This window comes from Klebsiella indica (genome assembly GCF_005860775.1).
GTDB lineage: Bacteria > Pseudomonadota > Gammaproteobacteria > Enterobacterales > Enterobacteriaceae > Klebsiella > Klebsiella indica.
Genome location: NZ_VCHQ01000026.1, coordinates 171,812 through 287,154 on the forward strand (window position 1 = coordinate 171,812; position 115,343 = coordinate 287,154).

At 55.2% G+C, this 115,343-nt stretch carries 100 protein-coding genes, 5 pseudogenes and 2 riboswitches (1 of these 107 cut by a window edge); of the genes and pseudogenes, 62 read left to right on the forward strand and 43 right to left on the reverse strand.

Annotated elements, in window-relative coordinates; all coding sequences use genetic code 11:
* Nucleotides 1-34 precede the first annotated feature (34 nt).
* On the reverse strand, nt 35-259 hold the full coding sequence (locus tag FE839_RS18715; RefSeq protein WP_138362280.1) for an HP1242/YdcH family protein: 225 nt from the start codon (nt 257-259) through the stop codon (nt 35-37).
* Between the two features lie 146 nt (nt 260-405).
* Between FE839_RS18715 and FE839_RS18720 the strand changes: the two genes are divergently transcribed.
* A complete protein-coding gene (locus FE839_RS18720) occupies nt 406-1,299 on the forward strand; it encodes an oxidoreductase (protein ID WP_138362281.1) in 894 nt (297 codons plus the stop codon).
* Nucleotides 1,300-1,427: 128 nt separating this feature from the next.
* Here FE839_RS18720 and FE839_RS18725 read toward each other — a convergent pair whose 3' ends face one another.
* A complete protein-coding gene (locus FE839_RS18725; protein WP_138362282.1) occupies nt 1,428-1,676 on the reverse strand; it encodes a hypothetical protein in 249 nt (82 codons plus the stop codon).
* 527 nt (nt 1,677-2,203) lie between these two features.
* Here FE839_RS18725 and FE839_RS18730 point away from each other — a divergent pair.
* A complete protein-coding gene (locus FE839_RS18730; protein ID WP_138362394.1) occupies nt 2,204-2,530 on the forward strand; it encodes a four-helix bundle copper-binding protein in 327 nt (108 codons plus the stop codon).
* Nucleotides 2,531-2,693: 163 nt separating this feature from the next.
* Here FE839_RS18730 and FE839_RS18735 read toward each other — a convergent pair whose 3' ends face one another.
* Nucleotides 2,694-3,632 (reverse strand): alpha/beta hydrolase, encoded by a 939-nt coding sequence (locus tag FE839_RS18735; RefSeq protein ID WP_138362283.1) that lies wholly within the window; start codon nt 3,630-3,632, stop codon nt 2,694-2,696.
* Nucleotides 3,633-3,962: 330 nt separating this feature from the next.
* On the opposite strand from FE839_RS18735, the gene FE839_RS18740 reads away from it, so the two are divergent.
* Nucleotides 3,963-4,181, forward strand: a complete 219-nt coding sequence (locus FE839_RS18740) for a ParD-like family protein (RefSeq protein WP_138362284.1) — start codon at nt 3,963-3,965, stop codon at nt 4,179-4,181.
* Nucleotides 4,162-4,941, forward strand: coding sequence for a type I methionyl aminopeptidase (gene map / locus FE839_RS18745; RefSeq protein ID WP_138362285.1), 780 nt, complete (start codon nt 4,162-4,164; stop codon nt 4,939-4,941). The genes FE839_RS18740 and map overlap by 20 nt, the downstream gene beginning before the upstream one ends.
* Before the next feature lie 99 nt (nt 4,942-5,040).
* Here the strand turns inward: map and FE839_RS18750 are convergent.
* Nucleotides 5,041-6,564: pseudogene (locus FE839_RS18750) on the reverse strand (molybdopterin dinucleotide binding domain-containing protein); the annotation flags it as partial.
* Here FE839_RS18750 and FE839_RS18755 point away from each other — a divergent pair.
* The 7 genes and pseudogenes from FE839_RS18755 to FE839_RS18785 all read left to right on the forward strand — a co-directional run.
* Nucleotides 6,565-7,137 (forward strand): annotated as a pseudogene (locus FE839_RS18755) (heme ABC transporter permease); the annotation flags it as partial. It lies immediately after the preceding pseudogene.
* Nucleotides 7,134-7,364: a heme exporter protein CcmD gene (gene ccmD, locus FE839_RS18760; protein WP_138362287.1), complete on the forward strand. Its 231-nt coding sequence runs from the start codon at nt 7,134-7,136 to the stop codon at nt 7,362-7,364. The pseudogene FE839_RS18755 and the gene ccmD, both read left to right, overlap by 4 nt.
* Nucleotides 7,348-7,806 carry a cytochrome c maturation protein CcmE gene (gene ccmE, locus FE839_RS18765; RefSeq protein ID WP_138362288.1) on the forward strand — a complete coding sequence of 153 codons (459 nt, stop codon included), beginning with the start codon at nt 7,348-7,350 and terminating at the stop codon, nt 7,804-7,806. Before ccmD ends, ccmE begins: the two co-directional genes overlap by 17 nt.
* Nucleotides 7,803-9,732 (forward strand): annotated as a pseudogene (locus FE839_RS18770) (heme lyase CcmF/NrfE family subunit). The gene ccmE and the pseudogene FE839_RS18770 overlap by 4 nt, the downstream one beginning before the upstream one ends.
* Nucleotides 9,732-9,845, forward strand: a pseudogene (locus FE839_RS18775) (DsbE family thiol:disulfide interchange protein); the annotation flags it as partial. The pseudogenes FE839_RS18770 and FE839_RS18775, both read left to right, overlap by 1 nt.
* 47 nt (nt 9,846-9,892) lie before the next feature.
* Nucleotides 9,893-10,126 carry a TPR domain-containing protein gene (locus FE839_RS18780; RefSeq protein WP_421808863.1) on the forward strand — a complete coding sequence of 78 codons (234 nt, stop codon included), beginning with the start codon at nt 9,893-9,895 and terminating at the stop codon, nt 10,124-10,126.
* Between the two features lie 39 nt (nt 10,127-10,165).
* Complete coding sequence (locus FE839_RS18785) at nt 10,166-10,708, forward strand: GNAT family N-acetyltransferase (RefSeq protein ID WP_138362290.1); 543 nt, start codon at nt 10,166-10,168, stop codon at nt 10,706-10,708.
* Between the two features lie 256 nt (nt 10,709-10,964).
* Here FE839_RS18785 and FE839_RS18790 read toward each other — a convergent pair.
* The 3 genes and pseudogenes from FE839_RS18790 to FE839_RS18800 form a co-directional block, all read right to left on the reverse strand.
* Nucleotides 10,965-11,156 (reverse strand): annotated as a pseudogene (locus FE839_RS18790) (hypothetical protein); the annotation flags it as partial.
* Between the two features lie 15 nt (nt 11,157-11,171).
* Complete coding sequence (locus FE839_RS18795) at nt 11,172-11,594, reverse strand: type III secretion system chaperone (RefSeq protein ID WP_138362291.1); 423 nt, start codon at nt 11,592-11,594, stop codon at nt 11,172-11,174.
* 48 nt (nt 11,595-11,642) lie between these two features.
* Nucleotides 11,643-17,165 carry an AvrE-family type 3 secretion system effector gene (locus tag FE839_RS18800; RefSeq protein ID WP_138362292.1) on the reverse strand — a complete coding sequence of 1,841 codons (5,523 nt, stop codon included), beginning with the start codon at nt 17,163-17,165 and terminating at the stop codon, nt 11,643-11,645.
* 191 nt (nt 17,166-17,356) lie between these two features.
* Here FE839_RS18800 and FE839_RS18805 point away from each other — a divergent pair, with 191 nt between their 5' ends.
* Both FE839_RS18805 and FE839_RS18810 read left to right on the forward strand, forming a co-directional pair.
* The gene (locus FE839_RS18805) at nt 17,357-18,619 is read left to right on the forward strand and encodes a pectate lyase (protein ID WP_138362293.1); all 1,263 of its coding nucleotides are present in this window, start codon (nt 17,357-17,359) and stop codon (nt 18,617-18,619) included.
* Nucleotides 18,616-18,939, forward strand: coding sequence for a DNA-binding protein (locus tag FE839_RS18810; protein ID WP_138362294.1), 324 nt, complete (start codon nt 18,616-18,618; stop codon nt 18,937-18,939). The genes FE839_RS18805 and FE839_RS18810 overlap by 4 nt, the downstream gene beginning before the upstream one ends.
* Nucleotides 18,940-19,000: 61 nt before the next feature.
* On the opposite strand, the gene FE839_RS18815 is transcribed toward FE839_RS18810, so the two are convergent.
* From FE839_RS18815 to FE839_RS18890, 16 genes are all read right to left on the reverse strand, one after another.
* The gene (locus tag FE839_RS18815; RefSeq protein WP_138362295.1) at nt 19,001-20,428 is read right to left on the reverse strand and encodes a membrane-targeted effector domain-containing toxin; all 1,428 of its coding nucleotides are present in this window, start codon (nt 20,426-20,428) and stop codon (nt 19,001-19,003) included.
* A gap of 77 nt (nt 20,429-20,505) precedes the next feature.
* Nucleotides 20,506-21,720 carry a harpin HrpZ family protein gene (locus FE839_RS18820; RefSeq protein ID WP_138362296.1) on the reverse strand — a complete coding sequence of 405 codons (1,215 nt, stop codon included), beginning with the start codon at nt 21,718-21,720 and terminating at the stop codon, nt 20,506-20,508.
* A gap of 153 nt (nt 21,721-21,873) precedes the next feature.
* Nucleotides 21,874-22,227: an HrpV family type III secretion system protein gene (gene hrpV / locus FE839_RS18825; RefSeq protein ID WP_138362297.1), complete on the reverse strand. Its 354-nt coding sequence runs from the start codon at nt 22,225-22,227 to the stop codon at nt 21,874-21,876.
* Nucleotides 22,220-22,417, reverse strand: a complete 198-nt coding sequence (gene hrpT, locus FE839_RS18830; RefSeq protein ID WP_138362298.1) for an HrpT family type III secretion system protein — start codon at nt 22,415-22,417, stop codon at nt 22,220-22,222. Before hrpT ends, hrpV begins: the two co-directional genes overlap by 8 nt.
* Nucleotides 22,418-22,433: 16 nt before the next feature.
* Nucleotides 22,434-24,458 (reverse strand): type III secretion system outer membrane ring subunit SctC, encoded by a 2,025-nt coding sequence (gene sctC / locus FE839_RS18835; protein WP_138362299.1) that lies wholly within the window; start codon nt 24,456-24,458, stop codon nt 22,434-22,436.
* Nucleotides 24,451-24,882 (reverse strand): type III secretion system chaperone, encoded by a 432-nt coding sequence (locus FE839_RS18840; RefSeq protein ID WP_138362300.1) that lies wholly within the window; start codon nt 24,880-24,882, stop codon nt 24,451-24,453. The genes sctC and FE839_RS18840 overlap by 8 nt, the downstream gene beginning before the upstream one ends.
* Nucleotides 24,869-25,093: a serine kinase gene (locus FE839_RS18845; protein WP_138362301.1), complete on the reverse strand. Its 225-nt coding sequence runs from the start codon at nt 25,091-25,093 to the stop codon at nt 24,869-24,871. The genes FE839_RS18840 and FE839_RS18845 overlap by 14 nt, the downstream gene beginning before the upstream one ends.
* Nucleotides 25,094-25,170: 77 nt before the next feature.
* Nucleotides 25,171-25,779, reverse strand: coding sequence for a type III secretion system stator protein SctL (gene sctL / locus FE839_RS18850; protein ID WP_138362302.1), 609 nt, complete (start codon nt 25,777-25,779; stop codon nt 25,171-25,173).
* Nucleotides 25,773-26,369 carry a type III secretion system protein gene (locus FE839_RS18855; RefSeq protein WP_171034915.1) on the reverse strand — a complete coding sequence of 199 codons (597 nt, stop codon included), beginning with the start codon at nt 26,367-26,369 and terminating at the stop codon, nt 25,773-25,775. The genes sctL and FE839_RS18855 overlap by 7 nt, the downstream gene beginning before the upstream one ends.
* A complete protein-coding gene (sctJ, locus tag FE839_RS18860; RefSeq protein WP_138362303.1) occupies nt 26,362-27,141 on the reverse strand; it encodes a type III secretion system inner membrane ring lipoprotein SctJ in 780 nt (259 codons plus the stop codon). Before sctJ ends, FE839_RS18855 begins: the two co-directional genes overlap by 8 nt.
* A 6-nt stretch (nt 27,142-27,147) precedes the next feature.
* Nucleotides 27,148-27,507: an EscI/YscI/HrpB family type III secretion system inner rod protein gene (locus tag FE839_RS18865; protein WP_138362304.1), complete on the reverse strand. Its 360-nt coding sequence runs from the start codon at nt 27,505-27,507 to the stop codon at nt 27,148-27,150.
* Between the two features lie 60 nt (nt 27,508-27,567).
* Nucleotides 27,568-27,786: a type III secretion system major pilin HrpA gene (locus FE839_RS18870; RefSeq protein WP_479680754.1), complete on the reverse strand. Its 219-nt coding sequence runs from the start codon at nt 27,784-27,786 to the stop codon at nt 27,568-27,570.
* Between the two features lie 105 nt (nt 27,787-27,891).
* On the reverse strand, nt 27,892-28,794 hold the full coding sequence (locus FE839_RS18875) for a sigma 54-interacting transcriptional regulator (RefSeq protein ID WP_241675649.1): 903 nt from the start codon (nt 28,792-28,794) through the stop codon (nt 27,892-27,894).
* 417 nt (nt 28,795-29,211) lie between these two features.
* Nucleotides 29,212-29,853: a response regulator gene (locus tag FE839_RS18880; RefSeq protein WP_138362307.1), complete on the reverse strand. Its 642-nt coding sequence runs from the start codon at nt 29,851-29,853 to the stop codon at nt 29,212-29,214.
* 4 nt (nt 29,854-29,857) lie between these two features.
* On the reverse strand, nt 29,858-31,330 hold the full coding sequence (locus FE839_RS18885; RefSeq protein ID WP_138362308.1) for a PAS domain-containing sensor histidine kinase: 1,473 nt from the start codon (nt 31,328-31,330) through the stop codon (nt 29,858-29,860).
* A 261-nt stretch (nt 31,331-31,591) separates the two neighbouring features.
* A complete protein-coding gene (locus tag FE839_RS18890; protein WP_138362309.1) occupies nt 31,592-32,134 on the reverse strand; it encodes an RNA polymerase sigma factor in 543 nt (180 codons plus the stop codon).
* 280 nt (nt 32,135-32,414) lie between these two features.
* Between FE839_RS18890 and sctW the strand changes: the two genes are divergently transcribed.
* The 12 genes from sctW (at nt 32,415) to FE839_RS18950 (ending at nt 43,197) form a co-directional block, all read left to right on the forward strand.
* Complete coding sequence (gene sctW, locus FE839_RS18895; protein WP_138362396.1) at nt 32,415-33,581, forward strand: type III secretion system gatekeeper subunit SctW; 1,167 nt, start codon at nt 32,415-32,417, stop codon at nt 33,579-33,581.
* Nucleotides 33,582-35,714: a type III secretion system export apparatus subunit SctV gene (gene sctV / locus FE839_RS18900; RefSeq protein WP_138362310.1), complete on the forward strand. Its 2,133-nt coding sequence runs from the start codon at nt 33,582-33,584 to the stop codon at nt 35,712-35,714.
* The gene (sctD, locus tag FE839_RS18905; RefSeq protein WP_138362311.1) at nt 35,693-36,619 is read left to right on the forward strand and encodes a type III secretion system inner membrane ring subunit SctD; all 927 of its coding nucleotides are present in this window, start codon (nt 35,693-35,695) and stop codon (nt 36,617-36,619) included. The genes sctV and sctD overlap by 22 nt, the downstream gene beginning before the upstream one ends.
* A complete protein-coding gene (gene sctN / locus FE839_RS18910) occupies nt 36,619-37,980 on the forward strand; it encodes a type III secretion system ATPase SctN (RefSeq protein WP_395033833.1) in 1,362 nt (453 codons plus the stop codon). Before sctD ends, sctN begins: the two co-directional genes overlap by 1 nt.
* On the forward strand, nt 37,967-38,416 hold the full coding sequence (locus tag FE839_RS18915; RefSeq protein ID WP_138362313.1) for a type III secretion system protein: 450 nt from the start codon (nt 37,967-37,969) through the stop codon (nt 38,414-38,416). Before sctN ends, FE839_RS18915 begins: the two co-directional genes overlap by 14 nt.
* Nucleotides 38,413-38,895: a type III secretion system HrpP C-terminal domain-containing protein gene (locus FE839_RS18920; protein WP_138362314.1), complete on the forward strand. Its 483-nt coding sequence runs from the start codon at nt 38,413-38,415 to the stop codon at nt 38,893-38,895. Before FE839_RS18915 ends, FE839_RS18920 begins: the two co-directional genes overlap by 4 nt.
* Nucleotides 38,892-39,908, forward strand: a complete 1,017-nt coding sequence (locus FE839_RS18925) for a FliM/FliN family flagellar motor switch protein (protein ID WP_138362315.1) — start codon at nt 38,892-38,894, stop codon at nt 39,906-39,908. Before FE839_RS18920 ends, FE839_RS18925 begins: the two co-directional genes overlap by 4 nt.
* Entirely contained in the window at nt 39,905-40,558 is a 654-nt protein-coding gene (gene sctR / locus FE839_RS18930) for a type III secretion system export apparatus subunit SctR (RefSeq protein ID WP_138362316.1), read from the forward strand. The genes FE839_RS18925 and sctR overlap by 4 nt, the downstream gene beginning before the upstream one ends.
* Nucleotides 40,559-40,565: 7 nt before the next feature.
* The gene (gene sctS / locus FE839_RS18935; protein WP_138362317.1) at nt 40,566-40,826 is read left to right on the forward strand and encodes a type III secretion system export apparatus subunit SctS; all 261 of its coding nucleotides are present in this window, start codon (nt 40,566-40,568) and stop codon (nt 40,824-40,826) included.
* A gap of 1 nt (nt 40,827) precedes the next feature.
* Nucleotides 40,828-41,625, forward strand: a complete 798-nt coding sequence (sctT, locus tag FE839_RS18940) for a type III secretion system export apparatus subunit SctT (RefSeq protein ID WP_138362318.1) — start codon at nt 40,828-40,830, stop codon at nt 41,623-41,625.
* A gap of 2 nt (nt 41,626-41,627) precedes the next feature.
* The gene (gene sctU, locus FE839_RS18945) at nt 41,628-42,710 is read left to right on the forward strand and encodes a type III secretion system export apparatus subunit SctU (RefSeq protein ID WP_138362319.1); all 1,083 of its coding nucleotides are present in this window, start codon (nt 41,628-41,630) and stop codon (nt 42,708-42,710) included.
* A 64-nt stretch (nt 42,711-42,774) separates the two neighbouring features.
* Nucleotides 42,775-43,197, forward strand: coding sequence for a GNAT family N-acetyltransferase (locus tag FE839_RS18950; protein ID WP_138362320.1), 423 nt, complete (start codon nt 42,775-42,777; stop codon nt 43,195-43,197).
* A gap of 198 nt (nt 43,198-43,395) precedes the next feature.
* On the opposite strand, the gene yjjJ is transcribed toward FE839_RS18950, so the two are convergent.
* The gene (gene yjjJ, locus FE839_RS18955; protein ID WP_138362321.1) at nt 43,396-44,700 is read right to left on the reverse strand and encodes a type II toxin-antitoxin system HipA family toxin YjjJ; all 1,305 of its coding nucleotides are present in this window, start codon (nt 44,698-44,700) and stop codon (nt 43,396-43,398) included.
* Nucleotides 44,701-44,993: 293 nt separating this feature from the next.
* Between yjjJ and FE839_RS18960 the strand changes: the two genes are divergently transcribed.
* Nucleotides 44,994-45,662, forward strand: a complete 669-nt coding sequence (locus tag FE839_RS18960; RefSeq protein ID WP_138362322.1) for an epoxyqueuosine reductase QueH — start codon at nt 44,994-44,996, stop codon at nt 45,660-45,662.
* Nucleotides 45,663-45,738: 76 nt separating this feature from the next.
* Here FE839_RS18960 and FE839_RS18965 read toward each other — a convergent pair whose 3' ends face one another.
* The 3 genes from FE839_RS18965 to FE839_RS18975 all read right to left on the reverse strand — a co-directional run bounded on the left by FE839_RS18965 (nt 45,739) and on the right by FE839_RS18975 (nt 49,138).
* On the reverse strand, nt 45,739-46,704 hold the full coding sequence (locus FE839_RS18965) for an ornithine cyclodeaminase family protein (protein ID WP_138362323.1): 966 nt from the start codon (nt 46,702-46,704) through the stop codon (nt 45,739-45,741).
* Between the two features lie 37 nt (nt 46,705-46,741).
* Nucleotides 46,742-48,259 carry an amino acid ABC transporter permease/ATP-binding protein gene (locus tag FE839_RS18970; RefSeq protein WP_138362324.1) on the reverse strand — a complete coding sequence of 506 codons (1,518 nt, stop codon included), beginning with the start codon at nt 48,257-48,259 and terminating at the stop codon, nt 46,742-46,744.
* A gap of 87 nt (nt 48,260-48,346) precedes the next feature.
* Nucleotides 48,347-49,138, reverse strand: coding sequence for an ABC transporter substrate-binding protein (locus FE839_RS18975; protein ID WP_138362325.1), 792 nt, complete (start codon nt 49,136-49,138; stop codon nt 48,347-48,349).
* Nucleotides 49,139-49,527: 389 nt separating this feature from the next.
* On the opposite strand from FE839_RS18975, the gene FE839_RS18980 reads away from it, so the two are divergent.
* The 13 genes from FE839_RS18980 (at nt 49,528) to FE839_RS19040 (ending at nt 67,887) form a co-directional block, all read left to right on the forward strand.
* On the forward strand, nt 49,528-50,868 hold the full coding sequence (locus FE839_RS18980) for an alanine racemase (protein WP_138362326.1): 1,341 nt from the start codon (nt 49,528-49,530) through the stop codon (nt 50,866-50,868).
* 16 nt (nt 50,869-50,884) lie between these two features.
* Entirely contained in the window at nt 50,885-51,679 is a 795-nt protein-coding gene (locus FE839_RS18985) for a maleate cis-trans isomerase family protein (protein WP_171034916.1), read from the forward strand.
* Nucleotides 51,672-52,805, forward strand: coding sequence for a M20 family metallopeptidase (locus FE839_RS18990; protein ID WP_138362327.1), 1,134 nt, complete (start codon nt 51,672-51,674; stop codon nt 52,803-52,805). The genes FE839_RS18985 and FE839_RS18990 overlap by 8 nt, the downstream gene beginning before the upstream one ends.
* A gap of 106 nt (nt 52,806-52,911) precedes the next feature.
* Nucleotides 52,912-53,793, forward strand: coding sequence for a LysR family transcriptional regulator (locus FE839_RS18995; protein ID WP_138362328.1), 882 nt, complete (start codon nt 52,912-52,914; stop codon nt 53,791-53,793).
* A 391-nt stretch (nt 53,794-54,184) separates the two neighbouring features.
* Nucleotides 54,185-55,402: an efflux RND transporter periplasmic adaptor subunit gene (locus tag FE839_RS19000; protein ID WP_138362329.1), complete on the forward strand. Its 1,218-nt coding sequence runs from the start codon at nt 54,185-54,187 to the stop codon at nt 55,400-55,402.
* Nucleotides 55,399-58,602, forward strand: coding sequence for an efflux RND transporter permease subunit (locus FE839_RS19005; RefSeq protein ID WP_138362330.1), 3,204 nt, complete (start codon nt 55,399-55,401; stop codon nt 58,600-58,602). The genes FE839_RS19000 and FE839_RS19005 overlap by 4 nt, the downstream gene beginning before the upstream one ends.
* Nucleotides 58,599-61,700, forward strand: coding sequence for a multidrug efflux RND transporter permease subunit (locus tag FE839_RS19010; protein ID WP_138362331.1), 3,102 nt, complete (start codon nt 58,599-58,601; stop codon nt 61,698-61,700). The genes FE839_RS19005 and FE839_RS19010 overlap by 4 nt, the downstream gene beginning before the upstream one ends.
* A 3-nt stretch (nt 61,701-61,703) precedes the next feature.
* Nucleotides 61,704-63,104 (forward strand): efflux transporter outer membrane subunit, encoded by a 1,401-nt coding sequence (locus FE839_RS19015; protein ID WP_374043509.1) that lies wholly within the window; start codon nt 61,704-61,706, stop codon nt 63,102-63,104.
* Nucleotides 63,105-63,304: 200 nt separating this feature from the next.
* Nucleotides 63,305-64,630 carry a glycoside hydrolase family 10-like protein gene (locus tag FE839_RS19020; protein ID WP_138362332.1) on the forward strand — a complete coding sequence of 442 codons (1,326 nt, stop codon included), beginning with the start codon at nt 63,305-63,307 and terminating at the stop codon, nt 64,628-64,630.
* Between the two features lie 249 nt (nt 64,631-64,879).
* Nucleotides 64,880-65,446 (forward strand): peroxiredoxin, encoded by a 567-nt coding sequence (locus FE839_RS19025; protein ID WP_138362333.1) that lies wholly within the window; start codon nt 64,880-64,882, stop codon nt 65,444-65,446.
* A gap of 15 nt (nt 65,447-65,461) precedes the next feature.
* Nucleotides 65,462-66,685: a protein-disulfide reductase DsbD family protein gene (locus FE839_RS19030; protein ID WP_138362334.1), complete on the forward strand. Its 1,224-nt coding sequence runs from the start codon at nt 65,462-65,464 to the stop codon at nt 66,683-66,685.
* Nucleotides 66,686-66,698: 13 nt separating this feature from the next.
* Nucleotides 66,699-67,259, forward strand: a complete 561-nt coding sequence (locus FE839_RS19035) for an RNA polymerase sigma factor (protein WP_138362335.1) — start codon at nt 66,699-66,701, stop codon at nt 67,257-67,259.
* Nucleotides 67,246-67,887, forward strand: a complete 642-nt coding sequence (locus tag FE839_RS19040; RefSeq protein ID WP_138362336.1) for an NrsF family protein — start codon at nt 67,246-67,248, stop codon at nt 67,885-67,887. The genes FE839_RS19035 and FE839_RS19040 overlap by 14 nt, the downstream gene beginning before the upstream one ends.
* Before the next feature lie 73 nt (nt 67,888-67,960).
* Here FE839_RS19040 and FE839_RS19045 read toward each other — a convergent pair whose 3' ends face one another.
* Nucleotides 67,961-69,085 carry an N-acetyltransferase gene (locus FE839_RS19045; protein ID WP_138362337.1) on the reverse strand — a complete coding sequence of 375 codons (1,125 nt, stop codon included), beginning with the start codon at nt 69,083-69,085 and terminating at the stop codon, nt 67,961-67,963.
* 824 nt (nt 69,086-69,909) lie between these two features.
* Between FE839_RS19045 and FE839_RS19050 the strand changes: the two genes are divergently transcribed.
* Genes FE839_RS19050 through spt form a run of 4 tightly spaced genes read left to right on the forward strand, consistent with a single transcriptional unit; the run spans nt 69,910 to nt 74,011 of the window.
* Nucleotides 69,910-71,649, forward strand: coding sequence for a fatty acyl-AMP ligase (locus tag FE839_RS19050; RefSeq protein ID WP_138362338.1), 1,740 nt, complete (start codon nt 69,910-69,912; stop codon nt 71,647-71,649).
* Nucleotides 71,646-72,560 carry an NAD-dependent epimerase/dehydratase family protein gene (locus tag FE839_RS19055; protein ID WP_138362339.1) on the forward strand — a complete coding sequence of 305 codons (915 nt, stop codon included), beginning with the start codon at nt 71,646-71,648 and terminating at the stop codon, nt 72,558-72,560. Before FE839_RS19050 ends, FE839_RS19055 begins: the two co-directional genes overlap by 4 nt.
* Nucleotides 72,561-72,591: 31 nt before the next feature.
* A complete protein-coding gene (locus FE839_RS19060; RefSeq protein ID WP_138362340.1) occupies nt 72,592-72,852 on the forward strand; it encodes an acyl carrier protein in 261 nt (86 codons plus the stop codon).
* Nucleotides 72,839-74,011 (forward strand): serine palmitoyltransferase, encoded by a 1,173-nt coding sequence (gene spt / locus FE839_RS19065; protein ID WP_138362341.1) that lies wholly within the window; start codon nt 72,839-72,841, stop codon nt 74,009-74,011. Before FE839_RS19060 ends, spt begins: the two co-directional genes overlap by 14 nt.
* A gap of 60 nt (nt 74,012-74,071) precedes the next feature.
* Here spt and FE839_RS19070 read toward each other — a convergent pair whose 3' ends face one another.
* Nucleotides 74,072-74,803 carry a dTMP kinase gene (locus FE839_RS19070; protein WP_138362342.1) on the reverse strand — a complete coding sequence of 244 codons (732 nt, stop codon included), beginning with the start codon at nt 74,801-74,803 and terminating at the stop codon, nt 74,072-74,074.
* 407 nt (nt 74,804-75,210) lie between these two features.
* Here FE839_RS19070 and FE839_RS19075 point away from each other — a divergent pair, with 407 nt between their 5' ends.
* The 17 genes from FE839_RS19075 (at nt 75,211) to FE839_RS19155 (ending at nt 92,628) form a co-directional block, all read left to right on the forward strand.
* On the forward strand, nt 75,211-75,897 hold the full coding sequence (locus tag FE839_RS19075; protein WP_138362343.1) for a nucleoside/nucleotide kinase family protein: 687 nt from the start codon (nt 75,211-75,213) through the stop codon (nt 75,895-75,897).
* Nucleotides 75,898-75,927: 30 nt separating this feature from the next.
* Nucleotides 75,928-76,683, forward strand: a complete 756-nt coding sequence (locus FE839_RS19080; protein ID WP_138362344.1) for a nucleoside/nucleotide kinase family protein — start codon at nt 75,928-75,930, stop codon at nt 76,681-76,683.
* 131 nt (nt 76,684-76,814) lie between these two features.
* Nucleotides 76,815-78,143 (forward strand): lipopolysaccharide biosynthesis protein, encoded by a 1,329-nt coding sequence (locus FE839_RS19085; RefSeq protein WP_138362345.1) that lies wholly within the window; start codon nt 76,815-76,817, stop codon nt 78,141-78,143.
* Nucleotides 78,144-78,147: 4 nt separating this feature from the next.
* Nucleotides 78,148-79,014, forward strand: coding sequence for a hypothetical protein (locus tag FE839_RS19090; RefSeq protein ID WP_138362346.1), 867 nt, complete (start codon nt 78,148-78,150; stop codon nt 79,012-79,014).
* Nucleotides 79,015-79,038: 24 nt separating this feature from the next.
* Nucleotides 79,039-79,629, forward strand: coding sequence for a YtfJ family protein (locus FE839_RS19095; RefSeq protein ID WP_138362399.1), 591 nt, complete (start codon nt 79,039-79,041; stop codon nt 79,627-79,629).
* A gap of 3 nt (nt 79,630-79,632) precedes the next feature.
* Entirely contained in the window at nt 79,633-80,703 is a 1,071-nt protein-coding gene (gene lptF / locus FE839_RS19100) for an LPS export ABC transporter permease LptF (RefSeq protein ID WP_138362347.1), read from the forward strand.
* Entirely contained in the window at nt 80,700-81,779 is a 1,080-nt protein-coding gene (lptG, locus tag FE839_RS19105; protein ID WP_138362348.1) for an LPS export ABC transporter permease LptG, read from the forward strand. The genes lptF and lptG overlap by 4 nt, the downstream gene beginning before the upstream one ends.
* Before the next feature lie 246 nt (nt 81,780-82,025).
* Nucleotides 82,026-82,424 carry a hypothetical protein gene (locus FE839_RS19110; protein WP_138362349.1) on the forward strand — a complete coding sequence of 133 codons (399 nt, stop codon included), beginning with the start codon at nt 82,026-82,028 and terminating at the stop codon, nt 82,422-82,424.
* Nucleotides 82,425-82,668: 244 nt separating this feature from the next.
* Nucleotides 82,669-83,703, forward strand: coding sequence for a LacI family DNA-binding transcriptional regulator (locus FE839_RS19115; protein ID WP_138362350.1), 1,035 nt, complete (start codon nt 82,669-82,671; stop codon nt 83,701-83,703).
* Between the two features lie 184 nt (nt 83,704-83,887).
* Nucleotides 83,888-84,811 (forward strand): TIM barrel protein, encoded by a 924-nt coding sequence (locus tag FE839_RS19120; RefSeq protein WP_138362351.1) that lies wholly within the window; start codon nt 83,888-83,890, stop codon nt 84,809-84,811.
* 15 nt (nt 84,812-84,826) lie between these two features.
* The gene (locus FE839_RS19125; protein ID WP_138362352.1) at nt 84,827-85,999 is read left to right on the forward strand and encodes a Gfo/Idh/MocA family protein; all 1,173 of its coding nucleotides are present in this window, start codon (nt 84,827-84,829) and stop codon (nt 85,997-85,999) included.
* A gap of 158 nt (nt 86,000-86,157) precedes the next feature.
* Nucleotides 86,158-86,259, forward strand: a riboswitch (TPP riboswitch).
* A 69-nt stretch (nt 86,260-86,328) separates the two neighbouring features.
* The gene (locus FE839_RS19130; protein WP_138362353.1) at nt 86,329-87,024 is read left to right on the forward strand and encodes a TenA family protein; all 696 of its coding nucleotides are present in this window, start codon (nt 86,329-86,331) and stop codon (nt 87,022-87,024) included.
* Nucleotides 87,021-87,749, forward strand: coding sequence for an ABC transporter ATP-binding protein (locus tag FE839_RS19135; protein WP_171034918.1), 729 nt, complete (start codon nt 87,021-87,023; stop codon nt 87,747-87,749). Before FE839_RS19130 ends, FE839_RS19135 begins: the two co-directional genes overlap by 4 nt.
* Entirely contained in the window at nt 87,746-88,486 is a 741-nt protein-coding gene (locus tag FE839_RS19140; RefSeq protein ID WP_138362354.1) for an ABC transporter permease, read from the forward strand. The genes FE839_RS19135 and FE839_RS19140 overlap by 4 nt, the downstream gene beginning before the upstream one ends.
* Nucleotides 88,487-88,511: 25 nt before the next feature.
* Nucleotides 88,512-89,447 carry an ABC transporter substrate-binding protein gene (locus FE839_RS19145; RefSeq protein ID WP_138362355.1) on the forward strand — a complete coding sequence of 312 codons (936 nt, stop codon included), beginning with the start codon at nt 88,512-88,514 and terminating at the stop codon, nt 89,445-89,447.
* A gap of 304 nt (nt 89,448-89,751) precedes the next feature.
* Complete coding sequence (locus tag FE839_RS19150) at nt 89,752-91,137, forward strand: diaminobutyrate--2-oxoglutarate transaminase (RefSeq protein ID WP_138362356.1); 1,386 nt, start codon at nt 89,752-89,754, stop codon at nt 91,135-91,137.
* A 9-nt stretch (nt 91,138-91,146) separates the two neighbouring features.
* Nucleotides 91,147-92,628 carry a pyridoxal phosphate-dependent decarboxylase family protein gene (locus FE839_RS19155; RefSeq protein ID WP_171034919.1) on the forward strand — a complete coding sequence of 494 codons (1,482 nt, stop codon included), beginning with the start codon at nt 91,147-91,149 and terminating at the stop codon, nt 92,626-92,628.
* A gap of 222 nt (nt 92,629-92,850) precedes the next feature.
* On the opposite strand, the gene FE839_RS19160 is transcribed toward FE839_RS19155, so the two are convergent.
* The 9 genes from FE839_RS19160 to FE839_RS19200 all read right to left on the reverse strand — a co-directional run bounded on the left by FE839_RS19160 (nt 92,851) and on the right by FE839_RS19200 (nt 105,381).
* On the reverse strand, nt 92,851-93,594 hold the full coding sequence (locus FE839_RS19160) for a glutamine amidotransferase (protein ID WP_138362358.1): 744 nt from the start codon (nt 93,592-93,594) through the stop codon (nt 92,851-92,853).
* A 104-nt stretch (nt 93,595-93,698) separates the two neighbouring features.
* Complete coding sequence (gene mrdA / locus FE839_RS19165; RefSeq protein WP_171034920.1) at nt 93,699-95,618, reverse strand: penicillin-binding protein 2; 1,920 nt, start codon at nt 95,616-95,618, stop codon at nt 93,699-93,701.
* A gap of 186 nt (nt 95,619-95,804) precedes the next feature.
* On the reverse strand, nt 95,805-97,598 hold the full coding sequence (gene atzF / locus FE839_RS19170) for an allophanate hydrolase (RefSeq protein WP_138362359.1): 1,794 nt from the start codon (nt 97,596-97,598) through the stop codon (nt 95,805-95,807).
* Nucleotides 97,599-101,204 (reverse strand): urea carboxylase, encoded by a 3,606-nt coding sequence (uca, locus tag FE839_RS19175; protein WP_138362360.1) that lies wholly within the window; start codon nt 101,202-101,204, stop codon nt 97,599-97,601. It lies immediately after the preceding gene.
* 126 nt (nt 101,205-101,330) lie between these two features.
* Complete coding sequence (locus tag FE839_RS19180) at nt 101,331-101,966, reverse strand: urea amidolyase associated protein UAAP2 (protein ID WP_138362361.1); 636 nt, start codon at nt 101,964-101,966, stop codon at nt 101,331-101,333.
* 10 nt (nt 101,967-101,976) lie between these two features.
* The gene (locus tag FE839_RS19185) at nt 101,977-102,705 is read right to left on the reverse strand and encodes an urea amidolyase associated protein UAAP1 (protein WP_138362362.1); all 729 of its coding nucleotides are present in this window, start codon (nt 102,703-102,705) and stop codon (nt 101,977-101,979) included.
* A 4-nt stretch (nt 102,706-102,709) separates the two neighbouring features.
* Nucleotides 102,710-103,486 carry an ABC transporter ATP-binding protein gene (locus FE839_RS19190; RefSeq protein WP_138362363.1) on the reverse strand — a complete coding sequence of 259 codons (777 nt, stop codon included), beginning with the start codon at nt 103,484-103,486 and terminating at the stop codon, nt 102,710-102,712.
* Complete coding sequence (locus FE839_RS19195; protein WP_138362364.1) at nt 103,483-104,298, reverse strand: ABC transporter permease; 816 nt, start codon at nt 104,296-104,298, stop codon at nt 103,483-103,485. The genes FE839_RS19190 and FE839_RS19195 overlap by 4 nt, the downstream gene beginning before the upstream one ends.
* 24 nt (nt 104,299-104,322) lie before the next feature.
* Nucleotides 104,323-105,381, reverse strand: a complete 1,059-nt coding sequence (locus tag FE839_RS19200; RefSeq protein WP_138362365.1) for a putative urea ABC transporter substrate-binding protein — start codon at nt 105,379-105,381, stop codon at nt 104,323-104,325.
* Between the two features lie 57 nt (nt 105,382-105,438).
* Nucleotides 105,439-105,537: riboswitch (guanidine-I (ykkC/yxkD leader) on the reverse strand.
* 649 nt (nt 105,538-106,186) lie between these two features.
* Here FE839_RS19200 and katG point away from each other — a divergent pair.
* Nucleotides 106,187-108,364: a catalase/peroxidase HPI gene (gene katG, locus FE839_RS19205; RefSeq protein ID WP_138362366.1), complete on the forward strand. Its 2,178-nt coding sequence runs from the start codon at nt 106,187-106,189 to the stop codon at nt 108,362-108,364.
* Nucleotides 108,365-108,404: 40 nt separating this feature from the next.
* Here katG and mgtU read toward each other — a convergent pair whose 3' ends face one another.
* The 4 genes from mgtU to FE839_RS19220 form a co-directional block, all read right to left on the reverse strand.
* On the reverse strand, nt 108,405-108,491 hold the full coding sequence (gene mgtU, locus FE839_RS25015; protein WP_277753121.1) for a magnesium transporter protection protein MgtU: 87 nt from the start codon (nt 108,489-108,491) through the stop codon (nt 108,405-108,407).
* A gap of 16 nt (nt 108,492-108,507) precedes the next feature.
* Nucleotides 108,508-108,600, reverse strand: coding sequence for a protein MgtR (gene mgtR / locus FE839_RS19210; RefSeq protein ID WP_138362367.1), 93 nt, complete (start codon nt 108,598-108,600; stop codon nt 108,508-108,510).
* An 18-nt stretch (nt 108,601-108,618) separates the two neighbouring features.
* Nucleotides 108,619-111,351, reverse strand: a complete 2,733-nt coding sequence (mgtA, locus tag FE839_RS19215; RefSeq protein WP_138362368.1) for a magnesium-translocating P-type ATPase — start codon at nt 111,349-111,351, stop codon at nt 108,619-108,621.
* Nucleotides 111,352-111,507: 156 nt separating this feature from the next.
* Nucleotides 111,508-112,203: an MgtC family protein gene (locus FE839_RS19220; RefSeq protein ID WP_138362369.1), complete on the reverse strand. Its 696-nt coding sequence runs from the start codon at nt 112,201-112,203 to the stop codon at nt 111,508-111,510.
* 733 nt (nt 112,204-112,936) lie between these two features.
* Between FE839_RS19220 and FE839_RS19225 the strand changes: the two genes are divergently transcribed.
* Nucleotides 112,937-114,346: an MFS transporter gene (locus FE839_RS19225; protein ID WP_138362370.1), complete on the forward strand. Its 1,410-nt coding sequence runs from the start codon at nt 112,937-112,939 to the stop codon at nt 114,344-114,346.
* 122 nt (nt 114,347-114,468) lie between these two features.
* On the opposite strand, the gene FE839_RS19230 is transcribed toward FE839_RS19225, so the two are convergent.
* Nucleotides 114,469-115,343: the 3' portion of a LysR family transcriptional regulator gene (locus FE839_RS19230; protein WP_138362371.1), read on the reverse strand. The gene runs 16 nt beyond the window's last position; 875 of the gene's 891 nt are visible here — the last part of the coding sequence; its start codon lies off the right edge, out of view — the gene reads right to left on this strand; it ends in the stop codon at nt 114,469-114,471.

Here is a 115,343-nt window from a genome sequence, read left to right on the forward strand (position 1 = left end):
TCAAGGCCGGCGTCTGGCGACCTTAAACAACGAGTCAGCCCTGATTCTGGCTCTCTTGCTGAAGGATTTTGAGCATTTCATCTTTCAACAACAGTTTTTCTTTCTTCATATGTACGAGTTCGAGACTATATCCTTTGCCATCGACGCCTTCTATACGGGAAATGTCGTGGTCGAGTGCGTTATGCTTTGCGAAGAGTGACTGAAAGCGTGGGTGCGTGGTTTTCAATCGAGAAATCAACTCTCTGTATTCTGGAAACATGTACCTTCCTTGTGTATGGAGAAAAGTGTGTACGCAGACACACACGGTTAGGTTACCGATATGAATAAAATAGTAATGCGAACACAGTCGCGTTTATGTTATCTATCAATGAAATTTCAGGAACCGTAAGCGATCCGGAGGCGTAGATGACAGTTGAGAAACCCACCATTGCACTGATTGGTCCTGGCGCAATCGGCACCACCATCGCAGCGGCGCTGCACGAGGTTGGCCGTACGCCACTGGTTTGCGGACGCCGAGCGTACCCGCAGCTGTCGCTGCGTTTCGATGGCGGAAAGATTGTCGTGCCTGGTCCGGTTGTGACTGATCCTGCATCCGTCACGGCACCTTACGATCTGGTTTTCGTGGCGGTAAAGGCGACGCAAATTGCGGCCATTGCCGCGTGGTTAAAAGCGCTGTGTAACGAGAAAACTGTCGTTTGCGTTCTACAGAACGGCGTTGAACAAAAAGCGCTATTCGCGCCTTATGCGCCGGAAGCAAACGTGTTGCCTTCGGTCGTCTGGTTCCCGGCACAACGTGAGCCTGAAGCTTCAGTCTGGCTGCGCGCGAAAGCGCGCCTGACGCTACCCGACGGTCAGGGGGCCGAGTTGGTGCAGCGCGTGCTTCAGGGCACCCGCTGCGAAGTGGATATTCGCGCCGATTTTACCTCTGTCGCATGGCGTAAATTGTTGCAAAATGCAGTCGCGGGTCTGATGGTGCTGTCCGGGAGGCGGGCAGGGATGTTTGCGCGCGAAGATATCACCGCGCTTGCTTTAGCATATCTTCAGGAGTGTCTGACGGTTGCGCGTGCCGCCGGGGCCAGCCTGGAGGATAGCGTTCCGCAGGAGATTATCGCCGGTTTCCATCGCGCGCCCCCGGATTTAAGCACCTCCATACTTACGGATCGTGAGGCGGGAATGCCGCTTGAATGGGATATTCGCAACGGGGTCATTCAGCGATATGGCCTGGAGTACGAGATTCCAACACCGTTGAGCGATGTGATTGTGCCACTGCTGGCCGCCGCCAGTGAAGGGCCCGGCTGACACAGCGCCGGGCAGGGCGCAACGTTACCGCTGAATTTATCGGCAGCAATAGCGCGTGTTTGGTATCAGAGTTCCGGGCCGCGATGATAATAATATTTAACCCGTCGATGTTATCTTTTCTGCGGTATTCAGATGAATTCAGCCAGACGGTCGACGACCACGTTACCATTATTATCAAATTGCGTGATGCGGTAATTCACACAATATGAACGGCGGGTGGTAAATTGATTCAATAACGCCACTCGCCCTTTTTTATCGCCGTTTTTATTAACAATAATCCATTCAGTGACATCCGGTGAATTAACCTTATCACTGCCGGCGCATTGTTGTTCAACCAGACGATCTTCTTTTTCTACCACCAAAAAGTCACGCAACATTTTCTTATCTCCGCTCATCAATATTTTTAACAATACTCCTTTTATCGATTAATTCAATTAAACATTTTAATTGATAAAGTCAATTATTAGCATGGTTTTGTTTAGTAAGTATGAGGATTATTGTATTGTTTTATAACAAAAAATATGCATTTTTCGCCGTTCGGAATTGTTTTTCCATCAGTGACGGCATTCATGTCGATTTGGTGTATGTGACAATGTCACATAATTTACAAAAATAACCACAGTAGTGATAATGTTAAAAAGAAGAGGGACAGGTCGACAGGCAAAAATCGCTGAACAGTATTTTCCTTTTCATCCCGCGATTACATGCTGGCGAGGTTGTTGCGATCGCTTTTCACCTTTGAGTTTGCTGGAATTTGAAATCTGCGCCGTGTACTTAATTTTCACTTAGCCTGTCAGTGAACCAGGATGACGTTGTAAAAATCAATCAGTCCCGCTTGGCTATGCTCGATATTTTGTTCCAGGATTGTTATTCACTATTAACTTTCAGGAAAAGGAAGGTATTTATGTCAGAAGCATATCATTCTTGTATTGAATCATGTTATCTCTGCGCCGCAACCTGTGATTACTGTGCAACATCGTGCCTGAAAGAGGCGGATGTTGGAATGATGCGTGAATGTATCCGTCTGGATGCGCAGTGCGCGGCCGTCTGTCGTCTGGCTGCTCAGTTCATGTCCCTTGAGAGTGAATTTTGTGGCGCACTCTGTCAACTCTGTGCCGAAATCTGTCAGAAATGCGGAGATGAATGTTCAAAACATAATCATGAACATTGTAAAAAGTGTGCTGACACCTGTCATCGGTGTGCAGAAGAGTGTCGAAAAATGTCCGCCTGATAAGCGCCTGACCAGAAGCAAACCCCGCTCACCGTTTTTCGCCAGGGAGGGAGAAAAAATTCCTCAGACTCGTCAGACACATAAGAAAACCGGGCAGGGAGGCCTGGCCGAAATAATTAAACGCAACAGATCAACATGGTGAGAACTGCTTTGTTTATGTATTTCAGCTGTTTTCCTGTATGAAGGCACAAATACTGTCGATAAGCCCCTCAGCTAATGGTAAGTCAGGATCGACATATGCCCTGATGTTTTCTTCAGCAGAGTCAGATTCAATATGTTTCAGAACATGATTCATACCGGAGATTATCTGCGGAACCACCAGTGGATTAGCCCTGGTCAGTAATGCGGCATCCTCAATACTTGTCTGTAAATCCCGGGTTCCCTGTACTACCAGTACCGGCTTGTCATAACCGGCAATCAGTCCGACTGGATCGACTTTCATTAAGTCGATCAGGTAATCCTGTACGCTGGCGCGAAACAGCGGTAATAGTGCCGGATGTAATTGGCTGTCATCCACATATCTGCCTGCATCTAACGCCTGAAGAGCCTTCAGCGCCTGTGCCAGCACAGGATTATTGGCCGGATTAGCGAGCAACTGCTCCCGTAATACCTCGCTTATTTTCCTTCCCGGCGTTGAGACCAGCACCAGTCCACAAATATCGTCACATGACAGGGCCGCTGTCAGCGCCACCAGCCCACCTTCGCTGTGTCCTAAAATCCAGACACGGGAATCATCTGACCGGCGCTTAAGCGTCTCCACCCAGGAACGCGCATCAACGGCATAATCGTCAACAGTAACTTTGTCGCCATGTTCGGCCGCACCTGCACTTTCATACATTCCGCGTTTGTCTATGCGAATCGATGAGATGTTTTTAGCCGCCAAACCCTCGGCTACAAGCCGGAGAGGGGATGCGCCTAAATCCGGTTGGGCGTTACCATCCCGATCAATCGGCCCTGAACCGGGGATAATAAGTACGACCGGCGCACTTTCGCTTTCTACTGATAGTAAGGTTCCATGCAGCGTACCCTGTAAGGATGCGGCCTTAATTTTATGTTCGGTGATGAGCGGCTTTACGGTGCCTCGAGATAAGCGATGATCCATTCACGATCCTTCTCTAGTCGTCGTCTTTCAAACGGCAGCGACGTTAACTGCGGAATGACTCACTCGCACTTGCGGACCGTCGCGTCATGGAAAGATTCGCCGTTTTCCTGCCACTTGCATTATATCGGTAATTAACGATACGGCCATCTATACCCGTCACCCTTCGAGATGCAATTGATAAGGTGATTCATCAACATCCGTGACCTGCATGGAGAGAAACCGTGCCGTTCTTTTGTTTCCATTATGAAAGTTTTCTGACCGCCGACGTTGTCTGCCTGACGGCTGAGGCGTAATATACGATTTATATATAAATCATAACGGTATGTATAAATGGGAATTGTAAAAATTTCAGACCTGCTGCACGACGATATCCGTGATGCCAGCAAGGCGATGTCGCGTTCGGTTAACGCGCAGGCGGAGTACTGGATCCGCCTGGGAATGATGAGCGAGCTGTATCCTGAGCTTAATCATCAGCAAATCAAGCTCATGATGCTGAAGTCCGGCTCCGATCGTTTACTGGAGGTGATCAATGCTATCCATTCCCATTAAAACCGCGGACGAGCTTGCCAGACAGCGTCACGCAGGCGAACTGCTGGCCTCTGTTTTCGATATGCTGGATACCTTTATTCAGCCAGGGGTCTCCACCATGGCCATCAACAATCGGGTCGAGGATTATATCGTCAACACGCTGCATTCACGCCCGGCCAGCAAAGGTCAGTACGATTTTCCCTATGTGCTGAATACGTCAATCAATGATGTGGTGTGTCATGGCATGCCAAAAGAAACTGAACATCTGAAATCCGGCATGATCGTCAATGTCGATATTACGCTGGAAAAAGAGGGGCTCATTGCCGATTCCAGCAAGATGTATCTGATCGGGGATGTGTCGCCGCTGGCCCGTCGACTGGTGAAGAAAACCTATGAGGCGATGTGGAAGGGCATTAAGGCTGTCAGACCAGGCGCTACCCTGGGCGATATCGGTCATGCGATTCAATCTTACGTTGAAAGCAATGGTTACAGCGTGGTCAGAGAGTACTGCGGGCATGGTATTGGTAGCGAAATGCATGAAGATCCGCAGGTGCTGCACTACGGGAAACCGGGCACAGGCGCTGTCCTCAAGGAAGGAATGGTGTTTACGATTGAACCAATGGTTAATCAGGGCGATAGCCGGATAAAAACCAAAAAAGACGGCTGGACAGTGGTCACTCGCGATAAAAAATTATCCGCGCAGTGGGAGCATACTATAGCCGTCACCGCGCAAGGATATGAGGTACTGACGCTGCGTCAGAGTGAAGTTATCCCGGTCTGACCCGCGCGCAGGTATCATTCCTGCGTGCGGACTGATACCTGTTTGCGCCGGTCTGCCATTGATATCCTGTTTCCTGGCGCTGGTTTTGCTGTGGTCATACTATAGCCGCTCAATCTTCGCGGGTAACCCCTGACGCACCGCCGCGCCGGAGACCCAGTCCAGCCAGGTATTGCTTATCTGACGCGTCGGATCGGCAAACCCGAGATCGTTAAGGTTGATACCCGATTTAATCTGCGCATTAAACGGCATCGGCTCCCCATCAAGCGTGTGCGGCACGGCCCCCATTTCCCGATGTCCATAGCCGTGTTCAATGGCTATAACGCCTGGCATCACGCCGTTTAGCAGGCTGATTTCGGCTTCGAGCTGACCGCCGGGCGTTGCAATACGCACTCTGTCCCCATGCGCCAGGCCATAACGATTGCCATCCTGCGGATTCAGCGCCACCAGGTTTGCTGGTTTAAGATGACGCAAACGCGGGATCACCGTCGAGGCGCTGGCCATGGTGTTGGACTTAAAAGAGATCAGCTTAAACGGCCACTGCTGAGCCGGGAAAAGTTCTTCGACAGCGCGCCCGTCCGATAATCTGGCCGGGTACCACGCCGGGCAGCCGCTATACCGCTCGCCGGTGACGGCGTGGCGATGGGCGGCAACCTCAGCATTCCAGATCTGCAGCGGTTTTGGCCATAAATTACCGACGTGGTTATCTTCACGCCCGCTTTTGTCCGGGGCGAATCGCCCGCCGCGAGAATAAATAAACGCCACACGACTGACCTCATCCGCTTTCAGCGTCTGGTTGATCGCGGGCAGAATACGTTTTACACCAGTGAGCGTAAGATCCTCCGCAATCGCTTCAGCGACCGGCGCTTTGCCCATAAACGCGATATTGGCGGCAATACGCAAGTAATAGTCTTCCACCCGGTTTAACGGATAATGATTACCCTGTGTATCCGTAATGGCATTTTCACCAAATCCCGGTAAATTCAGGCGTTTCGCCACCGCGATACAGAATGATTCCATTGATACCGGCTGACCATCAGCGGTTTTGGCTGTGGCTGGCGGTACTATTGGCCAGCGGGCAGTGGTGGCCTTACTGGCGACGCCTGCCCAGGGCGCGCTAAATCCCCAGCTCTCGAAATTATGGGTGTCAGGAACGATGTAATCGGCCAGCGCGGTCGTTTCATTCATAAAGGCGTCAATGGCGATAAACAGCGGCAGCCGCTGCGGATCCTTCAGTTTCGTTTCCGCCACGGCGCGTAATCCCGGCACCCCGTACAACGGGTTACTCATGTTGGAAATCCAGGCCTTCAGCGGATAGGGGTAGCCGTCCAGCGCGGAGGCGAGCAGCTCGGTTAACTGCCCGGCGACGAACGGGTACCACGGCGCTTTGGCCGGGTAGGGGGATAACCCTGCCGCGATTTTACTGCGATACTCTGCGGAAGACTCATACGCCGTTTTACTGCGGGCGATACTCAGTCCTTTTGGTTTCACTTTGCCCGGGAAACCGTCCATGTTGTAACGCGGGCCGTCGCTCACACCGTTAAACTTGCCGCCGCCAACAAACACGCCGCCCTCCAGACTCAAATTACCGGTCAGCGCGTTGAGCATCATCACGGCCCAGGCGTTATTATGTATCTACACGTTCCCACGGCAATAGGATCTATGGGGATTTATCTGGCGATGGCTATCGCCGCGTTTACCGGGGCTGTCTGGCAGGTAAAAATGGCGGATTTGTCAGTCGCGGCGCTGGCGCCGGTTGGTGCGGTTTGTACGTTTGTCGCGCTGGTGAGCGGCTCCGCATGGGGTAAACCCATGTGGGGAACCTGGTGGGTCTGGGATGCGCGACTGACGTCAGAACTGGTGCTTTTGTTTCTCTATGCCGGGATTATCGCCCTGTGGCACGCATTCGATGACCGCCGTCTGGCGGGCAGAGCTGCCGGAATACTGGTGCTGGTTGGGGTGGTAAACCTGCCGATTATCCATTATTCGGTGTACTGGTGGAATACTTTGCACCAGGGATCAACCAATATGCAGCAGACGATCGCGCCGGCCATGCGTATGCCGCTGCGGATTTGTATTTTCGCTTTTTTCAGCCTGGCGGCAACGTTGACGTTGATGCGCCTGCGTAACCTGATTTTACAACAAGAGCGCCGCCGTCCGTGGGTTGTCGCGCTGGTGACTAAAGGAGCCGTGAAATGACGCCCGCTTTTTCTTCTGTCACCGCCTTTCTGGCGATGGGGGGATATGCGTTTTACGTGTGGCTGGCGGTGGCGGCAACGCTGGCCGCTTTTGCTTTTCTGACGCTACACACGGTGTTACAGCGTCGGGCTCTATTCCGTGAAGTCCGTCGCCAGTTGGCCCGCGAACGGCGTATGCGTGCCGCGCGGAGTAGTGAAGCGGAGGGCGCAGATGCAAACGCGTCGTAAGACCCGACTCTATATGATACTGGCCCTGCTGGCCGGACTGGGGCTGACTGTTAGCCTGACGCTGTATGCCCTGGGAGCGAACATCGATCTGTTCTATACCCCCGGGGAAATTATTTACGGCAAAACAGAAAATCACGAGAAACCCCATATCGGCCAGCGCCTGCGTGTCGGCGGTTATGTGCAGCCCGGCAGTGTGAAACGCGATGCGCAGACGCTGGCTGTCACATTCAAACTGTATGATGCTCGCGGCGTGGTTGACGTTAGCTACAAGGGAATCCTGCCAGACTTGTTCCGTGAAGGGCAGGGCGTGGTCGCTCAGGGCGTCCTTGATGCCAGCCGACATATCACCGCGCAGCAGGTGTTAGCCAAACATGATGAAAATTACACGCCACCGGAAGTGAAAGACGCAATGAAACCTGTTGATAAAGGAACGCAGCCATGATGCCGGAACTGGGTAATTATCTGCTTTGCCTGGCTACAGGGATTGCGCTTTTGCTGAGTATTTATCCGCTGTGGGGAGCCGCGCGGCAGGACTCGCGCCTGATGGCGCTGGCCCGCCCGCTGGCTTGCGCGTTATTTTTCTGCATTGCCGGCGCTTTTCTGCTGCTGGTTCATGCCTTTGTGGTAAATGATTTTACCGTGCGCTATGTGGCGGAAAACTCTAACAGCATGCTGCCGGTCTTGGGGCGCCCATGAAGGCTCTCTGCTGCTGTGGATACTTCTGCTGAGTCTCTGGACCTTCGCCGTCGCGCTGTTCAGTCGCCAGATGCCGCTGGATGCGGTAGCCAGAGTGCTGGCCGTGATGGGGATGATAGCTTTTGGCTTTCTGCTTTTTATCCTGTTTACGTCAAATCCCTTCACGCGGACGTTACCTCTTTATCCTGTTGACGGACGGGATCTCAATCCGCTGCTGCAGGACACCGGCATGATTTTTCATCCCCCGATTCTCTATATGGGGTATGTCGGTTTTTCGGTTGCGTTTGCCTTCGCTATTGCCTCGTTGCTTGCCGGGAGGCTGGATACGGCCTGGGCGCGCTGGTCGCGTCCCTGGACCCAGGCGGCGTGGGTTTTTCTTACTCTCGGCATCGTACTGGGATCGGCATGGTCCTATTACGTGCTGGGCTGGGGCGGTTGGTGGTTCTGGGACCCGGTGGAAAACGCCTCTTTTATGCCGTGGCTGGTCGGCACCGCATTGCTGCATTCGCTGGCGGTGACAGAAAAACGCGGCAGCTTCCGTGCCTGGACGGTACTGCTGGCGATTACCGCGTTTTCTCTTTGCCTGCTAGGCACCTTTCTGGTGCGTTCCGGGGTGCTGGTTTCGGTCCACTCATTTGCTTCGGATCCCTCACGCGGGATGTTTATCCTCGCGCTACTGGTGATCCTTATCGGGGGGTCATTGCTGCTCTACGCGATAAAAGGTGGCGGCGTGCGGGCGCGCGTCGACTATGCATTATGGTCACGGGAATCATTTTTGCTTGGCAATAACATTTTACTGGTCGCCGCCATGTTGGTGGTGCTGCTTGGTACGTTGTTGCCGCTGGTACATAAAGAACTGGGACTCGGCAGTATTTCTGTCGGCGAGCCGTTTTTCAACACTATGTTTAGCGCGTTGATGGCACCGTTTGCTTTGCTCCTGGGGATTGGGCCTCTGATACGCTGGCGGCGTGATAAGGCAGGGACGCAACTTAAACGGCTCGTCACTTCACTATTGGTGACACTGTCACTTTCTCTGGCATTACCGTGGCTGCTGCAGGATAGCATTGAGGCGATGGCCGTTATCGGCCTGATGATGGCGATCTGGGTTCTTATTTTCGCCCTTATTGAGGTCCATGAACGGGCGACGCATCGGCAGAGTTTCTGGCGCGGGTTGCGGACCTTATCGCGTAGCCAGTGGGGAATGGTGCTGGGTCATGTCGGGGTGGCGGTGACCATCATCGGTATTGCTTTTAGCCAGAATTACAGCATTGAACGCGATGTGCGCATGAAAGCTGGCGACAGTATTGATATCCATCACTATCACTTTGTGTTCCGCGGCGTGCGCGACATCGCTGGTCCCAACTGGCGCGGGGGCGCGGGGGTTATCGAGGTCTCCCGTAACGGGCAGCCGGAAGCCACATTGTATGCGGAAAAACGGTTCTATAACGTCAGCCGGGTCATGATGACCGAAGCGGCGATTAGCGGCGGACTGACTCGCGATTTGTATGCCGCGCTGGGCGAGCAACTGAGCGATGGCAGTTGGGCGGTGCGCCTGTACTACAAACCGTTTGTTCGCTGGATTTGGTACGGTGGCGTACTGATGGCGTTGGGCGGCCTCTGTTGCATGCTCGACCCGCGTTACAGAATGCGTAAGAAGTTGCAGGAGACGTGATGAACCGCAGATTACTTTTTATTCCGCTGGCGCTGTTTCTCGCCCTGGCGGTGGCATTGTTCTGGCAACTCATGCGCAATGCCGACGGCGACGATCCGACGACGCTTGACAGTTGGCGGCAAATGATCCCTCGGTCACCTTTGACTATGCCAACGCGCTGGTGAGGGCAGGCGATAAGGGACAGGCTCAAATGGCGGCGTTTTTATTACGCGATTTACTCCAGCGTCAGCCAAAGAACCTGTCCATTCTGGAACTGCTGGCTCTATGCGCGCTGCGCAATGAAGACTATCCGCAGGTCGTGGAAACATTGCAACGTATGCTGGTATTGTTGCCGCCGGATGATCCGCGGCGTGAAGCGATAAGCCGGCAATTGTCTGAAGCACAGAAGAAGTGAATCTGACGAAAACATTTATCTTCTAAAAGGAAATGGTTGATGCATGAAATTTCTTCTTCAACGCTTGATTATCGTTGCCTTGAACCCACGGACTGGCCATTTTTCCTGGCATTAAACCAGGACCGTGATGTGATGCAGTTTATTAGCGATTCACGGACGGAAGACGAAATCAGAGTTCAGTCTTTCGAGCAACGCCTGCAAGCCTGGCATAAAGGTAGCGAACACTGGCTATGCATGATTATCAGTCAAAAGGGCTCAGAGGTACCCATTGGTGTCACTGGTTTTATTGAGCGTGGTGATGGCATAGCAGAAGTCGGTTTCATCCTCGCCGCTGAATTTCATGGTAAGGGTTTTGGCAGTGAATCGCTGAGAGATATTGCCCGATTCGCCTTTGATACTCATCAGTATCGCAAGTTAACCGCCACGGTGACTTCAGGAAACGAGGCCTCGCGTAGAACCTTGCTAAAAATCGGCTTTCAACAAGAAGGCACGCTGAGACAAAACTATTTCCTGCATGATTGTTGGCAAGATGATTGGGTTTTTGGCTTACTTAGAGAAGAGTTTAAATATTGTTCGAAGTAGCATAACTGCGGTTTGTTTTTATATATTTACCAGCTGCAACGGGATGAGCAGGCCTGATTGGTCAGGTCAGGCCGTTCACTTACTGCTGACAGACATTTGATTCTGATTCGTTTGGAGAAACGGATGATTTTGAATCATTGTCGATAGTAGCCAGTTGACGCCGCCCCAGTGTCAACGATTCCAGCCAGATTCTGCCATCCTTACCATTGGTGCGCATAATGTATATTATGTTAAATTAACCATTTTAGTGTTTATCTCATACATCAGATAAGATCATCAGATTGCCCCTTCCCTTGGCCTTATGTGGAAACCTGAGAAACAGTGTCCGTTCATGGGTCTGCGATGCTTGAAAGCCATGACGAATATAGAAAGCGTTGGCTTCCTCAGCGAGTGCGTGAACCATGAACGCCCGGACACCGATTTCTCTGGCTACCTGATAACAGCGCAATGCCGTTTGCGTAAATCACGCTTCTGCTTTCAGGGTCGCATGTCGATTTAACAAATCACTGATAAACTCTCGTACTTCCACCGTCTGCGTAATAAAACCGTTCAGCATATGACTGAAGACAGATTCGTCCAATTGACGTAACGGCTGCTGATAACAGAGCCGTATCGCATTATGTTCATCCAACGCCAGCCAGCAGCCGCGCATCGCGCCCATCTCAAAATTCAATTGCAGCAGCAACGGATAAATCTGCTCGTCTGCCTCAAACAGATGACAATGCAGCAACAGACTATCGCTGTGTTCCGGCACCTCCAGCACCGCCGCCTCTTGCCCCTGTTCATGACACAAGGCGCAGACGCCCTCTTTCAGATGCAGCGGCTCCGTGCTGCCGGCTGCAAAATGTTGCAGCAGTTTTTCCACCTGCAGTTGTGATTCGGTCATTATCTCGTTCCTTTACCTGTAATGATGTGACAGAAGCGTCAGCCCGCCTTAGCTCTTCATCTCCATACCTTCTTTTTTCAACTCATACAAAGCCGACGCAATGTCAGGGTTGGCTTTGGCGATTTCCCCTTCCAGCGAGAAACGGCGTGGAATAGTCTGATCCTGACCATACTTAAAATTAATGGTGCCAATATTCCGCTCCATGCTAACGCCAGCGCTGTTATTGGCGCCCAACAGCAGGCTCGGCATAGAAAAACCTTCACTTTTGCTGACGCTCTGGCTGACGCTGACGGACTGAATACGCAGGTTGTTGCGGTCCTGAAACAAGATCCCCACTTCTTCGCGTCCCACCTTGCCATCATGCATTGCCCGTTCGGTCTGCTCGCGCAAATCGTCCTTCAGTTCTAGCGACACCCTGGCGCTGCTGAACGGCGTGGCCTGCAGTTGTTTGATTAACCCCTTCAGTACCGGGTCGCTCTCCATAAAACTGCTCAACCGCTGGGCGTTGCTCGGTGGCAAAGCGGCATTAAAATGCTGGCGCAGCAAATGCAAGATGCCGTCGCTATCCAGTTTACTCAGATTGTTATAGGCAGTGGTATGGCTGGCAGAGCTCAGCTCCATGCCGTTGCCTTCCGCTATCTGTTGGCGCAGTACCATTTTGTTCAGGCTGCGCAGCGCTTCATAACGTTCATCGCCGCTTACTGTCTGCCCAGAGAAATGGCGATGCAAAATGCCCAATTGTTCCGGCAGATTGTCATCCCCTTGCTCTTTGAGCGCCGCCAGCAACTGACTGCTGGCAGTATCAGTGAAATGTTTTCCCAGCGTTGACATCAGTTCGCTGATATCGTTACCCGTTACCGGCTCTGCTCTCTTCAGCTCCACGCTGATACTCTGTGAAGTCCGGTTATCCAGTGCCAGCGCGACCGAGACGTTGGTGGAAGCAAATGCCGGGAAAGTACCGATCGATTTCCCATCATTTGTGGACGCATGCGCCACCCCCATGGTGGCAGTCAGGTTAGCCCCGACGCTGGCAGAATTAAGGAAGGTCGGACGGTTGTCGCTGGAGGAGTGCGCGTTGCCAAACTGGCTGGCTGTGGTGCTGCGCTCACGCGTCGCCGACAGCAGGTTCATTGATGCGCTCAGCCCGGTGGAAACGCGCGCTGTCACGGTATTGGGCTTGCTGCCGTCTTCCGTCAGGTTAATACCGGCACGCAGATCCAGCGCTGCGCTGGTATCGACGTTAAATACCAGTTTGCTTCCCTGCTTCGTCTGATGTTCGATCCCTTTTCTGATCAGTTCGACCGGCGTCAGCGTCCCCTGCATCAGTCCACGCAGAAAGTCGGGCAGTTCATCCTCGGTCAGTTTGAATTTCAGACTGTTTTGCAGCGTGCCCTGCACGCTGCCGCTAACGCCGCCGCCAATGCGAAAATCCGGGCTGATTTTGTGTTTTTTGCTCAACCAGTCGCTGGCATTATCGGCGGTGGCTTTTTTACCGGTCATATACGGCATCAGATCGTAGCCGGTGGACACCGAGATGTTTCCGCTCATTCCGCCGTCGCGGCCAAAACTGACGTTCAGCCCCCGCGACGCACGACTAAAGCTGAGGTTATAGGCGCGATCCAGAGTCACCCCGGCTCCCGGCACAATCGGTACCGGCACTTTCTTCAGCGTCGGAACAAAAGCGGTGCTGACCCCGCCGCTATAGGAGCGACTGAAACTGATGCTTTCGCCGTTATCAAGCGATAACAGCGTCTGTTTCAACTTCTGTTCCAGCTCCGCGTTGCCATGCGTTTCCAGTACGGTACGAGCGGCCAGATTAACGCCGTGGTGCTCTTTCTTAAAGGCATTGATAAAAGCCTTCACCGCATCATAATCCGCCTCCAGCGCACTGTGATGGCTAAAGCCCATATCGCTATATTCTTTGACTGGGTTAGCGCCATACTGTTTTTCGCGCAGCGTATCGAACTGCTGGCGTAATTGCTGCAGCTGTTCGGCATCAGGCTTATGGCCTGAAAGCAGTGACGCCTTATCAACCAGTTGATGCAGTTCACCCAGCGTCACGGTATCCAGAATCAGCCGCGATTTGGTGATGGCGGTCTTATCATTCGGGTCCCGTTGCCGCCCTAGCGGAACATCCCCCTTCTGGTGGCTCATATTGACCCCGGCACTAATAAAATGCGCCAGCAGTTTTTCCAGCTTGCTGTCCGCCGACGGCGGCGCTGCGCGCACTGCAGTCAACAGCGACGCGCTGAGATCGCGCCCGGAGCGGTTTATATTGAAGCTCTGCACCAATGCTTTGCTGCGCGAAGGCTGGTATTTCGGGTTAATTTCACCATTGCTCTTCACCACCCCTTGATGCTGCCCAAGCTGGGTCGCCGCACGAGTCGCACTGCGTTCCAGTTCATCGCAAAAACGCTGTAAATCTTCATGTAGCGTTTTGCCGTGTTCACCCAGATCCAGCACCGCCAGTTTACTGCCGAGGTTTGGTTGCGTGTCCTTATGGCGAACATTATGCGCTTCCAGTTGTTTAATCAGCGCTCCCTGCATCTCGTACAGCGGTTTCAGCCCCTGTCGCCCCTGCCATTGATGCTGAGTCGCATAGGCGGCGTTTTTCAGCGGACGCGGCGTCGCCATCGTCGGATTGAAAATATAGGCCCGCACCCGATCGGCAAATTTGCTGCTGACTTTGCGGTTTTCCATACCGCTCTGTCCCGCCACCTGCGCCGTCATTTTCACCGTGACGCCGGTGCCGGGAAGCACGCGCCCCTTTACGCCCTGATTCAGTCGGTTGAACACGGTTTGCGCCTCGCGTCCGGCCTGATGCAACGGCGAGATCTCAGAGGTCTGATGCGCCTGCCAGCCACGGGCAGTCAGCAGGTGCTGGCTACCGTCCTCTAAAGTGGCCACCGGCTGATGCGTCGCATTCATATCCAGCCGTTTCAGCGCGCATTCTCCCTGCGGCGCCGACACTTTCTGCCAACCGCTTCCAGCGCCATTGTTTTGCCAGTCGGCTCGGGGTTGATAAAACAGCTCGCCACGGTGATTTAACGCATACAGATTCTGCTGATGGTCGACGTGAATATCTTTCAGCGTGCCTTCAATCCCTTCATGACTCAGCGTCTGCGGTAAACGCGCCAGTTGCTGCGTCCCAGGGACCAGCTGGAAGGCGCGAATGTCGCCTTTTTCCGTCAGCGCCAGATAATGATTCATACCGATCACCGCCATCGCCTGCGCTTTATCCGCTTTATCCAGCCCCGGCAGCGCACTGCCCGGTTCCGGCTTGTTACGGACATGCGGCAGGGTAAACAGGTTATCCGCTCCTTGCTTGATCGACGCGCTGCTCTGGTTAATATCCAGTCGTTTAACTTCACCGTCTTTCAGTATATAGGCCGCGCCGTCCAGCCCTTTCTTCAACTGCTGACAGTCCGCCTCTGCTCCGGTCCATGATTTGGTTAATTGATCGAAATAATGAACTTTGCCTTCCTGTAACGTCAGGCTACCCTGGTGCCGCATATCCAGTATCTCGTGCGGCTCAGGGTTGAGCTGATGTAACCCCAGTTGATTATCAATCACCAGGGAATCGCTCAGATTCCAGCCAGGATGGAACTGATGATCGTTCGCCAGTGGGCAGGCATGCTGCTGTTTAAAATTATCCTTTACCACGGCGTTAAGCTGTCCGTGATCGTCGGTAAAGAAACTGGCTATTTTATGATCCTCGCCAAAATGGCGCGTAAGCGCTTCCTGCGGCATCGCTTTCATCGCCAGTTCCGTTTCACCCTGTTGCGGCAAGGGGCCAGTGAACAATTTCCCTTCGCTGTCAGCGACAAATAGCCGTCCGTGGCTGATGGCGACGGATTGCGCCTCCAGATGGGCCTGCCCGTGCTGTAACGCCAGTTTGCTGTCAGCAAACTGCAGCCTGACCGAAATACGGCTCTCTGGCGCGGCATTCAGCGCAGGCAGCAAACTCATTTGATGACGACTGGGGGTATCGGTCAGGATCGCTACCTGCCCCTTCTCGCTGACGGCAAAGGATTTAATCTTGTCGACAAATTTTTCTGAACCAACGTTGTCGGAGAGATTACGCAGCGTGCGGCTGTCCTGCAGGGTATACAGCTTGCCGTCTGCCTGGCGCGATAGTTGACTATGTGGCGTGTTATCCGCCGCCTGCCAAACATCCAGTTCTGGATGCAGAAGATGAAGCTTGCCATCGTGCAAACGGAACTGTTCCGTTTGCGGGCGATCGGCGGTCGGTGGCCGGGAGTAGATACCAGTCATCAGCGCACGGTGCATTTCCCCCGGCTGTCGTAGCAATGCGTGACGCTCCGTACCGATATTGAGCGTCACTCTTCCGCTGCCTTTCTCCATCGCCAGCGCGATTTCCTGCGTTCCCGCCTGTGCCAGGCGAGCTTTCAGATCAACAGGCTGACTGTTGTGCAGTACGCTGTAGCTGGTGCCGTTGCTATTGATATCAAACAGCCGTCCCTTATTATCAAGTAGCAGATGCTGGTTGCCGTCACTGCTGGCATGGTGCGCCAGATAGCGTTGTTCTTCTTTGCCCAGCGTTTGCTGCAACAGGGTATTGATCGCAGGGGGATTACTGGCGGCCAGATGCAGCTTACCGTTGTCCAGCGTCATCGCCAGCGGTACGGTAGCCCTCCCCTGGGTCTGCAATGCCGGCTGTCCGCGCAGCGGAAGCGGCAGCGAACTTTCACCTTCCAGCGGGCTTTCCGTGATGGTCGCCAGCTTAGGCTGGAATTTCGCGGTTAGCGGGGTTTCTACACCCAGCGCCGGGGCTTTATACGGATTAGCCCGTTCACGCGCCAGCATCTGCTGATGCAATTGCTGAAACTCGCTATCATCATCGTCGCTCTCCACCGCCGCGCTCTCGTCATGGCTGGCCGCGGCACGCCCGACGGTTGAAGAAGACTCCGTATCTTCTTTAATTTCATGGTGGCTGCCGGGAATATTTACCGTGTTCACCGCCTGAAACGGGCTGGATGACGTTGACGCCAGTTTGTTCAGTGTCGCCAGACGCATCTGGCTGAAATTATTCAGTTGCTGTTGCCGCTGATGGCCGCTGACCGGGGCTTCCTGCTGGTCGTCATCGACTTTCGTCATCGGCCGACCCGCCATATCGCCAAGACTTTCGCGTCTCACCGCGCCGGAGCGGGTCAGACGGGCTGACTCTTTCACCGTCGGTGATGATGATTCGGCACTTTCCTGTGCCAGTAAATCACGTAACGAAACCTTGGGGCTGGACGCCTTCGTCGTCCGGTTCGAGGCAGACATGGCAGGGGTTGGGGGGGCTGATTTCTTCAGCCCAAGCAGGCTTTTCAGACTGAATGATTTTTTTTGCTGACGGGCTGGCGTCCCCCCATCCGTCGCCGTCGATTGTTGGCGTATCTGCGGCTTAGCGCCGCTACGCTTGCCTTCCTCCGCCAGCGACAACGCCATATTTTGCGGGCTGCTGCTATTGCTGCCCTGTTGCAGGGTCATCCCGGACGCGGCATGGCTGGTCGACGCGACGTGCTGTATTGCCGCCTTCTGTTCTGTTCCATGGATCCTGAGCATGGTGCTTCTCCCGTCTCGGCTATAAATCGTGAGTTGCTGTTATGTGTCCATTGCGACGTTCAGGTTCCATCCGGCCGAAAATATTATCGTCCTCGCCGTTGTCGGCAGGGAACCGCCCGTGCACAAAACACACTCACTTCAGGTAACACCCCCCCACTTCCGGGACAATTCAACTATGCGAGGGCTCAGCCATGTCAGCACTGACATTTACCATCTCCCTTCCTCCTCTGTCAGAAGGGGTAGCGCAAACGGGCAATATGCCCGAGCAATCCCAATCCACTGCGGGACAATCGAACCCAGAAACCATTGAACAACTGGCGCAAATGCTGGGGCAACTGCTACAGCCGTTAGCCGGGTCACAGGCAAACAATGGCTCATCTGCGCCATTCGGCAACAACAGCGATCCGCTGGGCGGCATTGGCTCGCAGGGGCAAAACGGCGTCTCGCCGCAAAATGCCAGCAGTAATCAGCTTGGCACGATGGGCAGCAACGGTCTGGATCAAAGCCTGATGTCCGACGACCAGGGCGGTGGTCACATCAGCGATAATCAGTTGTTGAAGGCCTTGCTGAAACTGATCGCACAAATGATGGATGGGCAAAACGGGCAGTTCGGCCAGCCGAATACCGCCAGCCAGAACGCTGGCGGAGGAAGCAATAATTCGACGACAGACGGTGGCTCACCAACGAATGCCCTGTCGTCACCCTCCTCCACCGGATTACCTGCCTCCGGATCAGTTCTTCCCTCTTCTCCTGTCGGGGGGACAGCTGAACCTTCACTGATGAGCAATCTGTCCGATCCGCTGGGTAGCAGCGGCACAGGCGCCTCGTCGGCCGTGGGCTTTCCTGACGCCAGCGACAATCCAACGGTGCTGAATAACACCATTATCGTAAAGGCAGGCCAGGAGTTTGATGGTAAAGGGCAAACCTTCACAGCCGGACCTGCCCTGGGCGATGGCGGTCAGTCGGAAAGCCAGAAACCACTGTTCAAACTGGAGGATGGCGCCAGCCTGAAAAACGTCATCATTGGCAATAATGGCGCAGATGGCATCCATCTTTACGGTGACGCTAAGATAGATAACGTGCATTTCACCGATGTAGGAGAAGATGCCATCACCGTGAAGCCGAACAGCGATGGCAAGAAATCTAACGTTGAAATCACCAACAGTAGTTTCGCCAACGCCACCGATAAAATCCTGCAACTGAACGCAGATACCAGCCTGACCGTTGACAACGTGAAGGCCAAAGATTTCGGTACCTTTCTCCGCACCAATGGCGGTCAACAGGGCGACTGGGATCTGAACCTGAATAATATCAGCGCACAAAACGGCAAGTACTCATTTGTCAAAAGCGACAGTGAAGGATTGAACGTCAATGCCAGCAATATCTCGCTGGATAACGTCAACAATCACTATAAGGTGCCGGATTCAGCCAGGCTACAGGTAGCTGAATCATGATCGGTTCACCCGTTACTCTGGTATCAGAAAGTTGGGTGGATGTCGTCGAGCGAGGAGAACGCCTTTCACCACAGCAGTATCAGGCATTTCAGTTGGCGATCGCTCAGGTCAAGCAGCATTTACAACAGGTGCTGTGCAACCCGATGTCGCAACGGCAGGGTCAGTTTGAGCTGGATGGTTTTGTCGATAGCCTGCATGAGGATTTTCTGGCTGTAGACGCCGCGACAGGGAGTCGCGCAGGCCAGACGGCTTTTCTGATCACCCGCCTGCTGGCCGATAATCTATTGGAATTGCAGCGGTTGCAGAAGCGCTCCGTCTAAAAAGCAACAGGCATCGGGAAGGATACCGATGCCTGCACTGTCAGCAATCTGAAAAATATATTCATCCGCCTGGTTTTTTATAAGACAGTACGATATCCGGGTTCAGTTGACCATCGGCGTAACCTTTTACATTGATATCAATATATGGTCGTGATTTGCGGCCATGATCATCGATAATCATCGAACGCACGCCTTTTAGTTCGGCCAGTCCGGGAACGCCATTATAAGTGCTGGCATGAGCCGAGCCCACAAAGACCAGCCACTTACCCGGCGGTTCGCTAAGACGTATTTTTTCTGCGGCATAATAATTCATCAATTTGATACGGCTGTTATCCGGTGATTTTGAGGCCGAGTAAGTTTCGGCAGTGTCTATCGGGATGACAGCGATCCCGGCTTCTTTCGCTGCGCGGATGATCTGCTTAAAATTGTATTTTGGCGAGGGTCCACTAAGACCTGATTGCCCTCGATCCTGCATATCCAGGTAGGCTGACAGACGGGTCGGCATCGCGCTGTTTTTTGGTGCGCTTAAATATTCGGCCAGTGCCTTACCGTGCGAATCTGCGCACAAGTGCTCCATAAACAACGTGCTGACCCCCGCTGCCTTCAGCCCTGCCATGTTCTTGATCAGCTCACGCTTGCTGCTCACCGTATGATGCGCCTCACCAATTACCAGACCGGGGGAATCATGTAAGAGTTCGCGCATCACGCTGATACTGTCCTTGCCGCGCGGCGCAGTCAGAGGTGCCAGAGGGCGATTACCCTGGGCGTGGAAGTGGGCGAAATAATTGTCAGCCTTTTTCACCAGCTCATTTGCCATATGCCCGCCGCTATTATCTCCCCACACCCCTTTTGACGTGAGAAATGATTTTATTTCCAGGTAATTGAGATTGATCCCCAACGATTTTTTGCCCTGATGCGTCAAAACCGCCTCCAGTGGAATGCCGGCTCTGACCATATCTTTCGCCAGCATCGCCAGCTCACGCTTCAGCATCTCTTCAACCAGGTTGGGGGCGATTCCGCTCATGCCAAACATATGTTGCGGTGCCAATGACGCCGTCGCCTTTTTCTCGCTCCACTGGGCCAGTTCCTGCAGGCTGTCAGCAAAACCATGTGCGTCGCGGTGACGTGTAAAAACAGTACGCGACGTTGAGGATGATGCCTCAGCGCTGGATGATGCCGTATGGGCAGCAGAGCGCCCCCCGTCGCCGCTGACTTTTTCACCGAGCGCCTGGTCGATTTTCATCCTGGCGACAATATCCCCAAGATGTTCATAATGCCCGGCTGGAAGCGGTTTAAGTTTACTCGAATCCTGAGACGCATTTGATTCTGCGGGATGAGGCTGCGCAACATCGTCGTACTGGTATCTTTTCGCCAGTGAACGCTCAAGACGTTTTGTCGGCGCAGCGCGGGAAGAAGACTCCGGCTGTGCGGCCTCGTCGTCTGTTGTCGGAGGATGAGAGGAATGAAAAGACAAGCCGACGGGGCGCATAGTGACTCCTTAGAACAAGAGATGCTTACCGGATTGCAAAAAGGCGGGCAAGTCTGGCTTACCCGCCACACAACGCCTTAGGCCGCCAGTTTGCCGAGCGCCATATTGCTGATAGCGTCGCCTGTCAGGGCGGCGTCAATGCCCAATGATGAACCGCCCGCACCGTGAGCCTGGAGATTGCTGTTACTGAAATCGCCAGCCATAGCGCTTTTGATCATCCCTTTGGCCTTGTTGAACTGATCCATGCTGCCCGGCGTCATGCCGTCATCATCTGGATCGCTCAACGCAGTTGCCCATGACTTGTCATCGGTTTTCGCCGTTGTCCAGTCATCTTTCTGATATTGGGGTTTACCGAACACTTCCGGATATTGATCCATAAACTGACCAATCTCTTTCGCCATCGGCCGATCTTCCTTGTTGATAAACGAACGCGTCGCACTGTCGCTGTGAGTACCGATGGCGTTCAACGCCTCAATCCCGGCCTTCTGTCCAATACCCAGACCAACCGCATTACCCAGTTGACCGAAATCCCCTGCGCCGCTCAGACCTTGCAGACCGCCATTACCCAATTGCAACGGCGCCCCGCCCAGTCCGCCTTTGCCAAGACTCTGGCTCAGGCCATTGCTCAACAGGGCGCTCAGCGCATCGCTGACACCCTGAGTGTAGGCCTGCTGCTCGCCTGCCGTCGGTTGTCTCCCTGTACCGCTGTTGCCCTGTGCACCGCTATCCTGTCCGCCGCCCAGAATATCTTTCAACACCTCGCTGAACAGCATGGACAATTGCTGTAGAGGATCGCTGGCCGCGGAGTCTGTACCGCCACCAGAGCCAGAGTTGGGCAGATAGCTGGAAGTCGGTTTGGAACCCAGGGCCTGATCCAGCGATGAACCTACGCCAGATCCCATGGCATCACCCAGGCTGGAGCCCAGTGAGTTGCCCAGCGCCGCACCTAACGGACCACCCAGCGCACCGCCTAATGCGCCACCCGCTCCGCCTCCCAGCGAACTCCCCAGCCCGCTGCCAAAGCCCCCCAGGCCGCCTCCACCGAACAAGTTGCCCAAACCACCGCCGCCCAGCAATCCGCCTCCGAGCAAACCGCCGCCCATCATGCTCATCATCATCATGCTAGTAAGCATACCAGCCAGTTTATTGATGGCATCCGTGCCTCCCTGAGCACCGAGGCCATTATATTGATTGCCTGCGCCAAATCCCCCTGCACCGCGCGAGCCAGCGGTGATTGTAATATTGAGTGTTGTCGGCTGCGTTGCCGACCCGATGATTGATCCCAGACTCATAGGCTGTTCCTTAATAGTGGAAGTAAGAATGTAAGCTTGGGCCACCCGCACTGAACGCTGTCCGATGAATACGCCAAGCCTTTATTGAGTGCCCGGGAAAAGGTTCCGGTTCCACCACATGGGGAAAAAACCGCGCCGCCCGGCACCACTAACTCAGAGACCGGGATAAGTGATGCCAGCCAGGGAGAGCAGACGCGCGATCTGCTGCGCGTCATCTTCGTGTTCATCTGGCAACTGGCACCAGATCGACAGACGGCGCGCACCGTCGAGAAAAAGGTAACAACCGTCATAGCGATCCAGTTGTTGCGCGCGCTTGCGCAATATATGACGGTAAAAACCGGTCGGCAGGCTGTCGGGCTGCAAATTGATCATCAACTCTCGCCCGCGCTCGCCGCTCAAGGCCAGCAGTTCCACGCCCGGTTGTACTGACCAGCGACAACGCTGCCGCGCTTGCAGCAGATGCAACAGCGCCTCCAGAGAAGTTACCTGCGGACAAGACTTATTCATTTACCGTCACCCGGGTATAATCCGCCGGGCCATTGCGCAGCTCGGGCTGCCACCAGATCACTAACTGATGAGGCGCAGACTGCGGGCGGCACGCCGCCGAAGTGCACTCCAGGCTGTTATCATGCTGACCGGCACAGGCCGTGAGCAGCATGGATGCGCCCAGCAACCACCCTAATTGCCCCCTTTTCATCTTTTCTCCTCGCCTGTTACGGGTTTAATAACGATACGCGGGATGCCTGTAGTGCCCGATTTGAATCCAGCGCCAGATACACCTCGGCCGACTCACCCGGCGCCAGCATGGCATGCGGCCAGGCGGCCACCGCCAGCGTGCGTTTGCTTGCACAACTGGCTTCATCAAAACGCAGCGGTTTAGTGCCGGTATTGCGTACCACGCCAATGCTCAATTGCACACTGCCATTGCTGTACCACTGTCCCCGGTTGCCGTCGAAACGCAGCCACGGCGTATTTCGGCATACTTCACTCAGACGTGAACCTGATGTCTGCATTCGGAAACCAGCGGGCAGTTCTCCTTCAGCCAGATCTCGCAGCGCGTTTTCCACCACATCATGCTGGTTGACATTGCTGTGCCGTCGGTTCACCCGTCCCATCGCATCATTCAGTTGCTGGCGGTTGTCTGCCGCAACGTAGCGGGTTGGGTCGGTTTGATCGCCAATCAAACGAGGTGTGAGGATAAACAGTCGTTGCCGCTGCGAAATCTCATGACGCGTTGAGGTGAACAGTTTGCCAATCCACGGAATATCGCCCAGCAAAGGGATACGTCGATCGCGATCGCCGCTCTCTTCCACATGGAAACCTCCCAGCACCAACGCCCTGTTTTCGCCGATCAACGCCTGGGTACTGACCGTGCCACGTTTGACGCCAGTCGCCTGACCGTCGCTGTCCGTCTGGACATGACCATCTTCAATATCAATGGTTAACTGAATACTGGTATGGCCTTGATAGCCTACTGCGCGCGGCGTTACCTGCAGGCTGGTACCTGCGGTTATCGGTTGAATATCCGCAACGCGTTCGCCGGTCGCGGTAATAAAGGCTGTCTGGCTAAAGTCGATCACCGCTGGCTGATTCTCCAGCGTCAACACCGAGGGGTTGGCAATAATCGAGGCGGTCCCCTCGCCTTCCAGCGCCTGAATATCAGCGAAAAAGCGTTTGAAATCACTAACAAACAACGTGCCACTACCGGACATCAGCGAACTGCCGCCGCTGACTCCGCCCAGCGTCGCCTGCCAGTTGGCCTCCAGACGACTGAGTGCCGTACGATCGATATCAAGGATCACCGCATCGATCTCCACCAGGTTCTGCGGTACATCAATTTTGGCAATCAACTGGCGGTACTCTTCCCGTCGTTTTTCGTCATCGCGGATCAGTAGCGCATTGTTGCGCACATCAGCGGAGATACGTCCCCCTGGCTCGCCCATATCGTCGTTGTTGCCACCACCGTGAGCAGCGGTTTTATCGCGATGACTCAACCGTGCCAGCAGCGTCTCGGTATTCTGTTGCATCGCGGTCATGTCAGGGCCGCCCACTGTGTCGGTGCCACCGTTGGCGCTCAGCGGCGCCGGACGTTTACCGTTCAACAGCTCGTTGAGCATCGTTGCTACGCCGGGGATAACCAGTGTCTGATCGCGATAATGGATGGTACGATCGGCCACCGAGGCATAGCGTAGCGGAAAAATCATTACTTTGCGCCGATCGTCTTTTTCCTCTCGTTGCTGGCTGAAGCGCTTGATCAGCGCGACGTACTCCGGCGGCCCGGTCACCAGTACCACGCCGTCATCCGGCAGTTCGCCCCAGCCAAAACGCGGGTCCAGCAAACCGATACCGCTCAGCGCCTGTTTAATGTCCGGCGCAGCATCAGGCGAGATCTCCAGCCGTTCGGAAGTTTGCTCATCCTGTGGGCTGACATACAGCGTGTTGTTGTAAACAAACCACTGAAAATGGTGCTCCAGCGCCAGCCGATCCAGAAACGCGCTGGCGCTGTCTGCGCGTATCTTCGCGTTCACCTCTCCGTCCTCAATGTTGCCCAGTCGGAGTTCGACCCCGTGACCGTCGGCAAAATCCTGCAGCACGGTAGACAACGGCGTATGATCCGCGGAATAGGCGTATGACTGCTCTTTCCAGTCGGATGGCGTCTGCCCCAACACCGCAGGCGCGGCACACAACATCAATAACGCGCAGAGTAAACGACCGCAGGAATAACGTTTCTCAGCCATGATTTCCCCCTGGTAAAAATGCCAGGCTGTGTAAAGGCATTGCGGACTGAGCGCCCGCTTTTTTGATCGGCTGCTGTAACAAGGATTGCCAGACGTCACGCTGATTGAGCAAGGAGGTCAATTGGTCGCAAATGGCGTCCACGTCCTCCTGATGCAAACGCAGCGCCAAACGCAGGGTATCGCCTTCCAGCAACAACGCGCCGGTATCGCGCCCAAAATGACGCAAAGCCGGCGCGCTTAGCTGTAATGCCCGACCTAATAACTGTTCGTCTGGTACGACAGCGAGCGTCAGCGACGCCAGCGCAAAAAACTGTCCGCCACGGCGTTGTAAAGAGAGCGCGCCGCCATCCACCAGCAATTGCAGGTCTTCGGCGCTGTTGTCCAGCCAGCGCGCTACCCAGGTCTGCAATTCAGTTGATCGCATTAATAATGGCTTTCGCCAGCCCATGCTTTACCGTCAGTTCCTGGTTGGCGGCCCAACTGGCGCTAGATAACCCCATGCTGGCCTCAAAAAACGCGAAGCTGTCGGCCTGGCTGTAACCTTCACTGGCATTTAATGTGGCATCGTCCAACTGTTCTTGTGCACGGTTGAATTGCGTGTCGAGGCGACGCTGGAGCGCGCTGAGTGATGACATAATCAAGTCCTCTGCTGAATGGAATACTATGAAGTAAGTGGTTATCTGCCGGACACAGTTCCGCCGCGAGTGGAATTTTACGTCGGTGGATCGGCGGTTTCATCGCCACAGACTGGCAACAGCCGTTGCACCGCCTGCCGCCAGTCAAGATGCAATTCGCCCTGAGTAGTGGTGAGCTTTAGTTTGTCGATCGGCAGCGCGTTATCCGTCTGTAATCGCCAGCACAAATGCGGCTGACTGGCTAACCAGTCAGCAACCACCTGTCTCTGATCGGGGTGACAATACAGTTCCCCCTGTGCGTCAACGGTTTGCGCCCGTAATAATTGGCGTAACAGCGCCGTCATGCGCGCATGCTCCGGAACCTGCTCCAGCAACTGGCCGATCGCCTGAGAGACCACCACCTCCATTACTACCAATGCCTGACTTTCCAGTTGCTGATACTGTTGTTGCAAAGCATGCAGCATCGCATCTGCCTGCTGCCAGAAATCCCGTTCGACCTGTTGACGTACCGCCTCCCGCTGCTGTTCGCGTTCCTGTTCAGCCGTCATCAGTAACGCCTGAGCCTGCTGCTGCGCCTGCACCAGAAGCGTCTGCCCTTGTTGCTGTAGCCGTAACTGCGCCCTGGTTATGATCGGCGCCAGATCGGTGTCGCCATTGAGTAACGTAATACGTTTTTGCGTCAACATAACGGCTCCTGCGCAGCCTGCCAGATCGCCGCTTGCCAAAGAGGCAGCAAGCGTGAGGGAAAATCACTCAGCGGGGGTAGCCGCTCCACTGCCTGGACCCGGTCAGGAGAGAAATGTAGCCGGACGCGCGGCCAACATAATGGCCCACAGCGCAGGTTTAACAGCCATAACCCGTCGATTGCGCCATCACCCGTTGGTATTCCCGGTGGCGGCGTTAGCCATAATCCCGGACGCATCGCCTGAGCGATACGTCGGCACCAGCGTTGCTGATCTGCCGTCAGAGTGTGTCTGCTGCTGTCACGCCAGCACACTTCCGCCACCAACCGTAATACCCGTAACCGCAAAGGAGATGACAACTGCATCAGTTGCAACAGGGTATCGTCAACCGCCGCGATCGACGCGGGTAACTGAAGCCGGGCGCATAACTGCTGATGATGCGTACGCGCCAGTTGTCGTAATGTCGCCTCGTCAAGCTGGTAGAAGTCGGCCTGCCGCCAGGCGGGCTCCGCCGTCAACCAGCAGTCGATACACCACCAGCGAAGCCAGCTTAGCGCCAAATCCACCTGCGCGTCGGCCGTTAACTCATTCACTCTTCTGCTCCGCCACGGGTACTGCCTGACGATGATAGCGCTGCCAGTACATCCAACTTATCGCGCCGCCCACCACCAGCAGAATCAGCAAACCGATTAGCCCGCACCACCAGTTCAACTGCTGCGCGCGCTGCTGTGTCACCACCCAGGGGCCGAAATTAACCATCGTCGGTTTGTCCTGGTAGCTTTCCGCCGGAACGAACACAATCGCCAGATCCTTGTCTGAACGACCTGCCAGCCCAGGCAGGCTACTGGCCACCATGCGGCGAATACGCGGTTCAATGGCGTCCGGATCCAGATCGGGGCGATATTTGATAAAGACCGCCGCGCTGGCAGGTTGGACCGGCTCCCCGGGCGCAACCCGTTCAGGCAGTACAACATGGACCCGAGCGACGATAACCCCGTCTATCTGGCTCAGCGTGGATTCTACTTCCTGGGAGAGGGCATAAATGTAGCGCGCCCGCTCCTCCAGCGGCGTTGAGATCACACCGTTCTTCTGAAACACTTCTCCCAGATTGGTGCGGGCCGGGCGTGGCAAACCCGCCGCATCGAGAATATGTACGGCCCGATTCAGGTTCGGAGCATCAATCAGTACGGTGATCCCTTCTTTGTCATAACGTTTTTCCGTTTGGATATGATAGCGTCCCAGCTCCGCCGACACTTCATTGGCATCGTTTTCCGACAGGCCATGATTGAGCTCTATCTGATCATTACAGCCAGCGAGTAGCATGATGATCAATGCCAACAGCGCCTTTAACGATAATTTATCCATAGTGGGCTACTGCAAGTTAGTGAGTTTTTCCAGACTTTGTACGCCTTTCGCCACCAGTTTGGCGTTGAGCAGACTTTCCAGATAATACGAGGATAGCGTGCGGTTGGCGTCCATAACGCTTTGCGGATCGAGGCTACGCGATGCTTTCACCAGGGCTCTGTCCGCCTGGTTTGACTGGCTGCTGCCCGCAGCGGACAGGCTGGATAATTTGTCAATCCATGACTGATTGTCGATACTGGCCGTTCTGGTCTGGGAACGCAGCGCGGCGCTGAACCAGGCCGCATCACCGCTGCTGGATGCGATACTTCCGGTATCAGTAATGTCCATACTGGTCAGCGAGGGAGCATTTGCAGCATTGATTTTCATGATTGCCCCTTACAGCAAGGTAAAATCCGGGCGCCGAACGGCCGCACGCCCGGTCATCACTTAGAACTGAATCGCTTTCGCCGCGTTGTGGCCGGAGTTCAGCGCTTTGGAAGCTGAATCCATTTTTCCATCGAGGATGGAGTTCTGCGTGTCCAGCTTTATTTTATCTGCCTGCGCACCGGCAGACATCGTCAATGCATCCCCCATTGCTGATTCCAGGGTTTTGGACGCAGTTTGGCTCGCGCCTGAAAGACTTGACATAAAACCGCTCATAGTTATCTCTCCAGTGGTTGAGGTTGTGTTTTCTGAACATCACATAATGTTCGTAGATTAAGTGGCTGGCTCTCCGCCCCGGTTCCCGGCTACAGCAACTTTTTTATTGCACTAACAAACGGCGCTCTCGCCTTTGCTCAACACTTTTATGCGGTGATACAGCGTACGAGCGGGAATGCCCAGCTCCCGTGCCGCGTTATCAATTTTGTGTCCATGGCGTCTCAGACAGTCGTGGATCAGGATATTTTCAATACGTCGCATTCGCTCCTTTAACTGCGACGGCTCTTGTTCGCAACGAAAAGGAATGCTTAACGGTGGCAGACCTAACGCAAAACGTTCGGCTGCGGTCTTGAGTTCGCGAATATTTCCCGGCCAATTGTAGCTCAGCAGACATTCACAGTGTTCCTGGGTAAGTTCGGGCGCGGTACGCTGTAAACGCAACGTGGCTTGCTGGGTAAAATAGTGGAATAGCGGGATGATCATCTCCAGCCGGGCGCGTAAGGGCTGAAGCTGAAGGCTGATGGTATTCAGGCGAAAATAGAGATCTCGCCTGAAGCTACCGCGTTCAACCAGTGTCAACAATGGCGTTTGCGTTGCCACAATCACGCGCATATCTACCGGCGTAAAGCGGGTGCTACCCAGTCGTTTCACCCCACGATTTTCCAGCACACGCAGCATTTTTGCCTGTAATGTTAAAGGCATACTGTCAATTTCATCCAGGAACAGTATGCCTTTATGTGCTTCTTCCACATAGCCAGCGCGCGACTCACTCGCCCCGGTATACGCGCCACGATTAATGCCGAATAACTCGCTTTCAGCCAGCGTTTCCGGGATCGCCGCACAGTTAACCGCTACCAGCTTCCCCTGGCATCCAGAAAGCTGATGAATGCGTCGCGCCAGCGTGTCTTTGCCTGTGCCCGTTTCACCTTCCAGAACCAAATCGATATTTAAGGGTGCGACGGTATTGATCATATCCACCAATGTGTCGTGGAAATCCAGGCACACAGATGCCATATTGGCCGTCGAAATCGTATTACTGTATTGATATAGCTTGATATTATTTTCCCCAGCAATCATAAAACCCCCCTCTTACTGTCTGTTATTATGAAGCTGCTATTTGCTATACACGGCAATGTTATTGCTGCGCCAAAAGACACAATTGGTTACACTTATTCAATAAAACTCCCGTTTATCTCCATTTTTCTAACAAATACACATATTTATATGAATAAACTATCGTCATCTGCTGAATATTCAGTCAGGAAAAGCAGGGGGTGAGGGGTAAGGAAAGGCTTACAACAAACGCGTGAATTGTAAGCGGTTACATCAAAACCGTTTATATATCCACTTCTTGTATCAAAAGAATTAACAGATTGCGGTAAGGAAAGGTGCAAGGCAGCCGGTCAGCTGCCTTCAGATATAAGAATATTCTTAGGTTATCAGTTGGTGGCCGATGGCGTATTTCACGATATCGGCATTCGTGGAGAACATCATTTTTTCCATTAAACGGGATTTATGGGTGCTCACGGTTTTGTTGCTGATGGCCAGCGCCTGCGCAATGTTGTTGATGCCATCGCCACGCGCCAGCATCAGCATAATTTGCATTTCCCTTGCGCTGAGTCGCTCATGCAACAATTCGCCATCAGTGCCGCATTCGGAAAATACAATTTTCTCTGCCAGCGCATGGTCAATAAAACGTTGCCCCTGAGCAACACGATGAATCGCCGCCAGCAACGCCTCAGGCTCATTGTCTTTAGTAATATAGCCCAGCGCGCCGCACTTCAGCGCCCGTCTCGCAATCTGTGGTTCACTGAACATGGTAAGAATCAGAATCGGTAGTTTGGGGTACTGCAGCCTGATACGCATGATCAGATCTTCGCCACTGACCCCCGGCATACACATGTCCAGCAACAGCAGATCGATATCTTCCACCCGAAGACCTTCCATGACCTGGGCACCATTGCCCGCCTCCGCCACAACAACCAACCGCTCATCCAGCGAAAAAATCTGCTTTAAGCCTTCACGCATAATCACATGATCGTCTGCAATCATCAGGCGAATATTCTTTTCCATGTGTTTATTTATTCTCCTCAATATTTTCCAATGGAATGGTTAGTGACACACAGGTGCCAATAGTCGGTTTACTTTCTATTTCTACGCTCCCGCCCAGCATGCGACCGCGCTCGCGCATCCCCATCAGACCAAACGCATTGTCGCTACGCTGTCGACTATCAAAACCCTTGCCATTGTCTTTCACACTTAGTACCACCACCCCAGGACGACGCTGAAGAGTGATGATGACCTCCGTGGCATCAGCATGTCGTGTGACATTGGTTAATGATTCCTGCACGACACGAAACGCCGCCGTGGACTGTTCATCATCCAGAAGAATCTCATTCACAGGCGTTATCAGCTGGCAGCAACAATCGGGATGACGGCTGGTAAACTCATCGCGCAGCCATTCCAGCGCGGTACTCAGCCCCATATCCAGTACATTGGGGCGCAGGCGGGTCGCGACATTACGTACCACCTGTATGGTTTTGTCAGCCAGGCTCATCAGGTTCAGGACGCGTTCATGCAATTGCGGGTTATCCTTGCTAAATTGCAATCGCAACAATGAAATGCCCATCCGCAGAGACGTCAGATGCTGCCCCAGTTCATCATGCACCTCACGCGCAATTCGCTTGCTCTCTGCTTCGCGTGACGCCTCCCGTTGACGCGCCAGCAGCCGCAAGCGCATATGGGAATCTTCCAGTTTTTTTTCCGCATACCGAATGGCGGTAATATCACGGCCTATTGTCAGTACCGAAACCAGCGCGCCATAGCGGTCAAACTCCGGCACACAACGGAGATGGTGAATAATGATTCCCTGTGAAGAGAGATTGTCCGACTCGACCAGTTCGCCTTCAGCCTCACGCAGATGGGCAATCACCTCACTTACCCGTTGCTCCACGTAACTCACACAGGTCAGATTCCCCAGCAAATCCCGCAACCGTCGTCCACGCAATTGTTCCGCAGAGACGTTCAGGTGGCGTAAGGCAGCCTGGTTCGCATACAGACACTGCAGTCGGATATTAAAACGCACCACAACATCCGGAGAATTTCCTGCTAACGCCTGAAATTCCTGTTCACGGGCGTAAGCAAGCTGTTCCAGAGACTGGCGTTCTCTCAGATCTCTGACCACACACATACTGTAGTTTTCCCCTTTATAGACAAACGGGTTTGAGCTGACCTCAACCGGGATCATCAGGCCATACTTACTTTTATGTTGCGTTTCAAACGATGAAGAACCGCTCAGTTTTTCCTTGATAAGGCGGTTCCAGTGCACATTGATATTTTCCTTGCTCCAGTCGGGATCGATATCCGACACGCACATCGTGAGAAATTCTTCGTTACTGTAGTCCAACATGCGGCAAGCCTCATTGTTGACATAAAAGAAACGCGTCTCGTAGTCGATCAGATAGACTGCATCTTTCATGTTACTCAAGGCAAATTCGACCAGCCGTAGCGGTTCGCTATCGGCGGCATTCTGTGGACTGGAAAAATGCATTTCTTCTCCTCGGTAAACATCCTTTGCTTGCCTGATACCAACCATCCTCTGTTCTGACCTATTCCCGGAAATAAAAATCAGGCCGACTATCCCCTCTTCCCACAGTAAGAAAAAAAGTAGTCCTCCATGGTTTTTATTACATAACAATGTATTAGAATTTTTAAAACAAAATAATTTCCTGAATGTTCCTCAGTGGCATCTCTGCCGACGCCCCAACCTGCTCCGGGGCGCCGCAATTTACAGACATTGCGTCGTGGAGCGCTAAAACACCGACTGTTTTAACGCTCCACGGGCCCGAGACAAACGCGAGCGCACCGTACCGATGGGAATGTTCAAATGCAGCGCAATGGCCTGATAGCTGCCATCCTGCTCTATCAAAATACGCAACAGATGGCGCGTCTCTTCTGGCAGGGAGGCAATAGAACTCAGCGTCGACGTCAACAAACGCTGATGTTCAATAATATGGCTGGGGTCGTCGCCGGTCAGCGCGATATCCTCCTCCAGTTCATCGCAGCGAGGCCGGCCAGATTGCAGGCGAAAATGATTACGAACCAGATTCAGGGCAATGCCGAATACCCAGGTTTCTGGGCGCGAAGCGCCGGAAAACTTGTCACGATTACGCAACACTTCAACCCAGGTCATCTGCTCCAGATCTTCTGCATCCTCCCGGTTACTGACACGCTTGCGGATAAAATGGTGTAACCGACGCCCATGCTCACGGAAAATGCGTTCCCAATCGACATTGCGGTGTATTGCTTCCGGCATTGCGGAAGATGCGGTGGTCTGCAACTGCGTTATTGTCATGATTCCCTCTTTGCTCAACACATAAATGCCCCATCGGCATTCAGGCGTATAGCAAAGGAGGTGCCAGCCAGTTACAATAAGTTAACTAATTGATAAATAATTAGTTATTTTATTTTTTCATTAATGTCAGCGCAAATTATTGCCAGACGAAACACGCGAATTTGCAATAAGCTGCAAAGCGTTCCCCGCCGCTGGCGGGGTAAAGCAAATCATCAGGGAACCATTGCGCTTACCACGCCACACAGTGACAACAGCGCGTATGAATAAAGGTTCTTCGACGATGAAAATTACCCCGGTTATACCCTCAATTCCGTCCTCGCATTTGTCCGGCACGCCCGCTGACGAAGAGACATTGCCGCCGCTCAGCCTGACGCCCGCTGCTGTCGGCGCCGCCTCCAGACATATGCCCGCTTCACCGCTTGAAGACTCAATGGAAGAAGTTTCTATGACTTTTGCCGAGCAGGTGGAACGCAAGAGTAAATCGCTCAACCAGCGCCGGGTGACCGCCCAGCCAGATCATCACGCACAGCAGCAGGTCGAGCGTATTGAAAAACTCAATGAGCTGCTGCAACTGCTGGAGCACCCCCAGCATGCGCGACTGGAAACACAAACCCGGCAGATGCAAACGCTGCTGCTCAATAACGCGTCTCCACATCTGGCCGACCTGCTCCATGCCGCCGGGGACGATCCAGCACGCTGCGATGTGCTGCTGCGCCATACTCTGCAGCATGCGCAACAGACACAGGACAGCGCGCTGGCCGGCAACGCGCTGAGCAGCCTTGAGCGGCTACATCAGGCCAAAGGCGCGGAAGTACATGCCGGGCTGAATACTGCCAGCGCGATCGCCAGTTTCAGTACCGATCCCGGACAGAAGCAGGCAATGCGCCAGCTTTATTACCGGACTATTGTGCATCTGCAATCGGGCAACGCCATGCTGGACGCTATGCTGGGCCAGTTTGGTAGTGCGCATATTACCCAGGGGTTACGCACGCTGCAGCGCGCGCTGGCCGATGATATCGCCGCACGCAATTCATCTATTCCCAGGCGCGCCCTGCAAACGATTCGCAACAGCCTGCAGGATGCTGGCAACATTAGTCAGACTCTGAGCGCCAGCAAACAACTGCTTGAACGGCTGTCTGGCAAACTGCCGACCGTTAATATCAGCGCACTGGATCTGACCCGCCGCCTGTTGAACCTGAGCGGTAACGGCACCTATTTACGCGATCTGCAAAATCTCGCCCACGATACCGCCGGTTCTGAGCCCCAGCATCAGGTGCTGTTTCTCAGCGGGCTGGTGCCGCTGGTTTATCACCTGCCGCAGGGATTGTGGCGCGATGACAAAACCAAGAATCGGCAGATGGCCCTGAACCTGCTGCGTTCCATTATCGGCGACTATTCCGGACAGGAACCGCGTGCCTCGCTGACACCACCACGGACCGCCCGATAAATGGCTGCGCTGTTCTCCTGGCTGAATCGTATCGCCCTCAGCGCCATGCAGCGCTCGGAGGTGGTAGGGGCCGTCATCGTAATGTCGATCGTCTTTATGATGATCATTCCGCTGCCCACCGGGCTGATCGATGTGTTGATTGCGCTCAATATCTGTATTTCATCGTTATTGATCGTACTGGCGATGTATTTGCCGAAACCGTTGGCCTTTTCAACCTTTCCGTCGGTGCTGCTGCTGACTACCATGTTCCGACTGGCGCTGTCGATCTCCACCACCCGACAGATTCTGCTACAACAGGATGCCGGACATATCGTTGAGGCCTTCGGCAACTTTGTCGTCGGCGGTAATCTGGCCGTCGGGCTGGTCATCTTTTTGATCCTCACCGTGGTCAACTTCCTGGTAATCACCAAAGGTTCGGAACGTGTGGCTGAAGTGGCCGCCCGCTTCACCCTCGACGCCATGCCGGGCAAGCAGATGTCAATCGACAGCGATCTGCGAGCCGGCCTGATCGAAACCCATCAGGCGCGCCAACGGCGGGAAAATCTGGCTAAGGAGAGCCAGTTGTTCGGCGCAATGGACGGGGCGATGAAGTTCGTGAAGGGGGATGCCATCGCCGGGCTGGTAATCGTCTTTATCAATATGATCGGTGGTTTCGCCATCGGCGTTCTGCAACATGACATGGAGGCCAGCGCCGCCATGCATATTTATTCGGTGCTAACTATCGGCGATGGCCTGATCGCGCAGATCCCGGCGCTGCTGATCTCGTTAACGGCCGGCATGATCATCACTCGTGTCTCCGCCGACGGCCAGCAGGTGGATGCCAACATTGGCCGCGAAATCGCCGAACAGCTCACCAGCCAGCCCAAAGCATGGATCATATCCGCCGTCGGTATGGTGGGATTCGCTCTGCTGCCCGGTATGCCGACAGCGGTGTTTATCATCATCAGCGTTATCACACTTGGTAGCGGCCTTCTTCAGCTCTGGCGCGTTAAAAAGCAGGGCCAGTTGCAGGACAGTGAACGACAAGCGGAACAACTGCCGCCGGAACAGAATGGCTATCAGGATCTGCGTCGTTTCAACCCGACCCGCGCCTACCTGCTGCAATTCAGCCTTGCGCATCAAAACAGCGACGCAGCCGCCTCGCTGATCCAGCATATCCGTCGCTTGCGCAACCGTCTGGTCTATCACTTCGGCTTTACCCTACCGTCATTCGATATTGAATACTCGCCTGCGCTCGCCAGCGATGAATTCCGCTTCTGCGTCTACGAAATCCCACAGGTCACCGCCACGTTTGGCGTCGACTATCTGGCGGTAAGGAAAAGCAGCCTTGGCGACCATGACAGTGAACCTCCTGTTCTGCCGGGTCCGGCAGAGCGTGATGAAACGCACTGGTGCTGGCTGCCACCCCAACACCCTTTGCTGCAACAGCCGGAACTGGCGAGCTGGAGCCCGGAACAGCTAATCGTGCTACGTATGGAGCAGGCAATCCACCGAAGCGGCGCACAGTTTATTGGCCTGCAGGAAAGCAAATCAATCCTCAACTGGCTGGAAAGCGAACAGCCAGAACTGGCGCAGGAACTGCAGCGCATCATGCCGCTGTCGCGCTTTGCCGCCGTGCTGCAGCGGCTGGCCTCCGAACGCATTCCGCTGCGTTCGGTGCGCAGCATCGCTGAAACGCTGATCGAGTACGGTCAGCACGAACGAGACAGCTCCGCACTGGCCGACTTTGTACGCATCACGCTGAAGGATCATATCTGTCATCAGTATCAGCAGCCGGACGGACTCCATGTCTGGCTGCTGACGCCGGAAAGTGAAGAGCTGCTGCGCGACTCATTGCGCCAGGCGCAGAGCGAAACGTTCTTTGCGCTGACTCAGGAGTACGGCATCAATCTTCTGACGCAGATGCGCCAGGCCTTTCCCCCCTTTGCCGATGCAAAAGCGGTGATCCTGGTGGCGCAGGATTTACGCAGTCCGTTGCGTAGCTTACTGAAAGACGAATTCCACGCCGTACCGGTACTCTCCTTTGCCGAGTTGAACAGCAATGTCGCCATTAACGTACTGGGGCGGCTGGATCTCCAGCAATATCAGCCCGAACCGCAGGAAATTGACTCATGTACGAATTACGCGTTTTGACCGGGCTGCATCGCGGTGCGGCGCTGCCCTTGAGCGGACAACAATGGTGCATTGGCGCCGCGCAGGATGCCGATCTGGCGCTTTACGATCCCGGTGTGAAAGATCGCCATTGTCAGCTAAGTAAGACCGAACAAGGCTGGCAGGCGCTCGCGCTGGAAGGGACGCTGAACGACAACGAAGGACAGCACTGCGAAGCGCTCGACTTGCAGCCCGGAACACCGTTTGCTCTGGGTCATATCTGGCTGTGCATTGTCAGCGCCTCAATGCCGTGGCCAGGCGAACAGGAGGCCGACGTGGAACATGTTGAGGCTGAAGAGAAGGCTCTGCCGACACCAGCGATCGGTGAACCGCTGGAAGTCGCCCCGTCAGTCGTGATGGGCAAACGTCGCCTGCCGGGCTGGGCTAAGGTGCTCTATCTGCTGCTCGGCCTGCTGCTGACCATGATGCTCGGCAGTTGGCTGTTGCAGGACAGTATTGCCTCTCCTTCAGCGCCGCTGCCGCCAGAAAAACCACGCCTGGCCAGCGAGGCCAACGCGCGCCAGGTTATCGCCTCCATGCTGAGCGACCGGGGTCTGGGAAAAAGCGTGACGCTGTCCGTCGGCAACAACAGCCTGACCCTCTCCGGGAAACTCGACAACGATGACAGCCAGCGGCTGGATCGCATGTTGCGCACGTTTTATCAGCGCTTTAACGTCACCCTGCAAATCCATAACCGTACCAGCACCGTCAGCAATCGGTTGCCATTCAATATTGTGCAGATCAGCACCGGCCCACGCGCCAATATCGTCACCGCCGACGGACAACGAATTTTTATCGGCGATGAAGTGGATCGGCTAAGGCTGGTGGCGATCAACCATGACAGCATCGAGTTCGCCGGACGTGAAAACATCAAGGTGAAATGGTAATGGATACTTTGCAACAGCGTATGCACCACTGGGCGCAGCGGCAACAACGCCATCTGGAACGCTATTCGCCGGTGACAATCTATGGCCGGGTGACCGGCATCAGCGGTATTCTGATCGCGTGCGCATTGCCCGGCGCTCGCATCGGGGATTTATGCCGCATTATGCGCAGTGACGGCGACGACGGCGTACTGGCGGAGATTGTAGGGTTTAGCCCGGAAAAAATCCTGCTGTCGGCGCTGGGTGCGCTGGATGGCATTTCGCAAGGCGCGCTAATCATACCGCTGTATTTACCGCACTGTATTTGCATCAGCGAGCGATTACTGGGGAGTGTGCTTGATGGTTTTGGCCGCGCACTGGAACCGGGTGGCCACAGCGCATTTGCCGAACCTGGCAGTGAGCATCAGGCGGTGCCGGTGCTCAATGACGCCCCGGCCCCCACCGAGCGGCCGCGTATAGATACTCCCTTACCCACCGGCCTACGGGCGATTGACGGCCTGCTCACCATCGGCAACGGACAACGTGTCGGCGTGTTTGCCGGCGCTGGCTGCGGCAAAACGACGCTGCTGGCGGAGCTGGCGCGTAACACCCCTTGCGATGTCATTGTGTTTGGCCTGATTGGTGAACGTGGTCGTGAACTGCGCGAGTTTCTCGATCATGAACTGGACGATAAGCTGCGCAGCCGGACGGTGCTACTGTGTGCCACTTCCGATCGCAGCAGCATGGAGCGCGCCCGCGCCGCTTTTACCGCCACCGCCATCGCCGAAGCGTTTCGCGCAGACGGTAAAAAGGTGTTGCTGATCGTCGATTCCCTGACCCGTTTCGCCCGCGCCCAGCGTGAGATCGGTCTGGCGCTGGGAGAACCGCCGGGGCGCGGAGGCCTGCCGCCCTCAGTCTATACCCTGCTGCCCCGGCTGGTTGAACGCGCGGGGCAAACCCAGCAGGGCGCAATCACCGCACTGTACTCGGTGCTGATCGAACAGGATTCGATGAACGATCCGGTCGCCGACGAAGTGCGCTCACTGATCGATGGCCATATCGTGCTCAGCCGCCGACTGGCCGAACGCAATCACTACCCCGCCATCGATATTCTCGCCAGTCTTAGCCGCACCATGAGCAACGTCGTCGAACGCGCGCACATTATGCAGGCCGGAAAATTACGCAGCCTGATGGCGGCGTATCAGCAGGTAGAAATGCTGATTCGGCTGGGAGAATACCAGCCTGGCAACGATCCGCTGACCGACGCCGCAGTCAACGCCAACAATTTGATTAACCAGTTCCTGCGCCAGCCAATGCGCGCGCCCGATTCTTTTGAACATATCCAATATCAACTCGCGGAGGTTAGCAGCCATGCCCCTGAATGACAGTGAATTCGAACGGCAGCCCGACCCGCATCGGCAGACGCTGCAACAAACGCTAACCACGCTACTGCCGATCCGCCGTCAGCGCCTGAATCGCGCGCAGCGCCAGTTGCGTCACCAGCAAACACAGTTGGAGGAAACCCTTCAGCATATGAGCGCCCAGCAACAACGGCTGTTGCAGCAGCAACAGCACTATCAGCAACAGTGCGCCGCTTTCCAATACCGGCATCAACAACTGGAGACGCTGAACCGCCTCCTTGCCAGTGAACAGGCGGCTTTACAGGCCGTGGAACAGCAACAACAACAGTGTCAGCAGGCCCGGCAACTGCACCAGGCCGCCACGGAGCAACTGGAGCAGGCGGCCAGCGCGGCGCGAGAACAGCAAAAGGCGCTGGAAAAACTGGAATATTTGTCCGGGCACTTACAGGAGGCCCTATGAACGCCGCAGGATCTGCCACCAACCGGCCGCCGGTTTCCCCGCGTCAGCCCGACGCGGAGCCGCAGCCTCATAGCAAGCCCCCCTCAACGCCGCCGCAGCGGCGGTGGGATGCGCGCGAAAATGCGCCGGATGTGCTGGGCGCACTGTTTTTTGCCGTCGGCGGCGTATTTATCCCCGACGAAGAACCGCTCCAGCAATCCCCGCCCTCCCCCGACTGGCAACCATTGCAGCAGGAATTATGCCGTCGCGCCGCAGACAGCGCGGGGGAGACATGCGCTTTTACGTTTCTGTTGCCGGAATCCGGCGAAGTGGATGTCACCCTGGCGACGCGTCAGCCGACTGGCTGGGAGGTCTCGCTACGCTTTTCCCCTGCCGCCTACCGTCGCTGGCAACGGCAGGCCAGCCTGTGCCAGCGACTGTTACGCCAGGCGCTCGATGGCCCGGTGCACCTGTCAATTGAGCAAGAGGTCGCAGTATGAGCAGTACGCTACCGTTACGTCTGCGTACTCTCAGCCGGGATCAGGCGCAAACGCAAAATCAACTGGCGGCCGGTTACCATTATCCGTTTACCCTGGGCGATACGTCCGGCGAACTGTGGTTGCTGCCGTGTACGCCGCAGCCAACGCAGGAAATCAGCCACTGGCGCTGCGAGCTGGGCGACTTCTCGCTGTCGGCGGCCACACCGCTACTGAATCTGCTGTCGCTCAGCCCCTGCCCGCCGCCAGCCAACGTCCTGGATACGGATAGCTGGCAGTGGTCGCTATTTAATCAGTACATTAGTCCGGAGCTGGCCCGCCTGTTTGGCGAACTGCGCCCTGGCACGCCCCCTGCCGCCGCCGATGCGGTCGCCCGTTTACACCTGACGCTGGGCGATCGCCACGCCGACGCCCGGTTATATCTTGATCATGCGCAACTGCGACGCTGGCTATGCCAGTCCGGCTGGCGTACCGCCGTTGCTCCGCTGCCCGCCACGCTGGCGATCGCCCGGCCTTTACGGCTGGCGCGCATCACGTTACTGCCGACGCAACTGGCAGCCCTGGCCATTGGCGATCTGCTGATCCCACCACTGTACGACTTCACCCCCGATGGCCAGGGTAGCCTGCTCCTCGCTGGCCTGCGTCTGAGCGGCGTCTTGCAATCCTGTCGCCATTTTTTGATCAACGCTCTGGAGACTACCCCGTTGAATACCGCTGCTGAAGAGCCATTACCCTACAATATGCCGATGGAACAGACCGCTGTCGAAACCGGCGTTGCGCTGACCGCGTTGCCCCTGACGCTGGAAATCCGCTGCGGCCGGACACTGCTCACGCTCGGCGAACTACAACAGTTGCAGGTAGGCAGCGTGTTGACGCTTGATAACGTCACCCCCGGCGAGGCCGGTCTGTACCACGGCGATATGCCAGTCGCCCACGGCGAGCTGGTAGAGGTCGAAGGTCGGCTGGGTCTGCAACTCACACGGCTGCTGCTGACGTCGGCCCAGGAGGCGTCATGAATCCCGATCGTTTCGATCCGATGACCTTCGCCCTGTTCCTCGGGGCATTGTCATTGATCCCGATGCTGATGATCGTCTGCACCTGCTTTTTGAAAATTTCTATGGTGCTGTTAATCACCCGCAACGCCATCGGCGTACAGCAGGTTCCGCCAAATATGGCGCTCTACGGTATCGCGCTGGCGGTAACGCTGTTTGTGATGGCTCCCGTGTTTAACCAGATGCAACAGCAGTTTCAACAGCAGCAGCCCGATCTGTCCAGCATTGATAGCCTGAAGAGCAGCATCAGTAACGGCATTGCGCCGCTACAAACGTTTATGACCCGCAACACCGACCCGGACATTCTGGTTCACCTGCAGGAAAACAGCGTGCGTATGTGGCCCAGGGAAATGTCGGACAGCGTCAGCAAAGATAACCTGCTGCTGGTGATCCCGGCCTTTGTGCTATCAGAGCTGCAGGGTGGCTTCAAGATCGGTTTTTTAATCTATATCCCGTTTATCGTTATCGATCTGATCGTCTCCAACGTCCTGCTGGCGCTGGGTATGCAGATGGTGGCGCCGATGACGCTGTCATTGCCGCTGAAGATGCTGCTGTTTGTACTGGTGAGCGGCTGGACCCGGCTGCTCGATGGCTTATTTTACAGTTACCTGTGAGGCGAGAATGGACATACTGAACCTGTTCAGGCAGGCGATGATGCTGGTGGTGCTGCTTTCCGCGCCGCCGTTGCTGGTCGCGGTAATCGTTGGCGTGCTGGTGTCGTTACTGCAGGCGGTGATGCAGTTGCAGGATCAAACCCTGCCCTTTGCCATCAAACTGGTAGCGGTCGGCATCGCCCTGGCGCTCAGCGGTCGCTGGATAGGTATTGAGCTTATCGAACTGACCCAACAAGCCTTTACCCTGATCCAGCAGACCCGGGCCTGATATGATTAACGACAACATCCATTCCCTGTATCAGTTTTTGTTCGCCCTGACACTGGGCGCTGCGCGTATCTACCCGTGTCTGATTCTGGTGCCGGTGTTTTCATTCAATATCCTCAAAGGCATGCTGCGTACCGGAGTCGTTCTGGCGCTGGCGCTCGTACCCGCCCTCGGCCTGCAAGCGCAATTTACGCAACACATGCCCGATTGGCCGCAGCTCACCGGCCTGATCCTCAAAGAAGTCATCATCGGCATCTTGCTGGGACTGGTGCTGGCGATGCCATTCTGGCTGTATCAGTCAGTCGGGGCGTTATTTGACAACCAGCGAGGCGCGCTGATTGGCGGGCAGCTCAACCCGGCTCTTGGCGTCGATGTCACCCCTCTCGGTCTGCTGCTGCAACAAACATTGATTCTGCTGTTAGTACTCGGCATTGGCCTGAGCGGCATTATGCAAATTCTGTGGGACAGTTACCGCATCTGGCCAGTGTTGCAGTGGCTACCGTTGCCGCACCAGCAAGGGTTCCGGCAGTATTTGACGCTGCTGGCGGATACCTTCACCCATATCATTATTTACGCAGGTCCACTGGTCGCTCTGCTGCTGTTGCTGGATTTCAGTATTGCTATTCTCAGCCTCTACAGCCCGCAGTTGCAGGTATTTGTATTATCAGTGCCAGCCAAGTGTCTCGCCGGACTGGCTTTTTTCCTTATTTATCTGCCGACTCTGAACGCGCTGGGCGAAGATCGCCTGCTACAGCTACGCGACCTCAGCAAACTGCTGCCGCTGATATTGGGAGGAAGGTAACCGTGGCGGAGAAAACCGAAAAACCCAGCGCCAAAAAACTGCAGGACGCACGGCGCAAAGGCCAGGTCAGCCAGAGCCAGGACGTTCCCAAGCTACTGATTTGTGCCGGGATAGTGGAGACAGTGCTGGCGCTGGACGATACCGGTATGCAGAAACTTCAGGCGCTGATGCGGCTGCCGCTGGCGCGTATCAATCTGCCATTCGAACTGGCGTTAAGCGAAGTGGTCAGTAGCGCACTGGTGATGGTGGTCTCATTCTGCGGCCTCACCGTGGCGCTGGCGATCCTGTTGCGTATTGTTGGCGGCTGGGTCCAGTACGGCCCGTTATTTGCCACGGAAGCCCTAAAGCTGGATTTCAACCGCTTAAACCCGCTTCCCCAGTTCCAGCAGATGTTTTCCGCCAGAAAACTCAGCGAACTACTCAACAACGTGCTGAAAGCCCTGGCCATCAGCATCATTTTTTATCTGGTACTGACGCCGGATCTCGACTCCCTCGCCCGGCTGGCGTATGGCGATCTGGACAGTTTCTGGCCCGCAGTGGAACTGCTGCTGACCCATATATCCCGCCAGACGCTGCTGACATTGCTGGTGCTGACGTTGCTGGATTTCGGGCTGCAAAAATACTTTTTCCTCAAGCAGCAACGAATGAGTCACCAGGATATTCGTGACGAACACAAACAATCCGAAGGCGACCCTCATATGAAAGGTCACCGAAAAGCGATGGCGCATGAGCTGCTCAACAAACCGGCCGTACCGGTACAGAAAAAGCCGCTGGAAGAGGCCGATCTGCTGCTGGTCAATCCGACGCACTATGCGGTGGCGCTGTTTTATCGCCCGGAGCTAACGCCGTTACCGCGGATTATTTGCAAAGGACAAGATAGCGAGGCACGGGAGCTAATTGCCCGAGCACAGCGGGCCAACATTCCGGTGATCCGTTTTATCTGGCTGGCCCGCACGCTGTACCGTTCTCAGGAAGGGCAGTTGATCCCCCGTCACACTCTCCAGGCGGTCGCGCAGGTTTACCGGGTATTGCGCCAGCTGGAAGGGCAGCCAGTCGATGAGATGATCGAACTGGAAGCGGAGTAGCGGGAACCTTTGGTAGCCAGATAACCACCTATAAATAATTACACCAGCACAGGGAGAACAAGAGATGAACATGATATTGACTGCGTCGCCGCATCCGGACGATGTCAACCATATCCGCCAGCAATTAACGGCGTTTAACCAGACGCATGTCGATCTTGATGCCATTAAAACATTGGCAGTGTTTATTCATGATGAACGCGGGCATAAAACAGCCCGACTTCTGGCCATCACCTGGGGTAACTGGATGCAGATCCAGTTTCTCTGGGTGAACGAATCCCTGCGCGGCACCGGTCTCGGCGCGAGGATGTTGCAGGCCGCCGAAGCGGAAGCCCGCAGCCGAGGGTGCCACAGCGCCCTCGTCGATACTTTCAGCTTTCAGGCCCGGGGCTTTTATGAAAGGCAGGGCTACCTGCTGCAAATGACCCTGGAACAGATGCCCTATCACCATCGGCAACATTATTTGGTTAAGGCTCTCATCCCTGAATAATTCAAAGCGATCTCTTTATCCGGTTGCGGGTGCATCAGTCTGGTACTGTCACCCGGAATAAACAGTTCTCTCTCTCCGACGCGTCCTTCATATTCGAGCCGGGTTAGCGGACTGGCGCTGTAGCATAGCGCTATAATGAAAACATCGCGCGTTTCGTCAATACGGCTCTCCCTGGACCTGCTTCGCAATGACAGCGCATTATCCCAGACGCGCTATACGCGATCGGGCCTCGTCAAGGTGGTTACGTAACGCCGCAAGGCATGGGTCAAAATGGGTGGAAAAGCGACGGCAACCACTGGCTAAAGCAAAAAAGTCTTCCGCCAGCGCCAGCGCTTCCTGCCAGATTTCCTCGCCGATCGTCTCAAGGAGTGTCGCTGGCCGAAGCACATTCACTATTTCGCCGCCGGACTTAGGGGCAAACCCCATTGGCAGAATGTCATAAGCTGGCGCAAGGTGGTATGGACGACCATGACTACTAATAAACGACAGATTACCGTGGTGCATATCGGTATTGCCGATCAGCATCCCAAACGCCCACAGCCGCGCCGTGCCGCTGGCGGCATCAGGATGAACATGCCCCTGTCTGATCAGTTCATTAACCAGAATGGGCCACGGGGCCCTGGCCCGACCGACAAACTCCGCCTCCAGCGCCCGTAGAGAAAAAAGACCTATCCGGCCTAGCGGGCCTACGCGGTCGAATCGGGGGATCTCAAGGAAACGCTGCCCGGCAAAATCAAACACCTCGGTCTCGACGCCAAGTACCTTTAATGCAAGATGTTCAGCCTGTAACAGATCGCGCCAACGTTCACTGACAGGGTTATCATCCAGTGCCGTAAATTTCACCAGCACATGGCCACGTTCGGTATAAGTACAAAATTTGGGTTGCTCACCGCCAGCAGAGGAACCCGGCACTGCCCCGGCGCTGACTGCTAACGCTAGCGCGGGGAATGTTGTCGCGCGATCAACGGCAGTGGGCAACGGCATCTCCAGGAATTGGTTTCGTGCCTGTTCCCCTATTAAGAGATTCCCCACCGCGTCATGACCGTGTGCTAACAACGCCCGGATAACATCAGTGTCTGTCCAGTCTTCGGGATCAGGAGACAGGCCAAGCCTGGTTGAATATGTTGATGCGTAGGCGCGCCCCAGATATCCCTGTGGTCGCATGTCAAATAACCACCATGGCAGCCCGTCACTATGGAGGCACACGTCATCCGTCTGCTCAATGACAAAACCGTCTGGATGAACGGGGATAAGTTTACCCAGTGGTTTTACTTTCCCCTCTTCGGTTATGCGGTAAATGGGGGCGGAATGAAACCCGCGAAAAGTATCGCGCAAAGCATATTGAATAGATGGCCCAGAGCCAATCCTGACAACCTCATCACCAAGCGCCTTTAAAGTTCTGGAAATGGTTGGCTGGCTAATATCCATTATATCAATAAGTTGCCTTACTGTTGTTGGCCCATGACGTAGCGTCTGGCGTATCGTGTCAAACCTGTTTTTCATAGGGTGAATCACTTAATGAATAGATAGATGAATAGCTTTATGAATAGATAATTTATCAGTTTTTTGCTCACCCGTCATCCTGGCGAGAGGCTCTTCTCCGTGACCGCGCCAGAATGTGCCCCGCGGTTACGGCACGTTGTTCTGCCGAATCAGTCAGATTAACAGCGCCGGTAGCCAGTAAGTAAAAACTGACGATTTATATCCTGACAAGGAGTGATGATTTTTGATTTTTCAATATCGGACGTTTTCAATGCTATAATTTCCGCAAATAGCACTATTCCTGAAAAAGACAGATGACTTTCACCGAATTTAAACGACCCAAACTTGAACTCCCTGACGGCGCAGATAAATTACTGCTGCACTCCTGCTGTGCGCCCTGCTCCGGTGAAGTAATGGAAGCCATACAGGCATCGGGTATCAATTACACGATTTTTTTCTACAATCCGAATATTCATCCACAAAAAGAGTATCTCATCCGCAAAGAGGAAAATATTCGTTTCGCGGAAAAACATGGCGTGCCGTTTGTCGATGCCGATTATGACACGGACAACTGGTTTGAGCGTGCAAAAGGCATGGAATGGGAGCCTGAGCGCGGTATTCGCTGCACAATGTGCTTCGATATGCGCTTCGAGCGAACGGCTCTGTATGCGGCTGAGCATGGCTTCAGCGTAATAAGCAGCTCACTGGGTATTTCCCGCTGGAAAAATATGCAGCAGATTAATGATTGCGGCCAGCGCGCAGCCGCATCTTACCCCGGCATCGTTTACTGGGACTATAACTGGCGTAAACAGGGCGGTTCTGCGCGCATGATTGAAATTAGTAAACGGGAACAATTTTACCAACAGGAATACTGTGGTTGCGTATACTCATTACGCGATACGAACATGCATCGAAAATCAAAGGGAAGACCGCTCATTAAGATCGGTAAGCTTTTTTACGGCAAAGAAGACAGCAAAGATTAAGCGGCAGGGGCTCACGCCCCCACAGCTTACACCAGCCGATCTGACGCCATATGCGCGCTAGCCTGCCTGGGCGCTATCATTTACCTGTTCGTTCCATGGCAAGCAAGGCAATAGCCGTATCCTGAACCCCGAGTCCCGTCAGATCGGCGATGGTGATATCCTCTGCGCTTACCCGTCCTTGCTGACGCCCGGTAATGACATCGCCAAGCTCAACGACCGTATAGTCTTCCGTTACCACGCCCGCGCGCAGCGCCATGTGTAATTCCGAGAGTGCGCGGCACTGCCGGGCGCTGTCGGCAACATAGCGGGTCGCGCGCAGCAGAACGTCGGGATGGAGCTCTGATTTACCCGGCGCATCAGCGCCCATAGCGGTGATATGCTGGCCCGGGCTTAACCATTCCGCGCGAATAATGGGCGTCCGGGCCGGTGTTGCGGTCACAATAATGTCTGCACCATACACGGCCTGTTCAGGAGCGCTGACCGGCTGTACATCAATGTGTAGCTGTTGTGACATTTTCTGGCAAAAGGCTGTCGTTTGCTGCAGGTCCGGAGACCATACCCGCGCGTTGTCGATAGGCCGTACGGCCAGCAATGCCGCGAGCTGTAATCCGGCCTGCCGGCCCGCGCCAATAATTGCCGCACGGCGACTCTCTGGCCGTGAAAGCGTTCGCGCCGCCACCGCGCCAGCCGCCTGTGTCCGTAAGGCTGTCAGATACCCGTTATCCAGCAGTATGGCATCGACAAATCCCGTCTCACTGCGGCATACCAGCATCAAGCCGCTGCTGTTCGGCAAACCAGACAAATGATTGTCGTGCCATGTACTGGCCAGCTTTACCACAAAGTAAGCTGAACCAGCCACATAGGCTGATTTGACGCAGGTCTGCCCATGAAACTCATCGACGTTAATTTGCATAACCGGCGGCATAACCACAGCGCTGGCGCCGGAAAGCGACGCAAACGCGTGCGCAATCGCGTCGATAGCGCTGTCATCAAAGCTGACGGCATCGATAATCTGTTGGGTGGGAATCACCGTAGGTTGCATAACTTTTTTCTCCGGTCGCGGAATTTAACGGATAAAACTACTCAGCCGACTGACGCAGAAAGCCCGTAATTCGCGGATTGGTGTTATTGAACAGCGTTTCAGGCGGCGCATCGGCGACAATGCTGCCCTCCTCCATAAAAATAATCCGGTCAGAAATTCGGCGAGCAAAACGCATTTCGTGCGTGACGATGATCATTGTCATCCCTTCTCCCGCCAGCTCTTCAATGGTGCGCAGCACCTCGTTAACCATCTCAGGATCGAGCGCTGAAGTTGGCTCATCAAACAGCATGACCCGGGGTTCCATGACGACCGCCCGGGCAATGGCCACCCGCTGCTGTTGTCCACCTGAAAGCTGATGGGGATATTTATGCGCGTGCTGCTGCATCCCGACTTTTTGCAATGCCTTCATTGCCCGCGCCTTTGCCTGTTTACCGCTGGCTTTACCGTGATAGCTCAGGGCAAGGGTGACGTTTTTCAGCACGCTCATATGGGGAAACAGGTTAAAACTCTGGAATACCATGCCGATATCCGTAATTCTTTTCTCAAAATCCGGCGCCAGACGATAATGGTTATTATGTGCGCCAATCCATTCCCGGTTATCAAAAAGAATGACGCCATCATCAATATCCTGTAGTGCATTAATGGTCCGAATTAAGGTTGTTTTACCTGAACCGGACGGGCCAATAATTGACAGCACCTCCCCCTGACGAATACGAAAGCTTACCGCTTTTAATACCGTCTTCCCGGTAAAGCTTTTACTTATTTTTTCAATCGCGATAACCACCGGATTTTTATCCGAAGGCGGCTGGCGAGTTCGCCCAGAAATAGCGGGGAGGCTGTCTCCATCGGCCACGCTATGCTCGCTGGAAACGGAACGGGTTCTGGTCACATCCAGCCAGCGTTCCAGTTGATTAACTAAGAGCGTAAAAACACTGACAATCATGACATAGAAAACCGCCACCACGATCAGGGTATCGATGACTTTAAAATTCTGGGTATAAAGTCGTTGTCCCACGAGCAGAATTTCATTCAGGGAAATAACTGACACCAGAGATGTTAATTTTACAATGGTAATAAACTCATTGGATAAACTGGGTAAAGCGATGCGAAATGCCTGCGGCACCACGATCAGGCGAAGACGCCCCCAAAAGCTGAAACCCAGCGCCTTACCTGCTTCATGCTGACCGCGCGGCACGCCGAGTAAGCCTCCGCGATGGATCTCGGCAATATAGGCAGACTCACTGGCAATAAGCGCCACCAGCCCGGCAATAAAGGGATTAGATAAAAAGCTGTTTGTCGAGGGAAATAACTGCGGCAAGTTATAAACAAAAATAAGTAACACCAGCAGCGGCAAACTGCGAAATAACCAGATATATCCAACCGCCGTATGGCGCAGATAACCTTTAGACGATTCTTTGCACAGGGCTATCCCTAGCCCTAAAACCAGGCCCGTCACCCAGGTCAGAACAGAGAGCACCACAACCGTGACGCTGGCCTTCCAGAAATCGGCATCAGCAAACAAATTAATTACATAATGCCAGTCAAAATCAGTCATTACCTTTTCTCATACCAGTGAGTGGGAAAATAAGTGCATGCCATGCCCGGTTTCGCATACACTTTTTAATGCAGAAACCACCAGAGGTTATTCGCCAGTCGCTATCCGGAATTGTTCCGGCGTTGGGCTTACAAGGTTATATTTATTCAGCAGAGACTGATACACGCCGTTATTTTTAATAATGGTAAAGGCCGACTCCAGTTCCTTCTTAATTTCCGGATGATTTTTCGCCACACCGATCCCGAGCACCACCGGAAATAAAACCTCTTTCGAACTGATAGCCAGTTTTCCTTGCGTTTTATCGACCGCCACCTTCAGCACGGCCACATCATCAGCCTGAGCGTCTACATTACCGGATATCACTGCCTGACTGGCCTCAGCGGATGTTGGATACTCTCTTATATCAATCGTTTTCCCGGCGTCGGCGCAGACTTTATTAAGGGTAGAAATGTAAGCCGCACCTTTAATAATCCCGACTCGTTTACCGCACAGTTCAAGCGGTTGCTGCGGTTTAAACGCGCTGGTGCTTTTCACCAGAAAACCGAGCCCGGCATTGGCGTAAGGAATAAAATCAATGACCTTTGCCCGCTCTGGTTTGATAAACATTGATGAGGCAATCACGTCAAATTTACCGGCGTTGAGGCCGAGGATCAGGTTTTCGAAACGCGTATCATTAAACTGCAGCTTAAATTTACCGGCAGTCGCCAGCGCCTGCATAAATTCGGCATCAAATCCCGCCGGTTTTTTATTGGCATCATAGTAAATATAGGGCGGTGAAGTGATATCGCTGCCAACCCTTAATGTATGTTCATCCTGAGCCTGAGCGATGCAACCGATAAATAACAGAGAAGTTACTGCACTTTTCAAAAACGTCTTCATTGCTGCGTTACCTCATTTTTGTTCTGCATTTTGCTTACTCTCCCGCTAAGGACAGCCAACAGTTCAGAGATTAATGACGGCGCTCCTTGCGATGCGTGATGAGGCCGATATACCTGAACGCCCCTCTCCCCTCTTCCTTCCACACTTACTATTGATGACTGTTTAGCCGGAAACAAACCATAAATTCTCGCAAACACGTTAATAAATCTAACATGTTTTTGTTATACTTATTTAAAAAACAATAAAATCAATGAATTAATAAAAATCACAATTTCTGGTGTTAAAAAAACTAATAATTCACATAGAAAAAGCTGCTGGAAGAGAAAGGCGGAGGCTCATTACACTTTGCCCGCACAGAGCCACATATTCAGTGGTCAAAGGAGCCAGTCATGAAACCTTTTCCCGACCCGATGGCATGCGATCGGCAGCAACTCGCGAAAAATCTCGCGGCACTGGGGGACGAATCCCCGGGCCTTATCCACAAAGGCGTCCCGGTGGATCACCAGGGCAACTTTGCCGAGATTGGCAATCGGGGCTATGCGCTGGGCGATCCTCGCCTGCCGCTTCCCGTCGCCTTTTTACGCGATGCCGTGATGCAGCAAAATCGTCGCTGGATGACGGAATATCTTGCAAAAAGCGGTGTCAGCCTTGCGCCTCATGGCAAAACGACCCTCGCACCAGAACTGTTTCACATGCAGCTGGAAGACGGCGTCTGGGGAATTACCGCCGCCACCGCCCAACAGGTCGCCTTCTTCGCCCGACTGGGATTAAGACGAGTTATTCTGGCCAATCAACTGGTAGGGAACGGCAATATCCATACCCTCCTCAACACGCTGCATCGTTATCCGACGCTACAGCTCTGGCTGATTGCCGATAGCCGACAAAATATCGATCAGCTCGTCCAGGCGGCAACGGAGTATGGCCAGCCGGTGACTTTCCGCGTGCTGGTCGAAATGGGTGTACAGGGGGGGCGCACCGGCGTACGGACGCTGGCGGACGCGATGACGCTGGCCCGCTATATTCGCCAGCAGCCGCATATGCAACTGGCAGGGATTGAGGGATATGAAGGTATTGTCGGCGGAGCGGACCAAAAGGCCCGCGAAGACGTCGTGCGACAAATGGTTGCGGCGATGAGTGAATGCGCCCGGCGCTGCGACGACGAAGCGTTATGGGAAAGTGATGAGATCCTGCTCACCGCCGGTGGAACCGAGTTTTTTGATTTATGCAGCCCGTTGCAACAGTTTAGCGGCCGCCTTCCTCACCGGGTGGTTATCCGTTCAGGCTGCTATATCACCAGCGACAGCATCGCCTATAAACGTGCATTTCAGCGTATTACGCAACGTACCCCGCTGACCCGGGAGATCGACGCCCCGCCTCCGGAGGGGGCGCTGGAAGTCTGGGCCGCGCTGCAGTCCATGCCTGAACCTGGTCTGGGCTTCGCCACGCTTGGTAAACGGGACATCTCCCATGACTGGGAGCTGCCCGTGCCCTGCTTGTGGTACAGACCCGGCGTTATGGCGCGCCCGCAACCGCTGCCTGCGGGCCACACGGTAACAAAATTAAACGATCAGCACGCCTACCTTCATCTGCCGGAAAACACGCCGCTGCAGATAGGCGATCTTATCGGATTTGGTATTTCTCACGCCTGCACCACCTTCGACAAATGGCGTTGCCTGCTCAGGGTTGATGAGCAGTATCGCGTCACCGGTGCGGTGAGAACATTTTTCTGAGATCAGGAACGCAGTCATGATAACGCAGACATCTTCGGTTATCCCCGTTGTCCACCCGACCACCGCCGGTCTGGAAGAACCTTACGGGCACACGGCCAGAATTGGCCTTATTGTACTCTCCACCGATCCTGTGATTGAGCGGGATTTTCATCACATGGTGCCAGACGACAGCCTGGGCGTCTTTTCCACGCGTATTTATCTGGAAACGCCGAACAGCGACAAAACCTTTCTGGCGCTGAAAGAGGAACTGGCCCCGGCGGCGGCATTATTGTTGCCGGATTCCCGGCTGGACGCGGTTGTTTTTGGCTGTACCTCCGCATCCACGCTCATTGGCCCGGAGACGATCCAGGCGAATATTCAGCAGGGACGTCCGGGCGTGGCGGTGACCAACCCGGCGACCGCCGCGCTGGCGGCGTTGCGCTATTTTAACGCCCGCCGCATTGCCCTCGTCACCCCCTATACGCCGCAGATGACGGAAAATGTGATGGCATTTTTGCAACAGGAAGGCATCACATTCAGCTCTGTCCGCGTCGCGGGTTACGATACCGATCACGCTATCGGCAGTATTCCGGCCGATTTTTTTGTTGATGCGGTGCTGGCTTCTGACCTGTCCGACGTCGACGCCATCTTTATTTCCTGCACCGGCACCAAAGCGCTCAACGTTATTGAGCGGATTGAAGAAAAAACCGGCTTACCGGTCGTGGTCAGTAACCAGGCGGCATTCTGGCATGCGCTGAAACTGTCCGGCTGGCGACAAAACATTCCGGGTTACGGACGGTTACTGAACTCCCTGGGGGACGAAAATGAGTGAAACTCTCGCACTGACGCAGGCATTAATTGCCCAGAATACCATCGATCCGCCAGGTAATGAGCGGCTGGCGGCAATGGTTATCGCCCAGACATTGCGTAAAGAAGGCATTGAGCCGCTGGTCTATGAGATCGCCCCCGGACGGACGAATCTGGTGGCGCGCATCAAAGGCAGCGGGGAGCGCCCCGCCCTCGCTTTTTCCGCGCATTTTGACACGATCGGCGTTGAGCCAGAAAAGTGGCAGGTGGATCCCTTTGCCGGAGAGGTTCGTGAGGGTCGCTTGTACGGACGCGGCGCGACAGATATGAAAGGGGGGATGGCGGCGATGACCGTTGCCGCAATTAATCTTGTACGGTCGGGTACGCCCCTGAAGGGCGACCTGTTGTTGACTTTTTCCGCCGCCGAAAATTCAAACTGTCTGGGCGCGCGTCGACTGCTTGAAGACGGACACTTTGACGGTGTCGGCGCTCTGCTGGTTTCGGAGCCAACCGGTAATCGCGCGTTTGTCGCAGAGAAAGGCGCCCTCTGGCTACGCGCCACCGCCAGCGGTGAATATGGCCATAACGCATTTTCAGAAAGCCGTAAAGGCGATCGCGGCAACGCTATCGTACGGCTTGCCCGATATCTGGACAAAGCCCACGACCTGCAACTGGATGCCCCAGCGCATCGCCACATTCGCCCTCCGACAATCAATATCGGCATGATCCGCGGCGGACTTTCGTTCCCACTGATCCCGGATACCGCCTCTGCCGACATTGACGTCAGGCTGGTTCCGGGCCAGAGCGCTGAGTCGGTAATGGACGCGTTTCAGGCCATCGCCGGGCCGCACATTACGCTTGAACTGCTGGATCTCAAATTGCCGGTGGATACGCCTGACGACCACCCCTTTGTCACACACTGCCTCAACGCCTGCCAGGCCGAAGGCGTGGACGATCCGGGGCCTGCTGGGGTTGCCTATTATTCGGATGCCGCAATTATCGCACCGCCTCTGAATCTGCCTATGGTCATTATCGGCCCGGGAGAAGTGGGAATGAGCGGCGCGATAGATGAGTATGTCCAGGTGGCGAAACTTGAGTGCGCGACGCGAATTTTCGAGCGCGTCGCCCGGTCATATCTGGGGGCCGAATAAACGCGACGGTGGCTCCGCCGCTGGAGCCGCCTCATTCTCAGGACCTGGACTTTACGCATTTAAAAACGCTATGCTGCCACTTTCAGTTGATGACAGTGGTATTTCTATGATGCTCCCCCCGCTCAATGCGGCCCGTGCGTTCGAGGCTACCGCCAGGCTGCTCAGTATCTCTAAAGCCGGTGAAGAGCTGTGCGTAACGCATGCGGCGGTCAGTGGGCAGATCAAGAAGCTTGAGTCCTGGCTCGGCAGACGCCTGTTTGAGCGCTCGGGACGCGGCGTAGTGCTGACGCCCGCCGGGCAACAGTATTATCAGTCCATACAGCAGGCGCTGAGCATTATCTCGGTGGCTTCCCAGTCGTTGCGGATCCGCAAAGACCGCAATGCGATCTCCGTCGCCTGCATTCCCTCTATCGCCACCCGGTGGTTAATTCCAGCGTTGCCTGAGTTCACTGAACTCCACCCGCAGATCACCATCGAGGTCGCCTATTCGCGGGCCCATGAAGCCTTTGATCCGGAGAAGCATGATGTCCTGATCACCCATAAAAACAGCAATGCAGAGGGGATTGCCTCCCATAAGCTGTTTTCCCGGATAAATAAACCCGTCGCCAGCCCCCGCTATCTGGAGACCAGCCGTTGTGATGCCCGATTAAATAACGCCATGTTGCTGCATGATGAAGTGATCTCCGCGTGGGAAGAGTGGTTCATCAGAGCGGGATACCGCCCAGAAAACCTGACGCATGGCCCGGTCTATCAGGACTTTAATCTGCTTGCCACGGCGGTGATTGCCGGACACGGCGTCGCGCTGTGCCCTACGGAGGTCTTTCGCCGGGAACTGGCAAGCGGCGACCTGGTGATACTGTCCGATATCTCGACGCTGGACGATGAAGGTTATTACCTGCTCTCAGATCAGGAGTGTAACCATTCCACCCTGGCCTTTTGCCAGTGGTTCGCCGGCGTCTGTAGCAACGTAAAAGCGCCACGGAGTTAATGCCTGCGCCTGTCCTGACTCATGTCGCTGAGGACGGCGCGACGCGGCAGGTTTTCGGCGTAATGGCGGGGAATGCGGCGCATTCTCGTGGTGTCAAGTGAACGGAACAGGCCGCGAACTCAGCACGGGAAAAAAATGCGCCATTCCGTACAACCCGCTGAAAAACGCGATTCTTGCGGGCACGCAAAACAGCATAAAAAGCCGCTGACGATCTTAACTGAATCGCACCGGATACTGGACAGTCAGCCAATGCGATCTTATTAATATATCCATATTTTTTCCATTATTTACAGGTAACGTGTTCACAAAATTTCATGCTACTTCGCTTTCCCTTCACTGAATTGTGCATATAAGTGGTTGCTATTTATTCATCTGACATTTGAAGACCGTAATGAAAAAGAACATTCCGCTGTTCCGAAGCCGCCATTGGTTTAGATGGTTATTGATATTGTGTGTGCTGTTAATTATCGCCGGTGTGATATGGCGCTTATTGCCCATGGGGAAAAAAATGGGCGGCGGCGACTTTCCGCCTGGCGGGCCGATGGGCAAAATGGGCGGCGGTACGACGCTGGTCCATAGCGCGACGGCAACAACGGCAGATGTTCCGGTTTACCTCAATGCACTTGGCACGGTCATTCCCAATGCCACGGTGACCGTCACCAGCCGGGTCGATGGTCAACTGGAAAAGGTCTACTTTACTGAGGGGCAAAAGGTCCAGGCGGGCCAGCTACTGGCGCAAATCGACCCGCGTTCCTACCAGGCAACGCTGAAGCAGTATCAGGGCGAACTGAGCGAAAACAAAGCGCTGCTGCAAAGCGCCGAACTGACGCTGGCGCGCTATAGAAAATTGTATGCCCAGGACTCACTGGCCCGCCAGGATCTGGATTCACAAATTGCCACGGTCGGCCAGTATCGCGGCGCCGTCGCAGCCGATGAGGCGCAGATCGCCAGCGCGCAGTTAAATATCGAATACTCCCGCATCACCGCGCCGGTCAGCGGACGCGTCGGTCTGCGGTTGGTCGATCCCGGCAATATGATATTCAGTTCCAGCTCCACTGGGCTGGTCACCATCACCCAAATGCAGCCTGCAGCGGTTACCTTTAGCGTCCCGCAAAGCTATATTCCCACGCTGGCCAACGTGTTGCACCGTGGTCAGACGTTACCCGCCGCCGCCTTAGATCAGGACGGCAACCGCGTGCTGGCCGAAGGCGCAGTGAAATTTATCAGCAACCAGATCGATACCAGTACCGGCACCGTGACCCTTAAAGCGGAATTTCCTAACGATGATGAAGCGTTATACGCTAACCAGTTCGTTAATCTGCGTTTACAGACCCGTATGTTGCCAAAGGCGACGGTCGTCTCCACTCAGGCACTACAGCTCAGTAGTGATGGCAATTTTGTCTATGTGATTAACAAAGACAATACCGTCACCCGCCGGACCGTCACCCTGGGCCCGACGTGGCAGAATAATCAGCAGGTGATCCTGACGGGGATCGCGCCCGGCGAGCGCGTGGTGACGGAAGGTATTGACCGACTGAGCAACGGCAGTAAAGTCTCAATTGTGGGCGACACTCAGCAACCCACATCTGCGACGGCTGGCGCCAAATGAACCCATCTCGTCTCTTTATTCAACGTCCGGTCGCCACTATCCTGCTGATGCTGGGGGTGCTGATTAGCGGAATTTTCGCCTACCGCTTTCTGTCAACCTCGGCCCTGCCGCAGGTTGACTATCCAACCATCCAGGTTACCACCCTTTACCCCGGCGCCAGCCCTGATGTAATGGCGTCAGCGGTAACATCACCGCTGGAGCGCCAGTTAGGGCAGATGTCCGGTCTGAGCCAGATGACCTCCACCAGTTCCAGCGGTTCATCGATCATCACCCTGAAATTCTCGCTCGATCTGTCGCTGGATGTCGCCGAGCAGGAAGTGCAGGCAGCCATTAACGCCGCCAATAACCTGTTGCCGGATGACCTGCCAAATCCGCCGACCTATAAAAAAGTGAATCCGGCGGATAACGCGGTGATCACCCTGGCGGCAAGTTCCGATACCCTCTCCTTGCTCCGTATTCAGGATCTGGTCAATACCCGGGTTGCGCTGAAGTTGTCACAAATTTCCGGCGTCGGGATGGTGACGCTGGCGGGGGGTCATCAACCGGCAATTCGCGTACAAATGGACCCCAACGCGCTGGCGGCCCACGGGCTGACGCTGGAAGACGTCAACACCCTGATCAACAACAGCAACGTTAATGGTTCGAAAGGCGGTTTTGATGGCCAGTACCATTCGGTCACTATTGATGCCAACGATCAGCTTCACACCGCGCAGGAATATGGCAACCTGATCCTGACTTACCAGAACGGCGCGGCGTTGCGCCTGAAGGATATCGCCCATATTGAACAGGGGCCGGAAAACAGCTTCCAGTCAGCCTGGGCCAATAACAGTCCGGCGATTATCATTAGCGTTCAGCGCCAGCCCGGCGCCAACGTGATTCAGGTTGTGGATGATATTAAAGCGAAACTGCCGCAATTGCAGGCGGCGCTGCCGGACGGCGTTAAGATGACCATTCTTTCCGATCGTACCCAGACAATCCGCGACTCGATCCATGATGTACAGTTTGAACTGATGCTCTCTATCGCCCTCGTGGTGATGGTGACGTTCCTGTTTCTGCGCAACGTGGCGGCAACGCTGATCCCCAGCATTGCCGTACCGCTGTCGCTGGTCGGCACGTTTGGCGTCATGTATCTTGCTGGTTTCAGCCTCAATAACCTGTCGCTGATGGCGCTGACTATCGCCACCGGTTTTGTCATCGATGATGCCATCGTGGTGGTGGAGAATATTTCCCGCCGTCTGGAAGAAGGCGCCCCTCCGATGCAAGCGGCGCTGGAGGGGTCGCGACAGATCGGCTTTACCATTATCTCATTGACCTTTTCGCTAATTGCGGTCCTGATCCCGCTACTGTTTATGGGCGATGTGGTTGGACGCCTGTTTCGCGAGTTCGCCATTACCCTCGCGGTATCGATTCTGGTGTCGATGGTGGTCTCGCTGACGCTGACGCCCATGCTGTGCGCGTATCTGCTGCGCTATATTCCACCAGAAAAACAGTCGCGCTTTGCGCGCAAAGGCGGCGCAGTATTCGACGCGGTGATCCACTATTACGATCGGCTGCTTACCGTGGTGCTTAACCATCGTAAACTGACGCTGCTGGCGGCACTGGCGACCTTTGCCATAACGGCCCTGCTCTATATCATTATCCCCAAAAGCTTCTTCCCGGTGCAGGATACCGGCCTGATTCAGGGAGTGACGATCGCTTCTCAGGATGTCTCATTTAACGAGATGGCCAGACGGCAGCAGGCGCTGGCGAAAGTCATTCTTCAGAATCCGGCTGTGCAGAGCGTCTCCTCGACCATTGGTATCGACGGCAGCAATACCAGCCTCAACAGCGGTCGAATTCAGATCAATCTGCGCGCTTTTGATCAGCGTGATGAAAAAGCCGCAGCGATTATCCGCCAACTGGAGCAGGCGGCGCAATCGGTGGTCGGGATCCGTTTGTACATGCAGCCAGCGCAGGATTTAACCGTCAATGACCAGGTGACGCCAAGTCAGTACCAGTTCACCCTGGATGATACTGACAGCGAGAATCTCATCACCTGGACGCCGCAACTGGTCGCCGCACTGCAAAAACGCCCCGAATTCAACAACGTGGTGAGTAATCTGCAGTCCCAGGGCCAGGTGGCCTATGTCACTCTGGATCGCGATAAAGCCGCCCGCTTCGGCATTACCGCATCCGATGTCGACACCGCGCTGTATAACGCCTTCGGCCAGCGGCTGGTGTCCACCATCTTTACTCAGTCCAATCAGTACCGCGTCGTGCTGGAAGTCGCGCCGAAGTATCAGCAGTCTCCGGCTTCTTTTGACGATATCTGGCTACAGCCGTCATCAACCAGTAGCAGCGACAGCAGTAGCGACAGTGATAGCACATCGACATCATCAACATCGTCAACCACATCATCATCCGACGCCCCTACAGAGAGCAGCAGCACCGGGTTGGTCAGACTGACCTCGATCGCCACCATCCACCAGCGTACCGGTTCGCTGATGCATATGCGTCTGAATCAGTTCCCGGCGGTGATGATCTCCTTTAACCTCAATCATGGCTACTCCCTGGGGGACGGGCAAAAAGCGATCGCTGAGACGGTCGAACAACTGCGCTTACCCTCCAGTATCACCCTGCGCTACCAGGGCGAAACCGCGGCGTTCCAGAGCGCTACCGCCAACACCTTGTGGCTGATCCTCGCCGCGTTGCTCACCATGTATGTGGTACTGGGTATTTTGTATGAGAGCTTTATTCATCCGGTAACGATCCTGTCCACGCTGCCATCGGCGGCCGTCGGCGGGCTGCTGTCGCTGATGCTTGCAGGTTCCGATTTCAGCCTGATAGCCCTGATTGGCGTCATTTTGCTGATTGGCATTGTGAAAAAAAACGCCATCATGATGATCGACTTTGCGCTGGAGGCGGAATACAAGCAGCACCTCAGTCCGCGGGAAGCCATACATCAGGCCTGTCTGCTGCGCTTTCGCCCGATCATGATGACCACCATGGCGGCACTGCTGGGCGCGTTACCGCTGATGCTGGCCTCCGGCTCTGGCGCCGAGCTGCGCCAGCCGTTGGGCCTGGTGATTGTCGGCGGCCTGGTGGTCAGCCAGATACTCACCCTGTTTACCACGCCGGTTATTTACCTGTGGTTTGATGGTCTCGCCGCACACGGCAGACGCTGGGTAAAACGTAAACAGCAGGCGCAAGAGAAACAATGAATCTGACCCGGTTATTTATTTTTCGCCCGGTTGCCACACTGCTGATCACGCTGGGGATCCTGCTGTTAGGGGGATTAGGTTATCGGCTGTTGCCGGTCGCGCCTCTGCCGCAGGTGGATTTCCCGACCATTATGGTCAGCGCCAGCCTCTCTGGCGCCAGCCCGGAAACCATGGCGGCGACCGTTGCCACACCGCTGGAACGCGCCCTTGGACAAATTGCCGGAATCAGCGAAATGACTTCGACCAGTTCGCAGGGCTCGTCGAGCATTATTTTACAGTTTGATCTCGACCGCGACATTAACGGCGCGGCGCGCGACGTCCAGGCGGCGATCAATGCCGCCCGCAGCCTGCTGCCCAGCAGTATGGAGTCACTGCCGACCTACCGTAAAGCCAACCCGTCCGATGCCCCTATTGTGATGCTGGCGCTGACCTCTTCCTCACGCTCCCCAGGGGAGTTGTACGATCTGGCGGAAAGCCAAATAGAGCAAGCCGTTGGACAGGTAAAAGGCGTCGGCGAAGTCTCATTAATGGGCAGCGCGCTGCCTGCGGTGCGTATCGATCTGCAGCCGAATAAACTCAGCCAATACGGTATTTCACTGGATACCGTACGCAGCGCCATTGCCGACAGCACAACCAATCTGCCGAAAGGAATGTTACAGGGTAACAATCAGTCCTGGGTGGTGGACAGCAATGGTCAGCTCGATAAAGCGGCGCAATACCGCGATCTGGTTATTGCTTATCGCAACGGCAAAACATTACGCCTGAGCGATGTCGCCCGCGTGTACGACTCCGTCGAAGATAAATATCAGGCCGGTTTTCTTAACGGCAGTCCGGCGGTCATGATCGGCATTATGCGCCAGGCCGGCGCAAATATGCTGCAGACGATTGATGCGATTAAGGCGCAGCTGCCCGCGCTGGAAAAAAACCTGCCTGCCGATACCCGACTAAAAGTGGTGGTCGATCGCTCCACCACCGTGCGTGAGTCGCTGTATGAGACAGAGGAAACATTGCTGATCGCCGTGCTGCTGGTTATCGCGGTGGTGTTCGTTTTTCTGCGCAATCTACAGGCGGTGGTGATCCCGGCGCTGGCGCTGCCGGTGTCGCTGATCGGCACCTGCGCGGTCATGTATTTGCTCGGTTACAGTCTCGATAATCTGTCCCTGATGGCGCTGATCATCTCCACCGGTTTTGTGGTCGATGACGCGATTGTGGTGCTGGAGAATATCGCCCGCCATATTGAAGAGGGCCTCAGTCCGCTGCGCGCGGCGCTGCGTGGTTCCCGTGAAGTCAGTTTCACCGTTTTGTCGATGACCGTCTCGCTGCTGGCGGTATTTATCCCGATTCTGCTGATGGGCAGTATTGTCGGACGACTGTTTCGCGAATTCGCGGTCACGCTTAGCGTCGCGCTGCTGATCTCGATGTTTGTCTCCCTCAGCCTGACCCCGATGCTCTGTTCACGGCTTCTGAAAGCAAAACCGGCGGTCACCCGACGGCCTCACCCACTTTATCAATGGATCGAGAATCAACTTAACCGCCTGCTGGCTGCCTACTCACGGGGATTGCACTGGGTAATGGCGCACCAGAAGCTGGTGATGTTTAGCCTGCTGCTGACGGTGATGCTGAATATTTTTCTTTATAGCGTGGTACAGAAAGGCTTCTTTCCCAACCAGGACACCGGCCTGCTGATGGGGGCGGTACGCGCCGATCAGAATATCTCCTTCCAGGCGATGGAGCCGAAAGTGCAGATGTTCACCAAAATGATTGAGGCCGATCCGGCCGTTGACAGCGTGATGTCATCAATGGGCAGCGGCATGTTCGGCTCGCGCAATACCGCTAACTTCTTTGTCCGGCTGAAGGATTTTAATCAGCGCGACGCAACGGCCACCGAAGTAGCCAACCGCCTGAGTATGAAAACCAATCATGTTCCCGGCGCGCAAATGTTCCTGATGGCCGCTCAGGATTTACACATCGGCGGGCGCAGCGCCAACGCCAGCTATCAATACAGCCTGCAGGCCGACGATCTCGATCTGCTACGCGAATGGACGCCGAAGGTACAGGCGGCGCTGGCGGCTATTCCGCAGTTCAACAGCGTGGATTCGGACTCTGAAACCGGGGGGCAGGAGATGGTTATCCAGATCGATCGCGACCGCGCCACACGGCTCGGCGTTAACGTCAAAATGCTTGATGAGATGTTGAATAACGCCTTCAGCCAGCGACAAATCGCCACCCTGTATCACACTCTGAACCAGTACCATGTGGTCATGACGTTGTCCGATAAGTACACACGCGATCCTGCGATACTGAGCGAGTTATATGTGATCAATGATGACGGCGACCGGATACCGATTTCCGCCTTTGCCCGGTTTGTCGGCAGCAATGCCCCGCTGTCGGTTGCGCACCAGTCCCAGTCCGCAACCAGCACTATCGCCTTTAACCTTAACGACGGCGTTTCGCTGGAGCAGGCGCAGGTTCTGATCAATAACGCGATGGCGAAAATCGGCCTGCCCTCAAGCGTGCAGGCCGGCTTTCAGGGCACCGCTAAAGCCTATGCCGACCTGGTGACAACCATGCCGTGGCTCATTGTCGCGGCGCTGATCGCCATCTATATCGTGCTGGGCGTGTTGTACGAAAGCTACATCCATCCGCTGACCATTCTCTCCACTCTGCCATCGGCGGGGGTCGGGGCTCTGCTGCTGTTGCTGTTAACCAATACTCAACTGACGGTTATCGCGCTCATTGGCATTATTTTGCTAATCGGGATTGTGAAAAAGAACGCCATTATGATGATCGACTTCGCCCTTGATGCCGAAAGGCGGCTGGGCATGTCGCCGCAGCAGGCGATTGTTCAGGCCTGCCTGATGCGCTTCCGCCCGATTATGATGACCACTCTTGCCGCCTTCTTCGGCGCCCTGCCTTTGGCGTTAGGCAGCGGTGGCGATGCTGATTTACGCAGTCCTTTGGGCCTGGCGATTGCCGGTGGACTGGCTCTGAGCCAGCTACTGACCCTTTTCACCACGCCGGTAGTGTATCTCTGGCTAGATAAGCTTAGTCGCGCGGTCCGACATCACTGGCATCGCGTTCGTCATGCAGGATCCTGATTAATGAAAATGTCATTATCGATGACTTCCGTCATCTGCGTATTACTCCTCACTGGCTGTACCGTCGGCCCGGACTATCAGCGGCCGAAAATGCCCCTGCCTTTACACTATAAAGAAGCCAAAGGATGGCAGCAGGCGGTGCCGCAGGATGATGTCAAAAAGGGAGAGTGGTGGGCCGTCTACCACGATCCGCAGCTTGACAGCCTGTTGCGTCAGGTGAGTCTTTCTAACCAGAATATCGCCAGCTATGCCGCGCAGTACAGAGAAGCGCAGGCCCTGGTGGCCCAGTCGCGGGCCGAACTCTTCCCGTCCCTCAGTTATGACGCCAGTTCGACGCGCAGCAGTAGCCACAGTAGCGGGCAACGCACCACCGGCAATTCGCACACCGCCGAGCTTAGCGCCAGTTGGGAACTGGATCTGTGGGGCAAACTACGCCGCACGGTCGAGGAAAACCGCGCCAGCGCCGAAGCCAGTGCCGCGGAACTGGCCAATATCACCCTCAGCGCGCAATCCGAGCTGGCGCAGGACTATTTCCAGTTGCGAGTAATGGACGAAAAAATCGCTCTGTATCAGCGCAGTATCGACGCTTATGAACGCTATCTGACGGTGATAAACAACAAATATCAGGTGGGCAGCGAATCGCGGGCCACCCTGGCGCAGGCGCAGATGCAGTTAGAGAGCGCTCGCGCTTCCGCCCAGGATTATCAGTGGCAGCGCGCGCAGCTGGAACACGCCATTGCCCTGCTGATCGGGAAAGCGCCGGCGGATTTCAGCCTGCCGGTCAGTAACATGCAGGCCACGCTTCCGGCCATTCCGCAAACGCTGCCCGCGCAATTACTACAGCGCCGTCCGGACATTGCCGAAGCAGAGCGTGATGTGGCGGCGGCGAACGCGGCGGTGGGCGTCGCCATCGCCGGTTATTACCCGGACCTGACCTTAAGCGCCAGCGGCGGCGTCAGTTCCTCAGCGATACACAATCTGCTATCGCTGCCAAACCGTATCTGGTCGCTCGGCCCGGCATTAAGCGGTACGCTGCTGGACTTCGGCGCGACATCGGCGGAAGTCGCTCAGGCCCGCGCCAACTATGACGCGAAAGTCGCCAGCTACCGGCAAACGGTTCTGCAAGCGCTGCAGGAGGTGGAGGACTATCTGGTTGAGCTACGCGTTCTGCAAGGCGAGATCCTTTCCCGGCAGCGGGCCACCGTGGCGGCGCAGGAATCAGCGAGAGTCACCCGTAATCAGTATGAGGCGGGAATGATTGACTATCTTGACGTTGCCACAACCGAAAACAGCAGTCTGAGCGAACAGCAAAGTCTGCTGTCACTGCAAAGCACGCAGTGGGTCGCCAGCGTTGAGCTGATTGCCGCGCTTGGCGGCGGCTGGCAGCAAAAAGCGGAACAGTAAAAAAATCGGGCCGGGGAAGCCGCGTTCCCGGCCCAGATAACCAGGCTGACCCGGGAACGCGGCAAGATCCATGGACTGCCGGGCTGACGGGGTTAAGGCTTCACGGCGTAAACTGCCGCGCCGGTCATCTAAGCGGTTGACTTAACGCCGCATAATACGAAAATAGCCCCCTACGTCACGACCAGAAAAAGTCGGCATATATGATGATCCGCGGTCATAGCTTTCTGTTGAATAAAATAAATATATCCGTCATTGCAATTGCTGCGGGGCTGTTACTGGCCAGTTGCCGCAGTAACCCCCCCGCATCCCTTGTCACCCCGCTCCCGCCAGCCAGCAAACCGTCCATTTTGCCGAAAAGCCATGAGCCGGTACGCGGCGTCTGGTTGACGACCGTATCGCGGCTCGACTGGCCACCGCTGGCATCGGTTAATGGCAATATCGATGCCAGCCGCCGTATCGCCATGCAGCAGCAATCCCTGATCGCCAAGCTGGATAAATTAAAAAGTCTCGGTATTAATACCGTGTTCTTTCAGGTAAAACCCGACGCGACCGCCCTCTGGCCGTCGAAAATTCTGCCGTGGTCCGATATGCTGACCGGGAAAATTGGTCAGGATCCGGGCTACGATCCGCTGCGTTTTATGCTGGACGAAGCGCACAAACGCGGGATACGCGTTCATGCGTGGTTTAACCCCTATCGCGTTTCGACCAATACTCGCCCGAAAACCGTAGAAGCGCTGAAAGCGACGCTGGCACAGGTTCCCGCCAGCGTCTATGTCCTGCATCCGGAATGGATCCGCACCGCCGGGGATCGCTTCGTTCTCGACCCCGGTATTCCGCAGGTGCGTGACTGGATCACCAGCATTGTGGCGGAAGTGGTACAGCACTATCCGGTGGATGGCGTCCAGTTCGATGACTATTTCTATAGCGAAACGCCGGGATCGCCCCTGAACGACAACCGGACATTTCAGCAATATGGTCAGGGTTTTGCCACAAAAGCGGACTGGCGGCGACACAACACGCAGCTGCTGATTGAGCAGGTTTCGCGCACCATCAAGCAAATCAATCCCGATGTCGAATTCGGCGTCAGCCCGGCGGGTGTCTGGCGCAATCGCTCGCACGACTCCGCCGGTTCCGACACTCGCGGCGCGGCGGCCTACGACGAGTCTTATGCCGACACCCGCCGCTGGGTGCAACTGGGATTGCTGGACTATATCGCGCCGCAGTTGTACTGGCCTTTTTCCCGCAGCGCCGCCCGTTACGATGTGCTGGCAAAGTGGTGGGCGGATGTGGTGAAACCAACGCATACCCGCCTCTATATTGGCGTGGCGCTGTATAAAGTTGGCGAACCGTCGAAAAATGAGCCGGACTGGATGGTGAACGGCGGCGTGCCGGAACTGAAAAAGCAGCTTGATTTAAACGCGTCGATACCGCAAATTCAGGGCACTATTTTGTTCAGAGAAAATTATCTTAATCAGCCACAAACCCAGCAGGCCGTTAACTATCTGAAGTCCCGCTGGGGAGAGTAATTCACGCCCCTGAGCCCCGTTGCCTGATAAACATTGCCGCAACCCGATTCTGGCGATCGTGACGTACAATATAGTGTCGTAACAGAACACGAGTCAGCCGGGCCGCGTACAATCATCGAACACTGAACACGGTTAGGTTCATGCCGTGTTAAAAAATTTTCACCCGCGCGCAACTTTTCTCCCTGCTCCTGCGAACTGAATAACTGAGTCTACCCGAACCAGAGCGTTCATACCTCGCAGGAGCTGATAATGAAATCGTTACACACTCTCGTTTCCACCCTGACCCTCGCCGCTGTTATCGCGCTACCTGCGTTCAGCGCCCACGCTGCGTTACCGGTGGGGGCCAAAGCCCCTGACTTCGAGCTACAGGGCGCCCTTGCCGGTAAACCCCTGACCTTCTCGCTCAAAAAGGCACTGCAAAAAGGGCCGGTCGTGCTTTACTTCTTCCCGGCCGCCTTCAGCGCGGGTTGTACCATTGAGGCGCATGACTTTGCCGAAGCCACCGATGATTTCAATAAAATGGGTGCCACGGTGGTGGGCGTCACCGCAGGCAACACCGCGCAGGTGAGTGATTTCTCCAGACTGGAGTGCCGCGACAAATTCGCCGTGGCGGCAGATCCAGGCGCCAAAGTCGCAGCCCGGTATCAGACACTGATAGAAATGAAAGGCAAAACGCTTTCTGACCGTACCTCTTATGTTATTGCGCCTGATGGCGACATCCTGCTGAGCTACACTGACAGAAATCCGGAAACGCACATTGAAAAAACGCTCGCGGCGGTTAAGCAGTACGACGCGTCTCATCCGCAATCCCACTAAACAAAGAGGCCAGCGATGTTAACTGCCATGCTGGCCGCCTTTATCGGCGGCATCATCCTTAACTTTATGCCCTGCGTTTTTCCGGTGATTTCACTGAAAGCGCTTGGTCTGCTACGCCATTCGGATAACGCCGCCCATGCCCGCCGCGAGGGATTGGGATTTTTGTTGGGCGTCGTAATCACTATGGTGGCGCTGGCCGCCATTTTGCTGGCGGTACGCGCAGGGGGCACGGCGGTTGGCTGGGGCTTTCAGCTACAGTCGCCGCTGGTGATCAGCCTGCTTGCGTTGATTATTCTCGCCGCGGCGCTTAACCTGCTGGGCGTGTTTGAAGTCGGGTTAGCAGCGCAGCGTGTCGGCGCGCTGGAGATAGGCCGCGGGGCATTTACTCGCTCCGCGCTAACCGGGGCGCTGACGATTGTGGTCGCCACGCCGTGCGCCGCCCCGTTTATGGCCAGCGCGATAGGTTATGCTTTGGTACAGCCGCCAGAGGTGGCGCTGATCGTCTTCATTTTCCTGGCGCTGGGCTTTGCGGCTCCTTTTACACTGATCTCCCTGTTCCCGCCGCTGACAAAGCTGCTGCCGCGGCCCGGCGCCTGGATGGATATTCTTAAACGTATTCTGGCGTTTCCAATGTTCGGCGCTTATGCCTGGCTGGTGTGGGTGCTGGCGCAACAGGCCGGAACCACCGCGCTGGGCGCATTGCTCGCCGCCTCCGTGGTGCTAAGTTTTGCCGCCTGGCTGTATGGCATAGCCCAGCAGCGCCGTTTTCAAGGCAAAGGGCATAAAGCGCTTTTCGTTGTGACGGCGGCGCTGGTGGCCGCCGTTATCGCACCGCTGCCGGGGGTGATGAAATCCTCCGGTGATAGGCAAGTCGCTGAAGTGACGGCGCAGAAGTGGACGCCGCAGTCCGTTGCCGAACAGCGCGGGCATGGCAAAGCGATTTTTGTCAACTTCACGGCCTCCTGGTGCATCACCTGCCAGGTCAACGAGAAAACCTCGCTTTCCACTCAGGCGGTAAAAGCGGCGCTGGCGAAAACCGGTACGCTGTATATGGTCGCCGACTCCACAAAATTTAACCCGGATGTCGATGATGCGCTTAATCACTTCGGCCAGGGCGGTCTGCCGCTGTACGTGGTTTATCCCGCCGATGGCGGCCAACCGCAGGTCCTGCCGCAGGTGCTGACGCCCGGCATCGTGATCAACGCGCTGCACCAGGCCGCGCGTAAAAAAGCGTCATAGCACAAGGCGGATTATGCAAACAAACGACAACGCACGCGAAAACTGGCCTGTGCTCATGGCGCAGGCACAGGCTGGCGATCGCCTCGCCTATACCCGTTTATTAAAAGCGCTGGTATCCGTGATCCGCGCGCAGGTACGTAAACACATCAGCGATGAAGCATTAGTTGAAGATGTCATTCAGGATGTGCTGCTGACGGTACATCGGGTTCGCCATACCTACGATCCGGCATTTCCATTTCTGCCCTGGCTGATGGCCATTATCTCGGCGCGCACCATCGATACCCTGCGTCGGCGCGGTCGTCGTCAGCGCTGGGAAACCAACGACGAAATACTGCCTGACGTCCCTTCTTCTGCGCACGCAGCCCAGCATCTGGACCGCGAGGAAGAGCTGGCAGGCTATTTACGTCAACTCCCGGCACGCCAGCGTGAGATCGTGGAGCATGTTCACCTGCATGAAATGAGCCTGACCGAGGCCGCCGCGCATAACAATCTGAGCGTTGCGGCGGTAAAGTCGCTATTGCATCGGGCGCTGAAGAATCTGCGCCGTTCTGGAGCCCATCATGACCGATCATAATCTGTTGATTGAAAAACTTAGCCGCGACATACAGCCGGTCAGACGCCCGCAGCCGACCGGCTGGCGGGTAGTGAGCTGGATGGGCGTTGCCCTTCCCTGCGCTATCGTCGTAAGTTGCCTGCTGCCGCGCGATCTGACCGACTGGTCACAACCCGGTGCCGCCTGGGCCATCGCCCAGCTCCTGCTGGCATTTTTGCTTGGCACGCTGGCGATTCGCAACGCCTTCGCGATGAGCATTGCCGGGCGGCGAACGCTCAGCGGGAAAGCGCTGCTCCCCATCGGGCTGATGTGGTTTGGATTAAGCCTGCGCGCGATGCACGGCGACGCATCGCCAATCCATGATGACGATAGCATCCACTGCTTTACCTTTCTGTTGGCCGTCAGCACGCCGATGATGGCGCTGATGATTGCCAGTCTGCGACGTACCCGCACGCTGCACCCGGTTCGCAACCTGGCGATGGCCGGGCTGGGGATTGCCAGCCTGGCGGTAAGCCTGCTGGCCTTTTGTCATCCGGTACATCTGGATTCGCTGGACTTTGTTACCCATCTGGCTGCCGTGGTTGCAATAATCGCGCTGACGGTCCTTGTCGGTAAACGTTGGGTTAGCGTCGATTCGTTTTTCCGCTGACGAGGATAAAGCCGATAACATCCGGTCCTCCGCGTACAGGACCGGAAAACACACAGATGCCTTCATCCGCAAATTAAATTGTTTTTTCGTATAAGCGGTAGCGTTTATACGGGACCGCGCCGATTCGCTCTAAAATGGTTCGCATGCCGGTATTGGACTCTAATATCCACGACATTTCCAGCGCATCAATATGATGCCTGGCAAAGGGATCGCGCAGCCTCTCAATCAGCAACAGCGCGATCACCGGCCCGATCCGACTGAACTGATATTCCTGACGAACGCCCATCAAAGGCACTCTTGCCGTGCGCACGCCGCTGACTTTCAGACGCCACAATAATTTAGCCCAGCCAAACGGCATTAAACGTCCCTGCAGATCGGCGATGGCTTCATTAATATTCGGCAGCCCCACGATGAAAGCGCAGGGCTCCCCCTCCACTTCGGCGATGTGGATCATATCTTCAGAAACCAGATACTTAAGTTGATCGCCCATCGTGGCAAATTCGTGCTCAGTAAACGGGACAAACCCCCAGTTATGCTGCCAGCCGGAATTAAATATCTCCCGTAGCACCTGCATCTCCTCGCGAAAGCGCTTGCGATTAAGATGACGAATGGTCACTTTTTTGCGTACCTGCTCCATCATCCGGGTTAACGAAGGTGAAAAATGCAGGTCGGTTCGCTTCATCCAATAGGCCAGTAAATCGATTCCTTTCGTATACCCCTGCTGCGCTATCCTGTCGGCATAATAGGGTTTAGCGTAGGTCATCAGGGCCGATGGCGGAGTATCAAACCCCTCAACCAGCAGGCCGCTCTCCTGATTGATATTAAGGCTGAATGGGCCGGTGATGTTATGCGCGCCTTTCGATCTCAGCCACGCTTCCGCCGCCGTAAAGAGCGAACTAAAAACGGCGGCATCATCAACGGCGTCAATCATGCCAAAGTGGCCAGTATCGTTTCCGTGAATCGCGCGGTGCAGCGTATCAATTTGTGCGGTAATGCGACCGACCACGTTCCCCTGTTTTTTAGCGACCCACGCCTGCCATTCTATATGTTCGGTGCCGGGATTCTTTGTGGACAAATGCTCTTCACGCTCCAGATACAGCGGTGCGATCCAGTTTGGATCATCACGGAACAGTAACGAAGGGAAAGCAATAAATTCTTTAAGATTGCGCTTATGCGAAATTTTCTCAACACGGATCATAAATAGCCTTAGATTTTTAACAACATAATTAAATAATGGCCCGACAGCACCGTTAGCATTTTTACGCACTCTTTATTTATTTGATGATGTATGACCTCCCGAACAAAATGACGGCCCGATTGCGTTGGCGCATTCAAAACCGCTTGCAATGAAGGTGATGGTTTATTATTTAGCGCTATTTTTGTTATTTAGTGCCTTTTTTACCATTTTGAGCTTTTTTTATTATTTCGTGCTTTTTTATAAAAAAATTACCTTTTCTGGTTATCGACTTTAATAACGAGCAGCATTGTATTTTTTACCACTTAATGCTTTTTTTAATGCTCAGGTTAAATGAGCCATTCACTTTTGAATTTCTAACGGCATACTGTTTATGGTTTGTTTACGTTTTTTTACCCTATATTATTCACGCTACAAGGCAAGACGGTTAACCGTTTCGCGCTGCGCCAGCTCCACGAAGACGTACACCGGTGCATCTGCAGCCTGAAAAATGCCGGGTACAGATTGTTATGCACGAGGTCAGACTATATGAGTTAGTCGTTATTTCCTGCCCTACAGATACAGACCTAAGGAACGGCGATATTCGGTTATTACAATGCGCTCTGCATATTTTAAGGCGCCACCTAAGGTTAATAACGCGGTTGTCGCCGGTTTTCTCCGGAGAATAACCGGCGGGCGAATTATGCACGCCAATATACGTTGTTTGTGGAATGAAGATGGTTGAATAACAAACTTATTCAATACCTGTTCATAGTAAAAATATCAAATCCCTCGCCAGGCGTCGTGTTGGCTCTTTTGGCGATCTTACTCTATGGCGATGTTTGTCTATGTCTGAAACAAGTTCCGTTCATTCTCTTCCCATGCGTTATGCGGATTTTCCTACTTTAGTGGATGCGTTAGATTATGCGGCGCGCGGCAAAACGGGAATGAATTTTTATGACCGTCGTAATCAACTGGTGGCCGTTCTTGAATACAGTACGTTGAAACAACGCGCAATATCGGGCGCGCGGCGTTTACTCTCGCTGAACCTTAAGAAAGGCGATCGCATTGCGCTGCTCGCGGAAACCAGCGCGGGATTCGTAGAAGCCTTCTTTGCATGCCAGTATGCGGGGTTCGTGGCGGTACCGCTGGCGATCCCCATGGGGCTTGGTCAGCGCGATTCCTACACCGCCAGGCTGCAGGAACTGATCGCCAGCTGCAACCCCTCTGCGATTATCAGCAGCGAGGAGTGGAAGCCGCTGATCGCCTCCGCCGCGGCGGAAAGCTCCTCTGCGCATATTCTCAGCTACGCCGATTTCAATACGCTGCCCGAACCGGCCATCGCACTACCGGCAGCCTCGCCTGACGATATCGCTTATCTGCAGTACACCTCAGGCAGCACCCGCTTTCCGCGCGGCGTCATCATTACCCAGCGGGCGGTGATGGCGAATCTGGGGGCGATCAGCCGCCACGGCATCAAGCTGCGTGCGGGGGATCGCTGTGTTTCCTGGCTCCCTTTCTATCACGATATGGGGCTGGTGGGTTTCCTGCTGACGCCGGTTGCGACTCAGTTGTCCGTCGACTATCTGCGCACGCAAGATTTTGCTATGCGCCCGATGCAATGGTTAAAACTGATCGCCAAAAATCGCGGCACCGTGAGTGTCGCGCCGCCGTTCGGCTACGATTTGTGCTTGCGCCGCAGCAACGCCAAAGAACTTGCCGATCTGGATCTTTCCAGCTGGCGCGTCGCGGGCGTAGGCGCCGAGCCGATTCCGGCCGAATTGCTGAGCCAGTTTGGCGAGCACTTCCGTCACTTTCGCTTCGACAGCAAGGCATTCATGCCCTGCTATGGTCTGGCGGAGAATACGCTCGCGGTCAGCTTTTCCGACAAATCGGCCGGCCCGCAAACCAATACCGTCGACCGCGATATTCTGGAATATGAGGGCAAAGCGCTCGCGCCCGGTAAAAAAACGCGCGCAATCTCAACGTTCGTCAACTGCGGCAAAGCGCTGCCCGGTCATCGTATTGAGATCCGCAGTGAAAGCGGGCAACTGTTGCCTGAACGCCATGTCGGCCATATCTACATTTCCGGTCCCAGCCTGATGAACGGCTATTTCTGCGATGATGAATCCCAGCAGCAGATTCAGGTCACCGGCTGGATGGATACCGGCGACCTCGGTTACTTGCTGGATGGTTATCTGTATGTCACCGGGCGCAAAAAAGATCTGATCATCATTCGCGGGCGAAATATCTGGCCGCAGGACATTGAATACGTTGCGGAGTCGGAACCGGAAATCCGTCCCGGAGACGCGATCGCCTTCGTCACTGAAGAGCACGGTGAAGCGGCACGGGTGATTTTGCAAATCCAGTGCCGAATCAGCGAGGAAACGCGCCGGGCGCAAATCATCCACTCACTGAGCGCGCGTATTCAGAGCGAGTTCGGTATTACGGTAAATATCGAGTTGCTGCCGCCGCACAGTATTCCGCGCACCTCATCGGGAAAACCGGCCCGTGCCGAAGCGAAAAAACGCTGGCTAAGCGCTTCGCTCTATCCGCAACGGCAGCACCTGGCGGGTTTCGCCCAATGACAGGAACCGTCGCCGTCACGGGGGCGACCGGTTTTATCGGCCGCCATATCGTCCACGCACTGCTGGCGCAAGGGTTTACCGTGCGCGCCCTGACCCGGCGCGCAGGAAACGTTGCCGTCAACAATCTGACCTGGGTGCCCGGCGCGCTGGAAGATCAACCATCCCTTGCCGAACTGGTTTACGGCGCGGATGCCGTGGTTCACTGTGCCGGTCAGGTACGCGGACACGCAGAAGCGGTATTCACACGCTGCAACGTCACCGGCAGCCTGTGCCTGATGCAGGCTGTCCGGCAAAGCAGCCGTTGCAGACGTTTCTTGTTCATCTCCTCTCTGGCCGCCCGCTACCCGGCGCTCTCCTGGTACGCGCATTCCAAATATATTGCCGAACAGCAATTAACGGCCGCCGCGTCAGGGGTGACGTTGGGAATTTTCCGCCCGACCGCGGTTTACGGGCCGGGCGATAAAGAGCTTAAACCGCTGTTCAACGCGCTTTTGCGCGGCGTACTTCCTCGTCTGGGGGCGCCGGAGGCGAAACTCTCCTTTCTGCACGTCAGCGATTTAGCGACAGCGGTCAGTCAATGGTTGTTGGTCAGTCCGGCGCAGCCGAATATTTACGAACTGTGTGACGGCGCTGCCGAAGGCTATACCTGGCGGCGTCTGCGGGATATTGGCGCCGCGGTGCGTCAGGGCCCAGTGCATCTGCTGCCCATTCCGCTGCCGCTGCTGACGTGCATAGCGGAAATCAGTCTGCTGTGGTGCCGGATGACAAAACAGGAGCCGATGCTGACGCACAGCAAAATACATGAATTAACCCATCGCGACTGGTCCGCCAGCAACCAACGTCTGTCACAACATATTAGCTGGTACCCACAGGTGAGCCTGGCGCGCGCGCTGCGCGAAGGACTGTTTTAATGATTCCCAACAGAGGTGTGTCAACATTCTTATGCTAAATCGCGATGCTGTGATGGATTATATCCTGACGTGTTTACAAAGTATCGTCGAAGGCGGATTGGAAATAAAACCTGATAGCGATCTCGTCAATGATCTTGGACTGGAATCCATCAGAGTATTGAATCTGCTGATGATGCTGGAAGATAAATTAGATATCTCCATTCCTATCAATATATTGCTTGATGTCAGAACGCCAGAGCAATTGCTTGACGCGCTGCGCCCTTATCTGGAGAAAAGCCATGGGACTTTATGACAAATTTTCACGACTCGCCAACGATCGTGTACAGTTTCAAACTTCCGGCCTCAATCCGTTCGGCACCTGCATTGATGAAGTCTATTCGGCGACCCGCGGACGCATCGGCGATCGTCAGATTATCCTCGCAGGCACCAATAACTACCTCGGCCTGACCTTCGACGCCCAGGCCATCGCCGAAGGCCAGGCGGCAATGGCCGCACTGGGCACCGGCACCACCGGCTCCCGCATGGCGAACGGCAGCTACGGTTCGCACCTGATGTTAGAGCAGGAACTGGCTGATTTCTTCGATCGCCCCTGCGCGATCGTCTTTTCCACCGGCTATACCGCAAATCTCGGCGTCATCAGCACGCTGGCGGGACCGGGTTCGGTGGTGCTGATCGATGCGGACAGCCACGCCAGCATTTACGACGCCTGCGCACTCGGGGGCGCGGAGATTATTCGCTTCCGCCACAATGACGCCGAGGATCTGGGCCGCCGCATGCTGCGCCTGGGCGAACGCGCCCGCGAGGCGCTCATTATTGTTGAAGGCATCTACAGTATGCTGGGCGATGTCGCGCCGCTGGTAGAAATTGTCGAAATTAAGCGACGCTTAGGCGGTTATCTGCTGGTAGATGAGGCGCACTCATTTGGCGTGATGGGGGCTAACGGCCGCGGCCTGGCTGAAGCGCTGGGCGTTGAACAGGATGTTGACATTATTGTCGGGACGTTCAGCAAAAGCCTGGCTTCTATCGGCGGTTTCGCCGTCGGCGGCAAGGAGATGGAGGTGTTGCGCTACAGCAGTCGCCCGTATATTTTTACCGCCTCGCCGTCGCCCTCCAGCATCGCATCGGTACGTTCGACGCTGCGAAAAATTGCGCATCATCCCGAATTGCGGGAAAAACTGTGGAGCAACGCGCAGCGCCTGTACCGGGGGCTCGTCGCGCTGGGATATACGCTGGGGCCGCGCATCAGCCCGGTCGTTCCGGTGATAATCGGTTCTAAAGAAGAGGGTCTGCGCTTCTGGCGCGATCTGATTGACAGGGGCGTGTATGTCAATCTGGTTTTACCGCCTGCTGCCCCGGCGGAGATGACCCTGCTGCGCTGCAGCGTCAATGCCGCACACAGCGATGAAGATATCGACGCGATCATCCATGCCTTTGCGGTACTGAAACAGTAATCCCCTCCGCTACCCCGGCGGCGATGCCTGAAATGCCATCGCCGCCCTTGAGTAAAACCATTAATGCATAACGGCAGATGTCTCATCAGCCGAATAACCATACCCTTGCGTCGCCATAAATTCGGCGATGGCTTTTTCCGTCATCGCGATCACCTGTTCAATCGGCTGATTAGCATCGATATTTACGATATCTGCACCGTCAAAAGTCAACAGCGGCGTGACGGAGATTTTTTTCTCCAGCGACGCTTTACGATGATCGGGCTTACGTGCGCAGGCCACTTCCAGGTCAACATTCAGCTTAATGACTAAATCCGGATGATGCCCCGCCATCCACTGAAACGCCGCCCGTTCGCGGTCTGCCAGCCATCTGATAAGGCGGCTCCCTTCAACGTTTAACGGGAATACCGTGCCGTCGTAGGCGCCGGGGATCTGCGCCTGCGGAAAACGGTCGGTCAACACAATAAATCCTTGCCGACGAAACGCCAGCATCCGACGAAAGCGCAGCAACCGGCGCACCACGAAAATGCTAATCACCAGCGACGGCAGCAAACCAGGATTCGATTTTGCCATTTTGACTTTTTTACTATTGCGCGCGATCTCCTTGCCAACCAGACTTCCCAACAGAGGAAGCCGGGATGCAGCACGCCCGACATTCCCCGCCTGTTTTCCCAGATGAACCCTGACCGCCGGCCCATATCTTCTCATATAGCCGATCACATGTTCACACACGGTGGACTTACCCGAACCGTCACAGCCAATTACCGCGATCAGCGGCGGAAATTTTGTACTCATAATATGATCCTATGCCAAATAAACGAAAACGGTGTGCCACTGTTGATGCGAAACAACGCTTACGTCGCCAGAGATTTGGTTCGCGGGGCAACATTACGACGTCGCACCAAATAGCACAAAAAATTAAACTATTATTGAAAATATCTGCTTTCGTCACCCATCTGGTACGCCGATAATTAACATAAAAAGCGAAATCCCCCTCTTCGCAAATAATTAGCACAAAATAACAAGAAAGCTTACTCCAGATATCAACCGGGAATAACGAGAGGAAATAAAAGGCGTATTGTTATCGTGGCAGACAACAATAAATATCTTGAACCCAATGTGGATTGGAATACAATGGTTTTTTTCGCATTGGATCAATTATTGTGAGTCAGCAAATAAGATCGGGATCTCATCATACGCCCTTGCGCGTAATTGCGATAACGGGCTGTGACGGCTCAGGAAAATCAACCTTAGCCGCCAGTCTGGCCCGCGCTTTATCGGCACAAAGACCGACGGAACAACTTTATCTTGGTCAGTCGTCCGGGCGTATTGGCGAATGGATCGCTTCCCTGCACATTATTGGTGCGCCGTTCTCCCGTTATTTGTTGGCGAAATCCAGACGCGTGCATGAATGTCCTTCCACACCGCCGGACAACGCAACGGCGCTGGTGATTTTTTTACTCTCATATTGGCGCGTTTATAAATTTCGCCGCATGTTAACAAAAAGTCGCCGGGGTATATTGCTGATCACCGACCGTTATCCGCAGGCGGAAGTTGCCGGGTTTCGGTTCGATGGCCCGCAACTGGCAAAAACGGTCGGCGGTAACCGCTGGGTTAGCTGGTTAAGAAAGCGCGAGCGACGCCTGTACCAGTGGATGGCCTCTCACTTGCCTTTATTATTAATTCGTCTGGATATCGATGAACAAACGGCGTATTCACGCAAACCCGACCATCCACTGTCAGCCTTGCGTGAAAAGATCGCCGTTATCCCGCACCTGACTTTTAATGGCGCAAAAATACTGGATTTAGACGGTCGTGAACCAGCGAATAAAATTTTTAATGAAGCACTGCGTGCAATTCAAATTTCATTGATAGCCGCCAGTGTGTAGCTGACAAATAACTTTTTCGTACTGAAACAGATGAAAAAAAATAAACGCCCCTTTCCCCCGGACTCGTCTTCCGCCTGTATCACCGGGCTTATTGCCGTGGTGGGCAGCGATGGTACAGGAAAGTCCACGCTGACCGCCGATCTGGTCAATAGCCTGCGACAATATTGCACAACAGAGCGGCGTTATTTAGGGCTGATATCCGGCGAGGATGGCGACAAAATCAAGCGTCTGCCTTTCATCGGCGTCTGGCTGGAGCGGCGCCTGGCGGCTAAATCCGATAAAACCCAACGGATGAGTAATAAGCCGCCCGCGCTCTGGGCTGCGTTGATCATGTACGGATTTTCACTGTGGCGCGCATCTAATCTGCGGAAAGTATGCCGGCTGGCGCAGAGCGGCGTGCTGGTGATCAGCGATCGCTACCCGCAAGCAGAGATTTCCGGCTTTTATTACGATGGGCCCGGCATTGGCGTGGAGCGTGCAAAAGGCTGGCTGCTGACGCGGCTGGCGGCACGCGAACGCCGTTTATATCAACGTATGGCCCAGTACCGGCCAGAACTGATCATTCGTCTTAATATTGACGTCGATACGGCTTTTGCACGCAAGCCGGATCACAGTTATGAAGAGCTGAAAGACAAAATTGCCACCATGGTGCGCCTGCAATACAACGGTTCACGCATTATCGAACTGGACGCCAGAGCACCCTACGATGACGTGCTGAACAACGCGCTCAATGCCATATCCGCTATCGCATTTCCCACCCCGCGAATGAGCCGCGCTTATCAGTAGCGATGTCGTGCAACGGTAGAAAAGTCGATGGCCGGGGAAACGCCGATTCTGGTGGTTAAACAGATGCAGAGAAATATTATGATCAGGCAGCGCAAGAGACGAGAAAATAACCCTAACGGCTGGTTTTTGTCATGAAACGGTGGTTTTCCGACGGCGCTTTTCGCTCCATTCTACGTAACGCCGCATATTTAGGTTCCGGTAGTGTGGCCAGCGCGCTGCTCGGGTTACTGGCGCTGTCGTGTGCCGGTAAAGGCATGTCGCCCGACATGTTCGGCGTGCTGGTCGTGATTCAGGCTTATACAAAAGCGGTGAGTGACTTTATCAAATTTCAGACATGGCAATTTGTCGTTCAATTCGGCACGCCGGCTCTGGAGCAGCAAAACACCCGACGCTTCCGCGACGTCATCGCCTTTTCATTCGGTCTGGATATTGCGAGCGGCGCCGTCGCCATACTGGGCGGGATGCTGCTGCTGCCTTTTTTGGCCCACTCCCTCGGGCTGAATACGCAAAGTTTCTGGCTCGCCATGCTGTACTGTACCCTCATTCCCTCAATGACATCATCGACCCCAACAGGAGTGCTGCGCGCCTTTAATCGCTTCGATTTAATCGCCGTGCAGCAGGCCATTAAGCCTTTCCTGCAGGCCGTTGGGAGCGTCATCTCATATTACCTGGATCTGGGGTTTCCTGGGTTCATCATCACCTGGTACGCCTCTAATCTCGTCGGCGGCACGTTATTCTGGTGGTTCACCGCGCGTGAGCTGCGCCGTCGGCAGATCCACGGCGCGCTGAAACCACGCCTGTTCAATACCGCGCGTCGCATTCATGGCGCGTGGAATTTTGTCTGGACGACCAATATTGCCCATACCATTTGGGCTGCGCGGAACTCATGTACCACCGTGCTGGTTGGTGTGGTGCTGGGGCCCGCCGCCGCCGGGCTGTTTAAAATTGCGATGACCTTCTTCGATGCGACAGGTACTCCGGCGAAACTTCTGGAGAAAAGTTTCTACCCGGAAATCATGCGCCTTGATCCCCGTACAACGAAGCCGTGGCTGCTGGGACTGCGCTCCGCGCTGCTGGCTGGCGGTATTGGCATCGCCGTCGCGCTGCTGGTCATCCTGGTGGGTCAGCCGCTAATCGCCGCGGTTTTCGGTCATCAGTATCTGGAAGCCTATGATCTCATTCAAATCATGTTGGGGGCGATCATCGTTTCAATGATCGGCTTCCCGCAAGAATCTTTACTGTTCATGGCAGGCAAGCAGCGCGCTTTCCTCATCGTGCAGGCTATTTCCGCGGCGTCCTACATTACGCTACTCCTGACAATGTCGTACGCCTTCGGCGTGCAGGGCTCCGCCTTCGCTTATTTACTAGGGCAATGTTTAGACGTTCTGTTATCCCTGATACCGACGATCAGTGCCTATCGCAATCGCTATATGTTAGGGCTGAATGTGCCCAGAGAGTAAAGTCATGACCGCGAATAATACCTGGAAAAAATTCTCCGCTGAAACCACGCAGGCGCTATTTGTCGCAGTGGAAGAAGACGATCTGGTTGAGGCTCAAATCAGCCTGCCGCAACATATTGAGCTGCAATGTTCCCCTGAGAGCATTCGTGACAACTACGCGCTGTGCCTGCAGTTCTGGGAGGACGGGTTTTCCCGTCAGGAACTGTTGCAACTGGTGAATAGCTTCCTGAAAGCTCCGCAATCGGAGGCAACCCGTATGCGCTACAAATATATTCGCGCACGCTATAAGCATTTACGTTTTGCCCTGCAGCTTTACAGTGTACAGCATCGTGCCAACCGTCTGTTTCACAGCACGACGGTGGTGCTCGGCCATTTTCAGGATGCGTTTCGTAACGGCAACCGGAAAAACATGCGGTTTTATGGCAATCAGTTGCGGCTGCTTCTCAGCAAACCGGTCTGGTCGTGCGTGCGTTACAGACTGCGCCATACGCGGCTGGAAACCGAGAATGGGTTTATCGCCTACCGTCTGCAACAGATGCGGCTGCTACGGTTGTTAATCGCCAGCCAGAAACTCACTGGCAAGCAGTTTCATGACGTGCGAAAAATCATCAGTCGACAAGTCTCTTTTTACGACACGCTGCGTTCAATCGACCCGGATAATCGGGAGGCCCGACAGATCTCGCGTTTTCTGGCCGCAATTAACGGGTTAATGGGCGATCGCCATGATGTGATGGTGGCGGATAAGCTGGCCGGCGGGAATGGTTACGACCAACCCGCGCTGTTGGATATCGATATCCGCCAGCGGCTGGAACAACTTCTTGACCGGTTTCCCCTGTCACTTTCGGCGCCCGCGATAATCGCGGACAGATAACAATGGCTATTCCCCGGAGGCATGATGACGTTACGTAGAGTGCTGACCATTGTTCTGCTACTGTCTCCGCTGATGGCATCAGCGCATAATTTCATTCATGGCGAACCGGTCGCGCCGATCGCGATTGACGATCGCGGTGAGCTTCTGCTGAGTCAGGGCCATTTCAGCTACAGGCCGTGGCGAAGCGCGCAATTGGCGGGCAAGGTGCGCGTCATCCAGTACATCGCGGGCCGCACGTCCGCCAAAAAGAAAAATTCGCTGCTGATCGCCGCCATCAAGGAAGCGAATCTTCCCGACGACCGCTTCCAGCCTACCACTATCGTCAACACCGACGATGCCATACCGGGTTCCGGCTTTTTTGTTCGAGGAAAAATCGAGAAAAATAAACGGCATTACCCGTGGGCACAATTTATCGTCGATAGCGATGGTCTTGGGCGCAAGGCCTGGCAACTCCCGGAGGAGAGCTCCACCATCATCGTCCTGGATAAGGCCGGTCGCGTGCAGTGGGCGAAAGACGGCGCGCTGACGCCGGATGAAGTTGATCAGGTCATCGCCCTGCTGCGCAGGCTGATTGACCGTGATAAGCCACATGAGACAATCGCCGGGAGCCCGTGACGCATGTCGCTGATTGAACGTTACATCATGGTTGAGATTCGTCGACTGGTGATAATGATCGCCGGTTTTCTCATCTTCATGTTTGCCAGTTACTCCGCCCAGCGCTATCTTACCGATGCCGCCAATGGTACCCTGGCGCTGCGGGTCGTCGCCGATGTGGTTTTTTATAAGGCATTGATTGCATTAGAGATGATACTGCCCGTGGCCCTGTACGTCTCCGTGGCGGTCGCGCTGAGCCAGCTCTACAGCGATGCGGAAATTACCGCCATGCAGGCATCAGGCGCCAGTCCGCTACGGCTGTACAAAGCGATTCTGATACTTGCCATTCCGCTGGCGACAGGGGTCACGCTGCTCTCAATGTATGGTCGCCCCTGGGCTTACGCCAATATTTATCAGCTGCAGCAAGAGTCACAATCGATGCTGGATGTCAGCCATTTGCAGGCTAACAAATTCAACGTTAGCGGCAATGGCCGCATGATCCTCGCCAGCGAGATTGACAAAACAGCCAGCCGTCTGACTGAAGCCCTGATATACCTGCGCTCCGCCAGTCATACGCACCTGTACCGTGCGCACTCGGTTGAGGTGATCGACGCCTCCCCCGGTAACCCCGTCGTTCGGCTGAAAACGGGCTCCGCCTATGTACTGGATCGCCAGGGGCGCGATGACAATGCGCAGAATTACGTCAGCTACGATATTGCGCTGAAGCCGCTCATCCCCGATCCTGAGTTCAGGCATAAATCGGCCTCCCTGACCGCATTGGCGCACTCCGTCGATCCGGCCGACACAGCGGAACTGCAATGGCGGGAGAGCCGCGGGCTGATAACAGTGCTGATGGTACTGCTGGCGATCCCTTTGAGCCGCACCAGACCACGACAAGGCCGCTACGCCACGCTGCTTCCCCTCACCCTCATGTTTACCGTGATTTTCTACGGCGGGAACATTTGTCGCACACTGGTGGCTAACGGTAGCCTGCCGGTGGTCCCCGGCATCTGGCTGGTTCCGCTGGTGATGGCGCTCGGTATGGGCGCGCTGCTCGCGCGCGATGTATCCCTGCCGAGGAAAATATCCCGATGACGATTTTTAGCCGCTATCTGATCCGTAACGTGTTCATCGGGTTCGCCGCCGCCGCTGGCCTGCTTCTGCCGCTGTTTACCACCTTTACGCTGATCAATGAACTTGAGGACGTCACGCCTGACGGTTATCGCTGGACCCAGGCGCTGTATGTGACCGTCATGACGCTGCCCCGCACTCTTGTGGATTTGGGGCCCTTTATCGCGCTGCTCGGGGGGATCGTCGGGCTGGGGCAGCTTGCCAAAAGTCTGGAATTGACGGCGATCCGCGCTGCCGGTATGTCGATCTTCAACATTGCGCTGGTGATGCTCTCCGCCGGGCTGTTGATAAATGTCTCGTTAGGCGCTGTCGATGAATGGGTGGCATCGCCGCTACAACAACGAGCCCTGCAGATGAAAAACAGCACTCTGGCACAATCGAATGATGACGACGCTTCCGTCAACGCGCTATGGGCACGACGCGGTAACGAATTTGTGACCGTGAAGTCCCTTGATAAAAATGGCCAACCGGTGGGTATTGAAATCTTTCATTATCAAGCCGATCGCTCGCTTGAGTCCTATATTTACGCGGAAAAGGCCAGCACCGCGGCCAATGGCATCTGGCTGCTGCACAACGTGATGCAAAAAAACTGGCAAGATAACAGAGAGACCGTTCAAAGGCGCGACAGCCTGCTCTGGCATTCACTCTTTTCCGGCGCTCGTCTGAATGAGCTCATTCTGCCGCCCGGCAGTTTTTCCATCCGGCAACTGGATCACTATATTGATTATCTGCACGATTCAGGGCAGCCGAGCACCGAATATCGTCTCGCGCTATGGAAAAAACTGGGGCAGCCCATTTTGGTTCTGTCCATGATTCTGTTGGCCATTCCGTTTACTTTTACCATTCCGCGCGCGCCCGGACTGGGCAGTCGATTAGCTATTGGCGCGATCGTGGGCCTGCTCACCTATATTACCTATCAGATCGTGCTCAACCTGGGGCTGCTTTTTTCCCTTAATGTCCCTGCAGTGGTTCTCGCGCCTCCCATATTTATCTTGTTACTCGCTTTAGCCCTCGTTTACCGTTTTGATCAAAAACATTAATGGTCACATACAGGCAGACTGCGCAATGCCATCTGTAGCGAAAATGCGGCCCCGTATGGAGCCGAATTGTTGTTGACGTACATTGGAACCGGGTATGACGGGTACAGCGGGCAGATTGCCATCCTCAGACATCGTCTTTAAGATAGCTGGCCTGACGCTATACTTTGAGCCTGTTCAACCTGGGTCATATCACTTGCCATTTAGCCCCCCGAAGGGACAAGCAATTAAATAAGGCAATCAAAACAGATGAAAGCGAATGTGAAATACGAGTTTCACCACTTCGGCATTCCCGTGCAGGATGGTAAGGAAGAGGGTATTTTCAGCGAAAAAGCAGGCATGTACACCACGGATAATCCCGGGCGCTTCCGGGTGCAATGGCACCGTTTTACGGACGACTCTCCGTTACATCCTTTAATCAAAACGGTCCCACACGTTGCATTTAAAGTAGATTGTCTTGCCGATGCCCTAAAAGATGAGGAGATACTGCTTGGGCCTTATGAACCCATCGATGATTATTTTGTCGCAATAATTAATGATGCCGGCGTGCCCATTGAACTGATTCAGACATCGTTGACTGATGAAGAGCTATGGTTGCGAGCCAGAACCGGGAAAGGCCATCTGTACCGACAAGATATCGAACCGTGAAATCACGATGACAGACATGGCGAAATATGCCCGTACAGATGAAAAGTCAGGAACAACGCCGCAACCACTGGTGGTTTACCTTTTGTTCTCAGCGGTTACAAACAACGTTGCCGGATAAATGACGCCCCTAATATGCATAGTCTGATGTACTGTCCGATGGCGTTGTTTAAACCCAGGACTGCGGGCTTTTTTACCGAAAGAAATAATGATAGATTTTTATCATTATTTTCTGAGGGGAATATCAATGTCAGCGAAAAAAGTCACCATGACAGATATAGCCAGGGATGCCAAAGTCGGCATTGCCACCGTTGACCGGGTGCTCAATAAACGTACCCCCGTCAAAGCAAGTACCGAACGTAAAGTGCTTGAAGCCGCCCGTCGGCTAGGATTCGCGCTGGAACAATCGCGCTATCGGCAGGCTGGCGGTCAGTCAGCGGTAACGCTGCGAATGGGGTTTATTCTGCTTCAGCAATCACACTCATTTTATCATCAACTGGCGCAGATGCTTGAGCAGGCGGCCATGCCCTGGCATAACCCGACGCAGCCTCCCGTTTTTCTGCATTACGATATTAACGCCATCGATGACATGGTGGCCGCCATCGACCGTCTGAGCGATGAAGTGGATGTGATCGGCATTGTCGCGCTGGACAACCCGCTGATCCGCCACGCGATTACCCAGGCCATTGATAAAGGCGTTCGCGTTTTTACCCTGCTCTCTGACATGGCTGTGGCGCAACGCACTGGCTATATCGGTCTGGATAATCAAAAAGCGGGCCGCACCGCCGGTTGGGCGATCGACAGGCTTTGTCGCCATGAAGGAGAAATTGGCATCATCATCGGTGATAATCGGTTTATCTGTCAGGAGAGTTGCGAAATTAGCTTTCGTTCATATCTGCGCGAACACGGAAAAGGCGAGCGGGTGCTGGAACCGGTACGCAGCTATGAACGTGCGGATATAGCCCGGCAGGTAACGGATGCCATGTTGCGAGATTACCCTTCCCTGACGGCGATTTACGCCCCTTGCGGCGGCGTTGAGGGGATTATTGACGCGCTACAGGCGCATCAGCGCCAGCATCAGGTGATGCTGATTTGTCACGGCCCGGTGGAAAATGGCGAACTGGCGTTAATTGATGGCACTATCGATCTGATGATCACGCACCGCCTGCCCGCACTCGCAGACGCAACCATAAACGCATTTCTCCAGGCCAGCGGTCAGTCACAGGCAACCTTTATCAACGCCCTGCAGCCGTTCGACCTCCTCACCAAAGAAAATCTCTGATCGCCATGGCGCGGGCATTTCCTCGGCGCGCCTTCTCCTGCCTCATTTTGATAAAAAACCATCAAATAGAACATCAAAATAAACCTTGAATAACATCAAAAAAATAAAAATTCGATGTTGTTGAATTTGAAATATTCATTCAATACTGATGCCGCTTTCATCGCACACTGAAAAGGAATCCGTCATGACCATACATATTGCCAACGCGCCGTGTAGCTGGGGCGTCGATGATCCCAAAAATCCTTATCTGCCGCCTTTCAAGAAAGTGCTGCAGGAAGCCGCCACCGCGGGCTATAAAAGTATTGAATTAGGGCCCTGGAGCTATCTGCCAACCCAGGCCAGTGAACTCAGCGCAGCGCTGAATAAACAAGGGTTATCTCTGGTTGCCGGGACGATCTTTGATGATCTGGTCAGCGAAGAGAACTTCCCGAATATCGTCGAACTGACGCATAACATTTGCCGTAATTTATCGCAGGTCCCCGTTGCGGAAAAAACAGCGGGTAATCCTTTCCAGCCTCCTTACCTGGTGATCATTGATTTCGGTAATCCCCAGCGAGCGCAATATGCCGGGCGTAGCGAGCTGGCGCCGCGACTGTCTCCTGCCGACTGGCAGCAGATGATTAACCATATTGTCATCATCAGCAAACTGGCATGGCAGGAGTACGGCGTCCGTCCGGTCATTCATCCCCATGCGGGCGGCTGTATCGAATTTGCCGATGAGATTGACCTGCTGGCGACGCAAATCCCCCACGACATCGCCGGTCTGTGTCTCGATACCGGCCATCTTTATTACTCTGGAATGGATCCCGTCAGCTGGCTGGATCGTCATTTTGACCGCCTTGACTACCTGCACTTCAAAGATGTTGATCCGAACGTGTTTGAAAGCGTGATTTCCCGTGGCATCGACTTCTTCTCCGCCTGCGCTGAAGGGGTGATGTGTCCGCTTGGCAGCGGCGCAATTGATTATCCGGCGGTACGGGCGTTTCTGGAAAAACGCGGCTATCAGGGCTGGATAACCATTGAGCAAGAGCGCGATCCGCGCAATGTTGAAGGCAGCTTACAGGCCGTCACGGAAAGCCTGCGCTACCTGCGTTCCGTTGGCTTTTAATCTGGAGAGAAGAGAATGATTAATGGAACAAAACCCGTAGGCAGATCGTTACTCTGGGGCATGGTTGGCGGCGGTGGAAGCAGCCAGATCGGCTATATTCACCGTTCTGCGGCGCTGCGCGACGGCGCTTTTACTCTGTTAGCGGGCGCATTTGATATTGATGCCGAGCGTGGGCGTGAATTCGGTCAGCAACTGGGCGTGGAAGCCGGACGCTGCTATGCCGATTACGAAACCCTGTTTCGTGAAGAAGCGACGCGGGAAGACGGTATCGAAGCGGTCTCCATCGCCACGCCGAACAACACCCACTACGCCATTTGCCGTGCGGCGCTGGAGGCCGGATTGCATGTGGTTTGTGAAAAACCGCTGTGCTTTACCGCCGAAGAAGCGGATGCGCTGGTAGCGCTTAGCGAAAAACAACGCAAAATCATTGGCGTGACTTACGGCTACGCCGGTCATCAGATGATTTTGCAGGCGCGACAAATGATTGAGCAGGGATTGCTGGGCGAGATCCGCATCATCAATATGCAGTTCGCACATGGTTTCCACGCGCAGCCGGTAGAGCTGGAAAACCCGAGCACGCGCTGGCGGGTGGATCCGAAATTTGTCGGGCCCAGCTATGTATTAGGTGACTTAGCCACTCACCCGCTGTTTCTGGCGGAAACCATGGCGCCAAAACTCGCCATCACGCGTCTGATGTGCTCTCGCCAGAGCTTTGTCAAAACCCGTGCGCCGCTGGAGGATAACGCCTATGTGCTGATGGAGTACGACAACGGCGCTATCGGTTCAATGTGGTGTTCAGCGGTAAACTGCGGCTCGATGCACGGCCAGAAAGTGCGTATCGTCGGTGAGAAAGCGAGCCTGGAGTGGTGGGATGAGCAACCCAATCAGCTGCGTTATGAAATTCAGGGCGAGCCGGTGCGTATTCTCGAACGCGGGATGTCCTATCTCGACCCGTTGGCTTTACAGGACGATCGCATTGGCGGCGGTCACCCCGAAGGCTTATTTGAAGCATGGTCGAATTTGTACCGCCGTTTCGCCATCGCGATGGACGCCACCGATCGTAATGACCGCGCCCTGTTGGATAATTTCTGGTATCCGGACGCCAAAGCCGGTGCGCTCGGCGTGCATTGGGTGGAAAACTGCGTACGTTCAGCGGATGACGGCGCCCGCTGGGTTGAATTTCGCTAATGATCCCCCTGTGCGTGCTCGCCCGGCAGCACTGTGCTGACCGGGCCTGGCGCAGCCGGTTCATTCACGGGCTTTACCGGGCCTGAAAAAAGGTGACAACGTCACCTAATCTTGTCACATCACAGGATTGTAATCAAAAAGCGAATATCGTATAACAAGGGCCAACCGAGGGGTGTCCTGTAAGGACTGAGATGGCGCGAGCCGAACCCTTTGAACCTGATCTGGGTCATGCCAGCGAAGGGACGGGTCGGCATTTTCGCCAGTTTTGCGCCACTGCCTGTTCACACTTCTGACAGCACGCCCGGATCTCCCCGTTATCAGGAGGTCCAGTGATTCTTCCCGCGTTCACCCAGGGTATTTATGGTCGTCTGCGTCAGCAGGCCAACGCTGACTGGCAGCACTATGTCGCTCACCCCTTTCTCCGGCAACTCGCTGCAGGCACCCTGCCCGAAATCGCTTTTCGCCGTTACCTGACTCAGGATTATCTGTTTCTGATCCACTTTGCCCGGAGCTATGCGCTGCTGGTGAGTAAACTGCAGACGTTGCCAGAAATGCGCGCCGCCGCCGCGTCGATGAACGCCATTCTTGACGAGCTCCCGCTACATGTAGACTACTGCACAGGATGGGGTCTGGATGAGGCGACAATGGCGGCCACACCTGAAGCCGTGGAAACCGTCAACTACACCCGTTACGTACTGGATATCGGTCACGCCGGCGATACGCTGGATCTGTTGACGGCGCTGATGCCTTGCGTTGCCGGATACGCCGAAATCGGCCTCGGCTTACTGCACGATCCCGCCACTAACCTCACCACCAACCCCTATGCGTCCTGGATCCGTAACTATGGCGATGAGGGCTATCTGCGCGGGGTTAATTCGGCTATTAATCTGCTGGAAACCGTGTGGCAACAACGTGGCGGCGAAGCCCGATTTGCTGAACTCAGCCGCATCTTCACCACCGCCACGCGGCTGGAGGCCAGCTTCTGGCAAATGGGACTCAATGCCGTCACGGAGTGCGCAACGTGATAGCGCCGGGTATCGAGGTGCGCAACCTCAGCTTACGTTTTCACGCCCGGCAGATCTTCGACAACCTCTCATTTGATATTCCTGGCGGTCAGTGGGTGTCTCTGCTGGGGGCCAGCGGCGTGGGGAAAACCAGCCTGCTGCGCATTATCGCCGGACTGGAGCAGGCGACGGCGGGTCATGTTCGCGCCAGCGATGGCCAGCCGATGGCAAAACGTCTGGCCTGGATGGGGCAAAAGGATCTGCTCTATCCCTGGCTAAGCGTGCGTGACAATGTCTCCCTCGGCGCGCGTCTTCGCGGCGAACCCATTAATGACACGCGCGTCACCACGCTGTTAAGGCGGGTGGGTCTCGAACACTGCGCCAGCGACCGGCCATCCTCTCTGTCGGGGGGAATGCGCCAGCGGGCGGCCCTGGCGCGCACCCTTTATGAAGATCGCCCCATTGTATTGATGGACGAGCCCTTTTCAGCGCTCGATACCCTTACCCGCACGCGAATTCAAACCCTGGCCGCCGAATTGTTAGTGAACCGTACCGTGATGCTTATCACCCACGATCCGATGGAAGCCTGCCGACTCAGCCATCGCCTGCTGGTACTCTCGCCCGCTGCCGGAGGAATTGACGATACGCACCGCTTATCCGGCATGCCGCCCCGAGCCTGTGACGATCCGCAGGTATTAACCAGCCAGGCGGAGCTGCTGCAACAGCTAATAAGGGCCAACGGATGAACGCTAAACTGTTGCGCGGCGGCGTGGTATTCTGCGGCCTGCTGCTGCTCTGGTGGCTGGCGAGCCGTAGCGGAATTCCGGCCTTTTTGCTTCCTTCACCATCAGCGGTGGCCAGCGCGTTGTGGTTCAACCGGGGTTACCTGGGCTGGCATACGCTGATCACCCTGAGCGAGATCCTCTGCGGCCTCACGGCTGGCGTGCTGCTCGGCGTCGCGCTGGCGCTATGTATGATCGTCTCGCCGCGTATTCAACGCTGGCTAATGCCGCTGGTGCTGACCAGTCAAGCGATCCCGGTCTTTGCCCTCGCCCCGCTACTCGTACTGTGGTTTGGCTTCGGCATAAGCGCCAAAGTGATGATGGCGGTGCTGGTGATTTTCTTCCCCGTGACCTCGGCATTTTTTGACGGGCTGCGGCGGGTCAACCACGACTATCTCGATCTGGCGCGCACCATGGGGGCATCTTCTGGCGCGCAGTTGCGCCATGTGCGCATGATGGCGGCCCTTCCGGCTCTTGCCTCCGGCCTGAGAATGGCCGCGGCCGTCGCCCCCATCGGGGCGATTATCGGCGAATGGGTCGGCTCAGCCGAAGGCCTGGGCTACGTGATGCTCAATGCCAACGCGCGTCTGCAGACGGATATCTGTTTTGCGGCGCTGTTTATTTTAGTGCTGCTGACGGTCCTGTTATGGCTGACAGTGGATGCTTTTCTACACCGGCTGATTAACTGGGCGCCGGAATAATGACGCTTTTATATAAGGAGTAACCATGCGTAAATCTGTACCCGCCGCAATAGCCCTCACCGCGCTGCTCTGCGGCCAGGCGCTGGCCAACGAGAAACTCACCCTGGTGCTGGACTGGTATATCAACCCGGATCACGCGCCGATCATGGTGGCCGAACAGATTGGCGCCTTTAAAGAAGCCGGACTGGACGTCACCATTGTGCCGCCATCGGACCCGGCGTTACCGCCGCGACTGGTGGCCGCTCATCAGGCCGATCTGGCGATCACCTATCAGCCGCAGGTGCATTTTTTTGCTGATGAAGGGCTGCCTCTGGTGCGCGTCGGTACGCTGATTAATTCACCGTTAAACACGGTAATTACCCTGGATAAAGACATCAAAACCCCGGCCGACCTGCAAGGCAAGAAAGTTGGCTATTCGGTTAGCGGTATTGAACAGGCGACGCTGGCAACCATGGCGCAGTATGCGCATATCGACCCCAAAAGTATCAAACTGGTCAATGTTAACTTCCAGTTAACCAGCGCCCTGCTAGCCGGCCAGGTCGATGCGGTCATTGGCGGCTATCGTAATATAGAAGCGCTGGAGCTGAAGCTGCAGGGGAAAGATCCCGTTGTGATGAACGTCGAGGATTATGGCGTACCGGCCTACGATGAACTGGTGATCGTCGCCAACCGTGACGAGGTCAACGCCCCGAAAATCAAGAAATTCCTTGCCGCATTGCAAAAAGGGGTCACTTATCTGCGCGCCCATCCTCAGCAGACCTGGCTGGCCTTTGCCGACGCGCATCCTGAACTTAACACCGAACTGAACAAGCAGGCCTGGCTGAAAACCCTCCCCCTGTTTGCCGTCAATCCGGCGGCGCTGAATAAACCGCGCTATGAAGCCTATGAACAGTTTTTATACACCAACAAGTTAGTTAAAAAAATTACCCCGCTGACAAATTATGCGGTTGAACTGCATTGAGTCATGGCCTTGCTGGCGGAATCGTTCCACCGGCAAGGGCAGCATCGCGGTAATAAAAGTACGTTATTTTTAACTAAAAATGACAATTTAAAAGGCCTTGGGCTATTTAATAATTAATAACAATATCAATAAATTAAAGGTCTATCCGTTAAAGTAAGAATAATGAAAAAATACCTTAATAAATAAAACGTTGAATGCAAATTTAAAAAGCCATATATTGTGCGCGCCTTATGCATGGCAATTCAATTTTTTACACCATTTTATTCAACCCGCGTTCAAGCGAAACACGGGTTGTGGGAGTGATATGATGACGGATAAAGTCCGTATTGATACTTTAGGCGCAGATTTATTAGATGCAAACAACGATACCTTTTTGGCCCGTCAGGCTGAATTCGAGTCGAATGTCAGGAGCTACCCGCGCAAACTGCCGTTGGCGATTACTAAAGCGGAAGGCGTCTGGCTGACCGATGCGGATAACAAGCAGTATCTGGATTGCCTTGCCGGCGCCGGTACTCTGGCTCTCGGCCACAACCATCCTGATGTGTTACAAAGCATCCAAAGTGTCATTACCAGCGGCTTGCCGTTACATACCCTCGATCTGACAACACCGTTAAAAGATCGCTTCTCTGAATACCTGCTCTCTCTGTTACCGGGCGAAGGCAAAGAATACTGCCTGCAGTTCACTGGCCCGTCCGGCGCTGACGCCGTGGAAGCGGCGCTGAAACTGGCGAAAAAATACACCGGTCGTTCTTCCGTAATCAGCTTCTCCGGCGGCTACCATGGGATGACCCACGGCGCGCTGTCCGTCACCGGTAATCTGTCGCCGAAAGCGGCGGTGAACGGCATGATGCCGGAAGTGCAGTTTATGCCTTATCCGCATCAGTATCGCTGCCCGCTGGGTATCGGCGGCGATGCGGGCGTAAAAGCACTGGCCTACTACTTCGAAAACCTGATCAACGACGTGGAAAGCGGCGTGCGTAAACCGGCGGCGGTGATCCTGGAAGCCGTTCAGGGGGAAGGCGGCGTGAACCCGGCGCCGGTCGAGTGGCTGCAGCGCATCCGTAAAGTGACTCAGGAACACGGCATTCTGTTGATCATCGATGAAGTTCAGGCAGGCTTTGCCCGTACCGGTAAATTCTTCGCCTTTGAACATGCAGGCATTGAGCCGGACATCATCGTGATGTCAAAAGCCGTTGGCGGCGGTCTGCCGCTGGCCGTTCTCGGTATTAAAAAGCCGTTCGATGCCTGGGAACCGGGTCACCACACTGGGACTTTCCGCGGCAACCAGCTGGCGATGGCGACCGGCCTGACCACCCTGCGCTATCTGAAAGACAACCATATCGCCGATAAAGTCGCCGCCCAGGGCGAGTGGCTGAAAGGCAAACTGGCTGAGATGCAGAAACGTTACCCGGTTATCGGTCACGTGCGCGGTCTGGGTCTGATGATCGGTATTGAAATCGTTAAACCGAACGAAGCGCCGGACCATCTGGGTAGCTACCCGGCGGATGGCGAACTCTCTGCGCTGCTGCAGAAGAAGTGCTTTGAAGCGGGTCTGATCCTTGAGCGCGGCGGTCGTAACGGCTGCGTACTGCGTCTGCTGCCATCCCTGCTGATCAGTAACGCGGAGCTGGAGATCTTCTTCGATAAATTTGAACAGGCCCTGCTGGGCGCCGGCGTAAAACCGGTCTGAGTGGAGCGAATGACCGCAATGTCAAAATTGAATCCAGTTCTTGCCGGTACCACGCAGAGCATTGACGCCTACCAGCAGGCGATCGCCCAGAGCAGCCAGGCGGTAGCGCAGTGGCTGCAGCAGCCTGAGATGTATCAGGGGAAAAGCGTTGACGAATTACGTCAGCGCATCCACCTTGATTTCAATGAACAAGGGCTCGGCAACCAGGCGGCAATTGACCGGGCGATCGAGTTTTTCCTCAAAGACAGCCTGTCGGTACATCACCCGCATTGCGTCGCGCATCTTCACTGCCCGAGCCTGGTGATTAGCCAGGCGGCGGAAGTGCTGATTAACGCCACCAACCAGAGCATGGACTCCTGGGATCAAAGTCCGTCAGCGACCCTTATCGAAATTAAGCTGATTGAGTGGCTACGCGCCCAGGTCGGCTACGGCGCTGGCGATGCGGGCGTGTTCACCAGCGGCGGCACTCAGAGCAATATGATGGGGCTGATGCTGGCGCGTGATGCCTTCTTCGCCCGCCAGGGTCATTCGATCCAGCAGGAGGGGCTGCCGGGCGATATCCGTCAGTACAAAGTGCTGTGTTCAGAAAACGCCCACTTCTCGGTGCAGAAAAATATGGCGTTGATGGGCCTCGGCTACCGTTCCGTGACGCTGGTGAAAACCGATGAGTTCGCCCGGATGGACATAGCGGACCTGCAAGCGAAGATCGCGCAGGCGCAGGCCAACGGCGAACAGATCATGGCGATTGTCGCCACCGCAGGCACCACCGATGCGGGGGCAATTGACCCGCTGCGGGCCATTGCTGCAATCGCCGCCGAACACCAGATCTGGCTGCACGTTGATGCTGCCTGGGGCGGCGCGCTGCTGATGTCTGAAAAGTATCGCGACCGCCTGGACGGTATTGAGTTAGTGGATTCCATCACCCTGGATTTCCACAAACAGTTCTTCCAGACCATCAGCTGTGGCGCGTTTCTGTTAAAAGAAGCCCGTCACTACGAGCTGATGCGCTATCAGGCCGCGTATCTGAACTCCGAATTCGATGAAGAGCACGGCGTACCGAACCTGGTGTCTAAATCGCTGCAAACCACCCGTCGCTTCGATGCGCTGAAGCTATGGATGGGCCTGGAAGCACTGGGCCGGAAGCAGTACGCGGAGATCATCGATCACGGCGTGACCATGGCGCTGAACGTGGCGGAATATGTCGAAACTCAGCCGTCGCTGGAACTGGTGATGCAGCCGCAGCTGGCGAGCGTGCTGTTCCGTTCTCGCCCTCACCAGATGGCGGGCAGCGATGATATGACCATCGGCCTGCTCAACCAGCGTGTTGGCGATGCGCTGCTGGCGACTGGTCGCGCCAACGTTGGCGTGACCGAGCACAAAGGCGTGACCTGCCTGAAACTGACACTGCTGAACCCCCTCGTCACGTTAGATGACATAAAGGTTCTGCTAAGCCTAGTGGAACGTACCACTGAGGAATTGCTGGCGCAATAACCTTATTTTCCGGACACTGCTATACACCTTTCTGCCGGGTGGCGGCTGACGCCTTACCCGGCCTACAACACCAATAGTATCATTGTGGTACGTATTTCCCACAGGCCCGTGCAAGCGAAGCGCCGCCGGGCGGTTGCGGAAAAATGCGCGATGTCAGCAATCGTATGCCGATAACTCACCTTATCGGCTTTTTATTCCCCTGCTTCCCTCCGACGCCCCTCGTTAAGCCGTTTTCAGATCCGGCGTCAGATAGTGAGCGATAAAACGGGTCAAAACAGCAGATGCCTCAGGGCTCTCCACCACTTCGCGACTCAGCTTTTCTGGATCAATCCCCTCATTGCGCAGCGCCGTCTGGCGCCAGGCAATCAGCGAGCGGGCAATCGCCGGGGTAATTTCCGGGTGGAACTGAGTGGACACGGCATGTTCGCCATAACGGACAATCTGGTGCGGATCGTGCCGGGAAGAAGCCAGCACCGTCGCCCCTTGCGGTAGCCTGATCACCGTCTGCATATGGGTAAGATGTGCGCTGAAAGAGGCCGGTTGCTTCGCCAGCAGGCTATCCTTAATCCCACGCTCAGACAGTGAAATAGTTTTGCTTCCCGCCTCGCGCCCTGCCGGGTGATAATCCACCTCACCGCCCAGCGCGTGTGCCATGAGTTGATGCCCATAGCAAACGCCAAACAGCGGCATCGCCATCGTCATCGCTTCACGGATCCATTCGGCGGTCATTTCACTCCACGGCAGACGCTCAGTTACCATGTCCCAGGAGCCGGTGATCACCGCCACCGTATCCTTATCGGGCGCGGGAAGCGGTTCCCCGGCAAACACCCGCGCGACGCGGATTTTATTGCGCCAGGGCGCAAGTAAATGGCTAAACCAGACAGGAAGATCGCCATGGTCGGAAATGATTTCAACCGGCGGAGTACCAGTTTGCACAAGAAGCAATGTTTTTCGGCTTAACGACATCAGAGCGCCTTTTTCAGAATCATCCAGAACCCTACTATGAGCAAAAGCGCAGACGGCGGCAAATAACCAATCCGTCATCGCTTATGACCAGAGTGAATAACGGCCTACCGCGCATCGGCGCTCTCCACCTGCGGCACGTTCGCTCCCGCGCCACCGTCCTGTGATGCACTGGCCGGATCAAAGATATGGTCGAGAATCTTACGTGCAGTCGGCCCGGCCACCACACCATCGCCGCCGCCGTTTTCCAGAATCAACGCCATCGCCACCTTCGGATGCTGATACGGCGCAAACAACGTATAGAAAATATGGTCGCGCAGACGCACCGGGATCATTTTCGCGTTATAGGTCTGGTTCTCCTTGAGGCTGAAGACCTGGGAAGTACCGGATTTTGCCGCAATCTGGTACGGCGCAGTGTGAAACAGCTTATATCCGGTACCGTTCGGCAGATTCGCCATGCCGTACATTCCGTTACGCACAATCCCCCAGTAAGGTGAATGCGGATCGCCAATCTGTGGAAGATTCTGCGGTTGCTGGTAGCGTTCAATCATATTGCCTTGCTTCATGGAATAGAGCAGATGCGGGTTTTTCACCTTACCGTTGTTAATCAGGGTAGTCAGGGCCTTCACCATCTGAATTGGCGTCGCAATCCAGTAGCCCTGGCCGATGCCGACGGAGATCGTGTCTCCCTGATACCACGGTTTTTTATGTACCCTCAGCTTCCACTCCCGGCTCGGCAGCACCCCGGTATACTCTTCATTCAGATCGATCCCCGTTGACTGTCCGTAGCCAAACTTACTTAACCACTCATGGATACGGTCGATCCCCATTTCATACGCCACCTGATAGAAAAACGTATCCGCCGACTCTTCAATCGCTTTGGTAACATTTAGAATACCGTGACCGCTCTTCAGCCAGTCGCGATAGCGGCGCTGCGTGCCCGGCAGTGTCCAGGTCGGCCCGCCAAAAAACGTCGTGGTAGGGGTGATGACGCCCGCGGACAACGCCGACAGCGCCATATAGGGTTTCACCGTTGATGCGGGTGGATATAGCCCCTGGGTCACGCGATTAATCAGCGGGCGATCCGGATTATCCAGTAGCGCGCGATAAGCCTGATAGCCAATCCCCCTGACGAACGGGTTTGGATCATAGCTGGGGCTGGAAACCATCGCCAGCACCCCGCCATCGCGCGGATCGACGACGACGACCGCCGCACGCTGCCCCTTCAGCACCGATTCGATATACTGCTGTAAATGCAGATCCAGCGTCAGGTAGATGTTCTTTCCGGCCACCGGCGGGACCTCTTTCAGCAGGCGTACCACCCGACCATGGTTATCCACCTCAACTTCCTGATAGCCGGTGGTGCCGTGCAGCGCTTTCTCGTAGTAGCCTTCAATGCCCTGCTTGCCGATATTGTGGTCGGCGGCATAGTTCTCCGCTTCGCCCGCTTTCGCCAGCTTTTGCAGATCGCTGTCGTTGATTTTCGATACATAGCCGACCACGTGCGCCAGTTCCGCGCCATAGGGATACCGGCGCTGCTGGTAACTTTCAATGGTCACGCCGGGGAAACGAAACTCATTGACGGCAAAACGCGCCACTTCAACATCGCTGAGATCGGATTTTAAGGTCACCTCTTTATAGCGGCTGTTGTGCTGCATGTCGTCGCGGAAATCGGCGATATCTTGTGGGGTGAGATCGATAATCGGCGTTAACTGCCGCAGGAGCGCCTTCATATCGGCGATTTTGCTCGGGATCACCTGTAAACGGTACAATGTAACATTTTGCACCAGCGGAATACCGTTACGATCGAAAATCAGCCCCCGGCTTGGCGCGATGGGCAGCATCTTGATGTCATTCTGGTTTGAGCGGGTCTGGTAAAAGTCGTACTGATCTATCTGGAGGTGATAGAGATTGACAATCAGAATAACAAAGCAGACCACCACCACCAGAAAAGCAATTACGGCACGGCGGATAAATAGCATCTTTTCCGCTGAGTGGTCGCGAATTTCATCTCTCATTAGGGACATTAGCGGTCGTTTACCTGGGTTACAAAGGGCCTGAAAATGGAAAAGCGGGGAAGAATAACGTTCTCAGGGCGCGAGCCCTACCGAAAGGTTGCTAATGACCTGGCAGAAATGTATCAGTATGTTAGAAAAATAAGTGACACCGTCACATAAAAGACCTTTGCCGCACGCGACAAAGGTCCAGACCGACTAGCGTGACAGCCAGGCGCGCCAGCCGCCGTACGCGGTGATTTCCGTGGCCCCCTGTAACCCTTCAGCCTCGCAGATAAACCCCGTTAATCTGCGTCCGTCGGCGAGTTCGACTTGCCCTAAACCCAGCGGCGCAGCGATACCGGCTAACAATGAACCGACCTCTGCGGAAGGTAATTCCCACACTTCGACCGCAATCGCTCTCCCGCCGCAATTATCACGCACCATCGCCGGACGTTTACCATCAGCAAGCGCGTATAAACGATAATAAGGCGCGCTTTGGGTCGCCTGTAGCAATCGCCCGCCTCGCGCCCGTAGCTGGCCGTTAAGCGGCAGGCCATCAAGATGCGCGCCGCAAACAACCAGCGCCATTCGGTCATGGCTGGCGGCATGTGCAGGTGGCGTTCTGTCCGGCAACGTCCCGCCAGGCAGCGCCAGCGGTTCACAACGCTGAAACGCATCGGCGAGGCTCAGCAGATATTGATCGGTAAAGACCCGGCCAAACAGGGTCACGCCGGATGGCAGCCCGTCAGGCATAAATCCAGCCGGCACGCTGACGGCGGCATAATCCAGCAGGTTCATAAAGTTGGTGTAATACCCCAAATCGGCATTACGCTTGATCGGCTCGGCGTCCAGTTCGTCAAGCGTAACCGGACGCGGATAGGTTGGCGTCAGAACGCAGTCCAGCGTTGCCAGAATCGCGTCGCACTGCGCCTTGTAATGCTGCAGTTGATACATCGCTTTAAAGGTCGTCGTCGCATCCGTCCCCGGCGCTTTCGCCAGCACGTCGCGAATCACCGGCAGCACCGCATCCGGGTTTTGTTCAATCAACGGGCCAACCACCGCATAGCGTTCAGCAACCCACGGCCCTTCATACAACAAACGGGCCGCCGCGAGAAACGGGGTGAAGTCTATTTCGACGGGGATGCCGCCAAGTGCCGTCATTCGCTCGCAGGCGCGGGTAAACAGATGTGCGCTCGCTTCGCAGCCGAGAAAATTAAGCTCGCGCGGTATGCCAAAACGAAAACCCGCCGACAGCGTACCGAACGCCTGACGACGGTTCCACTGCGGATTGTGGCGACTGTATGCGTCCCGCGGATCGTCGCGCGCGACAAGATCCAGCAACTGACTGGCCTCATCGGCGGTAGCGCTGAAAAAGGTTACGCAGTCCAGCGTACGGCAGGCGGGCACCACCCCTGCGGTGGAGATCAGCCCTTTGCTCGCTTTCAGTCCCACCAGATTATTCAGCCCGGCGGGCACCCGTCCGCTACCGGCGGTGTCGGTCCCCAGCGAAAAGCTGGCGACGCCTAACGCCACCGCCAGCGCGGAACCGGCGCTGGACCCGCCGGCGGGGTAATCCGGGTGATAGCTGTTGCGACAGCGGCCATATGGCGATCGGGTCCCATTGAGGCCTGTGGCAAACTGATCGAGATTGGTTTTACCTACCGGCACCGCCCCCAGCGCAATTAACTGTTCGACAACGGTGGCGCTCTGCTCCGCCCGGTAGGCAAAGGCCGGACAGGCTGCGGTCGTCACACTCTCCGCCAGGTCAATATTGTCTTTAATGGCGAACGGCACGCCGTATAACGGCAACGATTCTGGCGTACATGCGTCCAGCCGCGCCAGAAAAGGCGCCTGTTCCTCTTCGCTCAGTATATGAATAAAAAGCCGAAACTCCGGATTCAACGCCTGCGCCCGCTGGCGTATTTTCGCCAGCAACGCACGTGGGGTGATGCTACCGCTGCGATAATCCGCCGCCAGGGTTGCCAGGCGTAAATCAAACGTTTGCTGCATTTACACATTCTCCTCAATAATCACCGCCACCCGTTGCCCGGCATGAACCGCGCTACCCGGCTGAACGCTAATCTGCTGAATAATGCCGTCACACGGCGCCAGTAATGGGATCTCCATCTTCATGGATTCGAGCACAACCAGCACCTCTCCCTCGCGCACCCGACTCCCCACTGCGACCTGCACCTGCCATAAGTTACCGGAAATTGGACTTTCCACCCCCTGCTCACCCTGCTGCAACGGCATATCGCCGCCCTCTTCGGTTACGTTCTCCTGAGTGGTAAAATCCGCCTGGCCGTTGGCAATCCAGCGCTCACGTTCGGCATTAAACGCCTGCTGCTGATGGTCGCGAAACGCGGCGATACTCTGCGCTTCACGCGCGAGAAACTGCTGATATTCCGCCAGCCGCAGCGTGCTATGTTCAATACGCAGGGGATAGCGCCCAAGTGGAAAATCGCGACGGATCCGCAGCAGTTCCTCAGCCGAAACCGGGTAAAACCGCAACTGGTCAAAAAAGCGCAGCAGCCAGGGTTTACCAGCAAAATCAGCGACATTATGATAGCGGTTCCACATTTGCAGCGTGCGGCCGACAAACTGATAGCCGCCAGGTCCTTCCATGCCATAGACGCACAGATAGGCGCCGCCGATACCGACGGAGTTTTCCGCCGTCCAGGTTCGCGCCGGGTTGTACTTGGTCGTCACCAGTCGGTGACGGGGATCGAGCGGGGTCGCAACCGGCGCGCCGAGATAAACATCGCCCAGCCCCATCACCAAATAGCGGGCGTCAAACACCGTATTCCACACCGCCTGTTCATCAGGCAGGTTATTAATCCGACGGATAAATTCCAGGTTACTCGGGCACCAGGGGGCGTCATGGCGCACGGTGGTCATATATTTGTCGATCGCTTTACGACAGGCCGGATCATCCCAGGAGAGCGGCAGGTGCACCACCCGCGTGGGGACCTGCAGATCATCGCTGACGCAGACCGTCGCCCATTCAGCGCGTACCCACGCCAGCAGTTGTTCCAGGAGCAGGGTTTCTGGCTGGAAATGGATTTGCAGCGAACGGATCCCCGGCGTGATATCAATCACCCCTTGTCGGGATTGCGCTTCCAGCGCCTGCATCAGCGCGTGAATGCGAAAACGCAGCACCAGATCCAGTTCCGCCTCTCCCGCTTCCAGCAGCAGATGCGTATCGCCGGAGAGACGCGCCACCAGACGTTTATCCCCCTCGCCGCAGGTCATGACCATCGGCGAAGTCAGCGGCGCAGGTTGCCAGACCGTCTCCTGTGGCTGGAGCGTCGCCAGTTCGGCGCGTCGCCCGGCGGCCAGCCGTCTGGCGGTGAGAAGATCCACCGGCACAAAACGCACTTTATCCCCGGCTTTAAGCTGTCCTGTTTGCCAGAGATCGGCTTCAATCACCGTCACCGGACAAACAAAACCGCCGAGGCTCGGGCCATCAGGCCCCAGGATCACCGGCATATCGCCGGTAAAATCCACTGCGCCAACGGCGTAAGGGTTGTCATGAATGTTCGAGGGATGCAGCCCCGCCTCGCCCCCGCTATCCCGGCTCCAGAGCGGTTTCGGCCCAATCAGACGCACGCCGGTACGGCTGGAGTTAAAATGCACTTCCCATTCGGTTGCAAAGAATGTCTCAATGTAGTCAGGCGTAAAGAACTCCGGCGCGCCGTGAGGGCCATAAATGACCCGCAGCGTACGCACATCCGCCAGCCCCGTGCGCAGGGCGTCGGGCAGTTTACTGTCATGCGCGGCAGTGGGCCGCGGCGCCAGATGCAATACGTCGCCGCCACGTAAAGCCCGCCCGCCGTGGCCGCCAAATTGGCCGAGAGTAAAGGTACTTTTACTCCCTAAATAGTCCGGCACCTGAATGCCACCGCTGAGGCAGAGATAGCTTCTGACGCCCGCGCCGCTGATGGCGCCCAGTTTCAGCGTCGCCCCTGCAGGGACAGTAAAAACGCGGTCCATTGGCAGGGGGACGCCATCCAGCGTGGCGGGCAGCGATGCGCCGCAAATCACCGCCTGAACAGCGGTATTAAATTTCAACGCTGGCCCGTTAAGGGTGATCTCCAGCGCGGCATCGTCTTCAGCGTTGCCCAACAGGCGGTTACCAAAACGCAGGGCGCGGTCATCCATCGGCCCCGATGGCGGTACCCCCACCGCCCAATACCCCAGGCGCCCCGGATAATCCTGAATCGTCGTCTGGGTACCGGCGCTCAAAACCTCAACCGTTGCCGCCTGATAGCGCAATTGCTCCAGGCAACGGGTCCAGGGGTGGCCCTCGGTAAACGGCGCAAAAGCAAGAATGTGCTGCAGATACAAAAGATTGGTTTCCACGCCGTACAGACGGGTCTCCGTCAGCGCCTGGAGCAGACCGGCGATCGCGTCCTCACGGCCAGGGCGCCATACGATGATTTTCGCCAGCATGGGATCGAAAAATGGCGGCACGTCGCAGCCTGCTTCCACCCAGCGATCAATACGCAGACTTCTGCCATCCGCCGCCGGAAACGCCGCTTCCGTCAACAACCCCGGAGAAGGCTGAAACTGCTGCCCCGGATCTTCCGCGTAAATGCGCGCCTGAATAGCATGCCCCTGTGGCCGTAGCCCGGCAGCCAGTTGACTCAGCGGCGGAAGATCGCCTGCCGCTAATTCAATCATCCAGCGCACCAGATCCACGCCCCAGACCTGCTCCGTCACGCCGTGTTCCACCTGAAGCCGGGTATTCACTTCGAGAAAGTAAAACTGCCGCGCCGCGCTGTCATACACAAATTCAACGGTACCGGCGCTGCGGTAATTCACCGCCTTACCAAGGGCGATGGCTGCCGAACACAGGGCCTGGGCCATCCCTTCGGGCAGGTTTGGCGCTGGCGTCTCTTCAATCACCTTTTGATTACGTCGCTGTACCGAGCAGTCCCGTACGCCGAGGGCGATGACATCTCCGCATCCATCGCCGAAGATCTGCACCTCCAGGTGACGGGCGCGTTCAATATATTTTTCGAGAAATACCCCAGCGTCACTGAAGTTGTTTTGCCCCAGTCGCTGTACGGCCTCGAATGCCGCTGACAGCTCACTGGCATCGCGGCAGACGCGCATACCGATTCCACCGCCGCCAGCGGTACTTTTGAGCATCACCGGATAGCCAACCGTCTCTGCCGCACGCTGTGCTTCAGCGCTATCGGCCAGCAGCTCACTGCCTTCCAGCAGCGGTACTCCCTCGGCTTTGGCTAAGGCGCGAGCGGTATGCTTCAGACCAAAAATGCGCAACTGCTGCGGCGTCGGGCCAACGAAAACCAGCCCCGCCGCTTCGCACGCCTCGGCGAACGCGGCATTTTCCGAGAGGAAACCGTAGCCGGGGTGAATCGCTTTGGCGCCGCTCTGCCGCGCAGCGGCAATAATTTTTTCACTCGCCAGATAAGTTTGCGCCGCCGGGCCGTCGCCGAGGCTTAACGCTTCATCTGCGTCACGTATATGTAAACTGCTCAAATCGGCTTCAGAGTACACGGCCACGCCCTTGACTTGCATGGCGCGCAGTGTACGCAGGATGCGACAAGCGATAGCACCCCGATTGGCAATCAGTAAGGTATCAAACATAAGCGGAACTCACAGGAACGCGGGTCGTCCCGCAAAAATCGCGTTTCCCCTGGGGTCGTCCCCGGGGCCAACCGGCGCTTAAGATTTGTGCGTCGGTAGACTATTCAGCCGATAGGCATAACCCGGTCAATTCCACACCAGAACTTCAGCAGGCGTTGGGTTCCAGCCGTTGCAGGGGTTGTTCAACTGCGGACAGTTGGAAATCAGCACCACGGCGTTGCATTCGGCGCGCAGCTCAACGTATTTTCCCGCCGCCGAAATACCGTCTTCAAAGGTCAGGCCGCCTTCAGGGGTCACCGGGACATTCATAAAGAAATTAATATTGGCGCCGATATCGCGCTTGCGCAGACGACCATCGTGCAGGCAGGCGCAGAGAAAGTTATCCCGGCAGCTGTGCATATAGCGTTTATCCATGGCGTAGCGCACGGTATTACTCTCCTGAGCGCAGGCGCCGCCGAGGGTATCGTGGCGGCCACAGGTATCGGCGACGATGGTGAGCAGCGGGTTACCAAGATTGGAATACAGTACGCTGCCGGTGGTCAGATAAGCCTTGCCCTGACGGCGCAGCGTACGCTGGGGATCGTAACGCTCGCGGGGGTTATCGGCATTGTAGAACAGCGTATCAATCGCCTGATTGCCTTCGAGGTCGAGCAGCCGCAGGGTTTGCCCTTTTTTCACCTCAAAAAGCCAGGGTTCTCCCGCCGGGATCACATGGCGGTATACGGCATCTTCGGGACGAAAGTTACTGGTAATAAGCGTCATCGCAGCCTCCTTACAGGGCAAAAAGTTGGGTATTGAGGAACGCGCGCCGGTTTTCGTCGCGTGTCAATAGCGCGTCTACGGCGGCGTGCTCATCGTCGGCCCGATACCAGCTCAGTTGTACCGGACGCGGGGCGTATTCAACGGCAGGGTCCTGCGGATGCGGCAATGCGGTCAGTACCAGCAACACATCCATCGGCGCAAACAGTTCAACGTAATCGCCGGGGCGGCTGTGGCCGGTGATAAACCGGAAGCTGCCGTCGTCATCGACGGTGACCTTGCTGAAGAAGTTGACTACCATCAGCAAATCTTCAAGGCCAAGCCCCCATTTCCCCATCTCCACCAACAGGTTATCGACGCCGTTGCGATAAAAGCCGTTGCGCAGTTCCTGGTAGCGTCCTGCGCCGTATTTGTCGCGCGTTTCATCCGCATTGAGTACGCCGCCGAACGGATCGTGCCAGCCGCAGCTATCTGCCACGATCCCGGCGAGCACCCGGCCCATATCGGAGTAGAAACAGTGACCGGCGGTCAGGCGGGCGGTGTGCTGCCCCTTCAGGGTATCCGGCAGGTTCAGACGTTCACTTTTCTCGTGAGGATTGAGCATCATCATGCTGACGTTAGCCCCGCCTTCGATATCGGTCAGGCGCAGGATCTGTCCCTTACGCAAAATCAGCGAGGTATGCGCCCCGCCGGGAAGTCGCTCTTCGCGCAGGCTGGGGGATGAGTGAAAAAGTACGGTCATCAGACTATCTCCTTAATGCGTAAACGTTATTGTCGCTATCGGTTGTCAACTGCGACATCCGCGTTTCATTAAGCGGTATATCGTAGGTAATGCGCGCGCCCCAGGCTTCTGGCGCCTGTGGGTCGATGCGCACTTTGTCAAAAACCAGCAACCGGGTGCCAAGGTTGAAGCCTTCCGCGAGGTCGTGCGTAACCATAAACACCGTCATACCGGTTTCGCGCCATAGCTGGAGCAACAGGGTATGCATATCCTTGCGAATACCGGGGTCCAGCGCGCCGAAGGGTTCATCAAGCAGCAGCACGCGCGGCTGCATCACAAACGCCTGAGCAATCGCCAGCCGCTGCTGCATGCCGCCCGACAGTTGCGCCGGATATTTTTCCAGCGCATGGCCCAGCCCGACTCGCTCCAGCATCTGCTGCGCCTGCTGGCGAGCATCGCGTTTCCGGCGACCGTACAAGCGACCAAACAGCGGCGAAACCGGCAGTTCGAGCCCGATAACGACGTTATCCAGCACGTTGAGATGCGGGAATACGGAATAGCGCTGGAATACCACGCCGCGGCTGCGATCCGGTTCCGCCACCAGCGGCTGACCTTCAAGCGTGATGGTTCCTCGCGTGGGTTGCTCCTGGCCGAGCAACAGACGTAAAAACGTCGACTTCCCACAGCCGGATGCACCAACCATCGAGCAGAACTCTCCCTGTTTAACCTGCAAGTTGATGCGTTCCAGCACGACATGGTCGCCGTACTCCTGCCAGATATTGTTGATGTTGATAAAACTCATATCCGGCCTCCTTCCGCCCACGGAAAACAAACGTTATGCAGCCGACGCAGCGCCAGATCCATCAGCCATGCCAGCAACGTTATCCAGAGGACATAAGGAATAATCACATCCATCGCCATATAACGACGGACCAGGAAGATGCGATACCCCAGCCCGGCGGTAGCGGAAATGGCCTCGGCAGAGATCAAAAATAACCATGCCGATCCAAGCAGCAGTCGCAGTGAGGTAATCAGCCGTGATAAAAGCTGGGGTAGCACCACCCGCAGCACCACCGTCCAGCTATTGGCGCCGAGGGTTTGGGCTTTAATAAACAGCTCCGTCGGGATCTCCTGCGCCCGTTGTTCAAGGTCACGGGCCAGCATCGGCGTGATGCCGATAACAATGAGCATCACTTTTGATAGCTCATCCAGCCCGAAGACGATAAACAGTATCGGCAGAATCGCCAGCGGCGGGATCATGGACACCACGGTCATCAACGGCGATAGCGCGGCGCGACACATCGGGAATACGCCTGCGGCAATACCGATGCACAGGCCGATCAGCGAAGAGAGCGCCAGTCCCGTCAACAGACGGCTCAGGCTAACCAGCGTGTCGACCCACAGCAGATACTCGCCGCTGCGCTTATCCGGGGTGAATGCCATCCGGTCAATGGCCGCGAGCATCTGCGACAGGCCGGGCAACAGCTTGTCCTGCGGATTGGCTTCCAGACGCACCGCTGACCCGATAAACCAGGCGGCAATCAGCAGCACGAAAGGCAATAGCATCAGCGTCAGGCGCATACCCTGTCGAGGATGGCGGTTAATGTGGCGCATGGCGTGGACTCCCAGGATCAGTAATTACAGCTGGCCGGCAATGGCCATCTTCAGGTAGCGATCGTCAAAGCGCAGTTTGCTGTTTGCGCTATCACCGACGGTGACGTTGCCGGGAAACGTCATACCGATAAAGTCAGCACTTTGTGCGCCTTCTCCGAGCAGCCCCTTGTCAAAGGAGAACTTAGCCACCCGCTGCATCGTTTTTGCCAGTTCAGGGGAAGAGATGAATGCCAGCGTGTCGGCGGGCGTCCAGAACAGATGGGTTGTTTTAAGCTGCGCCTGGTAACCCGCCAGGTCGGTCCCGGAATCGGCGGCCATCGCTTTCAGCGCCTGCGTATCGCCAGCCTTCATTTTGGCCATCATTTCAAACCAGGCGCCGGTCAGGGCTTTGCCCAGTGCCGGGTTATCTTTCAGGGTTTGGGTATTCACCACCATCATGTCGATTAGCTCACCGGGCACCTGCGAGGAGCTAAACACTTCAGTGGTTTGCGGCGTTTTTTTGATCGCGGAGAGTTGCGGATTCCAGGCCACCGCCGCGCGCACGCTGCTCGTGCCAAAGGCGGAGACAATATCAGCATCCGAGGTATTGACGATTTTGACATCTTTTTCCTGCAGTCCGGCCTTTTCCAGACCGCGCACCAGCAGATAGTGTGAGACCGAGAGTTCCGGGAGGTAGACCGACATCCCTTTCAGGTCGCTGAGTTTTTTCCCTGTGCCTTTCAGTACCACGCCATCGTTACCGTCGGAATAGCTACCGGTAATCAGCGCCGTGGTATCAACGCCACCTGCCGCCGGAATGGTCAGCGCATCCATATTCGTCATGGTGCAGCCGTCAAACTGGCCCGCGGTGTACTGGTTGATGGATTCGATATAGTCGTTGAGCTGAACGATATTGATTTTGATGCCGTATTTACTGGCCCATTTATCAATAATTTTTTCGTTACTGATGGCGCCCCAGGGCATCCATCCGGCGTAAATAGTCCAACAGATATTGAACTCTTTTTTTACGGCGGCAAAGGATGGCACGCTGACCAGTAACGCCATTGACAAAACGAAAGAGCGGAATATTGATGATGTCTTCATGATAAACCTCTGGTTGGCACGAGAAACGGGGGCAGCGCGACACCCAACGGTGCTGCTGTCTCCCGGGCTTTTATCCCGCCGTGTAACCTCGCAGAGGTCGCCAGCTCTCGGACCAGACGTTCACCTGCGTGAACCGGAACCCTAGCCAGCTATTATGTTATCCAGATTGTCTGTTGCGCTGCCTTCTTATGGTGACAAGCAATCCTTGTGCCAGAAATTAAGGGCAAATAAAATCAACATGATAGAGATAAGCCGCGTCCTTTCTCCCTAAAATGGGGTGTAATAATGGAGCATTGCATGGATTTGGTGCGTGGATCGGTGATTGTGGCGGAACTGACGCGAAAGGCGAAAAAACCAGCAATCAGCCCCCCAACCGAGAACGTATAAAAAGCCACGATGGCAAAACCTTTCTGCAGGCGATGACGAACGGAAACTTGTCATAACTCAAACAATTAGCATTCGGTAGCAGTGAAAGCACTTTAGCGTTTCCGTTACTCCCCTGTTACGACTATGGTTATTAAGATGGTTTCGATAGCCAGCTTTATATACCCGTCATAGTTCACGCTGCCGCTTTATTGGCCGCCTGCGCTTACTTCGGCGATGTACGGGATGCGCCCGTCCGGGGATCGGTTTCGTTTGTCCCTCACTGCGGCGCGAATTATGTCGGGTATACAACAATCAATACGCGTTTCTCATCCCGACAATTGAACGGAAATAACTATTAAATCCGTAGACTTATTCAAGTATCACTTATTGGAAGCAGTGTATATCGTTATGGCATTCACAAAAGCAAACGGAGCCTGATATGAGCACGTCAAACGACCCTTCAAATAACGCCGCAGCAGGAAAATGCCCTTTCCACACTGAAGCGCCGACGCAGAGCGCCGGGAGTGGCACCACTAACCGCGACTGGTGGCCAAATCAACTACGCGTGGATCTGCTGAATCAGCACTCTCATCGTTCAAACCCGCTGGGTGAAAACTTTAATTATCGGGAAGAGTTTAAGAAGCTCGACTATTCGGCGCTGAAAGCCGATCTGCGCGCCCTGCTCACCGACTCGCAGGAGTGGTGGCCAGCGGACTGGGGGAGCTATATCGGGCTGTTTATTCGTATGGCCTGGCACGGTGCCGGTACCTATCGTACCGTGGATGGCCGCGGCGGCGCAGGACGCGGTCAGCAGCGCTTCGCCCCGCTGAACTCCTGGCCGGATAACGTCAGCCTCGACAAAGCCCGCCGCCTGCTGTGGCCGGTGAAACAAAAATATGGTCAGAAAATCTCCTGGGCCGACCTTTATATGCTGGCAGGCAACGTCGCGCTGGAAAACGCCGGTTTCCGCACCTTTGGTTTTGGCGCCGGTCGTGAGGACGTGTGGGAACCGGATCTGGACGTAGACTGGGGTAATGAAACGGAATGGCTGGCGCATCGCCATCCGGAAAGCCTGAATAAGCAGGCCATCGGCGCAACCGAGATGGGGCTGATCTACGTTAACCCGGAAGGGCCCGGCGCCAGCGGCGACCCGCTTTCCGCCGCCGCCGCGATTCGCGCGACCTTTGGCAATATGGCGATGAACGATGAAGAGATCGTCGCGCTGATCGCCGGGGGACACACGCTGGGTAAAACGCACGGTGCCGCCGTCGCCAGCCATGTTGGCGCAGAACCGGAAGCCGCGCCGATTGAAGCCCAGGGTCTGGGCTGGGCTAACAGCTATGGCAGCGGCGCGGGTGCGGATGCGATAACATCCGGTCTGGAAGTGGTCTGGACGCAAACCCCTACCCAGTGGAGCAACTACTTCTTCGAAAACCTGTATAAATATGAATGGGTACAAACGCGCAGCCCGGCTGGCGCAATTCAGTTCGAAGCGAAAGACGCGCCGGAAATTATTCCTGATCCATTCAATCCGGAGAAAAAACGCAAGCCGACGATGCTGGTCACTGACCTGACGCTGCGTTTCGATCCGGAATTCGATAAAATTTCACGCCGTTTTCTCAACGACCCGCAGGCCTTTAACGAAGCCTTTGCCCGCGCGTGGTTCAAGCTGATCCACCGTGATATGGGGCCAAAATCCCGCTACATGGGGCCGGAAGTCCCGAAAGAAGATCTGATCTGGCAGGACCCGTTACCGGCAGCCATTCACGCCCCGACCGCAGACGATATCGCGGCCCTGAAAACCGCTATTGCCGATGCGGGGCTCTCGGTAAGCGAACTGGTTTCCGTTGCCTGGGCTTCGGCATCCACCTTCCGCGGCGGCGATAAACGCGGCGGTGCCAACGGCGCGCGTCTGGCGCTGGAGCCGCAAAAATCCTGGCCGGTCAACGCAATTGCCGCCCGCGTATTACCGACGCTGCAGGCGATCCACAACGCGTCAGGTAAGGCATCGCTGGCCGATATTATCGTCCTGGCGGGTGTCGTTGGCATTGAACAGGCGGCCGCCGCGGCGGGTGTTCCGGTCAGCGTTCCCTTTGCGCCGGGCCGCGTCGATGCGCGACAGGATCAGACCGATGTCGACGCGATGGATCTGCTGCAACCGCTGGCTGATGGTTTCCGCAACTATCGTCGCGTGGGAGGCGGCGTGTCCACCGAAACGCTGCTGATCGATAAAGCCCAGCAGTTAACGCTGACGGCACCGGAAATGACGGTACTGGTCGGCGGTCTTCGCGTACTGGGCGCCAACTTCGACGGCAGCCAGCATGGTGTATTTACCGACCGGCCAGGCGTGTTGAGCAATGATTTCTTCGTCAATCTGCTTGATATGGGTACCGTCTGGAAAGCCGCTGACGAGCAGTCTGAGCTGTTTATCGGCCGCGATCGTAAGAGCGGTGAAGAGAAATACACCGCTACCCGTGTTGATCTGGTGTTTGGTTCCAACTCTGTACTTCGCGCCCTGGCAGAAGTCTATGCCTGCAGCGACGCGCGGCAGAAGTTCGTTACCGATTTTGTGGCGGCATGGACCAAAGTAATGAATCTGGACCGCTTCGATCTGTAATAACTTTCCCCGGCAGGCTTTACGCCCGCCGGGGCTTCTCTTACCTTATCCAGATGGTCAGCAGAATAATAATGACTACGATAATCACCACCTGAATAAAGACTTTATCCAGCGATCCTTTGCGCATTGGCCCCGCCTTATTATCAGAACAGGATTTGCCAGATAGCCAGCAGCAGTACCAGCAGACCCATGAGGAAAAATATCAGCGCGATAATCGTCTCCGGAGAACGATGCATCCCGGTGCCTCCTTAATATCAGAACCACTGACCGAACCGTTTGATATACAACCGCTTCATGCCCTGCGCCACCAGACAGTAGCTGAGCAACGTGGCGACCAGCCACGGGAAGTAGCTCATTGGCAGCGGCTCCAGGCCGACCATCGTCCCCAACGGCGAGAACGGGATATAGATCCCAATCACCATAATCAGGGCAGTGGTGAGCAAAACCGGCAGCGTCGCACGGCTCTGGATAAACGGGATTTTCTGCGTTCTCAGCATATGCACCACCAGCGTCTGCGACAGCAGGCCCTCTATAAACCAGCCGGACTGGAATAACGCCTGCGCTTCAACGTTATTGGCCGCGAACACATACCACATCAGCGCGAAAGTGGAGATGTCAAAAATAGACGATGTCGGACCAATCCATAGCATAAAGCGGCCAATGTTCTTTGCATCCCACTTGCGCGGCTTGCGCAGAAACTCTTTGTCCATCTTGTCCCACGGCAGCGACAGCTGGGAAATATCGTACATCAGGTTCTGGATCAGCAGATGAATCGCCAGCATCGGCAGGAACGGGATAAACGCGCTGGCCACCAGTACCGAAAACACGTTGCCGAAATTAGAACTGGCGGTCATGTTCAGGTACTTAATGATATTGCCGAAGGTCTCACGTCCTTTGATCACGCCTTCTTCCAGTACCATCAGATCTTTTTCCAGCAAGATGATATCGGACGCTTCTTTCGCAATATCCATGGCGCTGTCAACCGAAATTCCCACATCCGCATCGCGCAGCGCCGGGGCATCATTAATACCGTCACCAAGAAAACCGACGGTATGGCCGTTTTGCTGTAATGTTTTGAGAATGCGTGACTTCTGTAGCGGCGTCAGCTTCGCAAACACCGAACGCGTTTCCACTTCCCGCGCCAGTTCGTTATCTGACATCGCGTCAATCTGCGCACCGGTGAGGATGTCATCCGCATCAATCCCCACTTCCCGGCAAATACGCGCCGTAACGACCGGGTTATCGCCAGTCAGCACTTTCACCCCCACGCCGTTATCGCGCAGCGCGGTAATCGCTTTTCCCGCGCTATCTTTCGGCGGATCGAGAAACGTCAGCATTCCTTCAACCGTTAATCCCTGCTCATCTGCCGTGCTTAGCGGCGTTGTCAGCGCGGAGTCATCCAGTTTGCGAGTTGCCACCAGCAGTACGCGGAAGCCCTGAGCGTTGTAATCTTCGGTTTTTGCTAACAGCTGCGCACGGCGGGCATCATCCAGCGCGACCACGCTGTCACCTTCCCGCAGATGTGTAGCGACCATCAGCATCTCTTCGACGGCGCCTTTGCAGATCAGACTTTTGTCGCCGTGGCGCACATCGTCCACGGAGACCGACACGCGGCGGCGGACAAAATCGAACGGCAGTTCATCAAGCTTCACAAAACGCTCTTTTGTCGATGGCGTAATCCGTTCTTCTCCGAAGCGCAATACCGCCCGATCCATCAGGTTACGCGCCCCGCTCTGGCTGCTGCTGTTGAGCCATGCCAGCGTGAGTACCCGGTCACTCTCTGCGCCGCTGGCATCAAGATGATGTTCAAGAATGATGTTGTCCTGGGTCAGCGTACCGGTTTTATCGGTGCACAACACGTCCATCGCGCCAAAATTCTGAATGGCGTTGAGCCGCTTAACGATCACTTTACGCCGCGACATGGCGATAGCGCCCTTCGCCAGGTTAGAGCTGACGATCATCGGCAGCATTTCCGGCGTCAGGCCGACCGCTACCGCAAGAGCAAACAGCGATGCCTCCACCCAATCACCTTTGCTGAAACCGTTAATCAACAGCACGATCGGCACCATCACCAGCATAAAGCGGATCAGCAGCCAGCTCACGCTGTTCACCCCGCGATCGAACGCCGTCTGAGTGCGCGTACCGACGATGGACTTCGCCAGCGAGCCAAACCAGGTGCGATTTCCGGTGGCCACCACCACCGCCTGCGCTCTGCCGCTGGTGACATTGGTGCCCATCAGGCAGATATTGCCCATTTCAAGCAAACTTTTGCCCTTGTTCGATCCGGACAGCTGTTCACTGCCTTTACCGGAAACGCTGCCCATCACATCATACTTTTCAACCGGCAGCGACTCGCCGCTGAGAATCGACTGGCTGACAAACAGATCCCGTGACTCCAGCAGACGAACATCTGCCGGGACAAGGTCTCCGGCGGCGAGGAAGATCACATCTCCCGGCACCAGCTCTGCAATCGCAACCTCTTCCTGCACCGGGCCGATATTGCCCGGTCCGCGACGCAGCACCGTCGCCGTGGTGCGAACCATTGATTTCAGCGCCTGCGCCGCTTTGTTAGTACGAAACTCCTGCCAGAAACGCAATAAACCGCTCAGGCTGACCATCGTCACAATGATAATGATCCCGGTCAGATCGGTCTCTTCACCGTGAAGCCTCGGCAGCCAATAATCGGTGACGAAGCTTACGGCAGCCAGCGCCATCAGCACGTAAATAAACGGGTTATTGAATGCCTGCAGAAGTTGGATCAGCGCAGGCGGTGCCTGCTCATGGGCCACTTCGTTACGGCCATATTCATCCAGTCGTTCGCGCGCGTCCTCCGTTGTCAGCCCCAGACGGCTGCTGTTAAGCCGTGCCAGGGTATGGTCCGGGCTGTTAAATGCCTCGGTTTCAATGGCAAAGCTTTTTTTATGCTGCTTATCATTTGCTGACGCATTCCGGTTTATTTTCCGGCGTTCTATTTTCATGTCAGTCATGATTAACCCTCAAATTTAAGACGTCGTTAACTCTGCATAAAATGTTTATGCATAATTTATTTTTTACGCGCTTACGCGCCTATGACTTTAATTGCCAGGGAACATCCATCATTCCCTCCTTAGGTGAACCACCGTCATTGTGGAATATCAGAGAGATTAACTCCCCTCGACGCACCAGCGGACAGAGGTAATATTTTCATGCCCGCCAATTCTTGACATAATAATATCCCCTGCCTTGCGATAATCGGTATGGCCGACCAGTTCAAGGCGGATTTCTTTATGCCCCTGTTCTTGCGCTGAAATTGAAACCATTCCCTGCAGGCTGAGCGCTATCTCTTTACTGAGATTGAGTAATAGCTGGCGAATCGCCTTTTCATGTTCGCTATTACAGATAATATTCAGGACGTAGCATTTTTCTTCCTCTGTCGCCCCGGGGAAGCGATTAATACGCTGGGCCGCTTCACGTAATAAAATATTGGCACAGAGGATTATCAGCGTCGCCGCCGCCGCTTGCCAGAACTGCCCCAGCCCGCACAGCACGCCAATCGCCGCAGAACACCACAGCGTCGCGGCAGTATTCAGCCCCCGCACGTTCATGCCTTCACGCATGATGACGCCAGCGCCGAGGAAGCCAATTCCGGAAACCACCTGCGCCGCAATACGTCCCGGACTATCCGGCGATGTTGAAATTGAACTAAGAATAAAAACCGCCGCGCCGGTAGCCACCAGCGCATTCGTACGCAGGCCTGCCATTCGCTGCCGCCATTGTCTTTCAGCGCCAATTAGCGCGCCTAATAGCATCGCTGCGAGTAAATTTGCGATATAAGGAAACATCAACACAGCTTCCTCCATTTTTTCTGGAAGAATTAATTACGCGCTTTATTAAGCGCACGACAAATTTTCGCCGGGGAGGCGATTAGCGTCGTGCTGACGGTGGAGGAAATAATGTATTTTTAAACATGAACATGACGATTATCCTCGCAGCTATGCTGCGTTTGTTTTTATGGGATGCAATCGTCTGGATGAGGAGAAGATTGCTGCCCGCCGGTCTGGCAAGCAGCGCAGGGAAAATAGCGTCAGCTTGCCTTTTTGTTTTTGTTAGGGTGACTGTCCAACATATTTCTCCTGTTTGAATTTGCGCCTATTATAGTCATCCGTTTATATGAGTAAAGTTAAAATCTTCCGTTAGTGACGATTTGTTTAGGATTATCTGATGCTACAAATCCGGACTGCTGACTGCATAACTGGATAATATGGCTGATCCGCCAGGCCCGGTAAGGCGTTAACCCCACTCTGACGAACAGCCCAGCACGCACTTCCCCTATGGGGGGGTTATCAGTCGCAGGGAAAGATTCATGTTGTATCGCCATTCAACGCCGATAACCGGCAATCTTTATCCCATCTGGTGGTTAACTTCAAATATCACCGTCGGGGTGAACAGAAAGCAGTTTAATTACCAATTATATAGCATTTTATCAGCATTTTTTGCTGCTCATCGTCCATATGGCGCATGATTAAAAATTTAAAACCACTAACAATCAATTAACATTAGCAGGCAAACATTTTACCTTAAGGAAATAATAATATGTCTACCCCCCAGGTTCTGGGCGACGTACCGTTCAGCGCCCCAGGAGAGCCCCACTCCAGCTTAACCGCGCGCATTGATGCGCTCCCCGCATCAGTTGGCCTGTGGACATTTATCACGCTACTGGCGCTGGGCGGTTTCTTCGAGCTATACGATCTTTTTCAGACCGGTTATATCAGTACAGGACTACTGGCAGAAAATATCTTTCATACCGGTGAAAACGGCATTTTCGGCATCTCCGACCAGGCGGCATTTGCCTCGTCAACCTTTATGGGACTGTTCATCGGCGCCAGCCTGCTGGCGCCTCTGGCGGATAAACTGGGACGTCGCCTGACATTTATGTTCGCCCTCGCATGGTACGGCGTTTTCTCCCTGATTATGGCGCTGCAGAACAGCGCCGAAGGGGTGATCTTCTGCCGTTTCCTGGTTGGAGTCGGCCTCGGCATTGAGCTCGTTACCATTGATACTTACTTAAGTGAATGGGTGCCTACGCATCTGCGCAACAAAGCCTTCGCTTTCGCTTTCTTTATTCAGTTCCTGTCGGTTCCCGCCGTGGCGCTGATGTCCTGGTTACTGGTGCCCACCACCCTTTTCGGTCTCACCGGCTGGCGCTGGGTCATTATTTTCGGCGCACTCTGTTCGCTGGTAATTTGGATTATTCGCAAGAATTTGCCGGAGTCGGCACGCTGGCTGGATGAAAAAGGCCGTCACGAGGACGCCCACAAGGTAATGTGCGAAATGGAACAACGCTGCGGCGTTTCTCCATCGCCGCGTCATTATATTGAGAAGCAAAATAACCCGCTGAAACTGGGCGCGTTTAAAGAGATCTGGACGCCGCAGTACCGCAAACGCACGATCATGCTGATGGTAATGAATTTCTTCCAGTCCATCGGCTTTTTTGGTTTTGGTAACTGGCTGCCAGCGCTGCTTTCCGGCCAGGGAGCCAGCATCACCCACAGCCTGTTATATGCATTTTTTATTACCCTTGCCTATCCGCTTGGCTGTCTGTTTTGCACCCGCTTTGTCCATCACTTTGAAAACAAATGGCAAATTGTTCTCTCTGCATTGATGACGGTGATTTTCGGCACCCTGTTTGCGCTGGAGAACAGCCCACTATTGCTGGTGGTGTGCGGATTTATGATCACCTGGTCGAACGCCTGGCTGACCATCAGCTATCACGCCTATCAGGCGGAAGTCTTTCCAACGCACATTCGCGCCCGGGCAGTGGGCTTCTGCTACTCCTTTAGTCGGCTCTCAACGGCAATTACCAGTATTCTGATTGGCATTATCCTGCAATATGCCGGTGCGCCAGGGGTGATTAGTTTTATCGTCGCCAGCATGCTGATGGTGATGTTGTCTGTGGGTATCTTCGGGCCGAAAACCCGGGGAATCAGCCTGGAGAATATCTGATGGCAAGCGCCGCCAGGATTCGCGGGCGGCGCTTGCCTGCAATCGTTTGTCATCGCTAAGTCGGTCGGCGAACCTTAAGGCCGACCTATAAAGCCGATCTCAGGCCGTCAAACATCGCTAACCTACTGGCGTTCGGTAAAAATCACCTGCGCATCGGCAAAACATTTTTCCGCCAGCGACGACACCGGCTCCTTGTTGCGCATGATCAACGCCAGCGTTGAGTCGACCTCCGTTTCCGCAATGGGGCAGATTTCCAGATTATCGCTTAACGCTTCGAGGCCATTATTCAGCGGCATAATCGCGCAGCAGATCCCGGCCTGTACCGCCTGGATAATTTGAAAAGTGGAGTCACTTTCAAAAACGTACTTCGGCGTCAGCCCCTTTGACTTGAAGCTCATTTCAATCGATTCACGGTAATACATGCCCTTAGTCAGAAAGCCAAGAGGCAGCGCGGCCAGCGCGTCCCACTCAGGGATCGCATCGCCAAACTGAAAATAACGCTTATCATGTAACAACCCCATCCGGGTCCTGGGCAACCAGACCGCGTGAAATAATGGACTATCAACGTGGTGCAGATAGCAGATCCCAAGATCCAACTGATTACGGCTGACACCATCAATAATCTGCTCTGACGTCATTGATAACAGACTGAACTGCAGTTCCGGGTATTTATCGGCCAGCGGCTTAATCAGTTGCATCGGATTCAGGCTGGCTAACGGCACCATTCCCACTCTTAGCTGGCCGACCATATGCCCACGACAAATCGCCGCTTCCGCTTCCAGTCCATCGTGGGCCGCTAAAAGCGCGCGCGCCCAGGCCAGAATACGCTCGCCTTCCGGCGTAAATCCTTCAAAGCGTTGTCCTCGCTGAATCAGCGTCAGGTTCAACTCGTCTTCCAGATTACGGATGCGCATGGAGAGCGTGGGCTGGGTGATGTGACAGGCCGCCGCGGCCTGGCCAAAATGACGCGTTCTGTCGAGCGCAATCAGATATTTAA

Coding starts and splice junctions, on each gene's coding strand:
- FE839_RS19090 (WP_138362346.1), top strand. CDS start 78,148: ATGACCGCGAATAATACCTGGAAAAAATTCTCCGCTGAAACCACGCAG.
- spt (WP_138362341.1), top strand. CDS start 72,839: ATGGGACTTTATGACAAATTTTCACGACTCGCCAACGATCGTGTACAG.
- sctT (WP_138362318.1), top strand. CDS start 40,828: ATGATTAACGACAACATCCATTCCCTGTATCAGTTTTTGTTCGCCCTG.
- FE839_RS19005 (WP_138362330.1), top strand. CDS start 55,399: ATGAACCCATCTCGTCTCTTTATTCAACGTCCGGTCGCCACTATCCTG.
- FE839_RS19200 (WP_138362365.1), bottom strand. CDS start 105,381: ATGAAGACATCATCAATATTCCGCTCTTTCGTTTTGTCAATGGCGTTA.
- sctV (WP_138362310.1), top strand. CDS start 33,582: ATGGCTGCGCTGTTCTCCTGGCTGAATCGTATCGCCCTCAGCGCCATG.
- sctC (WP_138362299.1), bottom strand. CDS start 24,458: ATGGCTGAGAAACGTTATTCCTGCGGTCGTTTACTCTGCGCGTTATTG.
- FE839_RS18740 (WP_138362284.1), top strand. CDS start 3,963: ATGGGAATTGTAAAAATTTCAGACCTGCTGCACGACGATATCCGTGAT.
- sctN (WP_395033833.1), top strand. CDS start 36,619: ATGGATACTTTGCAACAGCGTATGCACCACTGGGCGCAGCGGCAACAA.
- mgtU (WP_277753121.1), bottom strand. CDS start 108,491: ATGCGCAAAGGATCGCTGGATAAAGTCTTTATTCAGGTGGTGATTATC.
- FE839_RS18975 (WP_138362325.1), bottom strand. CDS start 49,138: ATGAAGACGTTTTTGAAAAGTGCAGTAACTTCTCTGTTATTTATCGGT.
- FE839_RS18985 (WP_171034916.1), top strand. CDS start 50,885: ATGATAACGCAGACATCTTCGGTTATCCCCGTTGTCCACCCGACCACC.
- FE839_RS18805 (WP_138362293.1), top strand. CDS start 17,357: ATGTCAGCACTGACATTTACCATCTCCCTTCCTCCTCTGTCAGAAGGG.
- FE839_RS19050 (WP_138362338.1), top strand. CDS start 69,910: ATGTCTGAAACAAGTTCCGTTCATTCTCTTCCCATGCGTTATGCGGAT.
- FE839_RS19145 (WP_138362355.1), top strand. CDS start 88,512: ATGCGTAAATCTGTACCCGCCGCAATAGCCCTCACCGCGCTGCTCTGC.
- FE839_RS19155 (WP_171034919.1), top strand. CDS start 91,147: ATGACCGCAATGTCAAAATTGAATCCAGTTCTTGCCGGTACCACGCAG.
- FE839_RS18925 (WP_138362315.1), top strand. CDS start 38,892: ATGAGCAGTACGCTACCGTTACGTCTGCGTACTCTCAGCCGGGATCAG.
- FE839_RS19110 (WP_138362349.1), top strand. CDS start 82,026: ATGAAAGCGAATGTGAAATACGAGTTTCACCACTTCGGCATTCCCGTG.
- lptG (WP_138362348.1), top strand. CDS start 80,700: ATGACGATTTTTAGCCGCTATCTGATCCGTAACGTGTTCATCGGGTTC.
- FE839_RS18820 (WP_138362296.1), bottom strand. CDS start 21,720: ATGAGTCTGGGATCAATCATCGGGTCGGCAACGCAGCCGACAACACTC.
- FE839_RS19095 (WP_138362399.1), top strand. CDS start 79,039: ATGACGTTACGTAGAGTGCTGACCATTGTTCTGCTACTGTCTCCGCTG.
- FE839_RS19080 (WP_138362344.1), top strand. CDS start 75,928: ATGAAAAAAAATAAACGCCCCTTTCCCCCGGACTCGTCTTCCGCCTGT.
- lptF (WP_138362347.1), top strand. CDS start 79,633: ATGTCGCTGATTGAACGTTACATCATGGTTGAGATTCGTCGACTGGTG.
- FE839_RS19225 (WP_138362370.1), top strand. CDS start 112,937: ATGTCTACCCCCCAGGTTCTGGGCGACGTACCGTTCAGCGCCCCAGGA.
- mgtR (WP_138362367.1), bottom strand. CDS start 108,600: ATGCATCGTTCTCCGGAGACGATTATCGCGCTGATATTTTTCCTCATG.
- FE839_RS18915 (WP_138362313.1), top strand. CDS start 37,967: ATGCCCCTGAATGACAGTGAATTCGAACGGCAGCCCGACCCGCATCGG.
- FE839_RS18845 (WP_138362301.1), bottom strand. CDS start 25,093: ATGTCATCACTCAGCGCGCTCCAGCGTCGCCTCGACACGCAATTCAAC.
- FE839_RS19030 (WP_138362334.1), top strand. CDS start 65,462: ATGTTAACTGCCATGCTGGCCGCCTTTATCGGCGGCATCATCCTTAAC.
- FE839_RS18815 (WP_138362295.1), bottom strand. CDS start 20,428: ATGCGCCCCGTCGGCTTGTCTTTTCATTCCTCTCATCCTCCGACAACA.
- atzF (WP_138362359.1), bottom strand. CDS start 97,598: ATGCAGCAAACGTTTGATTTACGCCTGGCAACCCTGGCGGCGGATTAT.
- ccmE (WP_138362288.1), top strand. CDS start 7,348: ATGCAAACGCGTCGTAAGACCCGACTCTATATGATACTGGCCCTGCTG.
- FE839_RS19045 (WP_138362337.1), bottom strand. CDS start 69,085: ATGATCCGTGTTGAGAAAATTTCGCATAAGCGCAATCTTAAAGAATTT.
- FE839_RS18995 (WP_138362328.1), top strand. CDS start 52,912: ATGATGCTCCCCCCGCTCAATGCGGCCCGTGCGTTCGAGGCTACCGCC.
- FE839_RS19195 (WP_138362364.1), bottom strand. CDS start 104,298: ATGCGCCACATTAACCGCCATCCTCGACAGGGTATGCGCCTGACGCTG.
- hrpT (WP_138362298.1), bottom strand. CDS start 22,417: ATGAAAAGGGGGCAATTAGGGTGGTTGCTGGGCGCATCCATGCTGCTC.
- FE839_RS19020 (WP_138362332.1), top strand. CDS start 63,305: ATGATGATCCGCGGTCATAGCTTTCTGTTGAATAAAATAAATATATCC.
- mgtA (WP_138362368.1), bottom strand. CDS start 111,351: ATGACTGACATGAAAATAGAACGCCGGAAAATAAACCGGAATGCGTCA.
- FE839_RS18990 (WP_138362327.1), top strand. CDS start 51,672: ATGAGTGAAACTCTCGCACTGACGCAGGCATTAATTGCCCAGAATACC.
- FE839_RS18730 (WP_138362394.1), top strand. CDS start 2,204: ATGTCAGAAGCATATCATTCTTGTATTGAATCATGTTATCTCTGCGCC.
- FE839_RS19025 (WP_138362333.1), top strand. CDS start 64,880: ATGAAATCGTTACACACTCTCGTTTCCACCCTGACCCTCGCCGCTGTT.
- FE839_RS19015 (WP_374043509.1), top strand. CDS start 61,704: ATGAAAATGTCATTATCGATGACTTCCGTCATCTGCGTATTACTCCTC.
- FE839_RS18885 (WP_138362308.1), bottom strand. CDS start 31,330: ATGCATTTTTCCAGTCCACAGAATGCCGCCGATAGCGAACCGCTACGG.
- FE839_RS18800 (WP_138362292.1), bottom strand. CDS start 17,165: ATGCTCAGGATCCATGGAACAGAACAGAAGGCGGCAATACAGCACGTC.
- FE839_RS18890 (WP_138362309.1), bottom strand. CDS start 32,134: ATGACAATAACGCAGTTGCAGACCACCGCATCTTCCGCAATGCCGGAA.
- FE839_RS19060 (WP_138362340.1), top strand. CDS start 72,592: ATGCTAAATCGCGATGCTGTGATGGATTATATCCTGACGTGTTTACAA.
- FE839_RS19140 (WP_138362354.1), top strand. CDS start 87,746: ATGAACGCTAAACTGTTGCGCGGCGGCGTGGTATTCTGCGGCCTGCTG.
- FE839_RS18865 (WP_138362304.1), bottom strand. CDS start 27,507: ATGAAAATCAATGCTGCAAATGCTCCCTCGCTGACCAGTATGGACATT.
- FE839_RS18920 (WP_138362314.1), top strand. CDS start 38,413: ATGAACGCCGCAGGATCTGCCACCAACCGGCCGCCGGTTTCCCCGCGT.
- sctR (WP_138362316.1), top strand. CDS start 39,905: ATGAATCCCGATCGTTTCGATCCGATGACCTTCGCCCTGTTCCTCGGG.
- FE839_RS18880 (WP_138362307.1), bottom strand. CDS start 29,853: ATGGAAAAGAATATTCGCCTGATGATTGCAGACGATCATGTGATTATG.
- FE839_RS19120 (WP_138362351.1), top strand. CDS start 83,888: ATGACCATACATATTGCCAACGCGCCGTGTAGCTGGGGCGTCGATGAT.
- FE839_RS19220 (WP_138362369.1), bottom strand. CDS start 112,203: ATGGAGGAAGCTGTGTTGATGTTTCCTTATATCGCAAATTTACTCGCA.
- FE839_RS19150 (WP_138362356.1), top strand. CDS start 89,752: ATGATGACGGATAAAGTCCGTATTGATACTTTAGGCGCAGATTTATTA.
- uca (WP_138362360.1), bottom strand. CDS start 101,204: ATGTTTGATACCTTACTGATTGCCAATCGGGGTGCTATCGCTTGTCGC.
- FE839_RS19185 (WP_138362362.1), bottom strand. CDS start 102,705: ATGACCGTACTTTTTCACTCATCCCCCAGCCTGCGCGAAGAGCGACTT.
- sctW (WP_138362396.1), top strand. CDS start 32,415: ATGAAAATTACCCCGGTTATACCCTCAATTCCGTCCTCGCATTTGTCC.
- FE839_RS18965 (WP_138362323.1), bottom strand. CDS start 46,704: ATGCAACCTACGGTGATTCCCACCCAACAGATTATCGATGCCGTCAGC.
- FE839_RS19035 (WP_138362335.1), top strand. CDS start 66,699: ATGCAAACAAACGACAACGCACGCGAAAACTGGCCTGTGCTCATGGCG.
- FE839_RS19055 (WP_138362339.1), top strand. CDS start 71,646: ATGACAGGAACCGTCGCCGTCACGGGGGCGACCGGTTTTATCGGCCGC.
- FE839_RS18720 (WP_138362281.1), top strand. CDS start 406: ATGACAGTTGAGAAACCCACCATTGCACTGATTGGTCCTGGCGCAATC.
- FE839_RS18840 (WP_138362300.1), bottom strand. CDS start 24,882: ATGCGATCAACTGAATTGCAGACCTGGGTAGCGCGCTGGCTGGACAAC.
- sctD (WP_138362311.1), top strand. CDS start 35,693: ATGTACGAATTACGCGTTTTGACCGGGCTGCATCGCGGTGCGGCGCTG.
- FE839_RS18715 (WP_138362280.1), bottom strand. CDS start 259: ATGTTTCCAGAATACAGAGAGTTGATTTCTCGATTGAAAACCACGCAC.
- FE839_RS18725 (WP_138362282.1), bottom strand. CDS start 1,676: ATGTTGCGTGACTTTTTGGTGGTAGAAAAAGAAGATCGTCTGGTTGAA.
- FE839_RS19115 (WP_138362350.1), top strand. CDS start 82,669: ATGTCAGCGAAAAAAGTCACCATGACAGATATAGCCAGGGATGCCAAA.
- FE839_RS18980 (WP_138362326.1), top strand. CDS start 49,528: ATGAAACCTTTTCCCGACCCGATGGCATGCGATCGGCAGCAACTCGCG.
- FE839_RS19125 (WP_138362352.1), top strand. CDS start 84,827: ATGATTAATGGAACAAAACCCGTAGGCAGATCGTTACTCTGGGGCATG.
- yjjJ (WP_138362321.1), bottom strand. CDS start 44,700: ATGAAAAACAGGTTTGACACGATACGCCAGACGCTACGTCATGGGCCA.
- FE839_RS19190 (WP_138362363.1), bottom strand. CDS start 103,486: ATGAGTTTTATCAACATCAACAATATCTGGCAGGAGTACGGCGACCAT.
- FE839_RS19085 (WP_138362345.1), top strand. CDS start 76,815: ATGAAACGGTGGTTTTCCGACGGCGCTTTTCGCTCCATTCTACGTAAC.
- FE839_RS18970 (WP_138362324.1), bottom strand. CDS start 48,259: ATGACTGATTTTGACTGGCATTATGTAATTAATTTGTTTGCTGATGCC.
- FE839_RS18810 (WP_138362294.1), top strand. CDS start 18,616: ATGATCGGTTCACCCGTTACTCTGGTATCAGAAAGTTGGGTGGATGTC.
- hrpV (WP_138362297.1), bottom strand. CDS start 22,227: ATGAATAAGTCTTGTCCGCAGGTAACTTCTCTGGAGGCGCTGTTGCAT.
- FE839_RS18785 (WP_138362290.1), top strand. CDS start 10,166: ATGCATGAAATTTCTTCTTCAACGCTTGATTATCGTTGCCTTGAACCC.
- FE839_RS18795 (WP_138362291.1), bottom strand. CDS start 11,594: ATGACCGAATCACAACTGCAGGTGGAAAAACTGCTGCAACATTTTGCA.
- mrdA (WP_171034920.1), bottom strand. CDS start 95,618: ATGTCCCTAATGAGAGATGAAATTCGCGACCACTCAGCGGAAAAGATG.
- FE839_RS18960 (WP_138362322.1), top strand. CDS start 44,994: ATGACTTTCACCGAATTTAAACGACCCAAACTTGAACTCCCTGACGGC.
- FE839_RS18875 (WP_241675649.1), bottom strand. CDS start 28,794: ATGGCATCTGTGTGCCTGGATTTCCACGACACATTGGTGGATATGATC.
- sctJ (WP_138362303.1), bottom strand. CDS start 27,141: ATGGATAAATTATCGTTAAAGGCGCTGTTGGCATTGATCATCATGCTA.
- ccmD (WP_138362287.1), top strand. CDS start 7,134: ATGACGCCCGCTTTTTCTTCTGTCACCGCCTTTCTGGCGATGGGGGGA.
- FE839_RS19010 (WP_138362331.1), top strand. CDS start 58,599: ATGAATCTGACCCGGTTATTTATTTTTCGCCCGGTTGCCACACTGCTG.
- FE839_RS19180 (WP_138362361.1), bottom strand. CDS start 101,966: ATGACGCTTATTACCAGTAACTTTCGTCCCGAAGATGCCGTATACCGC.
- FE839_RS18735 (WP_138362283.1), bottom strand. CDS start 3,632: ATGGATCATCGCTTATCTCGAGGCACCGTAAAGCCGCTCATCACCGAA.
- FE839_RS19070 (WP_138362342.1), bottom strand. CDS start 74,803: ATGAGTACAAAATTTCCGCCGCTGATCGCGGTAATTGGCTGTGACGGT.
- FE839_RS19040 (WP_138362336.1), top strand. CDS start 67,246: ATGACCGATCATAATCTGTTGATTGAAAAACTTAGCCGCGACATACAG.
- FE839_RS18950 (WP_138362320.1), top strand. CDS start 42,775: ATGAACATGATATTGACTGCGTCGCCGCATCCGGACGATGTCAACCAT.
- sctS (WP_138362317.1), top strand. CDS start 40,566: ATGGACATACTGAACCTGTTCAGGCAGGCGATGATGCTGGTGGTGCTG.
- FE839_RS19160 (WP_138362358.1), bottom strand. CDS start 93,594: ATGTCGTTAAGCCGAAAAACATTGCTTCTTGTGCAAACTGGTACTCCG.
- katG (WP_138362366.1), top strand. CDS start 106,187: ATGAGCACGTCAAACGACCCTTCAAATAACGCCGCAGCAGGAAAATGC.
- map (WP_138362285.1), top strand. CDS start 4,162: ATGCTATCCATTCCCATTAAAACCGCGGACGAGCTTGCCAGACAGCGT.
- sctL (WP_138362302.1), bottom strand. CDS start 25,779: ATGTTGACGCAAAAACGTATTACGTTACTCAATGGCGACACCGATCTG.
- FE839_RS19000 (WP_138362329.1), top strand. CDS start 54,185: ATGAAAAAGAACATTCCGCTGTTCCGAAGCCGCCATTGGTTTAGATGG.